This window comes from Sporosarcina sp. Y1011, from assembly GCF_057669885.1.
The window spans coordinates 288,357-403,699 of record NZ_JBYHFP010000001.1 but is presented as its reverse complement, the minus strand read 5'-3'; the positions used below and the strand labels follow the sequence as shown (position 1 = coordinate 403,699).

Genomic DNA, 115,343 nt, shown 5'->3' with positions numbered 1-115,343 from the left:
CCTGTCTCTTCGACATCAATGCTGCCTTCAATATCATTTAGGGTAAGAACTTGTACCTTTAACGGCTTGAAAAGCGCTTCAAAGTCCTTTGCTTTGCCTTTATTATTTGTAGCGATCAAGACTTCTTTCATGACTCATTATGATCTTTCGACTTGATTAGCTGAGCAACTAAACCGAGTGCTTCTTTTTGTATGTCTATTAATTGGTTGATGCCCGTTTCGGCAAGTTCCACAAGACCATTCATTTCTTCGCGTGTGAATGTTGACTCTTCACCTGTCCCCTGAAGCTCAACAAACGCACCCGCCCCGGTCATAACAACGTTCATATCAACAGCGGCTGACGAATCTTCAATATAGTCTAGATCTAGAATAAGTTCATCTTCAATCGTTTTACCAACACTTGTTGCTGCAAGGTAATCAGTAATCGGAAATTTAGCTAAGCCTTTTTCAATATGCAATTTAGATATCGCCAGTGCTGTCGCGACAAATGCACCTGTAATCGATGCTGTACGCGTACCACCATCCGCCTGGATAACGTCACAGTCTATCCAAATCGTTCGTTCCCCTAGCGCCTCGAGATCAATGATAGCACGCAGAGCGCGTCCAATTAAACGTTGAATTTCCATCGTACGTCCACCGATTTTACCTTTTGATGCTTCGCGTTGCGTTCTTTGTCCTGTGGCACGTGGCAACATTGAGTATTCAGCTGTTACCCAGCCTTTTCCGCTATTTCGTAAAAAGTGTGGAACCCGTTCTTCAATTGAAGCTGTACAAATTACCTTCGTATTTCCAACTGTAATTAGAACAGAGCCTTCTGGGTGTATTAAATAATCCGTTTCTATTATTACTGGCCTAATCATATCGGCCGCTCTTCCATCATGTCTCATATAGTGTAGCCTCCATCTTTCAAGTTTGCGTTTTCATCTTAGTATAACCCATTTGCTAAAGGCAAAAACCCGGTAATCCCAAATAGGACATTCCGGGTTCGTCACAATTCGATATGTCTAACATCTGGGTTTTCAATCGATAACCAATCCATAACGATTGCACGGAAACTATCTGATTCACCGGTTGTATAAAACACTGGCGCTAAATCGTATTCAGATGGACATTCAATATCATTTGCTAGTAGAATTCGTTCAACATCACAAACTGTTTCCACCGCGGAAGATATAATTTGCACATTATCCGGCAACGTTTTTTTTATATGGTGTTCTAACAATGGATAATGTGTACAGCCCAATATCGCTGCATCAAAGTCTATATCTGCAAGTTCATGAAGTGCTTGTTCGACAATCACGCCTGCATTTTCCGAGTTGTATTGACCACTTTCAACAATTGGTACAAACTCAGGGCAAGCAAGTGAATAAACCGATGCATTCGATGCTAGTCCATGAATTGCATTTTCATAGGCTCCACTTTTAATCGTTCCCGTAGTTCCTAGTACGGCGATTTTTTGCGTTTCTGAAGCATTAACCGCAGCTCGCGCACCAGGAGCAATTACACCAATGACTGGGAAAGGGAAATTTGCCCGTATTTCATCGAGAGCTACTGCTGTGGCTGTATTACAGGCTATTACAAGCATTTTTATGCCCATTTTTGACAGCGCCGTTGCCATCTCCATTGTAAAGACCTGGACTTCTTGAGTTGGACGTGGCCCATATGGACAACGTGCATCATCTCCTATGTAGACGATTGGTTCATTCGGTAGCCGTTTAAGAATTTCTTTTACTACGGTCAGTCCGCCAACGCCGGAATCGATTACTCCGATTGGTGCTTCCACTGTAATCCCTCAATCCTTTTTCATCTCTTGGTGTAGTTTAGTCAGCAGATCAGAGAAAACTTTTACTTCCTTTTCATCGAAATCTGTCAGCACTGAATTCAGATAATGACGTCGCTTATCAATCACTTCTTCAATTACCCTTTCACCTTCGCTTAGCAAGTGAATTCGTACAACTCGGCGATCGGTTGTATCACGAACTCTCTTTACAAGGGAGTTCTTTTCCATCCGATCAACCAAATCTGTCGTAGTGCTAAAAGCAAGGAACATTTTGTTCGAAAGATCTCCGATTGTCATATCTCCATGTTCAAAAAGCCACTGCAATGCGACAAATTGTGGAGGGGTAATTGTGTAGTTGCTAAGGATTCTACGTCCTTGCTGTTTAATAATCGCAGCAACATACCGCAATTCTTTCTCCATATGCGCTACTTCTTCTGTATATTCATTGTTTGGTGAGGTGTTTTCCGTCAAATAAACCAGCCCCCTGAGAACGATTCCTGTCTACTCATTGTCTCCCTTTTCCGCGCGTAAGGCAATACCTTTTAAAGTGATGGTAAAAAACACTAAAAGAATAGCCGTTTGAATTCTGCATGATGCAGGTCAAACAGCTATTCTTAAGGTGCGTCATTACATAATTGCGCAAAATTTAAATACGCATTTCGACAAATAAGTTCTTATTGTCTTTGGTCATGAATACCCTTTTAACGCAACTGTAATTCACCCAAACGCAATAATTCGATTACCGCCTGCGCTCTACCGGAAACACCGAGCTTTTGAATCGTGTTCGAAATATGGTTCCGAACAGTCTTTTCGCTGATTCCGAGCCGCCCTGCGATATCTTTTGTCGTTTGATCATCAACGAGCAGATTGAATATTTCCCGTTCTCTAGCGGTGAGCAAAGAACGGTTTTTAGAGTTTTCTATCAAGACGCGCCCTCCTATCCACTTTCACTTTAAAATATGTGAAGAATGAGCGGGCTGTGCCGGCTACTTGATTATTTAATGGTCAAATAGCAATTTTTCTTTAGCAGTCCATGGAACACCTTTGCCTGTTTTTCTGCTAATTTGGACCATCGAACCTCGTCCTGTGAAAACGATATCCCCTTTACTATTTTCCGCCATGTAGTGGATATCTATAGAACTGTTACCAATGGATGCAGCTTTCACGAAAATTGTAAGCTGTTCATCAAAAAATACTTGTTTCACAAAATCACATTGCAGGTCTGCAACAACCGGAAACGTCTCGCCCGCTGGATCAAGCCAATTATTCATCAACTTAATTTCCTTTAGATATTCAATTCTTGCGTGTTCAAAATAAACAAATGGAATTGTATTATTTAAATGACCATACATATCCGTTTCTGAAAATCGGACAGAAACCGGAACGGAGAATTTAAAGTCAGAAGTCCATTCCGTTAATTCCGCTATGTAAGCAGCTTTCATCTGTAAAAACCCCTTCTCTTTTAAAATGAATGAATACTCATTCTTCTATTCTATCAAATTTTCCCACATAAATGAAGCTTCGGGTTAAAAAGAAAAAACCCCGCTAGGCACTTGCCTAGCGGAGCATTAGACTGAAATCAGTCTACCATATGGTCACTTCCAAAGAAGTTTTTAAACATTTGAACATTCGTTGCGCGGTTCATTGCAGCAATCGAAGTTGTAAGAGGAATTCCTTTTGGACATGCAACTACACAGTTTTGTGAGTTACCGCATTCTCCAATACCACCATCAGTCATAAGTGTAGCTAGACGCTCGTCTTTGTTCATTGCACCTGTGGGATGCGAATTGAACAGACGGACTTGTGAAAGAAGTGCAGGTCCCATAAAGTTTGTATTGTCATTGACGTTCGGGCATGCTTCAAGGCATACACCACATGTCATACATTTAGAAAGCTCATATGCCCATTGACGCTTACGCTCAGGCATACGTGGTCCTTCACCTAAGTCATAAGTTCCATCAATCGGAATCCAAGCTTTTATTTTCTTCAAAGAATCAAACATGAATTCTCTATCAACAATCAAGTCGCGAACGACAGGGAATGTTTTCATAGGTTCAAGTTTAATGGGTTGTGTGAATTGGTCCACAAGTGCTGTACAAGATTGACGTGGACGTCCGTTGATAACCATCGAACATGCGCCACAAACCTCTTCTAGACAACTCATTTCCCAGTTAACTGGTGTAGTGTTCTTACCTTCTGCATTGACCGGATTACGACGAATTTCCATTAACGCTGAAATAACGTTCATATTCGGTCTATATTCTACTTCAAAACTTTCCATATAAGGTTGCGAATCAGCTGTATCCTGGCGTTGAATTTCAAAACGGACAGTTTTCTTAGCTGTTTGCTGTTCGCGTTCCTGTACGGCTGTATTGTTCTCGCTCAATTATCTCAATCTCCTTTCTTCGCGGAGTAATCGCGTGTACGTGGCGGAATCAAGGAAACATCGACTTCTTCGTAATGGAAGATTGGTGCAGAATGTCCATCGAATTTCGCCATCGTCGTTTTCAGGAAGTTCTCATCATCACGATTTGGGAATTCTGGTTTGTAATGGGCTCCACGGCTTTCATTACGATTCAGCGCTCCAAGTGTGATGACTCGAGCTAAGTATAGCATGTTTTTCAGCTGACGCGTAAATGTTGCGCCTTGGTTAGACCACTTTTGTGTATCGATAATGTTAATGTTTTCATAACGTTCTAGAAGCTCGACGATCTTATCATCCGTAGCTTGAAGCTTATCATTGTGGCGTACCACTGTAACGTTATCTGTCATCCATTCTCCAAGCTCTTTATGAAGGATATACGCATTTTCAGTACCGTTCATTTTAAGTGTATCATCCCACTTCTGTTGCTCTTCTTTTTCTGCCTCGTCAAAGATTGTTGAAGGGAGATCCACTACAGATCGTTTTAAGTGCTTCATATATTTGATAGCATTCGGTCCTGCGACCATTCCACCGTATATTGCTGAAAGGAGTGAGTTTGCGCCAAGACGGTTTGCACCATGCTGCGAATAATCAACTTCTCCTGCTGCAAATAGGCCTGGAATACTTGTTTGCTGATCATAATCGACCCATAACCCGCCCATTGAATAGTGGACTGCCGGGAAGATTTTCATCGGAAGTTTACGCGGATCGTCGCCTGTAAATTTCTCGTATATTTCAATAATTCCGCCCAGCTTGATATCAAGTTCTTTCGGATCCTTATGGGAAAGGTCCAAGTACACCATGTTTTCGCCGTTAATACCAAGTTTTTGATTAACACAAACGTCGAAAATTTCACGGGTTGCAATATCTCGAGGTACAAGGTTACCGTAGTCCGGATATTTTTCTTCGAGGAAGTACCAAGGTTTTCCGTCTTTATAAGTCCAGATACGACCGCCTTCACCACGTGCAGATTCACTCATAAGACGAAGTTTGTCGTCTCCTGGAATCGCTGTAGGGTGAATTTGAATGAACTCACCGTTTGCATATTGTGCTCCTTGTTGATAAACGATGGAAGCAGCAGAACCTGTATTTATGACTGAGTTTGTCGTTTTCCCGAAAATGATACCGGGACCACCTGTAGCCATAATTACTGCGTCGCCTCTAAACGCTTTAATTTCCATTGTTTTCATGTTTTGTGCTTTGATACCGCGGCATACGCCTTCTTCGTCAAGTACAACACCTAAGAATTCCCAGTGTTCATATTTCTGAACAAGTCCATCGACTTCAAAACGTCGAACTTGCTCATCAAGTGCATATAGAAGCTGTTGCCCTGTTGTTGCTCCCGCAAATGCCGTACGGTGGTGCATTGTACCTCCGAAGCGTCGGAAATCCAAAAGTCCTTCAGGTGTCCGGTTGAACATTACGCCCATACGGTCCAACAAACTAATGATTCCTGGTGCCGCGGCCGTCATGGCTTGTACAGGGGGTTGATTCGCAAGGAAGTCTCCTCCATATACAGAGTCATCGAAGTGGATTTCAACCGAATCGCCTTCCCCTTTTGTATTCACTGCGCCGTTGATGCCACCTTGCGCACATACTGAGTGGGAACGTTTAACCGGAACAATTGAGAACAGGTCGACCGGCGTGCCGTCTTCAGCTGCTTTGATAGTTGCCATCAAGCCTGCAAGACCTCCGCCGACAACAATCAATCTGCTTTTCGCCATTATTGTTTCACTCCTCAAATTATAGGGATCTCGTATTTCGCTAAATTAATTTTTTTATTAAATGAAAGCAAGTAGTGCTTGTACACCAATTACAGAGAGAACTAGGAAAACGACAATTGAAATATATGTAACTATTTTTTGTGAACGCGGTGATTGTGTTAATCCCCAGCTTACTAGGAATGACCAAATACCGTTTGACAAGTGGAATGTTGCCGCAATAACTCCCGCAATGTAGAATGCAAGCATGAACGGATTCGACAATATATCTTCCATCATATTAAAGTCCACATCAGCACCTAATGCTTTTTGAACTCTAGTCTGATAAATATGCCATGCGATGAACACAACTAGGAATACTCCAGTTATGCGTTGTAGCATAAACATCCAGTTACGGAAAGTACCGTATCGTTGTACGTTGTTTTTCGATGTGAAAGCTATGTACACACCATAGAATCCGTGGAACATGAGTGGAATGTAGATGATAAACCATTCAAGGTACAGAACGAATGGTAAGCTCCCCATGAAATTGGAAGCGGTGTTGAATGCTTCTGGACCCCGTGTCGCAAAATGGTTAATGACCAAATGCTGGACAAGAAAAAGCCCCACCGGAATGATTCCGAGCAACGAATGAAGACGACGTAAATAGAAATCTGATTCTCTTGACAAGTCTTTTACCCTCCCTTATTAACTGAGTCCGCCAATCGTCGTATGCCATCGTTTCGACACGAAGCAAATGTTGACGGCGTACCTCTTCATGGTACAATATTATGACATAACCATTGTACTCCTCAGTTTTGAAGAGGTCAAGACGATTCAGGCTTTTTGCCACGCCTTAATCTAGTACTCTTTTATGCCATTAGACTTACTGATTCTATCATTTAACCGAAAGGGTTGCATGTTCGATTGGAAAACATTACATACGATACGCCGACCCGATTCGGCTATGAACTTTTACGGGACCACGTGTTGCCTAGTATTCTCGGCAACCACGAAGATGACATTCTGTACTGGGCTGGAAAAGATGTGGCCAGAAAATTCCCCATATTCAGCATTGATGAAATACCTATTTTCTTTACGGAAGCCGGTTGGGGTCCACTTCATCTTGATAAGACTGAAAAAGAAGAAGCGTTTTATTCGATGAAAAACGATTTTGGGACAAATAACCAAAATAGATCTTGTCAACTTGAAGCGGGCTTCATTGCAGAACAATACCAAAAATTAAATGGACTTCTGACTGAATGCTACGGTGAAATGAAAGACGGTTTGGTGCACTTTCAAGTCAAATGGGATTTAAAAACCAAAATTGAAGCATGAATCGAAGATGCCCCGGTATTGGGTGCATCTTCTTTTAATTCTACTTTACTTTCTATCTAAACCGAATTGCTCATGAAGTGTTGCAACTGCTTTCTCCATATCCGATTCAGGAATGACTACGGAGACTTTGATTTCAGAAGTGCTCACCATTTTCACGGGAACGGTTGCGTTCCTCAGCGTGTCGAACATTTGCGCAGCAACTCCCGGATTCGATACCATTCCACTGCCCACGATTGAAACTTTCGCCAGTCCTACTTCAAAATCTGCCCGACTGTAACCGAGCGATTCTTTTTCGGTCTCCAAAACATTTATCGCTTCTGCGAAATCCTCTTTTTTAATGGAAAATGACACAGACGGCTGTACGCCTTCCATAATTGTCTGGACAATGATGTCGACGTTTACATGTTGTTTCGCGAGTGCAGTGAAAATGTTAGCAAGTGAGCCATTATAAGGAACTTCATACATCACTGTAATCCGTACAATTTCTCTCTCAAAAGCGATGCCACGTACAATTAAATTGTTCTCCAAATCGATTTCCTCCTTGATAACTGTTCCTACTCCGTCCATATGAGCCGGTCTTACCCGAAGCGGCATTTGATGATTTTTTGCAAACTCAACTGCTCTTGGATGAAGCACACCCGCGCCAAGGTTAGCGATTTCCAACATTTCATCGTAAGAAATTTCCTCAAGTTTCGTCGCTTGTTCGATCAATCTTGGGTCCGTCGTAAATACCCCTTCGACGTCCGTGTAAATATCACAACTAGCTGCATCGAGTGCAATCGCAATTGCGACGGCACTCGTATCGGAACCACCGCGACCAAGTGTTGTCAGCTCACCGTTATTATCAATACCTTGGAAACCAGTGATTACTGCAACCGCTCCTGATTCTAATGCGGTTTGAATTTTGTCAGCATTAACTTGTTCAATCCTTGCATTACCATGAACAGCCTCTGTCGTTACCCCTGCTTGCCAACCTGTGTATGACCGTGCTTCTAACCCTTGTGCAGTAATCGCCATTGCAAGTAAAGACGCTGTTACTTGTTCTCCTGTTACAAGGAGCATATCTAATTCGCGCCGTCCTGCTTTGGGATTAATCTCCATTGCCAACCTTAAAAGTTCATCTGTTGTTTTACCCATCGCAGAGACAATGACAGCCACTTGGTTTCCACGATTAACCTCATTTTTAACAAGTGTTGCAGCCCGTGCAATTCTCTCTGGATTTGCAACTGATGTCCCTCCGAATTTCATTACAATACGTCCCATGATTTTTCCTCCATTTTCCCCTGAATGCAAAAACGGCCCTCAAAAGCATGAGAGCCGGTCTGATTGGAGCTATCCCCGAAGAGACGCCCCATCCAGATAGCCCTCCAGGTATTTCCACACCTGACAAATCTCCACTTATTCAATGGAAATCCAGCATGACAATCGTGACAGACGATTCATCCGCTTCGGCGAATACCCCTTTCAATCCCTTTCATTAGGCTGCCGCCTTCCGTGGATCTACTATTGGTTACCGCACCTCTATCTTCACTACATATAAATGTATTAGTGAAAAAATTCATTGGTTTCACCTTACCATATTACTTTTTTTCTCGCAATGCCATCTCGCGAAAATGCGCTTCAACTGATTTTGCTACACCTGCAGGTAGTCCTGCTTCTTGCAATTGTTCAATCGTAGCTAAGCGAATCTTTTCCACGGATTCAAAATGCCTTAATAGCATCGTTTTCCGTTTTTGCCCAACTCCCGGCAATCCATCCAGTGCTGACGTCAATGAATTCGTTTCGCGGCGTTGTCTGTGGAACGTGATTGCAAACCGATGCACTTCATCCTGGATTCTTTGCAATAAGTAAAATCCTTCACTCGACCTCTTAAGTGGTATCATTTCAACAGGGTTACCATAAAGGAGTTGTGCTGTTTGGTGCTTCTCATCTTTTGCAAGTCCCGCAATGGGAATGGATAAATTCAACTCATCCTCAATGATTTCTCTAACAGACTCCATATGACCTTTACCCCCATCAACAACAATAAGATCTGGTAATGGCAAATCATCTTTCAACACACGAATATAACGTCTCCGTACAACTTCACGCATTGCACCATAATCGTCGTGCGCTGCCGCGGTCATCGTTTTATATTTTCTGTAATCTTTACGATTCGGTTTCCCATCCACAAATGAAACCATTGCAGAAACTGCATCAGCGCCATACATATGTGAGTTATCAAATGCTTCAATACGTAAAGGCACTGTGATGTTCATCGCTTTGCCAAGTTCCTCACATGCACCGATTGTCCGCATTTCCTGACGTTCAATGAGATGGAACTTTTCTGACAATGATATCTCTGCATTTTTGACTGCCAATTGGACTAGATCTTTCTTTTTTCCGCGCTGTGGAATGAATACATTGACATCGAGAAGCCTACTGATGATTACATTATCGATTCCTTGTGGCAAAAGTATTTCCTGGGGAATCAAGTGTTGTGATTTTCCATAAAATTGGCCAATGAAAGTCAGCAATTCCTCTTCAGGTTCTTGATAAAGTGGAAAAAGTGACACATCCCGTTCTATCAACTTTCCTTGACGGACAAAAAAGACTTGAACACACATCCAGCCGTGATCGACTGCAAATCCGAAAATATCACGATCCGTGAAGTCATTCATGGTCATCGCTTGTTTCTCCATGACCGCTTCAATATTAGCAATCTGATCACGATATTCTTTTGCCCGTTCAAATTCCAGATTTTCCGCTGCAGCAGACATTTTCTCTGTTAATTCTTTTTTCACTTTTTTATAACCGCCGTTTAAAAATCGGCTGATATCGTCTACCATTTCTTTGTACGTATCAGTACTCACTTCATTAATGCACGGGGCGAGGCATTGGCCAAGATGGTAATATAAACAGGCTCGGTCCGGCATCTTTAAACACTTTCGATAAGGATAGAGTCGGTCAAGTAATTTTTTGGTTTCCCCCGCAGCAAATGCATTTGGGTATGGACCAAAATACTTCCCTTTGTCTTTTTTGACTTGTCTTGTAATAATTAGTTTCGGATGTCGTTCGGCGGTCAACTTTAAATACGGATATGTTTTATCATCCTTTAGCATGATATTATATTTCGGATCATACTGTTTGATCAGATTCAATTCAAGAACAAGAGCCTCCAGATTTGAAGATGTGACAATGTATTCAAAATCTGTAATTTCCCCAACCAGTCGCTGTGTTTTCCCGTCATGGCTTCCCGTAAAGTAACTGCGCACACGATTTTTCAACACTTTTGCCTTGCCGACATAGATAATTGTCCCTTGCCTGTCTTTCATTAAATAACAACCCGGCAACTCCGGTAATATAGCCAACTTCTCTGAAATTAGTTCATTCATCTATTTCACCTACCAAAAAAACCGGGAGCCTTTGAAGGGACCCGGTTATACTTTCAAATATGCCTCAATTTGTTTACACTAAGATATTGAATGGAGTTTCCTCGATTGACTCCATTCAATATCCTCGACATCCGCCAGAGGCTTCAGCTCGACGAGAAGAAATTATATTCCATTCCTCTCTATCGGTAACTTAGGCATTGTTGCTGAATTATGTTAATAATTAAGCGTGCTTTGAAATCAATTCTGCAAGTGCTTCTTTCGGTTTGAAACCGACAACTTTATCGACGATTTCTCCGTCTTTGAAAAGAACCAATGTAGGGATTGACATAATGCCGTATTTACCAGCTGTTTCCTGATTGTCGTCTACGTCAACTTTAACAATACTTGCTTTCCCTGTGATTTCGCCGTCTAGTTCTTCAAGTACTGGAGCGATCATTTTACAAGGTCCACACCAAGGTGCCCAAAAGTCTACAAGGACTAATCCTTCTTTAATGTTCTCTTCAAAGTTTTGATCAGTTGCGTGAATAATAGCCATAATGTATTTCCTCCTCTTATTAGATAACCTATGATCGTATTATAGCATGCTGCTATATCCCGACCTAAATATATGCTTTGCAAAAAAAGTAAGCGCCCTGCTAATGAGGGCGCTTACTTTTGAATCAGTTCGTTTTAAGCTTTTTGATTTCTTCAATCATCATTGGAATAACCTCAAATAGGTCTCCAACAATACCGTAGTCAGCTACTTTAAAAATATTCGCTTCTGAATCTTTATTGATAGCCACGATTATTTTTGAGTTAGACATTCCTGCCATATGCTGGATTGCACCTGAAATTCCTGCAGCGATGTACAGATCCGGTGTAACAACTTTTCCTGTTTGTCCAATTTGTAATGAATAGTCACAGTAGTCAGCGTCACATGCCCCGCGTGAAGCACCGATTGCTCCGCCTAATAGTGATGCGAGTTCTTGCAGTGGTTCAAAGCCTTCTGCACTTTTCACACCGCGCCCCCCTGCAACAACAACTTTCGCTTCCGAAAGGTCGACGCCATCTGTCGATTTACGGATAACTTCAGAAATGATTGTCCGTAGATTAGTAACCTCAACAGGTACCGCTGTTACTTCGCCAGAACGGTTTGCATCATGCTCTAACGGTGCAATGTTATTCGGGCGAACTGTTATAAACAATAATCCATCTTTATTTTTTACTTTTTCAAATGCTTTACCGGAGAAGATAGGACGGATGAATACTGCCGCATCGCCTTCTCCTTCAATAGCAGTTACATCAGAAATTAAACCCGATGCTAGTTTACTAGCAACTTTAGGTGAAAGATCTTTTCCAAGAGCCGTATGACCAAAAACAACAGCATCCGGTTTTTCCTGATCATAAACAGCCATGAATGCTTGGCTGAAACCATCGGAAGTATAAAGTTTCAAATGTGGATGCTCAACAGTGATCACACGATCCGCTCCATAATGGATCATTTCTTCCGCTAACGATTGTACTGCATCGCCGAGCAAGATGCCGACAACTTCTCCGCCTCCAGATACCTTTTTAGCAGCTGCAATCGCTTCAAACGAAACGTTACGCAATGCCCCTTCTCGTGCTTCCCCAAGTACTACTACTTTTTTAGACATCCATAGTCCCTCCTATTACAATTAAAAGTCAGATTAGATTACTTTAGCTTCGGTTTTAAGAAGATTAACAAGTTCTTTTACTTGATCGGCAACATCGCCTTCTAGAACACGTCCAGCGGCTTTTTGCGGTGGAAGATAAATTTCGATTGTTTGTGTTTTAGCTTCCACGTCTTCTTCCTCAAGATCTAGATCATCAAGCTCAAGCTCTTCTAACGGTTTTTTCTTGGCTTTCATGATTCCTGGAAGTGAAGGATAGCGAGGTTCATTTAGACCTTGCTGTGCAGTCACTAAGAGTGGAAGTGACGTTTCAATCGTTTCAGAATCCCCCTCAACATCACGAATGATTTTGACTGAAGTTCCGCTAATTTCAAGGTTCGTGATTGTCGTTACACAGTTGATGCCCAAAAGTTCGGCAACACGCGGACCAACTTGTCCAGAACCACCATCGATTGCAACATTTCCTGCAAGAATCAAATTAGCTTCCTTATCTTTCAAGTACTCAGCGATGATTTTAGCAGATGTAAACTCGTCCATTTCATCTAGATCATCCTCAGTATTGATAAGCACTGCTTTATCAGCACCCATTGCAAGCGCTGTACGAAGTTGTTTTTCAGCGTCTTCTCCACCAATTGTTATAACAGTAACTTCACCATCATTTGCGTCGCGTACTTGGATGGCTTCTTCAATTGCGTATTCATCATATGGGTTAATGATAAACTCCGCACCGTCTTCGGCAATTTTACCGTTTGTGATTGTAATTTTTTCCTCTGTATCAAATGTCCGTTTAACTAAAACATAAATGTTCATATTCCATACCCCCTCAACTTTTTGGTTATTTTCCTTTAAATACTGGAACTCGTTTTTCCAAGAATGCTTGAATTCCTTCTTTAGCATCTTCAGAGATGAAAACGTTACCAAATGAATCAGCTTCCGCTTTCACACCTTCATAATAAGAAGATGGTTTTGAATATTGAAGCATCTGAAGTGCAAACTTGACCGCAACAGGACTTTTCTTGGCAATTTTTTTTGCAAGCTCCATTGATTTCGGAAGTAACTCTTCGTCTGTGAAGGCTTGATTGGCAAGTCCAAATTGTGCTGCTTCTACTCCACTGATAGGATCACTCGTTAACAACATTTCCGCGGCTTTCGGCATGCCGACGTAGCGAGGAAGACGTTGTGTGCCAGCAAACCCAGGAATTAGTCCCAGTTGCAATTCTGGCAATCCAAGTTTTGCACTTTCGGTGACGAATCGAATGTGACAAGCCATTGCCAGTTCAAGCCCACCACCTAATGCTGCCCCATGAATAGCTGCTATAACTGGTTTCGAGAATTGTTCGAGACGTTCAAAAACTTCTTGTCCGCTGGCCGCTAATTTTGAAAATTCTTCACCTGTAGTAACAGATGTAAATTCTTTGATATCCGCACCTGCAGAGAAGAATTTACCTTCCCCATGTAAGACTATGACTCTAACAGATTCGTCGTGCTCCACTTTATCGAGAAATGCATCCACTTCAAGGATAAGTGCTCGTGAAAGCGCATTCGCAGGCGGTCTGTTTATTGTCACTACCGCCACCCCATCGTCAACTAAAACGTTTAGAAACTCCATTTCATCCCATCCTTCTTAAGCTTTCATTCCATTCATAATCAGCCTATGTACTTCGGGTGATAGTTTCATTAAATCATATTTTTGATCATTCATCACCCATGAAGTGATAGTTTCATCAATTGTTCCGAATACCATCTGTCTTGCAAGCCGGACATCAAGACCGGTATTTAGTGCTCCGTTTTCGATTCCCTCTTTCAAAATGGCATCAAGAAGCATTAGATATTCCTTTAAGACTTCATTAATACGGACCCTTAACTCCTTATTAGATTGTCGGAGTTCAAGCTGAGTTACAATTGCAAGGTGACGGTCTTCATGAAGTACACGGAAATGATTATCAATCATCCTGAATAATTTTTCGGATGTGTCGATATCTTGTTTCAAAATAATTTCAACATTGTTTACGAAAATCGCCATTTTCTCTTTAAAGACGGATATAAGAATATCTTCTTTATTTTTAAAATAGAGATAGATTGTTCCGTCCGCAACGCCAGCTTCTTTCGCAATCTTGGACACTTGCGCTTGGTGGTAACCATTTTCAGCGATTACAATAACCGCCGCGTTCACTATTTGATTATATTTCGGTTTATCTCGTTTCATACTTAATCACCACCAATAGAAAATATGAATGATGATTCATTCATATTTTCATATTAGTCGCTATTTACCTTCGTGTCAAGTATTCCCTTACAGTGGGAGCAATTCCTTCTCAGCCCTCTTTTTCTCTTCATCGACAAGAGCACGGCGTAATATCTTCCCTACAGCTGTTTTAGGCAGCTCGTTTCGGAATTCATAAAGTCGTGGTATTTTAAATGACGCCAAATTTTCCCTACAATACTTATCGAGCTCTTCTTCAGTTACAGTAGCACCTTGTTTTAAAACAATATATGCTTTGACTGTTTCGCCTCTGTATGGATCAGGAATACCAGCAACGACACATTCCTGTACTGCCTCATGTTCATAAAGAATCTCTTCAATTTCTCGTGGGTATATATTAAATCCACTCGCTATGATTATATCTTTTTTTCGATCAACAACATAGAAATAACCTTGATCATCCATATATCCAAGATCTCCTGTCATGAACCAGCCGTCGCGAAAAGTCTGCTCTGTATCTTCCGGTCTGTTCCAGTATCCCTTCATCACTTGTGGACCTTTAATTGCAATTTCACCAATTTCTCCATTATTCAAAGGTTCTGTTGAATCTGGGCCGAGTATGCAGGAATCCGTGTCCGGCCAAGGAACACCGACTGATCCTTTCATTCGTTCTTCCGACCATACAAAATTTGCATGTGATACTGGTGAGGTTTCTGTCAGACCATACCCTTCAACAAGCCTTCCACCGGTTATTTTTTCGAATTTTTCTTGAACTTCGACCGGCAAGGCAGCGGAACCGCTTATACAAGCCTTTATGGAAGATAGGTCGTATTTTTCTAAATCAGGATGGTTCAATAATCCGATGTATATAGTAGGTGCGCCTGGAAAAAGAGTCGGCTTCTGTTTATCAATTGTTTTCAGTGCCGTTTCGAAATCGAATTTAGGTACGAGGACCATTTTATTACCTTGCATCACAGAAAGAATCAGTACAGTTGTCATTCCGTAAACATGGAAGAAAGGCAGGATGCCCATTATTACTTCTTCGCCCTCTTTACATTTATACAACCATGCATCACACATCTTCACATTGGCAATAAGGTTAGCATGAGTTAACATGACACCTTTTGGCGGTCCCGTCGTTCCGCCCGTATATTGTAGCAACGCGATATCCTCATCATAATCAAATGTATAACTGACGGGATCCGGTTTTGCAGATTTCATTATTTCTGTGAATAGATGATTCATGCCACGGTGTTCAACTTTCACTTTGACGCCATGCTCCTTCTTCTGGATAAAAGGATAAATTAAGTTTTTAGGGAAGGGTAAGTAATCTTTTATTCCTGTGATGATGACATGCTCAAGTTCTGTTTCCTTAACAATTTTTGAAATTCTCGGGTATAGAATATCGAGTGAAATGATGGCTTTTGCTCCGGAATCTGTCATCTGATAAGCTACTTCACGTTCTGTGTAAAGAGGGTTCGTTTGAACAACGACTGCGCCGATATACAAAATACCATAGTAGGCAATTGCACTTTGCGGGCAGTTTGGTAACATAATTGCCACCCGGTCCCCTTTACTAATTCCAATTGTCGTCAAATAGTTTGCAAACTTCAAAGCCGATTGATGAAACTCTTTAAATGAAACATCTTTGCCTAGAAAATGCATAGCGGTTTTATCAGGATACTTGTCACTGGACCTTGTTAGAAATTCCTGTAGAGGAATTCGCTCATAGTCGAGTGTCTTTGAAATTTCGGCAGGATATAAATCTAGCCAAGGTTTCGTTGTCATTTTTTAGCCCCCTTCTTTCTTATCTGCAATTCTTTGAATATTCCTAATTTAATTATAGTTGTTAATGTTTCAGGTTACAATTGAAAAATTACATTTACATGAACCTCCCACGACTGAAGTCACAGGTTTCAGGGTTGGTGCTATCGCACATTGACCACTTGAGGCTGGGAACACACAGCCGCTATACCGTTAGCGAACGCTTTCGGCACTACTTTTCTTAGGATGTTTGCTGCACCATTAACATCCGCATTTATTAAGAAATTATTTTTAGTACGGTAAATACCGCGTTTTAATCTTTTCCCACTGAATATTTGTTTGACATTATTCCCCGATTTGTAGGTTGGAATAATGTCATCATCTAGAAAACTTGCCTGTGATGTGTAGCTTTCTTCAGTTACAATCACCGAAATACCCTCAGCATTTGCTTTGTAAGTAATTAATTCTATTAGCAATGAGTGAGGTACTTGAACGAAGTTCTGATTATTTCTTTTCCCTAATTTATTTTTTTGTTTCCAACCCACATTTTTACCGATGACAATCGTATCAATGTTTTTTTCCACAGCTATTCGCACGATATTGAAACTAACTTTATGGAAAAAGTCTTTGATTTGTCTGTGTCTTGCGGAATCTAATTTCACTAACTTCTTAGAATGGAAGTTCCCTTCTTTTGGATTTTTTCCATTACGGAGAGCCGCATAGTAGTAACCGCGCATTTTGTTGTACCATTGATTGAAAGATTTAACTTTACCACCTTTAAAAAGGACCGGAACATTTTCTGTATTTAAAACTAGTGCCGCAACGTTATCGAGTCCTAAATCAATGCCCATGCATCGTTCCGTTTTGTCGGATATTTGTTTTTTTGACTCGATTAAATACACTATTTCAACAGTAAAACAATTGTGCTTGGGTATGATTCTCACTTGTTGAAACTTACCATTGAAATTTGCTAACTTACCAATATTTATTTTTCTTTTAGTTTTTGGGAAGCTTAGATATTTACCGTCTTTAATTTTGCAAATTTGATTCGATAGAGTTGATTCTTTCCTACTTCCTTTTGGTAGGTAACCAGGAATAGAAGGTCTTCCTTGATATTTCCCTGGATTCTTTTTGAAGTCTTTCAAACTTGCGAAAAAACTAGTCCAATTTTGCACGACATTTCTAAGAACCTGTTGATTTATCTGACCTGGTAACGAATAATAATCCTTTAGTTTAATCGTCTTAAACAAACAATCAAGAAAATTGTACCCTAAGAAAGACTTTCCTTTTGAAGGGAACTCGAATAGGTTTTGCTTTATTTCTTTTTGTTCTTCATTTGGTTTCATATGTTCTTTTTCTAATTTCTTGCTATACGCTTTTTGTTGATTTACATTCATTCCATCAATGTTGTCAAGGATTGTGTTCATTACTTCTTGTTGCAAAGGTTGTAACACACCTTCGTTGTTTAAAGCAGTGTATACTTGCCTGATATAAAAATTTGTCGTGTTATATAGGTTGTTACTATTCAAACAAAGGTCATCGAAATAAGGAAACATTCTATGTCCTTTTTTTATGTTGATTTGATAAGTTCGATAATATTTTTTCAGTTCCATTGTCTCTCACCCGCCTTTCTTAAGAATATTCTACCAAATAGAACATCAGTTTGTCGTTTGATATCACTTTATAACGAAAAAAAGAGAGCCAATTCATCCCACGACTGAAGTCACGGGTGTTCTTGGCTTAATCATAAAAAAAGCCTTGACCAGTATAAACTGGTCAAGGTGTATTAGATGTCATCCAGTATATGCCTACTAAAATAAATAAGACACAGACAACAATTAGTATTTTCGATAATCTCTCCATGAATTCACGACTCCTATGAAATACTTGCTCCAATTACGAAGGATAACCCTACGGAAATCGTCAAAGATATGAAGCCGACAGAACGATTATCTGCTTCGATTTCCTTATCTATATTGAATTTGGGTGTTAAGAATTCAAATAATAAGTATGCGAATACGAGTAAAATAAAACCGAACAATCCCCATCCAATCATTTGGGGCAATGAATTATGCTGTTCAATCGAATAGCGGAAAATATTTGCAACCCCGAAAATCTTTCCGCCAGTAGCAAGGGCAACAGCAACATTTCCTTTGCGAATTTCTTCCCAGTTGTTATATTTCGTAACGAGCTCAAAAAGAACCATTGAAACGACAAGACAAAGGACAACTACACTGAAGTAGCCTGCTGTTTCTACTAATGGATGACTCCAAAATCCAGTATTCGTCATAATTTTCGACTCCTTTTAAGTTCGTTCATTCCTTTACGGATTGGAACGTAAAAGGTTTCAACAATTTCACTTATCCTAAAACTTTATCTTCATTCAGCAAATGTTTTTGTACTGAAAGCGAAGCGTCAGCTACAGAAGACTATCACCTCCATAGGTGGGAGATGAATGCGGTTTTGTATTCCTGTTCAGCGGGTATCCAAACGCCCGCTGAACTAGGAGGAATGAAGTTCAATTCCTCCCTGATAAAGCCTCCGGCGGATGTCACAGATTTTGAAAGGAGTCAATCGAGCAAGCTCGATTCAAAATCTGGACCCAATTACGCCGAGACGGAATTGATTTTTCATTTCAACTCTACAACAGTAACGCCATGTCCACCCTCGCCTGCTTCGCCGAACCGATACGTTTTGACACGCTTGTGGGTTTTCAAATATTGCTGAATGCCTTGCCTTAATGCACCTGTTCCTTTTCCGTGGATAATAGAAACTTGGTGATAATTAGATAGGATTGCATCATCTAAATACTTTTCCGTGCGAATGATTGCATCTTCATAACGCTCGCCGCGAAGATCGAGTTCAAGTTTAACGTTTGAATCTCTTCCCTTTACAGAGGTCGATATATAAGATATTTTCTCTTTTTCTGGTTTAACGTACTCGAGACCTGATTGATCAAGCTTCATTTTTAAGATGCCGATTTGAACAATCCATTCATTATCTGAAACCTTATCGATTAGTGTACCTTTTTGGCCATAGCTCAGCACTTTCACTTCGTCACCTATTTGCAAGGCCCTTGGTGCTGCCTTCGCTTTGATCACTTTCTTGCTTGCTTCCACTGGTGCAGCGCCTTCTAAACGTTTCCGAGCTTCAATTAGTTCGTGGTCTTTTATATTGGCACCGACATTTAGACGCATTGCACGTAAATCTGATATAACCGCTTCGCTTTCCCTTTTTGCGTCTTGAATAATTTTTCTCGCTTTGTCTTTGGCCTTTTCTTCCATCCGTTCTTTCATGCTGTCGAATGTGGCAAGTTTTTCTTCCAGTTCACGTTTCAGGCGATCCGTTTCCAAGAGAATTTCATGCGTTTCTTCGGCATCTTTTTCGGATTGGACACGGCTTGTCTCAAGCGACAATATCATTGAATCCACTTCCCCGCGATCTGTACCCGTGAACTTTTTAGCACGTTCAATGACACGGTCTTGCAATCCTAGACGCTTCGAAATCTCGAACGCATTACTGCGGCCCGGTACTCCTATTAGCAATCGATATGTTGGACTAAGGGTGTCAACATCAAATTCAACGCTAGCATTGGCGACGCCCGGCCGATTATATCCATAAGCCTTCAATTCCGGATAATGGGTTGTAGCCATCACTCTCGCGCCGTGCCCGTGCACTTCATCCAAAATCGAGATGGCAAGTGCCGCCCCTTCCTGTGGATCTGTACCTGAACCGAGCTCGTCAAAAATAATTAGGGAACGGTCATCATATTTTTTTAATATGTCAACAATATTCACCATATGCGATGAGAATGTACTAAGACTTTGCTCAATTGACTGTTCGTCCCCAATATCTGCATAGACCGAATCGAACACAGCCACCTCAGAGCCATCGAGTGCAGGGATTGGCAAGCCAGCCTGTGCCATGAGCGTACAGAGTCCTACCGTTTTCAACGTGACTGTTTTACCGCCTGTATTCGGTCCGGTAATGACAATAGTGGTTATGTCTTTACCGAATTCGATTGTATTCGCTACCGCCTCTTCAATCGACAATAGTGGATGCCTAGCTTTTGTTAGGCGTATATAACCTTTGTTGTTCACTTCAGGTTTCGTACATTTATGAGCAATCCCAAATTTTGCTTTTGCAAGAATGACGTCAATTTCAGATAATATGGCTACTAACGTGAATAAATCATGAGCGACTTCTTGCACTTTAGCAGACAACTCTATTAGAATCTTCTCTATTTCTTCCTGTTCTTGCAGTTTCAGTCTTCTAATTTCGTTATTCGCCTGCACCACTGCATCCGGCTCGATGAATAATGTTTGGCCAGAAGAAGACATATCATGGATGACGCCACGGTAATGCGAACGGTACTCCGACTTAACAGGAATGACATAACGGTCGTTGCGGATTGTGACGATTGCGTCGGATAACATTTTTGCTGCATTTTTGCCCCGCGTATAACTCTCTAGCTTCTCGCGCACGCGACCTTCCTGAATTCGCAAGCCTTGCCGAATGGTACGAAGCGACCCCGATGCACTGTCTACCACATGCGCATTGTCATCGATGCATGCATTGATTTCATGTTCCAATCCTGTCAATACAGGAATGGCTTCTTTTTTCGCAATGAAATGCGGGATTTCAATATCTTCGTCCGCCACAATCGCTTCGATGAATTGCCGTAGATTCCGACTTGCGCGAATTGTGTTAGCCGTTTCCATTAGTTCAAATGCACTCAGCATGCCGCCCATTTGCGCACGTTTGGCATGGGGTCTGATATCACTGATTCCCCCCATCGGCACATTGCCGCGAACTCGAAGTATCGATAACCCTTCGTCCGTTTCCTCAAGTAACTTTACAACTTCGTCAAAATCGCTTACGGGTACTAATTTTTCCATATAAGAACGACCGGCAAATGACGTGCAATGGGTTGCTGCCATATCTCGGATTTTATCGAACTCAAGTGTTTTTAAGACACGGTTTTCCAATGTCTTACACTTCCTTTCACTTCCGCACTATCTCACGGATAAATTTATCAAGTGGCCAAGTATTAACGACCGTTTCTTTTTTCAGCCAGGCTTTCTTAGCATAATTCACGCCAGTATTCATATGACTCAGTTGATCAATCGCATGTGCGTCAGTATTAATAGCGATATTTACACCCTGTTCCTGCGCCATAATAAGGTGGTCTTTCGCAAGATCAAGACGGTACGGACTTGCGTTTAACTCAAGTATTTTACCATATTCTTTCGCCCATTGAATGAGTTGCGGTACATCAGGATTATACCCTTCTCGTTGTCCAATAATTCGACCTGTCGGATGTGCAATCATATCGACATGCGGATTTTTAATCGCCGTGTGAAGCCGTTCCATTATCACATCCTGCGATTGACTGAAGTTGGAATGAATGGACGCGATAACAAAATCAAGTTCACTAAGGAGATCATCATCAAAATCGAGCGTTGCGTCAGGAAGGATGTCCATTTCCGTTCCACAAAAGATTTCGATGTCATCGTATTCTTTATTCAACTTACGAATTTCTGCGATTTGCTCACGCAGTCGTTCTGGTGTGAGACCGTTCGCAACTTTCAAGTACTGCGTATGATCTGTGATGACCATATAGGAATAGCCTTTAGTCCGGCATGCCTCAACCATTTCACGAATCGAGTATGCGCCATCTGACCAAGTCGTATGCATATGAAGGTCTGAACGGATATCCTCTAGTGCCACTAGCCCTTCAAGTTCATCAACACGATCGATTTCGCTGCCGTTTCTACGGACCGCAGGCGGAATGAAGGACAATCCGAAGTGGGCAAAAAACTGTTCCTCTGAATTGAACGTCTCAACAGAACCGTCCTCATTCTCCACTCCATATTCACTTATTTTCATGCCCTTGGATTTTGCAAGTTGTCGCATCCGGACATTATGGTCTTTCGAGCCTGTGAAGTGATGGATAGCGCTTGCGAACTGTTCCGCCTTTACGAAGCGGAAATCGGCGTCAATCGCTTCTTCCAAGTCGAGTGTCACAGACAGTTTTGCATCACCTGCCGCAATCGTCGACAGAAGCGGCAAAGTTGCAAGTAGTTTTTCCCGTACAATTGCTGGTTCATCCGTCACGAGAATGAAGTCCACATCACTGCTTTCTTCTTCCGTTCGGCGGTAACTTCCAGCGACAGAAAAATGGCTGATTTCCGGAATCAGACGCAGTTCTGATTCAACGAACGTAACGATTTTTTCCATCTGCCAAATTGGAAATTTCCCTTGCCTAGTCCCTAGAATTTCAATTTCATTCAAAAAATTCTCTTCGGTCTTTTTGCCGAAACCGGGAACTTTGCTGACTTCTCCCGCAACGCATGCCGCACGTAGCGACTCAATTGAATCGATGCCGATTGCCTCACGAAGTTTGGAGATTTTTTTTCCGCCGAGTCCCGGAATTTTCAACATTGGGATGAGCCCTTTTGGCACAGCTTCTTCCATTTCCTTTAGAAGGTCGGATTCCCCTTTTTCCAACAAATCGGTAATGACAGCGCCTGTCCCTTTTCCGATTCCTTTCAGCTTTAAAATATCATCCATATCGGTTAAGCTGCGTGGATCCAGTTCAAGTACGTTGGCCGCTTTTCTGAATGCAGAAACTTTGAAATGGTTTTCCCCCAGCAATTCCATATATAATGCAATTTTTTCTAATGTGCGGATAATCGTTTTCTTATTCAATAACAGCACTTCCTTTCTAGAAAAAAGCTCCCCTCCAAAAAGGGGGAAGCCGTTAATTTGTATAGATATACCACCATTTTTTCACAGTCTCTGATAACAGCGGCGTGTGTTCAAACATTGTTTTTGCAAGCAATGAATTACTCAACATGTCTTGGATAAAATCTATCGGTAACATGGCCAGCAAATAGAGTACTAGGAATATGAGTATATAAAACTCGATGAATCCAAATAATGCCCCAGTGATACGCGCTAAAAAACCAAGGACAGGTAAATACGTCAGGAAATCAAACATGGACGCAATGAGCTGAAAAACGAATTTGACGACAAAAAATATCAAAATGAATGCCAGTAAGCGATAAAATGTCCCATCAAGATCAAGCTTGTCGACTGACATGGATAGTTTCGAACCAGCTGTAACACCTGGGTATGGAATCCAGAGAACAAATTTTTCCGCGAGTTGCTTATAATACGTATAAGCGACAACGAGTGCGATTATGAATCCTGTCATATGTATGATTTGTACGATAAGTCCTCGTCTGAATCCAGTGACAAGCCCCCCGAACAGGAGGATAATAATTAGTAAATCAAGCATGTAATACCGTCAACCCTTCAACTTTTTCAATTCTTCTTCTAATTGTTCAATTTGTATTTTTAATTTAAGATTATCATGTACACTATTTACGGCGGTTAACACAGCGATTTTCGTACTGTCGAGGTAGGGATTATGGGCACTGATTTCCCTCATCCGTTCATCGACCAGCGAAGCGACCAGCCGCATATGAGTACTTGTCTCGGTACCGACCATCTTATAGGTCTGTCCGTATATATCTACTGCTATGCGCGTCTTCTGTTCGTCTGCCAATGATACCACCTCCTACGTAAAAACCCTGTTATCAATCATACCACGAAATTGTTTTGGTTGTGAAATAAGTCGACGAAAGGATGTAATAAATTGAGTAATCAAGTCATTATTGTAAATGATCAAGTAATGAAAAAAGTAATAAATCATTATACCGCTTCCAAAATCATTCGCAATGCCCCAGGCGTCGTTTTTGCTGCAAAGCTGCCGGATACTTCTATCACTGCCTATAAATCTGGTAAAGTGCTGTTCCAAGGCGCAGGGTCTGAACGGGAGGCGGCGCGCTGGGGTATAGCTGAAGGTAAAGCGGGCTCAGTGGCGGTGAAAACAAAAGGAGATTCTCTGCCCGATCGCTTAGCAGAACTATCAGTACTCGGATCGGATGAAACTGGAACGGGTGATTTCTTCGGACCTGTTACGGTTGCGGCTTGTTTCGTCCGTGCCGATCAAGTCGAACTGGTGCGTGAACTCGGAGTTAAAGATTCAAAAATGCTAACGGATGACCTTATGCGGAAAATCGCCCCTGATTTGCAGGTAGCGCTTCTCCATAGTGTATTGACACTTGATAACGCGAAATACAATGAAGTGCAAGCAAGTGGCTGGTCCCAAGGGAAGATTAAAGCCCTCCTCCATAATCAAGCGCTTAAGCATGTCCTTCGAAAAATGGATGGCGAGAAACCCGATTATATTTTGATTGACCAATTTGCGGAACGCGGCATTTATTATAATCATATTAAAGCGGAGTCTGAAATTGTGAGAGAGAATGTGCTGTTTTCTACGAAAGCGGAAGGTCTTCATATGTCAGTAGCAGCCGCGTCTATTATTGCGCGTGTTGCGTTTTTAGAAGAGATGGATCGGCTGAGTGGTATTGCGGGTATGACAATTCCGAAAGGCGCAGGACCGAAAGTGGACGAAGTGGCCGCCAAGATATTATTGAACAGCGGTGAAGATACATTGAAATCGTTGACAAAGTGGCATTTTGCGAATGCGGGGAAAGCAAAGGCTCTCGCCGCTAGGAAAAATCGTAAAAAATAACAACTAAATTCGGTGCCTCATATTGCCATTTAACCGTCTCTAATCTTAATAGAGGTAAAACACAAAGAATGTAACTTTATCGCTCTTCTTCCGTTCTAATTGATAGAGGTGATTGTTGTGAGAAGATTCGTTTTTTTACTCGTTTTTATTTCTATCCTTACTGCATGTGGTACTGCTGAAAAAAGTGATGATAACCATCAACCCCGTCCAACGAAACCGCTGCCGCCAGCGGAAACCAAAGTGGTAAAAGGTGATTTCATTTATCGCTTGTTCACAGAAAAAGACGTGTATGACATTTTTGGTGATACTGCAATATTTGCCGAATTAACATATATCGGCGATCAAGCCTCCATCGACATTTCCCATGCCGCTTCTCCCTTCTATTTCCCATTGGAAGAAAGGACACGGGGAATCAGTATCGATTACCCGATGAATGAACCGCTAATTGTGACGACATTAAAAAAAGACGAACCATTGCGCGCGAGATACTCATTTGCCGGAGGCTATAGTGAAAATGATGATGAAAAGATTATAGAATTCATACAGACACTTATTAATGAGGGATTTCCTAAAGGTGAGTATATCATCCACGGTTCCGCCGAATTCAACATTGAGCTTGGCACGATTGATGTTGAACCATTTCAGTTAGAAGCCGATATCGGATTTATAGTCACGGAAGGCGTCAATGAATGAACATAAACCGCATATTCTGAGCTCCCCCCGAAAAGCAGGCACTTTTTGAAAAGTCTTGTATTCGGGGATTTTCTATGTAATTATCTAGGTCCTGTTTAAATTTAAGATATAGTAATGAACGATAAACTAATATAAAAACAAGCCTTTCACTTCATCCACTTGTTAATCCCTCAATTTATGCCCTCCCAGTGCGCAAACATAAACAGTGTAATTGACAAGTACCATCTATAATCAAAGCTTTATATTTTTAAATCATCTCCATCTCCAGTTAAAATCCCCATCAGGATAAACTGCAGGTATGTATATATTCTTTTTTCTATTTTCATTATCAATAATAAACCAATTGCTATCATCTAACCATTCTTCACTAAAATCCTCTTCTGCGAAATCGTTTTCTTCGTCAACAATCTCCTCGAAAAAAGCCTTGAATTTCTCCATGTTCTTATTAGGTATAATCTTTCCGTTTACCCACATACCTTCAACACTAATATTTTCTAGTTCCCCTAAACATTCGTTTAAAAAGAAAAGTTTCAAGTTTCCCACTCCTTAGACAAAATGTTAATGGATCTACCCGTCCCATTAACAATTCCATAGCAAATCGAATTGCATTCCCACCGGCTAGCATTATGACTCAAAAGCTGTTCTCTCTGGAAACTCTCCACCTTCCCTAATTAAACATACTGCCAATCTTTGTGCAGCTCTGTCAAAATAAAACTTAGACGGAATATTTGGGTCTGGTATAACTTCTAACTCAGAAAATTTTCTGGTTAATTTATTTAATTCGATTTTCCCCATAATATTTTCATTAGGTCCAAATCTGTAGACTACAGTTTCATTATTTTCATATTCTTTTAGTAATAAAACGTATGAAGCCAACGTTACTCCTCCTTAGGTGGGTACCACGGACGCCCAGAGTCTACTGTTCTATCATGTGCTGTCCTATAATCCGTTTTGATTATTCCTTCAAATTTCGATTCAAAAAGTTCATGATTCAATAAATCAATAGAAACCTAGGGGCTGGCACATGAATTCTAGACACCTCTACAGGTTGAAAAACTTATACTTACCTTTAAAAAAATAGCGGCACACAGAATCGAAATTCTGTGTGCCACTTGATTTTATTTATCCGCGAAGCAAAGCCCCTGCTTCTGTTGTTAATGCATTCAACACTTTGTCGTGCGCTTTGACGACTTCTTCGTCCGTCAATGTGCGCTCGGAATCTGAATATGTCAGCGAAAATGCAAGTGACTTCTTGCCATCTTCAACATTACCCCCTTCATACAAGTCGAACAATCTGATGTCTTTCAACAATTTACCGCCAGCACTTTGAATAACGTTTTCAAGCGTACCTGCTGATGTATCGCTCGAAACGACTAGCGCGATGTCTCTTGAACTCGATGGGAAACGTGGAACCGGAACATATAGCAATTCATCCGTTTCGATAGAAAGGATTTTAGCAAGGTTCATTTCCATGACATATGTGTTTTTCAAATCACGTTTTTTCTGTTCGGTAGGATGGATTTGACCGATCAAACCAATCCGTTCGTCGTTATAGAAAATGTTTGCTGTCCGCCCAGGATGCATCCCGTCAAGAACAGTTTGTTTGAATGACAGACCTTCAGATAGACCTAGACTGTCCATCATGCCTTCGACAATCCCTTTAAGGACGAAGAAGTCTACCGGTTTTGTTTCAGCTTGCCATGCATGGTCGACCCACTTGCCAGTAATAACGGCTGCAACATGTTCCACTTCCTGCGGAAGGCCATCTTCTTCTACTCCAAGGAAAACCGATCCTGTTTCATAAAGTGCCACCGAATCCGTACGGCGTGCAACGTTATAAGTCGCTGCCTCTAGAAGATGAGGAATGAGACTTTGACGGAGAATACTGCGGTCTTCACTCATCGGCATCAGAAGTTCTGTAACAGGCGCAGTTTCAAGCGCGTAACTTTGTGCCTGCTCCTTAGACGTCAATGAATACGTCAGTGCCTGGAAGAGTCCTGCGCCTTCAATGAACGCTCTAACTGTACGACGTTTCGCCTGATATGGTGTCAAGCCGCCTGGCGTCGATTCAGTCACAGGAAGCGTCATCGGAATCAAGTCATAGCCGTACATCCGAGCAATTTCCTCGATAATATCTTCTTCAATACGCAGATCCTGCCTGCGAGTCGGCGCGTCGATTAGTAGTTTGCCGTTCACCGCTTCTGTCGGGATTTGCAGTCTTAACAAAATCGCCAACATTTCTTCCAGAGGTATTTTCATCCCTAGACGGTTGTTAATATAATCGGGGGAAACAACAATTCGTACAGGCGTTTTTTCGAGTTCATCGACAATAACGGACCCCGTCAACACTTCCCCGCCCGCAATTTCAGACATTAGTTGCGCGGCACGTTCTGCTGCGGCTTTAACTCGATTCGGATCGACTCCTTTTTCAAAGCGCGTACTTGCGTCACTGCGAAGCCCAAGCTCTCTCGACGTACGGCGGACAGATCCAGGTGCGAAATAAGCCGACTCGATGACAACAGTCGTCGTTCCGTCATGCACTTCAGTATTTAGCCCGCCCATTACGCCGGCAAGCGCCACTGGTTCTTTACCATTTGTAATGACAAGTTGATGCGCTTCAAGCGTCCGTTCAGTATTATCCAATGTCGTGAATTTCTCGCCTTGTTCTGCAAGTCGGACAGCGATTTCTCCTGTTCCAAGACGATCGTAGTCAAAAGCATGAAGCGGCTGGCCGTATTCCATTAGCACAAAGTTCGTTATGTCGACAACGTTATTATGTGGACGTACGCCTGCAGCCATCAAGCGATTTTGTAGCCATAACGGTGATTCTGCAACCTTGACGTTTTTTACAACTTTCGCGACGTACATCGGATTGTCCTCTTTTGCATCAATGCGCAATTTCAGCACATCTTCCGCTTTTTCATTAGAAGTCGTGTAGTTAATCTCAGGAAGCTGAATTCCTTGTGATAAAATCGCGCCAACTTCATAGGCAACACCAATCATGCTAAGTGCGTCCGAGCGATTTGGCGTCAAATCGAATTCAAGCACTTGATCATCAAGACCAAGTAGTGACAGTGCTGATTCTCCAGGTACTGCCGATTCAGGGAGTACGTAAATGCCTTCTGCGTAGGCTTTCGGTACAATCTTCCCTTCAATTGCAAGTTCTTGAAGCGAACAGATCATACCGTTCGATTCTTCACCGCGCAGTTTCGCTTTTTTAATTTTCATGCCGCCTGGCAGTACAGCGCCCGGGCGTGCAACAATTACTTTTTGTCCTTCCGCAACGTTCGGTGCGCCACAAATGATTTGTGTTGTCTCTTCCCCAACGTCCACTTGGCAGATGCGCAATTTGTCCGCTTCCGGGTGCTTCACACATTCTTTTACATATCCAACGACAACGTTCGTCATTCCGTGAGAACGGTCGATGATTGAATCGACTTCAATGCCGGAGCGTGTAATTTTCTCCGCAAGATCCGCAACAGCAATACCCTCTATATTTACATACTCACTCAACCATTTTGTAGATACTAACATATCAATTCCTCCTTAAGCTTCCGTCCGGTGGAATTGCGATACAAACCGCACGTCATTCGTATAGAAATGACGGATATCTTCCACACCATATTTCAACATTGCAATTCGTTCAGGTCCCATACCGAAAGCGAAACCTGATACGACAGCCGGATCATAACCAGCCATTTTCAGCACGTTCGGGTGTACCATTCCAGCACCCAAAATTTCGATCCAGCCCGTTTTTTTACAAACGTTACAGCCATCTCCGCCGCATTTGAAGCAAGAAATGTCCATTTCAACAGACGGTTCCGTGAATGGGAAGAAGCTTGGACGGAGACGAATTTCACGCTCATCGCCAAACATTTTCTTCGCGAATAAAGAAAGGGTTCCTTTCAAGTCGCTCATCCGGATATCTTCTCCGATGACAAGCCCTTCGATTTGTGTGAACTGATGTGAATGCGTCGCGTCATCACTGTCACGTCGGTACACTTTACCCGGGCAGATAATTTTAATTGGTGCGCCGCCTTTTGTTTCCATCGTGCGAGCCTGTACAGGTGACGTATGTGTACGAAGAAGTATATCTTCGGATATGTAGAACGAGTCTTGCATATCGCGTGCAGGGTGGCCTTTCGGCAAGTTCAGCGCCTCAAAGTTATAATAATCTTTCTCAACTTCGGGACCTTCAGCGATTTCATAGCCCATGCTAATGAAGAAGTCTTCGATTTCTTCAACTACACGTGTTAGCGGATGGTGATTCCCAGTTCTTGCTGGACGTCCAGGTAATGTGACATCAATTGATTCTTTTTCAAGCTGTTCATTGATTGCCAATTCCTCAAGTTTCACCATACGGTCTTCCAGAACTTCAGTTACCGTTTCGCGGATGACATTGACGAGTGCCCCCATCTTAGGTCGTTCCTCGGCAGGGAGTTTTCCCATCCCTTTCAGTAAATCAGTGATTGGCCCCTTTTTCCCTAAATAGGCAACACGGACTTCGATTAACGCTTTAACATCTGAAGCAGCTTCAATTTTTGCAAGCGCCTCATCTTTCAACAGTTCTAATTGTGCTTCCATTGCGATTCTCCTCTCGAAAATAAAAAAAACCCGCCCCTTATAAAAGGGACGAGGACGATTTCGCGGTACCACCCTGATTATCATACCAAAAAGATATGATCACTCAAATCGGAATAACGGTCCGGCACCGGCTCACCTTTACAGCTTACGCTGGTCCCGGCGGCAGCTCACGGGGTGAACTTCGACACTCATTTACCCATCTGCGCTTTCAGTCAAGGCGCGGACTCCCTTTCGGCTCATGTGTTGTTTACTTTTCCCGATCATCGCTTTTCATTTCTGTTCATAACCAATAGTATACCCGATTATGATTTGTACAGCAACAACATGCAATTTTCACAGTTTGGAGTACGTATACAGTAAGATTCCAGTCGCAACCGCCACATTTAACGATTCCGCTTTGCCGTACATTGGAATTTTGACTGTGTTGTCCGCCATTGCAAGCAATTCAGGATTGACACCGCTGCCTTCATTTCCAACGATCAATGCAAATTCGGCTTGTGGCCAGATATCCGAGTGATTCACAGCATTTTTTAATCCTGTCCCCAAAACTTGAATGCCCGCTTCTTTCGACTTAGCCGTCCATTCAATAAGATCACCTTTGACGATTGGGATATTGAAATGGGAGCCTTGCGCAGACCGTACTGTTTTCGGATTATATGAATCAGCGGTCCCTATCCCAAGAATAACTGCATCCATTCCAGCAGCGTCAGCCGTTCGTATCATTGTACCGACGTTTCCAGGATCTTGAACTGCGTCAATTAATAAAAGTTTTTTCCATGTTGAATAATTCTCTTCAGCGTGCACCGGCTGACGGCAATGTGCATAAATGCCCTGCGACTGTTCCGTCTCAGATATTTCTTTCGCAATCGCTTCTGTTATTTCAACAAGTTTCACATCTTCAATAGACCATCCTTCAGGAATTTCAACACCGTCACGGGTGATTAACGCGAGAATTGTCCCATCACTTTTCAATGCTTCTTCAACGAGATGAAAACCTTCGACAAGGAATTCTTTCGACTGATCGCGTTCTTTTCGTGTTGTAACAAGCTTTTTCCAATGTTTCACAAGTGCGTTTTGTGAGGATTCAATGCGTTTCATATATTCTTTACCGCCTTTTTCTTTTCAGTGTAACAAATGGCGGTATAGTTGGCGATATTTGTGTCCAAAATGAGTGTGGGAGGTTGATAAAATGGATTTTCAAATAAGAGATGCGATTACGGCAAACATGACGAATAATACAGCGGATGATATCCGAAACGTTGTGGAAGATGCCATCAAGCGAGGCGAAGAACACCTGTTACCAGGCCTTGGGGTGTTTTTTGAAAAGCTGTGGAATAGTTCAGGTGAACAGGAAAAAACAAAGATGGCCGGAGAACTAGCACAAGTATTTTCGGCAAGTTAAACTGTGTGAAAACTTCGTGTACCACTGTCACCCGCGCAATTTTCTAGGACTTCGTCTTGATAAACGTAAAGCCGCTCATTCATTGAGCGGCTTTTGTATTTTTAGAACTAGACATTTTTCCAAATCCTTCATGGCGTAATTTCATTTTTTGATCAAACATATTTTCAGTTTACCATTAACTTTGAATGAATCGGCAAAAAAGCCTAGGTGGCAAACCTGGGCTTTTAAAGTATTTAATTTAATTGAATCAATTTCATAATTGCTTATTTTAATTAAAAACCCTAATATTAACGAAATTTCTTAATAGATTATTCGTTTGCATATATGAGTTCCGTTGATTGCAACGGAAGGCGGCGACTCCAGCGGGAACAGCTAGGAAGAGAAAGAAGTTCACTCTTCCCTGGCTGAAAGCCCCGCAGGAACGCAGTGACGAGGAGATTGAAGCCGTGCCCGCGGAAAGCGTCCGCCTGGAGTGTAAATCAACCTTGTTCGAATCTTAGTACAAAATCCTCTTTATGAAATTGATTTAATTATAACAAAGATGCAAGTACTGCTTTTTGCGCATGCAATCGATTTCCTGCTTGCTGGAAGACATAAGAATTCGGACCATCGATAACAGAAGTCGCCACTTCTTCTTCACGGTGAGCAGGTAAGCAGTGCAAGAACATGTAATCCTTTTTCGCATGAGCCACCAAACTGTCGTTAATTTGAAACTCTTTGAATGCTTCAAGACGTGCGGCCGCTTCTTCTTCTTGGCCCATACTCGTCCAGACATCAGTATAAACAACATCTGCATCTGTAACAGCCTCAACAGGATTCGTCGTTTCAATAACACTTCCACCATTTTTTACAGCAATAGCTTTTGCTTTCACTAATAGATTCGGATTGTATTCAAATCCTTTTGGTGTTGCGACAGCTACATGCATACCCATATGTGCTGCGGCAATGACCAATGAATGAGCTACATTATTTCCATCCCCAATGTATGCTAACTTCATTCCCTCTAATGACCCTTTCACTTCCAAAACCGTCAGTAAATCTGCTAATGCCTGACATGGATGAAAAATATCCGTCAAGCCATTGATAACTGGAACCGAAGTATGTTGTGCCAATTCTTTCACCATTTCATGTGAGTTCGCACGAATCATGACGCCATCTAAATACTCAGACAGTACATGACCAGTATCATAAACCGATTCCCCACGCCCAATTTGCAAGTCGCGTGCATTCATGAATATCGCATGCCCACCTAGCTGGATCATTCCCACTTCGAATGAAATACGTGTGCGCGTTGAATGCTTCTCAAAAATCATACCGAGTGTTTTTCCCGCCAATAAATTTGGCATCTTGCCAGCTGCCATCTCTTTTTTCATAGTATCCGCTTTATATAATAGATACGCTACCTCATCTCGCGTATAGTCCAGTAGTGTCAATAGATCTTTCCCTTTTAATCCTGCTAATATTTTAGTTTCGTCCAAGTCAATCATCACCACTTCTTCATCCCCTATCGTTTATTTCAATTGGTATCTCTGATTATATGTATGCATAATTATAAAGTCAAGTGTATTTTTATAGATGTTCATGAATAAAAAAGGCTCAAGCCATTTTACTGGCCTAAGCACACCTTTTAAATCTTATTCGAAAGTGATTTTATTTACAGTATCCCTGTCTAATTTCTTAATAACTGCGACAATCAGTTTTACCGTATTTTCAAAATCATCACGGTGTAAAATTCCTGCATGGGAATGAATATATCTTGTTGGTATACAAATTGCGAGTGATGGTACACCGTTTCCAGAAAGATGGATAGAACCCGCATCCGTCCCTCCACCTGGAATTGTTTCGAACTGATATGGAATACCATTTTCTTCAGCAGTATCGACTACTAACTCACGCAATCCTTTATGTGAAACCATTGAAGCATCGAATAATAAAATTTGTGGACCATCGCCCATTTTGCCCGTCGCTTCTTTTGAAGTGACACCTGGCGTATCGCCTGCAATCCCTACATCAACTGCAAAACCGATATCCGGTTGAATTTTCGTTGCCGCCGTTCGTGCACCCCGCAGCCCAATTTCTTCTTGTACAGCCCCGACGCCGAAAACGATATTCGGGTGTTTTTCGCCTTTAAGCGCTTTCATAACATCGATTGCGATTGCGCAGCCGATACGGTTATCCCATGCTTTTGCAAGAAGGTATTTATCATTTTTCATCACTGTGAATTCAAAATAAGGCACTACCATATCTCCGGGCAGAATACCCCATTCCATTGCTTCTTCCTTTGAAGTTGCACCTACATCAATGAACATGTCTTTACTATCGACAGGTTTTTTACGTGCTTCCGGTGATAATATATGCGGAGGTTTTGATCCTATAACACCTGTAATTGTATCGCCTTTGCGTGTAACGATTGTCACGCGCTGTGCAAGCATCACTTGCGACCACCAGCCTCCAACGGTTTGAAACGACAGGAAGCCTCTATCATCTATTTTAGATATCATGAATCCGACTTCATCGAGGTGACCAGCAAGCATGATTTTAGGTCCATTTTCTTCGCCCGTTTTCTTCGCAATCAAAGAACCGAGTCCATCCTGTTCGATTTCATCCGCAAATGGCGTTATGTACTTTTTCATCACTTCACGGGGTTCACGTTCATTTCCTGGAATCCCTTTAGCATCCGTTAACTCTTTTAGCATCATTAATGTATCGTCTAATTTTGTCAATTACTTCGCCCTCCTAAATATGTTCCCTATGAGTAGTATATGCGAAAAGTGAAGTGTTATCAAAAAACTAGGTTTTAATATATCCTTAAACAAAAATATCCCCCAACCAAAAGTTAGATTGAGGGATTTTAGCTTACATCAACTATCAAAAGATAAATTTTTAGGCGGGTATATAGTGAATTTCCTAGGTGGCTCTAGTGCTATTATAATAACTCTTTACGCAAATCTGCAGCGCTTTTTGGTGATAGTAAACCAGGTGCAATATCAAATACTGTTTTTGCGCCTGTTTCACCATTCTCATTCAACCTGTAAGCTGCACGTGCGTATGCAACGAGTACACTTGAAGTAAATTCGGGATTGCTACCGAGTTTTAGTGAATACTCTATTACTTGTGTATTGCCAACACCTGTCTTACCGCTACGAATTACAAAACCGCCGTGGGGCATTGCCGAGTGGTCCTGTTTCAATTCTTCTTCAGTGATAAAGGTAACAGTCGTATCGTAGTCAGAGAAGTAGTCTGGCATTGTTACAATCGTGTTTCGCACTTCTTCAGCGTCAACGCCTTGTTCCAAGACCACATAGCATTCACGCGTATGTTTCTCACGCGTCGACAATTCTGGTAACGAACCATCCCGCACGCGATCGACTGCATCTGAATTAGGAAGCGTATATTGTACAGCACCTTTTACGCCTTCAACTCTTCTGAGTGCGTCGGAATGCCCTTGGCTTAACCCTTTGCCCCAAAATGTATACGTTGCTCCTTCTGATAATACTGCTTCACCGAACAAACGATTGATGGAAAATAAACCCGGATCCCATCCGACGGAAATGATCGCAGTCTTACCATTCGGTTTAGCCGTTGCATCAACCGATTCAAAGTATCCTGGAATTTTTGCATGCGTATCAAAACTATCGACAGTATTGAAAAGAGCAGAAAGAGCTGGTCCTTGTTCCGGTAAATCATTTTTTGATCCACCGCAAAGAATTAGGACATCAATCTCTTCTGTATAATTTTGGATGTCAGACATCATATGAACAGGTATATTGCCATTCAGCAGTTTAACGTCCTCTGGCTTCCTCCTTGTAAATACGCTTACCAGTTCCATATCGTTGTTTTGAGCAATCGCGTATTCAACACCGCGGCCTAAATTTCCATAACCTGCAATTCCGACTCTAATTGTCATCGTTTTTATTCCCCTTTCGATCTAATGCTTTCAATTTCAGCAATTTACTATATAAGTTTATCTCTTTATTCGTCATCTTTCTATATAACTCATCTGCTTTTGCTAAAAAACATTCATCAATCAAGACAAATCCATATCCAGTGCCGATTTGTCTAATCAAAGGAAGTGCTTCATACTTTAATGGATAGCCGCCATCTTCTCTTAAGAACCCTTTTAATGATTTCATATATTTCATAATCGCACTATGAAGTTTTTCATTTCTATGCATCGGTTCTGACGATGTAAAGATGAATGTCGTTGTTTCGCCATATGGGCTACTTCCTTCTGAATTCGCTACATGTTCTGCAACCCATCCTGTAAAACGGCCATTGTCGGCCAATTGAATGATTTTATCAAAAACCGTACTTAAAATTTCATTTATCATAAAAGACAAGTCTGGTTCTTCTTCTATCAACTTTTCATTATCAAAGTGCATGACCCATCCTGCAGTCGTCATTTCACGATCCAAAACTGTTTCAATTTCTATATAAGGACCCGGATTTCGTGACTCGTCATGGTACAGTTCTGCAAGCGTGATTTGCATATCATTCTGCACAGACTCCGGAATAGTCATAAGCATTTGCTTGTCTATCGTAACTAAATCATTTACTACTCTTCCGAAATAAAACGGAATTTCTTTCTGTATGCTTATCAAAGCTGAAGCCAATCTAGACTTTTCATCGTCAGCACGAATATTTAGTTTAAATGGAATCGTCACCACATGACCACCGCTAGTCCAAATAACTGCTTCCATAAAAATCGCTTCGATGGATGAATACGCATGACTCACTACAATTCCCGCTTTAACGACAGCATTCGCCTCGAAGTGATTCGTTTGAATAAATATTTCAATTGAAGTATCAGATGCGATATGTGCGATCACTGGTGATCCTAAATTGAATGATTGGTGAACATTCATATATTCAGGTTTATTCAAATCGGCAACTTGGCGTTCTGACAAATCCCTGGCGTAAAAAGGCTCGTAGTAATCCTCCAATTCCAATTCAACAAAAATATACTGTTTTTCAATTTGCGCTTCATTCTTTGTATTATCTTGCTTGCTGAAAAGTTTTTTAAGGAAACTCATTCATTTCTCACCTCTTGTTCTATCAGATCTAAGCGTAATCTTATCGCTACAGTTCGTATAATGGCAAACCAAATGGATTGTTCACAATCTATCCTTTTCCCCTTAGCTCAAACTAATGCTAAAATATAGAATGGTATCTATATCATTGAAAAGAGGCTACATTATGCGTGGGTTTGTTTACCTCATTGTATTTTTCTCGTTTTTCGACTTATTTTCACAACTTCCCGTTATGAGTCCATTTGCATTATCACTTGGTGCTACGCCATTCCTGGTAGGACTTGCGGTAGGAATCTATTCATTTTCTAACACAATCGGGAATGTCATTTCAGGTTTCATGACCGACAAACGAGGTCCATTCCTCATACTAGTACTCGGACTTTTTGCGACGGCGATTTCTCTCTTCCTCTACGCGTTTGTTTCTGGGCCGATGTCACTGCTCGGGGTGCGATTCGTTCATGGTTTTATGGAAGGACTAATTGTTCCCGCAGCCTTCACTTTCCTAGCAAATCGTGCAGAAGGTTCAAAACGTGGTAAAAATGTTGCAATTTCGGGTGCATTCGTTGGAATGGCCGCAATTTTAGGACCTGCATACGGAGGTATTGTTGCTGCTAATACAAGCACCTCCTTCATAATGGCGGTCAACGGCGGGATTATGCTACTGTTAGCAATACTAGCATTCTTCGTTCTTCGTTCTTATACATATGTACGAAAAAACCCTTCACGAGGTACTGGTGAATTCCGGGTTATTAATCTGTTCCAGCATCCCGGTATGGTTAGAGCTTTTGCGGGGGCATTCTTTTTAATGTTTTCCCAGGGGGTACTAGCCCTTGTTTTACCTTTAAAAGTAGCGTCGCTCGGATTCGATACGAAAACGACGGGGTTATTATTAAGTACATTCGGCGTGGTTGCAATTCTAATCTTTTTATTACCCATTAATCGAATTTTTGACCGCGTACGACCGGTTGTGACGCTAGCATTCGGAATTGCACTCATGGGATTGAGTATGTTGTTCCTAAGCCAAATTGAAGAATTGAATTACTTGTATGTTGCAATGGGTATTTATGGAGCGGGATTTGCTTTCCTATTCCCATCGATCAACTCACTGCTAATCGATTCTTCGTCTGCTGAATTCCGTGGAAAAGCTTATGGTTATTTCTATGCATTCTTCTCAATAGGCGTTGTTGCAGGTTCGGGACTTATCGGCTTCCTCGACCTGGAATATCGAGGAGCATTCATGCTGACTGGTTTCCTCCTGCTGGCAGTTGCTCTGTATGCGTTAATTGGCTTAACAAAAAGAGAAACTATTGACAAATCAGAGTAGGTCGTTTAATGTCAGATACGAAATGAATACCCTGTTCGGGAGAGGTTCATAGCGACCCTCTTAAAAAAACTATGGATAACGGAATTTAAGTCATGTGCATTCGATATGGCTCTTTTTTCCGGCGCCTATGGACCTCCCTGACAAATTTATGGGAGGTTTTTTAATTGGCTGGAAGAGATGAGGCAACACTGACCGACTTAACTTTACTCGGTAATCAAAACACAAAATACGTGTATGAATACAACCCTGACGTTTTAGAGTCAGTCGACAACATGCATATCAATCGTGATTATTTCGTGAAATTTAATTGTCCTGAATTCACTTCACTTTGCCCAATGACCGGGCAACCCGATTTTGCAACGATGTATATCAGTTTCATGCCAGACAAAAAACTAGTAGAGAGTAAAGCACTTAAATTATATCTCTTCAGTTTCCGCAATCATGGCGATTTCCATGAAGACTGTGTCAATATTATTATGAATGATTTAATTAAACTGATTGAACCACGTTACATCGAAGTATGGGGTAAGTTCACACCACGCGGCGGATTATCAATCGATCCATATTGTAACTATGGTAAACCCGGCACGAAATATGAAAAAATGGCAGAACACCGGATGATGAATCATGATATGTATCCGGAAAAAGTAGATAACCGTTAAAAAATTTAGATTAAAGTAGTAAACGCTACCCCAATTACTTTGTGGATTTAAATTGCTGTTTATTGATTAGAGGTTAGACTTTCTTTCTAATCATTGAATATGAGTCAGTTGTATATTCTGATAAATCAAGAGGCAGGCACTATCCCATTCGGAATAGTGCCTGCCTCTTTTATTCAAAGTTCATCAAGCGTTTTGCATTTGATAATTCTTGATTTCTTCCATGAACGGATCACCGTATCGTTCCAGTTTCGCAAGTCCTACACCGTTTACTTCTAGGAACGCATCATTCGTGATTGGCATTCTTGCTGCCATGTCCCGTAATGTTTTATCGGAAAAGACAACGAACGGCGGTACACCGGCTTCTTGGGCAAGTTTCATACGAAGTGCACGGAGCTGATCGAATAACGGATCATCATTTGCGACTTGCATAGTAACAACAGAAACTTTGCGATGTACTGTCACCTTACCTGTCAGTACATCTTTTCCTGCTTCACTAACATAAATGGTCGGAAATTGCCCATTTTCCACGCCAAGATAACTTTCCGAAATAATAAACTCTATGAAATCGGAAATGTCTTTAGCGCTGCGTCCCTTCATCAAACCATATGTCGTTAATTTATCAAAACCGAATTCAATCACTTTCTTGTTCCGTGATCCGGTTAATACTTGTGCAATCATAGCCTTGCCAAATCGTTGGCCCATTCGAATGACGCATGACAATACTTTTTGAACATCTTTCGTGACGTCTGTACTTTCACGAGTGTCAGTGCAATTGGCACATCTTCCACAATCCACTACATCCGTCTCTCCGAAATACAGGATAATGAACTTTTGTAGACAAGTTTCCGTATGGCAATAATCAATCATGGACTGTAATTTCTCCAGCTCAGCGGGAATTCTGCTTTGGTCTTGCGATTGGTCAATTAAGAAACGTTGCGTTTGAACATCCTGTGATGAAAAGAGCACAGTACAAGCACTATCGAGCCCATCACGGCCTGCACGGCCTGCCTCCTGATAATAACTCTCCATGTTTTTCGGCATTTGGTAATGAATAACGTAACGAATATTGGACTTGTCGATTCCCATTCCAAACGCATTCGTCGCTACCATAACAGCGGCTTCGTCATTTAAAAAGCGGTCTTGGCCGGATTGGCGTTCAATATCCCCAAGTCCAGCATGGTATTTTGCGACTTTCACTCCACTTCTTTGTAGGAAGTCATGCACTGAATCGACGGCTTTACGAGTCGCGGCATAGATGATACCCGCTTCCCCTTCATTTTTCCGAACATATTCTTTTACGAATTTTTCACGGTCTTGCCCTTTAACAACGGAAAAAGTTAGATTTGCTCGTTCAAAACCAGTCATTACTGTATTATTTTCACTAATTCCGAGCTGGTTGCAAATATCTTCCCTAACTGCCGGCGTAGCCGTAGCTGTTAAAGCAAGTAGAACCGGTTTTTTATCAAACAAAGAAACGATGCTACTAATATTTCGATAACTAGGTCGGAAATCGTGACCCCATTGTGAAATACAATGCGCTTCGTCGATGGCAACCATCGGAATTTTCATCAAACGCAACTGATTTTTAAAAGAGGGAGAGTCAAGACGTTCTGGTGCCACATAAAGAAGCTGATATTCACCCTGCACAGCTCTTTCCATCGTATCAAAGTATTCCTCCGATGACATCGAACTGTTGATGTATGCTGCCGGAATCCCAACTTGATGGAGCGCGTCAACCTGATCTTTCATCAATGAGATTAGTGGTGAAATAACGAGGACAGTACCATCCATCACAAGTGCGGGAACCTGATAACAAACAGACTTCCCGCCGCCAGTCGGCATAACACAAAGCATATCTTGATAATCCATAACTCCACGGATTACTTGCTCTTGTCCTATCCTGAAAGAAGGGTATCCGAAATACGTTGTTAATATCTTTAATGCTTTTTCGATTTTTACCGTCTCCTTCCAATATATGTCGATATCAAAATGGCCTTAGTCAGAAACTGGGGACTAGACGAAGAAAAAAGCACCGGGTAATGGTGCTTTTTGTAGGTTTATTTTTCAAAAAGCATACGTTCCTCGTCGCGGCTATGTATTTCATTGACGACAATCAAAGCGTGAAATTTGTGTAGTACAGCAGGGCTCAAATTTTCTTCTTCGCGCAATTGCTCAATGTCTTTCACAATAATTCGCAGTAAATCATGATCCCGTGTCAATTGAATAACTGCGTCCTTCAAGTCCGGGTTGCGTTCAGCAACTTCCCCGTAAAATCCTTGTTCTTCCGCATCCGCATGACTAATAACACGTGTCTTCCAATATTCAATCAAGTCATCTGCCGCTTGATTCGCTAATTCAAGATCTCCCTGTTTCAAGAAATCCATCATACCCTCTGTTTTACCGATTGCTCCTGAAAGTCCACCTTCATGTATCGCGCGGTGAGAGTGAAGTTGTTTGAGTGCAGGTCCAGCCATTTCAATCATCCTTTCATCTCGAGCATTTCTTTAAGAATACCAGATTTGATGGCATAATGGAATGGTTGCCGGGTTATCATTAGATCAGTTTCGTTTTCAACACGGCTTTGCCTTCTGCCACTTCAATTTCCGCGTATGCTCCATTGACAAATGTCATTTGAGGAGGCACGTGTCCAATATCTGCATTATAAACGATTGGAATACCCGTCAGCTTAGCCAGTCTTTCCATTGCATCTACATCACTAAACCCACCTTGGGCGATTCCTGCCGCTGTCCTGCCGAAAATGATGCCTGCAGTATTATCCAACCAGCCTGCATTATGCATTTGAAGAATAGATCTATAGAAATCGGAAGCATCCAATTCACAATTTTCAAGCGCCCAAACTATTTGATCATCCGCAACATATTTTTCCCGGAATGTTTTTACGTCCCCAAATGGCGTTCCAATCAGATGACGGATTGTATCAATACAGCCAGCTAATAGACGTCCTTCAAACCGAACAGGATGATTTCCTATCGTTTCCCATGCTGTTTCCATATCCAATTTAAAGACATAAGGATCTGGTGTTGCAAAATGCTGCCATTCTGATTGGAACTTTTCAGATGAATGCTGAATAATTGTATCCCCAGCGGATGCCTTAAGCACTTCCAGGAATTTCGAAGTAACTGGGTCCCATTCATCACTCCTTAAATCAACAAAATTAGTTCCATGAACTGTAGCGATGCCAGTTAATAGTGTAATCGTCAACAGCAATGTACTAGTATCCGAGTAACCCGTTGCCCATTTCGGCTTCAATTCTTCGTAATTTATAAGCGGAAGAATTTCAGACAAAAAGTGGCCGCCCCATGGAGGTATAACTGCATTTATATTATCATCCGTCATCATATCTAGAAATTCCTTAACACGTATTTCTTTCGGTGCTGAAGTCAGTTTTTCATTCGTCCAGACAGTCTCCCCAAGGAGTACGGTGTATCCCCTTTTCTCAAATTGATGGGCGGCTTTTCTCAGCAGATGATGCAACTCACTTTCAACACCTGAAGAAGTCCCAGTGACTCCTATTGTTTGGCCGATGCCTATTGGTTTAGGATAACGAATCATGGTCATTTCCCCTACTTTCCAATTTCCTTTTATAATCATCTATCTTTTCATTGAATTACCCCCACTTTCACTTCGTTTGGAAGTGGGAGATTCCTAAGACCACTGACGTAACCGCCAGTTATTGATTAGGCTAACCCCGCAATCCCTGCGGTTAAAAGCCTTTCGGCTTCATTTTTTATATTTATACTTGCGTTAATATCTCTATCGTGATGGTCTCCACACTCTCGACAATCCCATTCACGCAAGGCAAGATTCTTAACGTCTTTGTTTCTATATCCACAAGATGAACAAAGTTGGCTTGATGGGAATGTTTTACCTACAGCAATGACTATCTTCCCGTACCACTTCGCCTTGTATTCAAGCATTGCGCGGAACTGTGACCAACTCACTTCACTGATTGCTTTGGCTAAGTTGTGGTTTTTCAGCATGTTTGATACCTGCAAATCCTCAATTCCGATGACATCGTGGTTTTTGATGATTTCGATGGAGACTTTATGCAAGTAATCATTTCTTTTGTTTGCAATTTCTTCATGAAGACAAGCGACTATTCTACGTTGTTTCTGATAGTTCTTCGCCTCGAGCAGGGGTTTCTGTTGACGAATTGCTTGTTCTTTTCTTCTTGAAAGAATCCGCTGTGCTTTGACTAATTTCTTTTCCAATGCGCGAAAGAATTTTGGATTTTCATAGACGGCTTCATCTGAAAGTATGGCGAAATCCTTTAGACCAACATCAATACCGACAGAAGTATTGGTTTTAGGTAGCTTACAAGCCTCTGTTTCAACAAGAATGGAGACAAGATATTTCCCGCTCGGATTCCGTCTGATTGTCGCATTCATTATACGCCCTGAGATTTCACGGCTTTTTGCGAGTTTAACAACCCCCAACTTGGGCAATTTGATGGTATTGCCGATAACTGCAATATTACCGTTTGTCTGTTTTGTTTTGTAAGATTGGACGTTATTTCTTTTCGATTTAAAACGGGGTGGTTTGGTTTGCTTCTTAAAGAAACGGTCAAACGAGTCTGCAAGGTTGCGGACAGCTGATTGAAGAGCAATGCTGTCCACTTCTTTTAACCAAGATAATTCCTTTTTCAACAAGGGAAGGCCAGCTGAACAAGTACCATAAGTTAATCCTTTACCTGTTTCTTTATAGGTGTCATTCCATTTATCCAAAAAGTGATTAAAGACAAATCGGCTACATCCGATTGTTTTAGCTATGAGGACTTGTTGGTCTTGGTTTGGATAGATACGGAACTTATAGGCTTTGTTGATCATCACAGACTTTCACCTCGTTTCAAAAGGGTTTTGAATTAATTATAGAACGAATGTTCTGTTAATGCAAGGATTTTAGGCTACTGCCCAACCGAAATTCATCTCCCACTTATCACTGGGCTACGCCCTTGTCGTGATTGAAGTGAGCGTGTTCTTTCGGTAAATAGATAAATCAGTCAACTATAACTGGAAAATTGAAATATCCCCCGACCGTTAATCCGATTGAGGGATAAACTATTATTATACATACCTTCGATAGACCTTATTCTTATCAAATGAATACACAACTTGTAAATTTTCTACATATGTTTCTAAATGAACAATCCGTCCCCACAATTGATAGATATAAGGAAGTACGTTTTCCAAATACTTTAAATCTAGTTCTGTACCTTCGTATTTGTGTACTAAATACAACTCACCGTTTCGCAAGTAGTCACCATTGTCGACGACAATAAATGGAAATCCACCATTTACTCGCATAGAGACTAGTTGGTTTCTGACATCCTCATAATCCTTGTTTGTAATTTCATAATTGCTTCCTTTTTTTTCAAAGAGATATAAGTCTTCCTTCTGTACTAACTCTTTTGTGACATAATTCCGGATAAATGATATATCAGATTCGACTTCCCTTACTTCAAAGATCTTCTCTCTACCAGAGTTTGGTCGAACGCCGAAACTTCTCATTTTTTCTGTTGGATGATTATATCTTTTTTCAATATCTTCATATATTTTCAATCCCAGATAGTAGGGATTGATCGTTGTTTTAGAGGGTTGAATAACATTGGCGTTTAGTGTTGCGAATTCAATTGTCTCATCTGTCGATAAATCCATTTCCCTAAGAATCTTCTGATGCCAAAAAGATGCCCATCCTTCGTTCATAATTTTAGTTTCAAGTTGCGGCCAAAAATAGAGCATTTCTTCTCGCATCATTGTTAATATATCGCGTTGCCATTCCTCTAGTTCACGACTATATTGCAAAATAAAAAGCAAGAGATCCTTTTCTTGATTTATAGGTGTTTTTCCCCCTACTTTATTCGCTGCTTTTTTGACAATTGGTTTTTGATTAATATTCCATAAATCATCATATGGTGTTTTGCGAATGATTTCTTCATCATCATCCAAGTTTTGTTCATCATCCCCACGTTGAGGTCTTAAGATAGATGGATCAATATGTTCTTGAATAGCCAGGACTGCATCTAAAAAGCGTTCAACTTCTTCTTTACCATAAACCATTTCATAATTTGCAATTCGTTCTGCTGTTGCTGTCATACTCTCTACCATATCTCTTCTCGTATTTGAAAAACGGACATTGTTTTTGAAAAAATCACAATGGGCAAGTACATGAGCAACAATTAACTTATTCTGTATCAGGCTGTTCGTATCAAGTAGAAACGCATAACATGGATTTGAATTAATGACTAATTCATAAATTTGACTTAAGCCAAGGTCATATTGCAGTTTCATCTTATGAAATTGCTTTCCAAAACTCCAATGGGTAAACCGCGTAGGCATTCCATATGCACCAAATGTGTAAATAATATCAGCAGGACATATTTCATAACGCATGGGGTAAAAATCAAGGCCAAAACCAGTTGCAATTTCCGTAATTTCGTCAATTGCCCGATGAAGCGCTTTTATTTCCGTCAATCGAATCCCTCCAAGTTTTTATGGAAGAAACTTTTAAGTGCAAAGTAGACATCCCGTTTTTCTTTCAAAATATAATGACGGAATTTCGGATCATCGATTTTTTTAAAAGAAGACATCATTGTTGAAAAACGGTTATAAGCATTCACTTCTCCGTACCCAAACATATTGGATACAGCCATTAGTTCTTGAACGAGTTTTATGCATTTATCATTGTCAGATGACATATTCTCTCCGTCAGAAAAATGAAAAGGAAAAATATTATAACGTGCTGGATTATATTTTTGTTCAATTAACTCAAGCGCTTTTATATACGCGGAAGAACAGATTGTTCCCCCACTCTCCCCTTTTGAAAAAAAGTCTTCTTCCGTAACCACTTTTGCCTCTGTATGATGCGCGATGAATTCAAATTCAACAGTTTCATATTTCGATCTTAAAAAATTAGCCATCCAAAAGAAGAAACTTCTTGCCATTGTTTTTTCAAAGTTACCCATTGATGCACTTGTATCCATCATTGCAAGTACAACCGCTTTGGACTCAGGCTTTTTGACATCATCCCAAGTTTTAAATCGTAAATCATCATTATGAAAAGGGGCTATTTCAGCTTTCCCCTTAATCGCATTTCTTTTGATGGCGGTTAATATCGTTCTTTTCTTATCAATGTTCCCGATAAGTCCTTTTTTACGAATATCATTAAACTCAATTTTTTCTGCTGTATTTTCAGCTTGTTCTTTTTGTTCTAGATTTGGTAATTCCATTTCTTTAAATAAGGCATCTTCTATTTCAGTAATTGATACTTCCGCTTCATAATAATCTTGACCTGCCTGGTCACCTGCTTGTTTCCCCGACCCCGCATCGCTTTTCCCTTTTGATCCATCTTTTGCAATTACATCGCCTACCTGACTATCTCCGTTTCCTTGGCCGACATGTTTTGTTTTTTCATGATTGTAACGGATTTTGTATTCATCAAGCGAACGAATTGGTATTTTAATGACATCTTTACCTTTTGACATGATAATGCTCTCTTCACTGATTAAATCTGGTAAATTATTTTGAATGGCTTCCTTTACTTTATCCAAATGACGTTTCTGATCTTGATGCCCTTTTCGGTGGAGAGACCAGTTTTCCTGTGAGACAGCAAAATGTTCATTGTCTTTTTCATTCATCTTCATCCACACCCATCTTTTATACAATGTTTGCTGCTGATTTTAGAAAGAACAAGACTAATGCTGCATCAGTCTTGTTCTTCTCCCTAAGTTTACCGATTAAGCAGACTACCAACATAGCGTAATAATTCATTTGCAGATATAGAATTATATCCATATTCATCAATAAGCCTGGCAATTACTTCATTCACCTTTTTCAGATGCGATTCATCAGGTGTTTTAGATGAAGTCGTGATTTTGACGACATCCTTTAAATCGGCAAACAATTTCTTTTGAATGGCTTCCCGTAAACGTTCATGGGAATTATAGTCAAAACGCTTTCCACTTCTCGCATAGGCAGATAGCCGAATTAGAATTTCTTCTCTAAATGCTTTTTTAGCATTTTCCGATATCCCAATTTGTTCTTCAATGGAACGCATCAGTTTTTCGTCAGGATTCATTTCTTCTCCTGTTAAAAAGTCTCTTAGCTTATTTTTATTGCAGAAAGCCTCCACATTATCAAGATAGTTATCCATTAACGATATCGCGGACTCTTCATAAGAATAAACAAAAGCCTTTTGGACTTCTTTCTTAGCGATTTCATCAAATTCTTTCCGGGCGATAGAAATATAATTCATATATTTATCTCGGTCTTCCCTTGAAATTGAGGCGTGCTGATCTAAACCATCTTTCAATGACCTTAAAACGTCAAGTGCATTAATGGATGTTACTTCTTTACGGATGATTGCCGAGGATATACGGTTAATAACATAGCGCGGATCTATCCCGTTCATTCCTTCGTTCGGGAATTCTTTTTTCAGTTCTTCCACGTCAATCTCATTAAACCCTTCTACGTTTTCTCCGTCGTAGAGACGCATTTTTTTAACAACGTCAATTCCCTGCTTTTTGGAATCCTCTAGTCGCGTCAAAACTGAAAATATAGCAGCCACTCTTAATGCATGCGGAGCTATATGAACGTGTGTCATATCACTCTCCTTAATCATTTTTTCATAAATGCATTCTTCTTGACTCACTTTCAAATTATAGGGAATCGGCATGACTATAATTCTAGAGTGAAGTGCTTCGTTCTTTTTATTGGAAATAAAGGAACGGTACTCTGTTTCGTTTGTATGCGCGACAATCAGTTCGTCAGCACTTATTAATGCAAATCTACCTGCTTTAAAATTCCCTTCCTGTGTTAACGACAATAAATGCCATAGAAACTTTTCGTCCAGCTTCAACATTTCTTGGAATTCCATCATTCCTCTGTTCGCTTTATTCAGTTCTCCATCAAAACGATAGGCGCGTGGATCTGATTCGGAACCAAACTCAGCTATTGTTGAGAAGTCGATACTCCCGGTTAAGTCGGCGATATCCTGAGATTTAGGATCTGAAGGTGTAAAGGTTCCAATTCCTACTCGTTTGTCTTCCGAGAAGAAAATGCGTTCCACCAGGACATTTTCAATTTCTCCACCATATTCTTGTTCTAACCGCATCGCATTCAATGGTGACAAACTGCCTTCAATGCGAACATCATAGCTTTCGAAGAAATCTTTACGCAAATATTGTGGTATCAAATGTAGCGGATCTTCATGCATTGGACAGCCTTTAATGGCATAAACCGCACCCGCATCCGTTTTGGAATAGCTTTCCAAACCCCGTTTTAATAATGTAACGATTGTAGATTTCCCTCCACTAACAGGGCCCATTAACAATAATATCCGCTTACGAACCTCTAGTCTTTTTGCAGCTGGATGAAAGTATTCTTCCACCAGTCTTTCTATTGACTCTTCAAGTCCAAATATCTCTTTTCCAAAAAATTGATAAAGCCTGTTACCATCTTTTTCAATCAATCCAGAACTTTTAATCATATTATAGACCCGTGAATGTGCTGTTTGTGCGACTTCTTTTCTCTTTTTCACAATGGCCAAGTACTCTGCGAATGTGCCTTCCCACTTAAGCTTGTTTTCTTCTTCTCTGAAGCTTCTCACTTTGTTTAAGATATCCATCAATTTCCCTCCAGTCAGGGCATGGTTTTATCCATAGTATGCAAAGAAGGGAATTATAATGCCGAACAAAGCGAAAAGTGCCGCATCCAGAAACGATTCAATCCGTTTCAGATGCGGCACTTTTACTTGTAATTGGCGATAGGTGCTTTAGTAAGTGAACTGAACATATTCGCAACCATCAGACCTGTATAAAGAGCAATAATACTCAAGACAAACGGTGTTCCACTTTCAGGAATACCTGGATAGATGACGAATAGCGAACCAATAATAAGCCCTATAATTACAGCGAATGAAATATACTTAAAATGCTCCATTAAATAGCTTACAGCTTTACTACTGACGATGAATCCAACCAGTACACCTGCACCGATTACAGCGATAATAGGGAAATTCAAATTCGATAATGCTCCAATTGCTGTCGAGTAGACACCTAAAATGAGTAAGATAAGCGAACCGCTAATACCAGGCAATAACATCGCAATACTCCCCGCCCAACCGGCTAAAAAAAGCCCAATTGCATTGGAAGCTGTCAAATTTGTAATGGCCGTCGTATCTTGCGGTTTAATGAATGCGAGTGAAGCTAGTGCAACACCGACAAGTAGAATGAGCAAGAAGTGTTTCCAGTTAAAATTCTTTTTGACACCTGCTTTTTTTGTAATGAAAGGAAGTACACCAATAACTAGTCCCATAAAGAAAAAGTGTGTGGGTGCAGAGTAATTTACTAATAAATATTCAATCACTCTGCTGAATAGTAAAAGGGTTACTCCAATACCGATGCCCAAAGGCAATAAGAAACCAATATATTTTTTCCAATGGCGGCTAAAAAGGCCACTGATTGACATTAATAATTCATCATAAATCCCTAAGATGAACGAAATCGTTCCCCCGCTCACTCCCGGTATTAAATCGCTGATTCCCAAAAAGAATCCACGATACAAATTTCTCCATTGCATAAATAATGATCCTCCAATATCAATTGAATGCTCTCATTATAACATTATGTTCTTTTAAAAAGTATGGACAGAAATGGCAAAGTAAGCACTATACAATATTTAGTACTTATTCCCTCTATTGCCATAGAATCCATTCCGTTTATGGAAGTAAACGCTCCTTATTTCTTGCATTGATTTTAGCTGCTTGGATAAGTATGCACACCATTCTTCATCAAAACAAAAAATCGCCTAAACAGAATCACAATTGTTTAGGCGATTTTAATTTATAGCGCGTGAGTTTTATTTCGGTGTAATTCGATAGCTTCCATGCGCATGTCATATTCTTCTACGGTCAAGTTATGTTCAACGAAGTAACGATTGCGCGGATGTGTACGACATTCATCCGTACAACTACGCATATACAAATGCTCGTTTTCTTCGGAACAAATGATTTTCGCATTACATACAGGGTTCGCACAGTTCACATAGCGCTCACAGGGCGTATCATCGAAATGATCACGGCCGACGATTACATGTTCTACTTGATTGATTGGAACTGCGATACGTTCGTCAAATACATAACATTGTCCGTCCCATAGCTGACCTTGGGCAACAGGATCTTTTCCGTATGTGACAATTCCGCCATGCAATTGTCCAACATCTTCAAATCCTTCTCGAACAAGCCAACCAGAGAACTTCTCACAACGAATACCGCCTGTGCAATACGTTAGAATTTTTTTCCCTTCGAACTGTTCTTTATTAGTACGAATCCAATTTGGCAAGTCACGGAAATTTTCGATTTCTGGACGAACTGCACCTCTGAAATGTCCTAGGTCAAACTCATAGTCATTGCGTGCATCGATAACAACTGTATCTTCATCTTGCATCTGTTTAAAGAACTCTTCAGGGCTTAAATAGTTACCCGTCAATTCATTTGGATCAATATCATCTTCCAAACTCATATTGACAAGTTCTGAACGCTCGCGGACGTGCATTTTTTTAAATGCATGTTCGTCTGCAATGTCAATTTTGAATGCAATGTCTTTGAATCGTTCATCATTCTGCATCATTTCCATATACCTGTCTGTTTGTTCAACGGTTCCAGAGCATGTACCATTAATTCCTTCATTTCCTGCAACAATTCGACCTTTCAAGCCGATTTCATTGCAAGCTTTCAAATGCTCAATAACAAATGTTTCAGGATCTTCAATCGTTACATATTTATAATAAAGAAGAACCCGGAATGTACCTTTTTCCATTTTTCCAACCACCTTGTTTTTATAATTGCATGTTATAGCAACAACCGGCTCGAATAATTCACAAATAATTGTAAACATACAAAAGCGCACCCGTATTTGCAAAATAAGGGACTGAGCTATTATATCACAAGTTAACACGTAAAAAAAGGATTTTTATATAAACAAGTTACTATATATGGTGAACAATGGAATGGATTAGAAAGCCCATTAATACCGCTTCGCCGCTTTGTGGATGCCTCCCGCGATAAGCCAGAAAGAAGTTCACTTTCAGTCTTATCGCTCCGGCTACCACGAAGTCGCGCCTGCGCTGGATAAATCTATGTAGGAAAGCACATTTCGTTGTCGGGGATAAGACCTGTAGCCTGTAGTGCGTCTTTCTTCAATGAAATTAATATCATATAGTAATCACATTATAATTTCAGTCTTTACATCTCAAAATAAAAACTTTCCCGATAATGTACACCCAGCGCAAGCGCGGCAAAGAGGTCGCCGAAGCCGTGCCCGCGGAAAGCGTCCGCTCGGAACGGAAATCAACGGCATTGAAGGAAATCGGACTTTTTCAGTGGCTTCAAAGGCATTCCCAAAGCGCAAAGCGTTATATAATCCACACTCAGACTGGCTTACTCTCTCAATAGTAAACACTCCGTCACAGGTGCGGCAAAGGCATTCCAAGAGCGCCGCAGCGCAGTAGAAAGAATTCTTTATTTCATAACATATACAATTTATCTCCCCTAGATGCTTCCATTTTATTCATGTATACTAGAATAGTATATTAAATGATAAAATCTGACAAAACATCTACTTTTCCCGAAACTATTAAAGAGTTTCATCCGTCTAACTTTCTATACATAGTAAAGGAGTCTTTTCCATGAAAAGAAAGTACCAAAAACGTCGTTCCGCCTGGATCGATGTTACATTTTCAATTATCATCGTTACATTGACTGTGTCTGCCATCTATTTATTTTCCTTGACTACTAAAAATGAAGCTGCCACTCTTCCTGAAAACAAACTTGCTGCAAAACCAACTGAGGTTATTATCGATAAAATTGATTCTCACTATGCAGGTATTAAAATAAGTACTGAAACGTCGAATGATCTATATAAGCCGTATGTGATCCAGTATCCACAAAGCTTTCATAGCACATTCAACAATGGTATTTCACAATACATAAAAAAAGCTAAACAAAACTATTTGACTACAGATGAGTTAGATAGTTTAGATCAAGAGCTAGTGACAATCGAATCAGATTCTGAGAGTAAACGGGTTGCCCTCACCTTTGATGATGGACCTGATCCAAAAGTGACAATTCAAATTCTAGATACATTGGATAAATACAATGCCAAAGCAACTTTCTTCATGCTCGGGAGCCAGGTTGAATGCTATCCTGAAATCGCAGAAAAAGTGCAAGAAGCAGGTCATGAACTCGGTAACCATACGTGGAAACATCCTGACTTGACGAAAACTGGAGTCGAAAAAGCACGAAATGAAATCAGTCGTACTTCTTCTATCATTGAGGATGTCACTGGACAAAAAGCGACTGTATTCCGCCCTCCTTATGGTTCGATTAATAAATCAGTCCGAAACCAAACAGATTTACCTGTAATTCTATGGGATATTGATACACTTGACTGGAAACATCGAAATTCGAATTTACTGCTTACACATATCAAAGGTCAAACCAGAGATGGAAGTATAATCCTTATGCACGATATTCACCAATCAACTGCTGATGGACTTGATGCCGTTCTAGCTTATTTGAAGAGCGAAGGATATATATTCGTTAAAACTTCAGAATTATAATTAGGAAGGATTCCCCTGAACTTTTGTTCAGGGATTTTTATTTATCTACCTCTTTGTTCTATGCTAAATAGAACAAAGAGGCTATAATTAAATTAAATTAGATTAGTTATAAGGAGGGTACCATATGTTCATCCAAATCGAAGCGGATGCGGATAAACCGATATATGCACAATTAACTTCTCAGCTTATCGAAGCAATTGCACGCGGAACACTTATAGGTGGAGAAACACTCCCCTCTGTACGGACATTAGCCGCCGACCTAGGCATGAATATGCATACTGTCAATAAGGCATACCACGAACTCGAAAAAAAGGGGATAATCCGTATCGTTCCGAAATCCGGAGCAATTGTCAATGAATTCTTGACGAATGATATTACTAATACAAACCTTGAAAGAATTACTGAGGAATTCAAACCGATTGTTGCTGAAGCAATCGTGCTCGGGATGAAACCAAAAGACATTAGCAACCTTATTTCATCTATCATTTTAACAATTCAGGAGGTATAAGTATGGTATTACCCTTATTTCTAATCATTATTAGCTTTATTACTATAATGCTGTCTGCTACTCCATTTTTATTAAAGCCCTCCGTTGTGTTTGGCGTTACGGTTCCAGAAAGTTTTACAGACGATTCAACGATTATATCCTATAAAAGAATATATGCTGTTAGTATTTTCATTACGGGTTTCATTTCACTTTTCATTTATTACTATTGGGTAAGTAATAGTAATCTATCAGAAGTAACAATCGTCTTAACTGGATTAGCAGTTCAATTTGGACTTCTCTTTTTGAGTATGGTTCTCTACTTTTACTTTCATGCACAAACGACGCGACTTAAACAAAAAAATCAATGGGGTGCGGATTTGAAGCAAGTCCGAATCGCTGAATTAGCAATTCGGACGAAAGACGAGATGCTTCCTTCTTATGTCTATGCAGTACCAATGCTAATTACGGTTGGGCTAATCGCCTACACTGCCACACAATACAACAATATGCCCGACCTGATTCCTACACATTGGGGAGCGAACGGTCAAGCCGATACTTTTAGTGAAAAAACACCTTTTTCAGTAATTGCTTTACTTCTTATATTGCTAATAATACAAGTAATGATGGCCGGTATTAATACATTTACAAAACAATCAGGTATCAGATTAAGTGCAGTAAAAAGGAAAAAATCAAAAGTTCAACAATTATCATTCCGAAAATACTCCAGTTGGTTTTTATATATGATGACTATTCTCATGACTATTCTTTTTGGGTTCATTCAACTTGCTACGATTCATGATGGTCTTGGTGATGCTGCACTAATGTTCGCGTTACCACTTGGCTTTCTCTTAATTACCCTTCTAGCTACAGCCATCTATGCATTTAAAGTTGGACAGAGCGGCTCCCGGATTGAAGTGGAATTGGAAGACGAAACGATTACCGGCATTACAGATTTCGATGATGATGAGCATTGGAAATACGGCATCTTTTATGTGAACCATAATGATCCGTCCGTTTTTGTAGAGAAAAGATTCGGTATCGGATGGTCGATTAACTTTGGGAATCCAATCGGATATGTAATCATATTCGTTCCCCTACTGCTCATTTTAGCTATCTCCTTTCTTTTGTGATTTAAATTCCTTATTTTTTTCGATTACTATTAATTATTGCAAACAAAAAACGCTGAAAAACTACTTTCAGCGTTTTTTATATTGTTCCAACACAACAACCAGCAGTAAATCGCCTAAACTGTTCATAGATTTCGACGTGTCGGATGTGAGATCGCTTGAAGAACATCATACTTACGAACCTCCCATGACTGAAGTCACGGGTGTTCTTGGCTTAATTATAAAGATTTAATCCATTAAAGCTCAATCACACTTTTCAGTTTCAGAATAAGGCCATCCCATCCACCTGACATACGTGAACGTACCTCTGCATGTTCCTCGCCAAACCATTCGGCATAAACCAGGCACCTATTCCTTCGGATGTTGCGACGTATTTCCAAGCTTTTTCAATAGGAGCATCGATAGTTATGCTCTTTCTTATTTTAGAGAACCGATCATTAATGTTAATTGACATACCAAAAACCTCCTGAATAATAAGTACAACCATTAGGTTCTATATTTAACTATATAGAATCTGATAGTCGCATGTTTAGAATTAATTCTTATAGAGCGCGTGCTCTTTAATATAATGATAGCAAGAATCAGGTAACAGATAACGGGGTTCTCCGTTCATAGAAAATTCATCCCGAATGTAAGTAGAGCTAATTTCCATAGATAGACCTTTATCAAGCAAGTGAAAAGTCTGTCCGTCGTCATTATTTCTTAAGATGGCTGATTTACTGATTGCCTGTAGCATATTTACTCCTTCACGTGCCATTACAATAAATTTATTTTCATTCACAAGTGATTCAGAATGCCCCCATCTACCAGCACCGATATCGACTAGTAAATCCGCTCCCATAACGAAATAAATTTCATCATTTTTATAGAGTTCTTTAAAATAAATAAGTGTTTCATATGTTGTAATTTTCCAGCCCTCTTGTTTCATTTCATAATCATCGGCAATGAATTTATCATTGTTTTGAATTGCCAATTTAATCATATTCCACCGGTGTTCATCAGCTGTTTTCATTTCTTTGTCTTTTCTTTTATTCGATGAAGGAAGGAATATAACTTTATCCAATTTACAACGGTGAGCAACTGTACTTGCCGTCCACAAATGTACATTCGTAATCGGATCGAAAGACGAACCATAAATACCTATTCTAGCCATATCATTCATCTCCTCAATTCCCTCATTTAGCCTTCCCAATATGCTGCAGCCAAGCAGTTGTTTGTTAAATAACCTCTATACCTAAGGTGTTTTGAAAATGCCCTAGTGCCCAGTCATGCCCTGCTGCATTAAAACTTGCAACTCCCTGTTCATGAACAATGATTTTAAACCCTTTGTTGTATGCATCGATCGCTGTGTGAAGAATACAGATATCGGTACAAACGCCCACGAGATGAACCTCATTGATGCCACGTTCACGTAATTTAATTTCCAAATCTGTCCCTGTAAAAGCAGAGAACCTGGTTTTATCAATCCATAAAACATGATCATTTTCTTTAAATTCTTGATAAATATCATTTAATTCACTGTATAGTTCACGTCCCCCTGTATTTATAATGTTATGGGGTGGAAATTGTTTTGTTTCTGGATGATACGGGTCGTTTTCTTTGTGTAAATCGATTGGAAAAACCACCAACTCTCCAGAATTGATGAATTGTCTTGTCAAATTACAAATATAAGGTAATAACTGCTGCCCCGGTTCACCGCAAGTTAATTTGCCATCGGGAGCAACAAAATCGTTAGTATAATCAATGTTCAGTAATGCTCTTTTCACAATAAAATCCTCCTCTATATTAACAAAGTCAATAGTAAAGTTTAATTTTTGATGTGTTTAACATTAAGCGTTGTCATCTATGATTGAAAAAAATTCAGTATTAACGAAATGTTACTAATTTTTCTATAACTAGTCAATAAAAAAACCGCACTAGGCGGTTTTTATAATTTGGTGTCAAGTTCTATTCAACTAAAGATACTTGTACTATGAAGCGGTTGTAATCTCGCTTTCGGATCGACGTAAGCTTTTGCATGATTCACAGCGATTGGAGCTTCACCTAGTCCGACAGCAATCAATTTCACTTTGCCATCATAGTTTGTAACATCCCCTGCCGCGTAAATCCCTTCGATGTTGGTCTCCATACGAGAATTAACCATAATTGAGTTACGGTCCATTTCAAGACCCCAATCCTTCAATGGTCCAAGAGATGATATATTTCCGTAGTTAACAATTAAATGATCGACGTCAAGATGTTCTTCAGTGCCATCTTTTTCTGCTAAGACTACTTTTTGAACTTTACCATCTTCACCATCAATCAATTTTACCGCTCGAGACGTCTTCACAGTCACTTTGGATTCCATTAACTGATTAACACTCGTTTCGTGTGCTGTAAAGCGTTCACGGCGATGGACGAGTGTCACAGTGGATGCAATGTCTTCCAACATAAGTGACCAATCGACTGCTGAATCCCCGCCTCCGCAAACAAGAACATTTTTATCCTTAAAAATCGTTAAATCTTTAATACTGTAATGAAGGGTATTCCCCTCAAAATGGACTTCTTCGGGAAGTCCGATTTTGCGGGGTTGGAAAGCCCCGATTCCTGCTGTCAATAGGATGGTACGTGTTAAGTGAACACCTTTATCCGTTTTCAGGATGAAGTGATCTCCTTCACGCGTCGCTGATAAAGCAGTTTCGCCAAGAAGGATTTCAGGTTTCGCATAATGTGCTTGTGTAACAAGATTAGCGACAAAGTCCTTTGCAAGAATTTTTGGAAATCCGCCCACATCATATATATCTTTATCAGGATACAATTCAATCAACTGACCACCAAGCTGTGGCAAACTATCTATGATTTTCACCGACATTTCCCGCATTCCTGCATAGAATGATGCAAAAAGCCCCGTCGGCCCTCCCCCAATAATCGTAATATCAACTATTTCATTATCCATATTCAAACACTCCAATTAGATTAGTCTTGGATATTTTCGTTTCTATCCACTTTCCATATTATCTAACATATTACCACAAAACACACATAATTCGAATTGAGTCTGCTGATTTATTATATGTGCAGGAATCTTCACATACTGTGTTCGTACATTAGTGCTAAAACTTCCACTGTAGTAGATTCCACTTTCAGCTTTAAACCTCCATATACCAAAGAAAAGCCTGTACACATAACAATCATGTGTACAGGCTTTTTAGTTGTATTATTCGCGGTGTGTTCTGCAATATTCAAGAACAATTGCTTTTTCGTCGTCTTCCAATTCAAAATCAAGAACTTTTTCACTTGTACGTTCAAAAAAGTGATAAGATGCTATCCGTCCTTCATCCTCGTCAACTGCAAAAATCACGCGAAGCCCTGTTCCACCTTCAGAATAAAGCTCGTCTTCCTCGTCCAAATCAATGTACAATCGGTACTCAAAACGTTCTCCAGCAATGATCCCAGTAGGATCGTTAATTTTTTTGATAATGTACTCAGTAATTTCCATAGCAGTATCAACCTCTCACTTACAAATTCACGGCTACAATGCCATTACCCCCCATAATACATCATAGAGCACTAAAAGGGGAACTTTGGTGCTTAAATTACTTTTTGAATAATTTAACCAGTTCATTTACTAGAAGCGGTATTAGGCTAAGTACACCAATAACTATCCATTCCTTTAGTCCAAGTGATTGTACACTAAAGACTTTCGCAATTGGACCGAACGTAACGATAATTACCTGTAACACAACCCCTAGTAAAATTGAGTATATTAAAAACTTATTCTTAAAAATACCTGCTTTGAATACAGACTTGTTCATCGATCTAAAGTTGAGTGAATGCACAAGCTGAGAAAAACTCAGGCCGATGAAAGCCATTGTCTGTCCATGTACGAGAGCACTTTCTGGAATGGCAGCTGAAAACATAGAGAGAAAACTGCCCGTAAACTCGCCTGACATATAGATGCCCATCATAAAAGCAACGAGTGTAATTGCCCCAATCAAAAAACCATTTAAAACTAGAAACGATATGGAACCACTGAATATACTCTCTTTCCGGTGCCTCGGTTTTTCTTTCATTACACCAGTTTCTTCAGGATCGACCCCCAGTGACAGCGCAGAAAATGTATCCGTCACCAGATTGATCCATAAGATATGAATTGGGCGCAAGAGCAACGGCCACCCTAGTAATATTGCAGCGAAAAGCGCAATTATTTCTCCTAAATTACACGATAGCAGAAAAATAATGGACTTCTTTATATTACGGTAAATGGTACGCCCTTCTTCTACTGCTTTGACGATTGATGAAAAATTGTCATCCGTTAATACCATATCTGCAGCACCTTTTGCTACATCTGTACCTGTTATCCCCATTGCTACACCTATATCCGCGGCCTTTAATGAAGGTGCATCGTTAACACCGTCGCCTGTCATTGACACGGTATGGTCCTTCGCTTTAAGTGCTTGCACAATTTTAACTTTGTGTTCCGGTGAAACGCGAGCATATACATTAATTTCCCCGGTTTTTTCAATTAATTCCCGTTCTGACAAAGCGTCAATTGTTTTTCCCTCGATTACTTCCGATTGTTGAGTTGCGATTCCAAGTTCTTTTGCAATCGCAAATGCTGTGTCCTGGTGATCCCCCGTAATCATAACCGTACGTATGCCTGCCGATTTCGTAACTTTAATCGCATTCTTCACTTCTTCACGAGGGGGGTCAATCATTCCGACAAGACCAAGAAACACCAATTGTTCTTCTGCATTGTTAAGTTCGTCGGTATTTGTAGCTGCCATGAATTTATAGGCAGAACCCAGTACACGCAATGCTTTCGAAGACATGGATTTTGCAGCATTAAGAATTGCTTCACGGTCTAGCTCATCAATAATTTTGGGCCCTTCAGCTGTTTCGATATGTGTACATTTCGGCAAAATCCCATCAACGGCACCTTTAGTATGTGAAATAATGGACTCCGCCGTTTGATGTACCGTAGTCATCCGTTTACGATTTGAATCGAATGGAATCTCAGCAATTCTGGGATAACTTGCTTCCAGTTGACCTTTTTCCAACCCAGTTTCCACCGCTGCTGCAATAAGCGCGATTTCTGTTGGATCCCCGGTTTCTTCATTTTTTGTATATGTTGCATCATTACACAATGCGATATTTTCAAATAATCGTTTCTGTACAGGCTTTTTAAGATTGGCTTCATCTAAGCTGCTTAATGTTCCTTCAGTATAAAACGTTGTAACTGTCATTCGATTCTGAGTCAATGTACCGGTTTTATCTGAACAGATTACGTCAACTGAACCCAGCGCTTCCACAGCAGGAAGCTTTCGAATAATGATATTTTGTTTAATCATCCTTTGAACGCCGATTGCGAGAACGATTGAAACGATTGCAGGCATTCCTTCAGGGATAGCTGCAACCGCTAGACTGACAGCTAACATGAACATTTCCATATACCCGCGGCCTTGCAACACACCTATTCCAAATATGATGACGCAAATGACAACAGCTGTCATCCCCAGGTATTTCCCCAATTGTGCGAGACTTTTCTGTAAAGGTGTCTCTTCATCCACTTCACTATCAAGCATAGATGCGACTTTTCCTATCTCGGTTTTCATACCTGTTGCAATTGCCACGCCAGTTGCACGTCCATATGTAGCTAATGTCGACATGAATGCAATGTCTTTTCGATCTCCGATGGGCATTGAGCTGTTACCTTCGAATTGTGAATCTTTTTCTACTGATACGGATTCACCTGTCAGCGCCGCCTCTTCAATTTTCAAATTCACTGATTCAATTAGACGGATATCACATGGCACGTACCTTCCGGCATCAAGAAGAATTACATCACCTTGCACGACTTCTTCAGACGGTATTTCTTTCTGTACACCGTCCCTTCTAACTAGCGCTTTAGGAACTGCCATATTTTTTAACGCCTGCAGTGCATCTTCTGCCTTTGATTCCTGGATAACTCCTACAACCGTATTGATAAGGACAACAAGTCCAATTATTAAGGAATCCGCCAATTCTCCAAGAATGCCCGAAATAACAGCTGCAACAATCAGCACGTAGATTAAGACATTATTAATTTGTGCAAAAATACGTTGAAGCAGCGAACGGCTCTTTGTTCCTGTTAGTTTATTCGCACCGAATTCAACAAGTCTTCTCTTCGCTTCTGCTTCACTTAAGCCAATTTCAATATTTGTATCAATGAATTGATCAGTTTGCTTTTGCAATTTTTTTACCCCATCTTTTATAGTTTTAATTTCAAACACTTGTCATACGGAATTCCTTCCATTGCTTTTCTCATATAATCTAGTGAAATAATATATATTTCTTTTGCAATATTCCGGAACATCGTGAACAATAGAATCAGTGGAATATTTCACTAGTATAAATCAGGGGGAATTATCTTGATAAAATTTGAAGACTATCAATACGCTAGACCTGACATGGATAGTGTAAAAGAAGATTTCATTAGACTTCTTGAGGATTTTCGTTCTGCAAGTTCATATGAATTACAAAATGAAGTCATTGAAAAAATTAACGCAATCGGAAAAGACTACTCAACGATGGCCAATCTTGTCTATATCCGTGCTTCCATCGATACAAATGATGAATTCTATCAAAAAGAACGCGATTATTTCGATGAAATCGGACCTGAGTATCAAGAACTTGAAACTGCTTACTATAAAGAACTTGTCACCACTTCTTTTAGGGCGGATCTTGAAAAAAAATGGGGTAGCCAACTATTCGCACTGGCTGACAACTCCATTAAATCATTTTCACCGGAAATCGTCAGTATGCTTCAAAAGGAAAATAAGCTGGCTTCCGATTATTCTAAACTGGTTGCATCCGCGCAAATCGAATTTGACGACAAGACTCTGACTCTTGCTCAAATGGGTCCATATGCGGAGTCAACAGATCGTTCCGTTCGTAAAGCCGCTATGAAAGCTACGTACACTTTTTATTCGGATAACGGTGTGAAGTTCGATGAAATTTATGATGAACTTGTCAAACTACGCCATGAAATTGCTACCACTCTTGGCTATAAAAACTTTGTTGAACTCGGCTATGTGCGCATGAATCGTATTGACTATGATGCCCAAATGGTGAAAAAGTTCCGTGATCAAGTTCGTGATCATATCGTCCCACTAGCCAGTCGTCTATATGAGCGCCAAGCAGAGCGCATTGGTGTGGATAAGTTAAAATTTTATGATCAATCCTTAGACTTCTTAACAGGTAACGCAACACCTCAAGGATCACCTGATTGGATTCTTGAAAGTGGTAAAAAGATGTATGCTGAGCTTTCACCTGAGACAGACACCTTTTTCAGGTTCATGACAGATAAAAACCTACTTGACGTTGAAGCTAAAACCGGAAAAGAAGCCGGCGGTTATTGTACTTTTATCGATAACTACGATTCACCATTCATCTTTTCCAATTTTAATGGGACATCTGGTGATATTGACGTATTAACGCATGAAGCCGGACACGCATTCCAAGTTTTTTCTAGCCGAGACATTGGAATACCTGAATATATGTGGCCAACATATGAAGGCGCCGAAATCCATTCAATGAGTATGGAATTCTTTACATGGCCCTGGATGGAACTGTTTTTCAAAGACCAAACAGATAAATATAAATTTGCACACTTAAGTAGTGCGCTACTCTTTTTACCCTATGGCGTCGCAGTGGATGAATTCCAACATGCAGTTTACGAAAATCCTGAAATGACAGCCGAAGAACGAAAAGCAGCTTGGAAAAGAATAGAGAAAATATATCTTCCAATGCGTGACTATGATGGCTTTGAATATTTGGAATCCGGCTCCATCTGGCAACGTCAAGGTCATATTTACGAAAGTCCATTTTATTATATCGATTATACACTTGCACAAATTTGTGCTTTCCAATTTTGGAAACGCTCGCTCGAAAATCATGAATCAGCATGGAATGATTATTTACATCTTTGCACCCTCGGCGGATCAAAATCATTTACTAAACTTGTTTCCGAAGCAAATTTAATTTCACCATTTGAAGATGGCTGTGTTGAATCTGTTATCGGAACAATAGAATCTTGGCTAGATTCGATTGATGATAAAGCACTTTGATAATAAACCACGGGGCTGTCCTCGCATTTTAGGTCAGCCCCGTATTTAATACAGAAACTTTTTCAATAATTATATTAATCCAACTGCATTGCCTTTTTCATCGATATCCATTTTGAGTGCTGCCGGAACTTTAGGCAAGCCCGGCATCGTCATAATGTCCCCAGCCAAACAAACTAGGAATCCGGCTCCAAGTTTCGGAATAATTTTCCTTACAGTAATCGTAAAGCCATCAGGACGCCCAAGTAATTTAGGGTCATCTGCAAATGAGTATTGTGTTTTAGCCATGCATATCGGCAATATATCCCATCCATTTTTCTCAATTAGCTCCAGATCTTTTAATGCCTGGTCAGTAAAAGTGACACCCAATCCTCCGTAAACTTTTTGAACGATTTCAGTTATTTTATCGTTTACAGATTGTTCAACATGATAGATCGGGGCAAAGTTGTTTGGTTCAGCTAATAGCTTTAACACTTCTTGTGCTAATGCAATACCCCCTTCTCCGCCATGTTCCCAGACTTCGGTGAGTGCTACCCTTACATCATTATTTTCACACCATTCCAAGATTGTTTCCAGTTCAGAGACCGTATCAGTAATGAATTTATTCAGAGCGACGACTGGCTGGACACCGAATGCACGAATTGTATCTATATGTTTTGCCAAGTTCATCATTCCATCAATGACTGCCTGAACATTTTCTCCCGCTAGTTCGCCTTTCGGCACACCTCCATGCATCTTTAGCGCACGAACCGTTGCAACGATAACGACCGCATCAGGAGCAAAACCACCTTGACGCGCTTTTATATTCATGAATTTCTCAGCGCCTAAATCGGCTCCGAAACCAGCTTCCGTAACAACGATTTCGGCAAGTTTACGTGCCATATTGGTTGCAATTAACGAGTTACAACCGTGTGCAATGTTAGCAAAAGGACCTCCATGGATAAGTGCCGGCGTCCATTCAATCGTCTGAACAAGATTTGGTTTGAATGCCTCTTTTAATAGAAGTGCGAGTGCACCATGAACTCCAAGATCACGCACTGTAACTGCTTCATTGTCGTACGTATAACCAATTACAATTCGTGCAATCCTATCTTTCAAATCTTCCAAGTTTGTCGCCAGACAGAATACGGCCATTATTTCAGATGCCACAGTAATATCGAAACCCTCTTCTCTGGGCACTCCCTGTGTAGGGCCACCCAGTCCGATTGTCACGTTACGCAAAGCGCGATCATTCATATCCAGGACACGCTTCCAAGTAATTCTTCGCGGGTCAATACGGAGCACATTTCCCTGGTGAAGGTGATTATCAATCAAAGCGCTTAGTGCATTATTTGCAGTCGTAATTGCATGAATATCACCGTTAAAATGCAGGTTAATCTCTTCCATCGGCAATACTTGTGCATAACCACCGCCTGTAGCACCACCTTTCATCCCCATAACAGGTCCAAGGGATGGTTCACGCAAAGCAATCATCACCTTCTCCCCAAGCTTCGAAAGAGCGTCAGCGAGTCCTACCGTCACAGTAGATTTCCCTTCACCAGCTGGAGTTGGGCTGATTGCAGTAACCAAAACAACTTTCCCATTCAAACTTTCTTTATTTAATTTATTTCCATCAATTTTAGCCTTATACCTTCCATAAGGTTCTACAGCTTCTTCCGGGATACCCGCCTTTTCAGCTATAGTCCAAATTTGCTGCATTGTAGCTTGTGATGCAATTTCTAAATCCGTAAGCGGTAATACTTTTTCAGTCATATATGCTACATCCTTCCTTCGCCTTAATTATATACCAATTATGATTTTAGATAGATTGTACTTTATGATATCCTGTAAACATTAATAACCATTCTCTATTAATTGTTATTCTGATACTTGAATTACCACTTTTCCAAACTGATTACTGTTTTCAATATAATCAAAGGCCTCTGCAGTATCATCCAAATTGAACACTCTATCGACAACGGGATGTGTCCCGTATTTTTCAACATGCGCAATCATGTCGCGCAATTCTTCTCGGCTCCCAAGTGTTGAACCAAATAGCTGGTATTGCCCATAGAAAAATGCCCGTAAATCCAAATCGACCGTATCGTCAGTCGTTGCTCCGAACACAACGATGCGCCCTCCTTTTTTTAAAACACCCAACGAACGATTAAATGTCGCTCGCCCTACACTCTCAATAACGAGGTCAATTGTTTCACCCTGCAGCTCTTTGTTCCAATCACTGTTTGTGTCGAGCGCCATATCCGCACCAAGCTCAAGCGCTAACTTGCGTTTCTTCTCACTGCGTGAAGTTACAATTACACGTGCACCTATGTTTTTAGCAAATTGAATCAGATAAGTCGCCACTCCACTGCCCGCACCCGGAATGAAAACCGTATCCCCCACTTTCACCTGTCCTTTTGTAAATAACGCACGGTAGCCAGTTAATCCAGCTAATGAAAGCACTGCAGCTTCTTTCCATGATAAATGAGATGGTTTCCTCTCTAGTTGTTCAGCTGAAATTACAATTCTCTCCGCAAACGTTCCGTTATCAGGCATGCCTAAAATATCAAAACTCGCAGGGGGCGCATCGCTATTCTTATACCATCGAAGTGAAGGGTTAATCATTACTTCATCCCCGACTGTAAATTGCGTTACTCCTTCACCTAACGAATCGACGACTCCTGCCCCATCCGATCCTAATGTCAGCGCTTCTGTTTGCTCACCTCTGCGCCCAGCTATATATAAGTCCCGGCGATTCAGTCCCGCAGTTCGAATCGAAACGACAACTTCACCAAGACCTGCAACCGGATCACTCATCTCACCTATTTTTAACTCCCCAAATTCATGAATATATGCCTTCATTTTTACTCATCCCCTCTTAAATAGTTATCCTTCTTATCATACCTGAATCTATCCTAACCTTCACACTATTCCAAATGGAGCGCTTGACAAAGACCTCCATTCATTAATCGAAAGGAGGTCTTGATCATTCAACTATTTGTAACGATACAACTACTATTTCCGGTTGATTCAAGAGTCGCACAGGAACCAAACTATTGCCTAAGCCACGACTGATGACCAATTGGCTTCCATTCTTCTTGTGCGTGCCCGATGTGTATTTTGGGAACCAGCCTTCCCCAGGTGAAACCAAACCGCCTATTCCAGGAATTCGAAATTGTCCTCCGTGGGCATGACCACTAAATGTCAGATTGATTCCTTCTTCTGCATAAACGTTAAATTGTTCAGGTCTATGTGCGAGTAAAATTTTAAACATTGATTTGGGAATATCCGCAAAGGCCTCGGTTATAGCATTTTTAACGGTTTCCTCTTCTTCAATTTCACTCGCCAAAGGGTCTTCAATTCCTCCAATTGCAATCGAACTATGGGAAACGATTTTTACAATATCAGCTTCATTCGTTAATACCCGAACACCCCGTTCCACTAAAGATGCTCTTATCCTCTTCGAATCCTTAGTGGCTATTTCATGATTACCTGTAACGTAATAGATTGGTGCAACGAATTGAAGTTTTTCAACCAGAATGAGACTTCGTTCGAGATTGTAGCGGTTACTGTCAATAAAATCACCTGTTATGAAAATTGCTTGAGGCGATATTCGTTTCACTTTATCAACAACCTCTAAGTGATTCTCACCGAATTCGGCATCGTGCAAGTCAGATAATTGGACGATAGTATAATTGTCAAAAGCATTTGGAATCTTATCCGAATAGATATCATAATTAGTAACACCGACTGTTGTATTCCCTTTGTATATAAAAAAGCTAATTAGAGTAATTAATATCAGGAAAACAACCCATTTACGCCGTAAAGAAATCGTTCTTTTTTTTAGTTTCGCTTTCATTAAAGCCAGCGTTTTTTAAATTTAGCAAGTTCCAACAATTCAAGGACTTCTTTTTTCGGTAATTCCGTTAGAATCGCAAGCATTTCAAGTTCAGCACGCCTTCTTCCTTTACCACTTCTATAACTTTCCTTGTGTAAGGCATCTAATTCCGCATACAATTCGTCATCACGATTTGTCTTCACTTCTAGTTCTTCCGCTTCTGTGTCACTGGTAATATTTTCTCTTAACTTGTCATAAAGCATATCTACATTCGTAGAGCTTGATCCTTTAAACGGTTTAGAGGTTTTCGTATTTCCTAAAATCAGTTCATCGGTTGAAACATTGAAGCGTTCAGAGATTTTCGCTATCCAAGCGGCGGACGGAGCATTTTTCCCTTTTTCCCAGTCTTTGATACGGCTTGCCGAAGTACCGATAGCCGTTCCAAACGCCATCATTGACAATCCACGTTGTTCACGCAATGTTTTTAGCCTTACTCCGAAATCCTCTTTGTTCCAATCGTTCACATTGACGCCCCCTAAATACTTTATATATTCTATCTCTATTATTTTTTATCTGAAGGCTTCTGTCAATCTATTTTTTGATTTTTCTATAAAACATTTAATAAGGCAATTAGTATCCCGTTTTTTGACGGTTATAATTTTCTTCATTCTTTGACAAGTATGCACTGATAATGTCTTCATTCGTAAATCCAAGTTTTTTTGCAATTGCACCGTAATGAATCCAGACTTGTTTATAAGAGTCCATCGTAAGTTCAAATAGAAAAAGATGAATCACTCTTGTCGTCTCCAGGAATAGATGTGTTAATTCACCTTCCACTTTACCCTCCGGCCAATCAGTAAGCGTTTGTAAGTCTTTTTCAATACCTAACGAAAGAAGAAAATGAATGGAATCTACATACTCTTCCAGAATTACAGCATTCTCTGAAGGCCCTTTCGTACTCCAGAATTTGAAACACCGTGTTTCATTTGCAAGTTCACCGAGCTCTACCAGTAGTGCCAGTCCTTTTTCTTGAAAAACATCTGACTGTTTCTCTCTGTTATTTTGGATATAAGAGTCAAGCTCACGCTGCATGGAAAATAGTTTAGTAAGTTGCATAATATAACCTCCAATTTATTTTAAATTGTTGAAACCTTTTAGTGGGCTCACCCGTAGATAATAGTATGTATTAAATAGTAAGGGGGATCTGTTATGCCACTGCTGATCCGGTTTATCATTATTGCTTTTATCATTTATTTATTTTATCGTGGAATCCGTTATTTGACTGATCCGAAGCGTAAGCTGGATGATGCATATGCGGTAGAGAAATATTATTTCTACGATGATGTGAAAAATGTGCGAAAGAACTTTTTCATTACCTATAAAGGCGCCATGTTTGAAGGTGAAAAGTATTTAGGGACAACAAATGATTCGTTTGAGGTTGTATCTATTTTTGTCTGGGTGAAAGATGAAACAAAACTTCAAGGTTTTACAAAAGATGATTTCCATTTCATATCTGCCGAAATTCTTTCCAACTATCCAAAAGCCGATATCAGTTGGAAAAAACCCATAGAAAAACTCATGAATTCGCACTAAAAGCCCGTGTTTTGGACGGGCTTTTTCTTATGCTTCCACCATGCCCGGCAAGTGAACACCCAGAAGATACAGTATTCCGATGCCATAGATAATCGCCAGCAAGAGAAATCCCACCCGAAATGATGTATGTCTTGTCTTATGGCGGAACGCCTGCATTCCGAAGTAAGCCCCAATACCTCCCCCTAGTAAGGCGAGTGTCCATAAATTCTTTTCAGGAATTCGTTGTCCTTTCCTTTTCGCCTGTCGTTTATCATAACCCATCGCAAAGAATGCCCATATAGACATGATTGCAATCCAGCCTAGAATTGTTGTTTGCAAGTCCACTTCCCCCTCTGCTCTTTCTTTCCTTCTATTTTACACGGTTTCGCAGTTGTAAAGGAATAATAATACGTTAATAAATAAATAAAATAAAAATAGCCGCCTCGCATCCGAATTATCTCCGGATTACTTGGCGGCTGTTATTTATATTTCTTATTTTGCGATTGATTTTTTAGCTGCACTTGCAAGTTGCGCGAACGCTTGAGCGTCAGTCACTGCAAGATCAGCAAGCATTTTACGGTTAACATCAATGCCAGCTACTTTCAAGCCGTGCATTAGAGTGCTGTAAGAAAGACCGTTGATACGTGCAGCCGCATTGATACGTGTAATCCAAAGTTTACGGAATTCACGTTTCTTCTGACGACGGTCACGGTATGCATAGTTGAATGATTTCATTACCTGTTGGTTTGCTACCTTGTAAAGTCTATGTTTTGAACCAAAGTAACCTTTTGCTAATTTCAATACTCGATTACGACGCTTGCGCGTCACTGTTCCACCTTTTACGCGTGGCATAGTTCATTACCTCCTGCTTTTCTGTCCGATTGTGTTTTGATTTATTTCATGTAAGTGATCATTTGACGAATACGTTTGAAATCGCCTGAAGAAACGAGTGCAGCTTTACGCAGATGGCGTTTTGCTTTCGTCGGTTTGTTTGCAAATAAGTGACTTGTGTAAGCACGGCCACGTTTCAGTTTACCAGAACCGGTTTTTTTGAAACGTTTCGCTGAACCGCGGTGAGTTTTCATTTTTGGCATGTTCTGTTCCTCCTAAATCTTTCATTGTTACTCTTTTTCAGCAGTCGGTGCAAGCACTAGGAACATGCTTCGACCTTCCATCTTCGGTCGTTGTTCAACCGTAGATACATCTTTGCACGCTTCTGCGAAACGGTCAAGGACACGCTGTCCGATTTCCTTGTGCGTAATCGCACGTCCGCGGAAACGGATGGAAGCTTTTACTTTATCGCCTTTTTCAAGGAATTTAATAGCATTCCGTAATTTTGTTTGAAAATCATGTTCATCAATTGTCGGACTTAACCGAACTTCTTTAAGAAGAATGATTTTCTGATTCTTACGGACTTCACGATCCTTCTTCTGTTGCTCAAACTTGAACTTTCCGTGGTCCATGATACGAGCCACTGGGGGTTTCGCTGTTGGAGCTACAAGGACAAGATCCAAATTCGCAAGTGCAGCAATTTCTAGTGCCTCAGTGCGTGTTTTGATTCCGAGCTGATCGCCGTTGTGATCAATAATGCGCAGCTCGCGGGCACGGATGCCCTCATTAACGTACATGTCTTTGCTAATAGTAATCCACCTCCGGATATTTCACGAATACATGGTTTGGGTATACCGTCCGGTTCGGGCGGCCCCACAGATCCATCCAATAAAAAAAGGTAGACAAATTGGATTTGTCTACCCGCGTATGTGTACGTGCTGATGCACGGCACTTCACTCATGTTTTAACCTGTCAACAACGTTTTTGCGTCGAACAGGTGAGAAGCGGGTAGCCTCTTCTTATACCACAAACTGTATTCAGTCATTACTAACCTTATTTACTTTATCACGAGATGATTAGAGTGTCAACTACTTTACTTATACTTTACTTACTTCGCTTTGAAGTTTTGCAAGAAAATCGCCAAACGGAATACTTTCCGAGTTCTGCTCTCCGTATTTACGAACATTCACTTCTCCCGATTCAACTTCCTTATCGCCTAGAACCAGCATATAAGGTACTTTTTGCATTTGAGCTTCACGAATTTTGTAACCGATTTTCTCTTCACGGCTATCAATATCAACTCGGAATCCAGCAGCAACCAATTTTTCACGAACGCCATCCGCATAATCGAAATGCGCGTCAGGGGAAACTGGAATTACTTCAACTTGAACAGGTGCCAGCCAAGTTGGGAAAGCGCCTTTATATTCTTCAATCAGGAATGCAACAAAACGTTCCATTGTGGAAACGACACCGCGATGAATAACTACCGGACGATGTTGTTTTCCATCTTCACCTACATATGTCAGGTCAAAACGCTCAGGAAGCAGGAAGTCGAGTTGAACTGTTGACAATGTCTCTTCCATACCAATTGCTGTTTTTACTTGAACATCTAGTTTTGGACCGTAGAATGCAGCTTCCCCTTCTGCTTCAACATAATCAAGTCCAAGTTCATCCATCGCTTCTTTTAGCATTGTTTGGGCACGATTCCACATGGCGTCGTCGTCAAAATACTTTTCCTTATCTGCTGGATCTCGGTATGAAACACGGAATGAGTAATCCTCGATATTGAAATCTTTATAAACGTCTATAACAAGTTGAACTACTTTTTTGAACTCGTCTTTAATCTGATCGGGACGTACAAAAATATGTGCGTCGTTTAGGGTCATTCCTCGAACCCTTTGTAATCCTGATAATGCACCTGACATTTCATAACGGTGCATCGTACCAAGTTCAGCAATTCGGAGCGGCAAGTTTCTATAAGAATGAATACTATTTTTGTATATCATCATATGATGCGGGCAGTTCATCGGACGCAGGACAAGGTCTTCATTGTCCATACTCATTACTGGGAACATGCCGTCTTGGTAATGATCCCAGTGACCTGAAGTTTTGTACAACTCTACACTCCCTAAAACAGGTGTATAGACGTGATCGTAACCCAATTTCTCTTCTTTATCCACAATATATCTTTCAATTATTCGACGAATTGTTGCACCTTTAGGTAGCCACATTGGTAATCCCTGACCGACCTTTTGAGAGTTCATAAACAAATTGAGTTCTTTACCTATTTTACGATGATCCCGCTCTTTCGCTTCTTCTAGTAAACGAAGATGCTCTTTCAACTCATCTTTTTTGAAGAATGCTGTACCATAAATCCGTTGTAGCATTTTGTTATTTGAATCGCCGCGCCAATAAGCGCCTGCAATACTAAGTAGTTTGAATTCCTTTAGTTTCCCCGTAGAAGGAACATGCACCCCACGGCATAGATCGATAAAGTCACCTTGTTCGTAAATGGATACTTGCTCGCCCTCAGGAATTGCTTCAAGAAGTTCTAGTTTATATTCGTCGTCAATCTCTTTGAAACGTTTTCCAGCTTCTTCACGGGATACATCATGGCGAATCACTTCGAAGTTTTCAGCTATAATTCTTCTCATTTCTTTTTCGAGTTCAGGTAAATCTTCTGCTGTTATTGGTTCTGGCGAATCAATATCATAATAAAAACCGCTTTCGATAACCGGTCCGATACCTAATTTCGCATCTGGATACTTTCGTTTTACCGCTTGTGCTAGTAGATGCGCTGTACTGTGGCGTAATATTTCAAGCGCTTCCGATGATTGGGGCGTAATAATTGCAATGTCCCCGTCTTCAGTTATAGGTGTTTTTAAATCGATTAATGTATCTCCCAATTTACCGGCTAATGCACTTTTTCGCAATCCTGGGCTAATCGATGCTGCCACGTCTTCAGTAGTTGTACCTTGTGGAAATTCTTTTACTGCACCATCCGGAAATTTCAAATTCAACATTTTTGTCATGATTAAGCACTCCTCTAATTTATTATTGAACAACAAAAAAAGCCCCATCCCTGGAAAGGGACGAAGCTTTAGCTCGCGGTTCCACCCTTCTTCCTTCAATTCAGTCCCATGAATTGCACTCGTGGCCAGTAGAAATGTACCAGCATACTTCATTCCGGGCTGTGCTTTTTCGCACTGCTTAGAATGGCTTATGACTGAAACATCTGTCCGTTGATGCTAAACAAATAGACACTAAAATGATGAAGCTTGACGTCGGGTAACGGACCGGATTCCGTCATCGGTTACTGTATAGTTCACCGATGCTGCTCTGAGGGGGTAAATCATCCGTCCAACCATAGGGGTTTCCAGCCATTGACCCCGTTCTCTGTAGGTAGACGATAGGATTGTTGTCCTCTTCCATGCATTTCAGATTATTAATTAAAATTGAGTATACGTTGAATGCGCAATAAATGCAAGTCTATTTTATTGAATACTTAAGCATTCTTCAAATACATCTGCAGATTGGAATAATTTGACGTTTTTTAACCCGTTTTATGGTGATTAATTTCCTGGGTAAGACAATTTGCCGCCTAGGCTGTGTAAGCTATATCATTTTTGTATTTTTTTCCGTGCAAAGATAAAAAAGAGCACGCATAGTCTAATGTTGAACGGGAAACCTACTAATACTAACTAATTTGAATGGAGGAATTTCTATGATTCCACAAAAATATATATATGGATAAAGCAAAATATGTTATTTACATTTTTTTAGTTATCGTCATATTACTTTCAGTCCCAAGAATCCTTTCTAATGTACTGACAGCTGGCTCCCCAAGGATAGACACTGAGAGCTCAATCCCAACTTTCTCAGATGACACGGAGAATGATCTTTATAAAAAGATAGTTGCTTACCGCGACCAAAACATTATTGAACCGATTGATGCAAAAATCGACAGAGTATGGAAAGCAATACCAGGGTACAATGGCTTGGAAGTAGATGTTGAAAACAGTTATAAAAACATGAAACTCGATGAAGAAATTGATAAAAGTAAAATTGTTTACAGAGAAACATCGCCAAAAATCCACTTGAACGATTTAGATCCATCTCCAATTTACAGAGGAAACCCCGAAAAGCCGATGGTAGCTTTGTTAATCAATGTCGCGTGGGGCAATGAGTACATTCCCGGTATTCTTAAAACTCTAAAAACCTCCAAAGTAAAAGCAACATTCTTTTTTGACGGAAGTTGGGTAAAGAATAACCCCGATCTTGCTGTAATGATCAATCTCGAAGGTCATGAAATTGGAAACCATGCTTATAGTCATCCTGACCTAAAACAACGTTCCAGAGCTGATACATTGGATGAATTAAAAAAAACAAACGATATCATTGAGGAGACCTTGGGTATAAAACCAATTTGGTTTGCACCACCGAGTGGAAGTTTCAATCAAGAAACGATTTTAGTTGCCAGTGAGCTGGAAATGAAAACCATTTTATGGACGATTGATACAGTCGACTGGAAAAAGCCAGAAACCTCTGAAATGGTTAATCGCATTGTATCGGGCGTAGCGAATGGTTCCATGGTATTAATGCACCCCACAAAACCTGTTTTTGAAGGCCTTGAAACCATGATAAACGAGATCAAGGAAAAAGGATATCAACTAAGTACGGTAAGTGATTTAATGAGCGAAAAACGTATTGCTCAATAAATTCCATCAAAAAATAAGAAAGATACATTTCAATGCTTTTCACATTACAGTGATTTCCAATGAATAATAAACTCATTTGAACACATGATATGTGCATGGAGGTGATAATCTTGCCGAATAATAATAACAACAATAACAACAACAATGACAGAAACCAGAACCGAAATACGAATCAAAACCGCAACAATAACCAAAATCCAAACGACATGCGTGAAGAGTTTGGAGCTGCATTTGATGTGGATAAGCTGAGAGATCAAAACAACAACAACAACAACAACAACCAAAATGAGAAACGTACAAATCGTAACGACAGAAATAATAAATAAATTATAAAGAACTGGCACATGAATTTACTCATGTGCCAGTTCTTTATTTTTCTCGTCTATTTTTCCCTTGGAGCCGTACCGGGCTACTAATCATTCGAATCCTTTCCATGATCCGAGCCGCTTTGACTGCTTCTTTTTCTCCGCGCTGTGTATACGTCAGGTGATCTTCAAGTTCAGCGTAATTAAAATTGGAAGTGAAAAAAGTGGGCAACTTTTCTGCCATTCTGAATTGGAGAATTGTTCCTAATACTTCATCACGTGTCCATGCTGACATCGTTTCCGCACCAATATCATCAAGCATTAGCACTTGTGCACCTTTCACAAAATCAATTTTTTCATTAAGTGTGTGATCTTGAATTGATTGCTTCATTTCTCTCAGAAATTCCGGAACGTAAACAGCAACTGTCCGTATTCTACGATTCGCCAATTCATTGGCCAATGCTCCAAGCACGAACGATTTCCCAATTCCAAACGGGCCATAGATGTACAAACCGCGTTCAGGTAATTTTCCAGTTTCATCGAAAACATTCAAAAAGTCTTTCGCAGCACGTACTGCCTTTACTCTACTGTCATCAAAAAACATATCAATATTTTGTAATTTTGCTTCCATAACGTCTTTAGGCATATACATGCTATCAATCATCTTTGTAATATTACGCTGATTGTCATCCATTAACTTGTTGGGGCATTTCATATATTCTACGTCAATCAGCTCGCGGGAGAGTAATAATTTGGGTTCGAAGCCTTTCATGATATTGACACATCCCTCAAGATCGGGACACTTTCCGCAACTGTGGGAAGCGGTGGCATATTCGTATAACTTGCCTAAGCTCCGCTCAACAACTTCGCCATTAACTTCAGTGGAATGATCCGTTAAAAATTGTTGTACCCCTGGACTCTCCATCACTTCTTTTCGCAATTCATCATACCTTGCAGCAAATGCCGGTGATTTCACAACCCGTTTCAGCGTATCGCCAATATGTTCCATTTCAGTTCACCATCCCGTCCCCTGTTACGCCTAATTCCTTAAGTAATTTACGACGTTCTTCATCAATAGCTGAAGAAGACTTAACAGGTACATCTGTTTTTGTTTTCTCTTCATCTTTTTTATAAAACCATTCCGGTACTTTTTCTTCACGTACAGATTTTCGTCTTGGCCCTGATTTCTGTCCTGTATTCTGACCTTCATTTTTCCACTTCACATACTGATCATGCTCACTCCGTGAAATTTCCATTGCGGTTTTCACAGTTTCCACCTTTTTGCTCATCCAATGGGAAGCTATCCGCTCAGCATAACTGGTCGTTATTTTCCCATCATTACGGTAAAGTACGTATTGCAAGAGGACATTGACGACACCAACGGACAATCCATGAGTATTGATTAGTTTTTCGGCAAGCTTCACATCTACCGATACCGGCTCTTTTCCTATAAAATCACGCAGCATCTCAATTGGTGCCGTATTTTCAAGATAATGTACCAATTCTTCTTCTTGCGACAATACTCCTGTTTCAGGCTTAGGCGGTTCTTTCGCATACACTTTATGCAAGACTGGTGCTTCTTTTGAAACGTTCATTTTATAAAATTCAGCAGCTGATTTACGTAATCTGTCCTCTGGCAACATAAGATCTTCATCAAGTGCCATCATAATAACTTTTTGCATATCTAATGGCGTCAGCGAATAAAGGAATGCGAGTTTTGCAATTGATTCCTTTGAAACAGAAGATAATGAAGCTTTAGGGACCATTTGTTCAGATAACCCCGAACGAAGCAGGTCGAAATCAAAGTCGGAATGCAAGAATGGAACACCTTCCGATTCATTCCGCCCGATAAACTGCTGGTCCTCGCCCATATCCAAGCTATGACCCTGTTGTACGGGTGTATACACATCCAAAAATGTACGTGAAACATCTTCAAATCCGAATTCATTAACACTTTCTATCGCAAAACGACTACGTAGATTTCGGTATGCCTGTTCCCCAATTTTGCTAAACAAGAATGTCGACAATAATGGATCTAGAAAAAAAGCTTTGGCATCCAGTGGAGGAAGCAATTCGTAAACAAATAATCTTGCATCCCCATCTTTCTTCTTGTACGTACGCAGCAAACCAATTGCTTCAAGAGAAATCCTTGCCTCGAAAACAGGTCCTAGCGGCATCGTCAAAATGTTCATTAGATGGTAATGATTATATTCACGATCATCCTCCCGCTCCGCATCCGCCCACAATGTCATAAACAGACTCATTGCTCCAGGACCAATCAGTGGCTGATAAAATAAGGTGAGGAGTTGGCGATCATAATCCGAAAATGGCTGCGTTAACCGAATCTTGTATGCATCAACTGGTTGTAGCTCTTTATAAAGTGGTGCCATTGCAACTCTACTTCCTATCTAAATGGGATACGTTATTTTTTAGTTCGCTTTTGTAAGTTTTGCAATTCTTCTATGAAAACCGTGATGTCTTTATATTGGCGATAGACCGAAGCAAATCTGACATATGCGACTTCATCAACTTCAGAAAGTCGTTCCATAACCATTTCTCCTACATCATCGGAATTAATCTCTACGACACCTGCACTTCTCAATTCTTTTTCAATCGAAGTAACAATGTTTTTCAAGTCTTCAAGTTGGACAGGACGTTTTTCACAAGCACGGATTAGTCCTCTGAGTACTTTTTCTCCACTAAATTCTTCACGTGACTCATCCTTTTTCACGACAATCAGTGGTGTTTCCTCAACTTTTTCAAATGTCGTGAATCGGAACGCGCATTGTTCACATTCCCTGCGACGTCGGATAGATTTATTCTCCTCGGCAGGTCTGGAATCGACGACCCGGGTGCCATTGTATTGGCAAGCTGGACATTTCATAAGTTGGTTCCTCCGATTTTTCTTAGATAATAACTTAATTATAACAGAACATGTCCCAAAAAATCAGAATGGAGGGGAAATATCATTGGACAAACCAAAAAAGCGTCCCCCTAATCATATTATATTGATTAGGAGGACGCTTGCTATTTATGATTAAACCAGCGCTTCTTTTTTTAATGCAGCAGCTACTTTTTTCGTTAAATCAACAACACGAGCAGAGTAACCCCACTCATTATCATACCAGGCAAGCACTTTCACTTTACGATTAGCCATAACCATTGTCGAGAGGCCGTCAATGATAGCTGAGTCCGTTGTTGTATTGAAATCGATGGATACAAGTGGCTCTGTCGTAAGACGAAGGATACCTGCCATAGCCCCAGTTGACGCCTTTATAAACGCGTCATTAACCATTTCTACTGTAACATCTTGCTTTAAATCCACAACTAGGTCAACTAGTGAAACATTAGGCGTCGGTATCCGTAGAGACATCCCGTGAATTTTCCCTTCCAATTCAGGAAGTACAAGCGCTAATGCTTTTGCAGCCCCAGTTGACGTAGGAATGATAGATTGCCCACACGCACGTGCGCGACGAAGATCCTTGTGCGGATTATCCAAGTTTTTTTGATCGTTCGTGTATGCGTGTACAGTCGTCATTAACCCATTTTCGATGCCGAATGTTTCGTTGAGTACTTTAGCTACAGGAGCTAAACAGTTTGTCGTGCAGCTAGCATTTGAAATGATATCATGTTTTTTAATATCGAATTTATCTTCGTTGACTCCCATTACAATTGTCACATCTTCATTTTTACCCGGAGCAGAGATAATGACTTTTTTTGCTCCAGCTTCAAGGTGAAGTGCAGCTTTGTCTCGGGAATTGAATTTACCAGTCGCTTCAATGACAATATCAATACCGAGTTCCTTCCAAGGCAAGTTAAGCGGATCGCGGTCAGAAACGATTTTCACCCGTTTTCCATTGACGACAATTGCATTTTCTTCTGCAATCACTTCACCATCAAATGTACCATGATTCGTATCATATTTTATAAGATGAGCAAGTGTTTCTGATGGATACGTTGCATTTATCGCAACAATTTTCACATCTTCTTCTCTAATCATTTGACGGAAAACCATCCGTCCAATTCTTCCGAACCCGTTAATCGCAATAGAAGTAGTCATATATAGATCCTCCAATATGTATGTTATACAATACGTGTTTATTCGCTCATTAGTATAACACATATTAATTCAGAAAAAAGCATATTAACTATTTATTACGTTTTTCATCTATTCAGATAATGGTTATGGTTGCGCATTCCAATCCAATAGTATCGCATCAAGCTGTCGCCCCGTGTGCTCTACTGTCTCATTATTGTGTAATACCGCATCTGCACCCAGTTCCTTTTCTTCCATTGAAAGCTGAGATTTGATTCGTGCATCCGCTTCTTCTTCCGATAACACATTACGCGCAATAAGCCTTTGTTTCTGGATTTCTGGAGTTACGGACACGACTATGATTCTATCCACTAAGGATTGTAGTTTACTTTCAAACAAAAGCGGAATATCCATTATGACTGTATTTGAGCCTGCTAAGACCCAGTGTTCTTTTTGTCTTAGCATCTCTTTTCTAATAGCAGGGTGCATGATTCCATTTAATAATCTGCGCTCTTCTTCATGTCCAAAAATACGCGCACCCAGTTTTTCTCGATTTAGAGATCCATCCTCATGTACTATATCTTGTCCGAATACGCGGACAATCTCCATAAGGACCGGACTCCCCGGCCCCACTACCAGTCGTGCTATTTCATCCGCATCTACTATAGGGTAACCTTTTTTCTTCAGCATAGCGGAAACAGTGCTCTTTCCACTTGCAATACTGCCAGTTAATCCGATAATCATAGCTTAGATGGCCTCCTATCAATCATTTCTGGCATTTTGGACAATAAACGGATGTCCTGCTAGCAATTTTCATACTCTTCGTAGCTGTGCCACAAACAGGGCAAACTTTCCTACCATACATTTTAAGTCGATCCTGCATTGTTCCTGCTTCACCATTAATATTACGGTAATCTGAAATGGAACTCCCGCCTGCATCGATACTTTCCTGTAAAATGGCTACGATTTCATCAAATAATTCGTTTTTCCGTCTTAAGCTTATCCGTTCCGCTGTTCTACCAGGATGAATGTGCATCTTAAACAGCGCTTCTGTTGCATAAATATTTCCACATCCTGATAACACTTGACCATCCATGATGACTTCTTTAATTGGTTTACAAGCATATTTCGGAGTTGAAGCCCACTCAAGAAAGTGAAGGCGCGCTTCGGAAGCGAAAGGCTCAGGCGCCATTTTCAATAGAGGCGGATGATCCGCTTCACATCCGAGAAGCCGTAATTCTCCAAAACGACGAATGTCTGAGTAGACAAGCAATCCTCCATCTTCCAGTTTGAAGATAACGTGCACATGTTTGCGGAATTTCGCTTCCGTTATCTCTTCTACCGTGTTGACAGTGAACCAGGCTCCTGTCATACCCAGATGACTGACCAGGAGACAAGTGTTACTGTTTTTCGTTAAATGAAAATATATATATTTACTTCGACGCGTAACATCTAAAATGGTCATTCCAGCCATTTCTAAAATGAAATCTTCAGTTGTAATTCCCTTTATCACAGCTTCTTTACCTAGTTGTTTGGATTTAATGACCGTCTCTGAAACAATCACTTCTTGGATTGTCCTTCCTCTCGCAATAGGTGCAAGTGCCCGGACGACCCCTTCTACTTCTGGCAGTTCAGGCATTTTCTTACCTCACTTCGTTTCGTACCAGGATAATCCAAACGCCCAGTCCACTTTTAATGGTACGTCAAGTGCAATTGCGGATTCCATCACTTCAGGTACGATTTCTTTTAATTTTTCAATTTCATTTTCCGGTGCTTCAAAGATAAGTTCATCGTGCACTTGCAGGAGCATACGTGTCTTCATGCCTTCCACTTCAAGGCGTTTAGCCATTTCAATCATAGCTTTCTTAATGATATCTGCCGCACTTCCTTGAATCGGTGTATTCATGGCTGTTCGTTCTGCAAAACTTCTTAAATTGAAATTCGAACTTGTGATTTCCGGTAAATAACGCCTGCGGTTCATGAGCGTCGTCACATAGCCTTTTCTTTTCGCTTCTGCAACGATATCATTCATATACTGTTTGACACCTGGAAAACTACTGAGATAGGTGTCAATAAATTTTGCAGCATCTTTTCTCGTAATGTCGAGGTTTTGTGAAAGTCCGTAATCACTAATACCATATACAATCCCAAAGTTGACGGCTTTGGCTGCCCGACGCATATCTGAGGTCACGAGGTCTTTTTCAACGCCGAATACATCCATTGCTGTTTTTGTATGAATATCTGCACCTTCGTGAAAAGCTTCAATCATTTTTTCATCCTGCGACATATGTGCGAGTACACGAAGTTCAATTTGGGAATAGTCGGCAGCAAATAAGTACCAGCCCGGTTCAGATGGAACGAACGCGGCACGTATTTTCCTTCCTTCCTCAAGTCGTACAGGAATGTTTTGCAAATTGGGATTGATGGAACTTAGACGTCCTGTTGTTGTGAGTGCTTGTTGGAATCGGGTATGAATTTTTCCGTCTTCATGAATCTCTTTCAATAACCCTTCAATATACGTTGAATTCAATTTACCAAGTTGACGGTAATTTAAAATATGGCTGATTATCTCATGTTCACTTTCGAGTTTCTCGAGCACGTCAGCTGCTGTTGAATAGCCAGTCTTCGTCTTTTTAATCGGTGTAAGCCCAATTTTTTCGAAGAGAATGACGCCTAGCTGTTTAGGTGAATTAATATTAAATTTCTCTCCTGCAATTTCATAAATATTTGTTTCAAGTGTAGCAAGTTTCGCCGATAACTCAGTTCCTATAGTTAGAAGTGTCTTCCTGTCGACCATAACGCCTGTAGTTTCCATTTTTCCTAGAATGGCTGCAAGCGGCAGTTCAAGTTCATGGTAAAGATCATATTGGTTGTTTTCTTTTAATTTTTCTTCAATCTCTGCATGCAGTTTCCAAATCGCTTGTGCTTTTCTCCCAGCATGATCAGCAATCACTTCTGTTGCAGGAACCGCTTTCTTAGCACCCTTTCCATAAATCACATCATCCTGTTCGACTTCTGTATAACCGAATTCACGGGTAACAGAGGCCACGTCAGTGTAATTTGTTGAAGGGTTGACGATGTATGTGGCAAGTAATAGATCGAACTGGAAACCTTCTGCATCCAAACCAAGACCCGCGAGTGAGGCGAATGCCGCTTTGGAATCAGATGTGTATTTTAACTTGTCCGTCTTTTGTAGCCACTGCTTGAACGCTTCACTGTTCTTTGCAACTTCAACTGGCACGAATAGAATGTTTTTTTCATCTGCCAAACTTATGCCTAGAATCTGCGCAGTCAGATAATTGTCGTCCATCATTTCGACATGGATTGCCATCTCATTTGACAAATCTTTTTCGAACAGCTCGGAAACGATTGTAACCTCAATAGCTTTTTTCGGCTCCTCTGCCGCTTGTGGTATGATTTTATCGAGGAGCGTTTTGAATTTCAATTCGCTGTAAATACTTATTACTTCTTCCATATCAGGGCCGTCATATGCAAGATCATTTATTGAGACTGTAATGGGAGCATTGACTTCGATTGTCGCGAGGTCTTTACTCATAAATGCCTGCTCTTGATTTTCAGTTAAATTCTGATTCAGTTTTTTCGCAGTAATATTACCCAGTGATTTGTATACATTTTCGATGGAGCCATATTCAATCAATAATTTAAGCGCTGTTTTTTCGCCAACTCCCGGAACACCGGGAATGTTATCTGATGCATCGCCCATTAGTCCTTTCATGTCGATAATCTGATGTGGCTCAATCCCATACTTCTCCATAACGTGATCAGGCGTATATTTTTCAATATCCGTCATCCCTTTTCGGGTAATGAACACCGTTGTACGGTTGCTTGCTAGTTGCGTTAAATCCTTATCCCCCGAAATGACTACAATTTCAGACCCATCCGCATCGCCTTTTTTACTTAGTGTTCCGATAATATCATCTGCTTCATACTGATCAAGTTCGTACTGTGGAATTTTGTACGCATCAAGAAGCTTGCGCAAATAGGGAAATTGCTCGGACAACTCGGGTGGTGTTTTTTGTCGTCCGCCTTTATATTCTCCGAATGTTTTATGCCTGAACGTTGTTTTTCCAGCATCCCATGCAACTAATATATGCGTAGGTTTTTCTTCCTCTAAGATATTTTGTAACATCATTGTAAAACCATATACCGCGTTCGTATGGATTCCGTTATCATTTGTCAATAAAGGCAATGCAAAAAATGCCCGGTATGCAAGACTGTTTCCGTCAAGTAATACAATTTTCTTATTCGTCACGTATGCTCCACTCCTATTCAAAACACGTCATCTTCATTCATCTTACACGAGGGCAAGAAGAATTGAAAATGACGTGTTTTTTAGTAAACCTCGGCTCTCTCTCCATATGACAAGTCATATGGAGCTTGTTGCAGGTTATTCATTCTTACTTAATCTAGATAGCCTGTCAATACTTTGGCATATGGAGAATCAACAGGGATGATGATCATTGTGTCCTCACCAATTGTTTTCGTATACGATTGAAGTGTGCGATACAAATTATAAAACTCTGGGTCTTTTGAAAATGCATTATTATAAATTTTTGCCGCTTCGGATTCCCCTTCCGCATGGATGATTGCAGCTTCCTTTTTCGCAGTTGCCAACATTTCCTGAACTTCACGGTCTGTCTCCGCTTCAATCCGGCGTTTATCTGCATCCCCTTGTGATAAATAGGATTGTGCAGTCGACTGACGTTCGGAAATCATCCGTGTATAAATCGACTGTTCATTTTCTTCAGGTAAGTCGATACGCTTCATACGGACATCCACAACTTCGATACCGTAGTTCCCTTCAGCCAAAAACTCATTTACCCGCTTCGTCACACGATCATTCATACTACCTCGGGAAGAGTTTTCATCATTTACGACATCTACATAGTTCAACTGACCAAGTTCAGTCCGAACAACAGAGTAAATGAATTCCCCCAACCGCGATTCAGCATTTACAATATTCCTCGCGTTTGAAATCATTTTTCCAGGATCTGTGATTCTCCAAACTGAATAGTTGTCAATGATAATACGTTTCTTATCCTTTGTATTGATTTCCTCTTCGGATACGCTATAACTCATCAAACTCTTAGGAAGAGTTGTGACACTTTGTATGAACGGTATTTTCATGTTCATCCCCGGTTCATGAACAATGCGCTTAATTTCCCCAAATTGGCGAACGACTCGGTATTCATCTTCTTTAACGACGAATATATTGGCGATTACTATGACCATTAATGCAAATAGTGCAGTGAGGATAAGCGTCAGTTTCGCATATTTTTTTATTTCAAGCGGTGCTTTAGGTGTAACAGGTGTACCTGTTGCTTTAGGTGCTTTAGGCGCTTTCTGTTTTGCACGCTGTCTTTCCAGGAATTTTTCCTCGATGGATTTAAATGGATTATCGTCATTCGCCATCAGTTTCCATCCCCTTCCGTTTTCGGTTCAGCTGGTGGAGGTGTTGTATTTTCCAGTTGCTGTAATGGAAGATATTTCACCGTTTCGCCAGAATCGTTCATAATATAGATTTTTGCTTTCGGCAATACTTGTTCGAGTGTTTCAATGACAAGTCGCTGCCGCGTGATTGCTTTATTCTTCGAGTATTCTACGAGTAAATCATTGAAGAGAGCGACATCACCAAGGGCTAGCTCGGTACGCGCCTTCTTTTGCCCGATTGCATTCGACTTGATGGCATCGACTTCCCCGATTGCTTCATTTTTCTTTTGGTTTTCATATTTTTCAGCTTCGTTCGTCTTCGTATTTTTCGTTTCGCGAGCATCCGTCACTGCTGTGAAGGCGGCACGGACTTCTGCATTCGGAAGTTCTACATCTTGCAGCTTGACGCCTTGTATGGCAATGCCGATATCATACTTATCGATGAGTGTCGCAAGCAGCTCACGTGTCTGTGCTTCAATTTCCGCTTTCCCATCCGTCAATGCGGCATCTATCGTCGAATTACCTATGATGGAACGGATAGATGCTGAAGTTGCGTCATGGAGAATTGCCTTCGGATCTTGCGCATTGAATAAATACTTCTGCGGTTCAGTGATTTTCCATTGAACAACCAGATCGGTAAGCACAATGTATTCATCCCCCGTGATCATCTTGGTTTCTTTATCGAACGAAACAAGCTCCCCCCCGGCATCTTGCTTATATCCGAATTGCAGACTAAATGTCTCTTTCGATAGTATTTCAACCCTTTGAATTGGCCATGGTAATTTGAAATGAAGTCCCGAATCTGTTACTGTTGTATCCGCTTTACCAAATGTGATAACGACAGCCTGTTCAGATTCGTCGACAGTATACCATGTTGTGAAAGCAACGATTAGCAGTAGTAGTCCAGCGAAAACCATTCCGACTGTCATTAAAATACGTCGTGTACTCATTTGTAAGGCCCCCTTCTCTTATGTATAACCTGTTATACGTTCTATATAGTTGAAAGTTTCATATTTTCCCCAATTTGTTCTTAACAAAAGTTGCCTCAATAAATATAAAAAAACGATCCAAAGTAAATGGATCGTTCACTCTTCCTGGCGCAAAGGCATTTGAATACGAATTAACGTACCCACGTTAATTGTGCTTTCCACTTCAACTGTTCCTCCATGTGCTTCCACGAGATGTTTGACGATAGCTAATCCAAGTCCTGTGCCCCCGGATTCTCGGCTTCTAGCTCGGTCAACACGGTAGAAACGTTCAAACAGCCTAACAAGTTCTGTTTGTTTAATGCCGATTCCTTCATCTTGTACTTCTATGATTGCATTTCCTGATACTTGTTTAATGGAAATAATAATTTTCTTTTGTTCTTTGGAGTAGTTAATTGCGTTCGATAGTAGATTAACCATGACTTGTATTAATCGACCTGCATCTCCATCAATGACAATCTGTTCTGTTATGTCTAGGTCAATATCCATCTTTTTGCGCTCCAAACTTAATGAAACAATTGTCAAGGCATCATTGATAACGTCATTCAGACTGACACGGGCAAACTGAAGAGTGAAGTTTTCCCGTTCCATGGCTGACAATTCAAGCAGGTCATCAATCAATAGATGTAATCTATCACTTTCTTTCTGAATGATTTCAAGAAACTCTTTCATAATTACAGGTTCATTCATTGCGCCATCCAATAACGTTTCCGTAAATCCTTTTATGGATGTAATCGGTGTACGGAGTTCATGGGAGACATTTGCAACAAAATCTTTTCGAACCTCTTCAAGTTTTACAAGTTTCGTAATATCATGCATGACAACGACAATACCTAACCAATTCCCGTGACGCCCGATTACCGGTGCACCATAAACGCTCATGTGGGAGAAGTCTCCGTTTCCCTCAAGCCTGACCTGTTTTTCACGAACTTGTTCAGTCATAAAGACATCTTCAATCAGACTTTCAATATCCACTGGCAATCCAATTGTTTTTAATGTCTTTCCGATCAGTTCCTCCTTCGAAAAACCAAAGGCCTTCTCAAAGACACCATTTACAAGATTGACTGAACCTTCACGACCAAACATTAGAAGTCCACTGCCCATACTCTCTATAAGTGTTTTTAAACGCTCTTTTTCCATCATTCGTAATGTCGATATTTCCTGCATATTACTTGCTATTTTGTTAATGGCAATTGCGAGTTCATTGGCATATTCGGATTCGTCCGTCTGTGTTCTCGCGAGATGATCTCCCTTAGCAATTTGAATTGCTACTCTTGTTACATCATCTACTGGACGAGCATATTGCAACATCATTCGCTTTGCGATTAAAAGAGATATTATAAATGCAATGAGTAAAGTCAATAATAGAAAACCCCAGTATTTCTGCTGTACTTCGTCAGCAATGTCATTCGCGAATAAAGGGAAAAACTGACCGAGAACAATTCCGAGGCCAGTTAGTAGTACTGATAGAAGGACTGCACAAGCAATGACTAAGCGGGAATACAAACCTTTCATCAAAGTTTAGGCTCCTCAAATTTATAGCCAATTCCTCTTACCGTCTTGATGAAGAGAGGTTTCTTTGTATTTTCTTCGATTTTTTCCCGTAAATGACTTACATGAACGTCAACGATTCGGGTATCACCGGCAAAGTCATAATTCCATACCGCGCTTAAAAGCTGATCTCTAGAAAGGACTCTATTTTTATTCTGCATAAAGTGAACAAGTAGTTCAAATTCCTTCGGGGTAAACTCCAACTCTACTTTATCTAGAAAAGCTTCATATTGCTCAGCATGAACAATTAACTTTCCTGAGCTCAATGTGCCATTTTCATCGTTACGGTCTGACCTCTCACCGGTACGTCTCAGTACGGCTTTTACGCGCGCAACAACTTCCCTGGGACTGAATGGTTTTGTCATATAATCATCGGCACCCATTTCAAGACCAAGCACTTTGTCGAACTCGTCTCCTTTTGCCGTTAGCATAATTATTGGAATATCGAGTCCCTTCTGCCTTAAAATTTTACAGACATCTATTCCATCCATTTTCGGAAGCATTAAGTCTAGCAATATTAAATCAGGCTTTTCTGTTTCTGATTTCAGTATAGCTTCTTCTCCATCCACTGCGGTGATTATTTCATATTGCGCTAGCTTCAAATTATACTCTAGAAGCGTCCGAATCGGCTGTTCGTCATCAACAATCAATATTTTCTTTCCACTTGAACTCATCTTCCATCAATCTCCCGTCAAAAGTTTTCCATCGCTTGCGATGTTAGACGCTCTTCCACTTTCGGCGGAATAACTGTCACTGTCCCTGAAATAACAAGTTCTTCCTCTTCATCATGTGCTTCGATTGAAATTTCTATCGCATTCATTTCTCTATCAACATGAATGACTTCTAGTAAGATGTTAATTATTGAATAGTGATAGACCGCTTTTGGAAATGATAACTGTTGTTGAACAATATGTGAACCCGGTCCTGGCAAATACTTTGAGACGGCAGATGTAACAATTCCTGTTAGCATAATAGTCGGTACAATAGGCTTTTCATAGGCTGTCTGCGAAGCGTAATCATGTTGAATATATAGTGGGTTACTATCGTTTGTTAACCCTAGATAAAGTAATAAATCTTTATCCTCGATTTTCTCGGTTAACTTCAACTTTTCACCGACAGTAATCTCTTCGATTTTTCTTCCGAGACGCCTTTTCTTCCCTAATATCAACTTATATCCCCCTCAATATGTAATACTGTAAGTTTACCAATAATCAGAAAAAAAATCGAGTAGCATAGGCTACTCGATTGACTAATTAGAATATTACACAAGAACTTTCATAACTGCTTTAACCGATTCAGCAGAATTTGACAATGCCTCTTTTTCAGCTTCAGTCAAATCAAGCTCAATAATCTTCTCAATACCGCCAGCACCGAGTACTGTCGGAACGCCGATGTAAATTCCATCCAGACCATATTCGCCTACTAAGTATGCAATCGAAGGAAGTACACGTTTCTGATCTTTCAGGATTGCTTCAGCCATTTCAACGAGTGATGCCGCAGGAGCGTAGTAAGCTGAACCATTACCTAGTAGGTTTACGATTTCAGCTCCGCCCTTACGTGTACGGTCTACAATTACTTCTAGTCGTTCAGCCGAAATCAACGTTTCGAGTGGAATACCACCCGCGTATGAGTAACGGATAAGCGGAACCATGTCGTCGCCGTGTCCACCAAGTACGAATCCGGTTACGTCTTTAACAGACAAGTTCAATTCTTGTGCTACAAACGTCCGGAAGCGCGCAGTGTCAAGGACTCCTGATTGCCCGATAACACGTTCTTTCGGTAATCCTGATTCTTTATATACTGTGTATGTCATTGCATCTACCGGGTTAGTTAATACGATAATTGTTGTATCTGGAGAATGTTTTACTATTTCAGCAGTAACGATTTTCATGACTTTTTGATTCGTCTGAACAAGATCATCACGACTCATACCGGGCTTGCGCGCAATACCAGCTGTGATTATGACAATGTCAGAGTCTTTTGTATCCGTGTAATCTGAAGTTCCTATAATATTCGCATCAAAACCTTGTACAGGTCCAGCTTCCATCATATCAAGCGCTTTCCCTTTTGTTGGGTTTTCCATTTGCGGAATATCTACGATAACTACATCACAAAGCTCTTTTTGAGCCAGAAGAAATGCTGTCGTTGCGCCTGTGAAACCAGAACCGATAACCGAGACTTTTTTACGTTTCATTGTCATGAGTTGCCTCTCCTTTTAATCGTTTATAAGAGGGGACAGACCCCTCTTATAAACGATTTAAATTTTCAACGAACAGAAAGTTGGGCTCTTCCATCGCTAATAGATTTATTATTTAAGGTTTTTGATCAATTCATCTGCGAATTCAGATGTTTTAACTTCTGTAGCACCGTCCATAAGACGAGCAAAGTCATAAGTTACAACTTTAGAAACAATTGTTTCTTCAATTGAAGCAGTGATCATAGCTGCCGCTTCATTCCATCCAAGGTGCTCAAGCATCAAGACGCCTGAAAGTAGAAGTGAAGAAGGGTTAACTTTATCAAGTCCTGCATATTTCGGTGCAGTACCATGAGTTGCTTCAAAAATTGCATGACCTGAAATGTAGTTAATGTTTGCTCCAGGTGCGATTCCGATTCCGCCTACTTGTGCAGCAAGAGCATCAGAAATATAGTCGCCATTCAAGTTCATTGTCGCTACAACATCAAACTCTTTTGGACGTGTCAAGATTTGTTGCAAGAAGATATCAGCAATTGCATCTTTAACGATGATTTTGCCTGCTGCTTCAGCTTCAGCTTGTGCTTTGTTTGCAGCATCAGTTCCATCAGCATCTTTGATTGCATCATATTGGTTCCATGTGAAGACTTTATCGCCGAACTCTTGTTCAGCAACTTCATAGCCCCAGTTTTTGAATGCGCCTTCTGTAAACTTCATGATATTTCCTTTATGGACAAGCGTCAATGACTTGCGGCCTTCTTTAATAATATAAGTAAGAGCAGCACGTACTAGACGTTTTGTACCTTCTTCAGAAATAGGTTTAATACCGATTCCAGAAGTTTCTGGGAAGCGGATATTTTTAACTCCCATTTCGTTTTGTAGGAATTCGATTACTTTTTTCGCTTCAGGTGTACCTTCTTTGTATTCAATACCTGCATAGATATCTTCCGTGTTTTCGCGGAAAATAACCATATCGCAATCTTCAGGACGTTTAACAGGTGAAGGAACACCTTCAAAGTAACGTACTGGACGTAGGCAAGTGTAAAGATCCAATTCTTGGCGAAGTGCAACGTTCAATGAACGGAAACCGCCGCCGATTGGTGTAGTAAGTGGACCTTTAATAGCAATTAAATACTCATCAATTGTATCAAGTGTTGCTTGTGGTAGCCATTCGCCAGTTTCATTGAATGCTTTCTCCCCAGCAAGAACTTCTTTCCAGATAAGTTTTTTCTTGCCACCGTAAGCTTTATCGACAGCTGACTCTAGAACACGTGATGCTGCATGCCAAATATCCGGACCAGTACCGTCACCGATTATAAATGGAATTGTTGCGTGATCAGGTACATTTAAAACACCGTCTGTTACTGTAATTTTTCCACCGTTAGTCATAATTAATTTCCTCCCAATTTCAAATCAGAGGGCTGGCTATTGTAAATTCCGCCCCTAGTTTTTTTATTTATAGTGCTTATCGTTCTTTAATCGGTACGTATTTCTGCAAGCCCGGTCCTGTGTAATCAGCACGAGGGCGAATCAGTCTATTGTTCGCATATTGTTCACGAATATGTGCAATCCATCCTGAAATACGGGACACTGCAAAAATCGGCGTAAATAGATCGTGATCTATTTCCAGCGAATGGTAGACAGACGCAGAATAGAAATCGACGTTTGGCGGTAAGTTCTTTTCGCCTGTAACGATTTCTTCTATTTTACTGGACATATTGTAGTACTTTTCTTCTCCGCGAAGTTCAGTCAAACGTTTAGACATTTCACGAAGGTGTTTTGCACGCGGATCACCTTTACGATAAACACGATGTCCGAAGCCCATGATTTTTTCTTTGTTATCCAGTTTTTCTCTGATATAAGATTCAACTTTGTCTTCTGAACCAATCTCCATCAGCATTTTCATTACTTGCTCGTTTGCACCGCCGTGAAGCGGTCCTTTGAGTGCACCGATAGCAGCCGTAACACCTGAATAAATATCAGAAAGTGTCGCAACACATACGCGTGCAGTGAATGTCGATGCATTTAGCTCATGGTCCGCATGAAGTACTAGAGCTTTGTCGAATGCTTCAATCGCAATTTCAGCAGGCATTTCACCAGTCAACATGTATAGGAAGTTTTCTGCATAGCCCAATTCTTCCTTCGGAGCAACCGGCTCAAGACCTTTGCGAATACGAGAAAATGTAGTAACGATTGTCGCTATTTTTGCTTGTAGCTTAATTGCTTTTTCGTAATTAGCCTCTTCAGACATATCTTCCGCTTTGTCATCGTATAATCCTAAAAGGGATACTGCAGTGCGCAGTGCCGCCATCGGGTGTACTTCCCCGATTGGATACATTTTAAAATGATTAAGTACTTCCTGAGGAAGAGACATGTTAGCCGCAAGTTGTTTTTTCAGCTCTGCAAGCTCGTCCTCTTTTGGCAAACGCTGATGCCATAGAAGATGAATTACTTCTTCAAAGCTGGCGTTGTCTGCAAGATCGTCAATATCATAGCCGACGTATGTAAGTGTGTCATCAATAATTGAACTAATTGCTGACTGTGTCGCTACGACTCCTTCCAACCCTTTGGTTGATGTCATATAAAACGCTCCTTCTTTCAGTTCATTCGTCCACTCCGCAAAAAAAAGCAGAATGCCAACTGAATCTGCTAATAATTATAATTAATCTACCTAAAAACGCTTACAACAACTATTATAATCAATTTTGTCATCTTTGTGAATGGATACGCTTGCTTTTGTTTTTTTAACTTGTAATGAAGGAGTTGTAGAATGGCCGACAATCGCAGCAAACAACAAGCTTTTCGCTTAATCCTAATAAAGTGGTTGCCTGTTATTTTGACGGGAATTATTCTATTTACAGTCCCTCCAGCAGCAATCGCTGTCATTTTCGCTTATTTTACAGCACCTACTTTGCACGCCATCCGCACAATTACAAAGTTACCTCTTACGATTGCAACCCTTTTTGTAATGACACTTATGCTTTTTTTAATAAGTGCTTTTACTTACATTGCACTTCATGGTCTTATTGATACGGTGCCCGCTGTCGAAAAGCATATCGCACCTTTTACACAGAATACGGATCTTGCCAGTAAATTATTATCATTCCTTGAAGATAAAGTTGTGGAGTATGGACATGCATTATTGGAATACACGGTAACAATTATTACCACTGTATTTCAACGACTTTTTAGTCTGTTCATTTTCCTAGTTGCATATTTTTTCGCTTTGCGGGAATCCGGAAAAAATCGTTACTGGTTTTTAGTCTATTTCCCTAACCAAATCCGTAAGCCTGCAAAAAGAATATTTACGGAGTCCGGTAAATTAATCGGGACTTTCGTATCAGTGGAAGCCCGATTATTTTTCCTTACCTTCTTAATCTTAACAATAGGATTCATATTTCTTCGATTCGAGTCACCAATTGGTAATGCTTTTCTAATCTCCCTTGCAGATAGCCTGCCGTTTATCGGAATTGGTCTTTTTCTCTTACCAATGGCCGCTTTCTTCATATATACGAATAACCTATTCATTGGAATTTCGCTCATATTACTCTATTTATTCGCAATGACGACACGACAAATGGCTGAATCGTATATGTGGGCATCTACTTTCCATTTGAAGCCTATCCATGCTTTTTTCATAACGGCGACTTCCTTTTATCTATTCGGGTTACCCGGTATGTTATTGACCCCATTTCTTCTATTTGCAGCACTCAGAGTTAGACGGCACCCCTTGTTTAGCGGATGACGATTTGTCCATTTTTCATCTTATTATAAATCCACTTTTGGATAAATGGTCTGATTATATTCCTTGGTCCCTTAAATAGTAATAATAATCCTGTTAGATCCGTTAAAAACCCAGGCATGATTAACAAGATTCCTCCAAAAAGAATACAGACTGCATCAATCATTGCATCGCCAGGAGTCTCCATAACTGTCATACGTGCCCTAAGCTCAGTCCAAGCTTTCATCCCTTGGCGTTTGGCGAGGTAGGCTCCACCTATTGCTGTTATTAAAATAATTGAAATTGTTGGTAACAGACCAAGTGTTTTCCCCGAATAGATTAACAACGCGAGTTCAGCTGTCGGGACAGCAATGAAAAGGAGTACTAGCCATTTCACAATTGATTTCATCTCCTAAAAAGGCTGCTCACCGATTATTTCGGAAGCAGCCTCCATTTATTTAGAGTACGCTGGCGCGTCCATTATAGATAACACCTGATTCAGCATCCATTGTAACCTCATTGCCATGGCGAATCAGTTTTGTAGCATCTTTGACTCCGACAATTACAGGAATACCAAGACTAAGACCCACAATAGCACCATGGCTAGTTAGCCCGCCTTCTTCTGTTATTAGCCCTGCGCATTTTTCAATTGCAGGCATCATATCGCGATCGGAACCGTTCGTAACAAGAATCGCTCCTGTTGTATCATATGTCAGCGCTTCATCAGCATTTTTAGCAACTATGGTACGGCCGAAAGCGACATCTTTCCCGATTCCTTGTCCACGCGCAAGTAAATCACCGATGACATGGATTTTCATCAAATTCGTAGTGCCAGCCTTTCCGACTGGAACTCCAGCAGTAATGATTACTACGTCACCATGTCCAACATACTGATGTTTAACACTTTCTTCTACAGATTCCTGGAGGATTTCATCAATTGAACTCACTTTTTTACCAACAATTGGATAGACTCCCCAAACAAGTGACAGCTTTCTCGAACAAGCTTCTGATGATGTAACCGCGATAACAGGACAACCCGGTCGGTATTTGGCTATCATTTTAGCCGTATGTCCGCTCTCTGTCGGTGCAAGAACGGCCTTTACTTTCAAGTTAATGGCTGTGTATGCAGCCGCTTGTCCAATGGCTTCTGTCATATTACCATGTTTTTCACGTCTTCTTGTTGAAACAACTGAACGGTAATCGATAGCCTCTTCTGTGGCACATGCAATTCGATCCATTGTACGTACAGATTCAACTGGATAAATTCCAGCAGCCGTTTCTCCCGAGAGCATGATTGCATCAGAACCGTCAAAAATCGCGTTTGCGACATCACTTGCTTCTGCGCGGGTTGGACGGGGATTTCTTTGCATCGAATCAAGCATTTGCGTTGCAGTGATTACCGGTTTTCCAGCCTGATTACATTTTTCAATCAAATTCTTCTGAACGAGCGGAACTGCTTCAGGAGGAATTTCAACACCTAGATCTCCACGGGCAACCATTAGGCCATCCGAGACAGCCAAAATTTCATCGATGTTGTCGACGCCTTCCTGATTCTCGATTTTAGGGATAATCTGTAAGTTAGAGCCGCCATTTTTCTCAAGAAGTGACCGTATTTCCATCACGTCCGAAGCACGTCTAACGAACGATGCCGCTATGAAGTCAACGCCCTCTTTAATGCCGAACAAGATATCCTCCGCGTCTTTCTCTGTCATTCCTGGAAGCTGGACCGAAACACCAGGTACGTTAACACCTTTGTTATTACTCAATGAACCTGAATTAACGACCAATGTATGAATTAATCCCTGACTTTCATCTGTGCCTGTAACTTCTAACTGAATTAGTCCATCGTCTAATAATATGATAGATCCTTCACTTACATCTTCAATCAATTTTTCGTAACTGACTGAAAATACATCATTATTTCCTACAACTTGTGTCATGGAAATATCTATTCTTTCAGCTGCTACGAGTTCCACTTTTCCATTCTCCATCGAATGTGTCCGAATTTCAGGACCTTTCGTATCAAGCAAGATTCCTACAACTTTCCCTTTTTCACGTGCAACTTTTTTGATAGTGTCAATACGTGCTTTATGCTCTTGATGATTACCATGGGAAAAATTCAACCTGGCTACGTTCATGCCCGCATCTATAAGTTGTTCCAATAATTCTGGGGACTCACTTGCGGGACCAATTGTACATACTATTTTCGTTTTTCTCATCAACTATCGCCTCTTTTAAGTTTTTTGAACAACCAATTATATGGACAATTCCTGGGACATCTTGTACATTTTCTTATCAAAACCAGCTGATTGTTCGAAAACGTCCGTTAAGTCATAGTCTACCACCACATGATTTTGCATGCCAATAGCAATGCCTCCGCGACCCTCTATTAAAACTTCAACTGCTTTTGCTCCATACTGACTCGCAATAACACGATCTCTTGCAGAAGGGGATCCACCACGCTGGACATGACCCAGAACAGAAATCCGTGTTTCAATACCCGCTTCCCGCTTCAATATTTCAGCGAGTTCTGCTGCAGACATCACACCTTCTGCAACAATGATAATACTGTGCTTCTTACCGCGACCTGTACCACTTTTTAGTCGTTCGATAATATCAGGCACTTCGTACTTCTCTTCGGGGATAAGTATCGTTTCCGCTCCACCCGCTAGTCCAGCCCATAAAGCAAGATCACCGGCATCTCTCCCCATCACTTCGACGATGAATGTCCGCTCGTGAGACGTTGCAGTATCACGTATCTTATCAATTGCATCAATGACTGTATTCAATGCTGTATCGAAACCTATTGTTAATTCTGTTCCGTTTATATCATTGTCGATTGTGGCCGGAACACAAACACATGGCAATCCAAGAGCCGTTAATTCAAATGCGCCTTTGAATGAACCGTCTCCACCTATTACAACAAGTCCATCGATATTGTGTTTCTTCAATTGTTGAAGTGCCTTTTCTCGCCCTTCAAGAGTTCGAAATTCAGCGCTTCGGGCAGAACGCAACATCGTGCCTCCTCGCTGAATAATATCTCCTACGGAACCAAGTTGCAGAAGTTCAATTTTCCCTTCAATCAATCCTTGATATCCATTAAAAACACCAGCCACTTCAAGACCTTCATAAATCGCTTTCCGAACAACAGCACGAACTGCAGCATTCATGCCTGGTGCGTCTCCGCCACTTGTCAAAACAGCTATCTTTTTCGTAGAAATCACTCCAATCCAGGATTAAATATTATTTTCTAAACACGAATAGATGCGGTTACCCGCATCCTATATTTATTCAGTAAATACACCAATCTGACGAAACTTATCATATCGATGATTAACGAGTTCATGACCATTCAATGTGTTTAGTTTTTCTAATGATAAACGGATTGCATCTCCTAAATGAATAGCTTGCGCTTCTAGGTCACGATGTGCACCACCGCGCACTTCCGGAATAATTTCCTCGATAATTCCCATTTCTTTTAAATGTGGAGCAGTGATTTTCATTGCCTCCGCCGCTTGTTTGGCTAGACTAGAGTCTTTCCAAAGTATAGTCGCTGCCCCTTCGGGCGAAATGACAGAGTATGTAGAGTTTTCAAGCATGTGGATATGGTTTGCAACGCCAAGTGCTAGTGCACCCCCGCTTCCGCCTTCACCGATAACTATGGAGATGACCGGAACAGTCAAGCCAGCCATTTCAACAAGATTACGGGCAATTGCCTCACTTTGCCCCCGCTCTTCAGCCGCCTTACCAGGGAAAGCTCCCTTTGTATCGATGAAACACACAATTGGTCTTCCGAATTTCTCCGCCTGTTTCATTAGGCGCAGAGCTTTTCGGTACCCTTCAGGATGTGGCATTCCAAAATTTCGCTTGACGTTCTCTTTTGTATCTTTTCCGCGTTGATGGCCAATTACTGTAATTGGTCTCGATTCGAATGAAGCAATTCCACCTACAATAGCGGCATCGTCACCGTAAGCTCTATCACCGTGCAATTGCATGAAATCTTTAAAGAGCATATTTATATAATCCATTGTTGTCGGACGTTCGGGATGTCTTGCCACTTGAACCCGATCCCAAGGTTCCATATTTTCATAAATTTCTCTTTCCAACTTTTTCAATCGCATTTTTAACGTCTCGATTTCATCAGAAAGATCAACTGAGTTGGTCGTTGTATACTCTTCAAGCTCGATGATTTTTTCACGTAGCTTGACGATTGGTTCTTCAAATTTCAACGTTTTACCCATTTCAGTTCATCCCCCTTACATGAAGTCGCAAAATTTTAGATAGTGTTTCTTTCATTTCAGCGCGGTGTACGACAGCATCCAATTGGCCATGATCCAGCAAAAATTCTGCAGTCTGAAAATCCTCCGGTAATTTTTCTCTGACAGTTTGTTCAATGACACGTCTACCCGCGAATCCGATTAGTGCTTTTGGTTCTGCTATATTAATATCACCTACCGAGGCAAAACTTGCCGACACACCACCCGTCGTTGGGTATGTCATCACAGATACATAAAGTAATCCTTCGCTCGCATGCCGATTAAGCGCGACACTCGTTTTAGCCATTTGCATGAGTGATAACACTCCTTCTTGCATGCGTGCACCACCACTAGCTGAAAATATGATTACCGGTATGCCAAGTGCTGTTGCTTTTTCAATTGCCCGAGTAATCTTTTCCCCGACAACTGATCCCATTGAGCCCATTCGGAAATGGGAATCCATTATTGCAACAGCTACTTCTAGTCCATCAATCTTTCCTGTTCCAGTGAGTACGGCTTCGTTTAACCCTGTTTTCTTAGAATCCGACTCAACTTTTTCAGTATAAGCGGGGAAACTAAGGGGGTTTTCCGTTTTTAAGTGATTATCAATCGATTCAAACGTCTCGTCATCGAAAAGACAAGCAACTCGTTCAGTTGCAGTCATTTTAAAGTGATGATCGCATTTTGGACAGACTTTCAATGTCTTAATTAAATCTTTTGTTAAAACAATATGTTTACATTCCGGACATTTAGTCATTATTCCTTCAGGAACGTCGTTTTTAGCGTCGACGGAAGGAATTGTAGTTGTATTTTTATGTTTATTTCTATTCTTACTAAAAAGATCTCGAATCATTACCGGCTTTCCCCTCTTTCACTTTCAACTAATTCAATCCATTCCGAATAAGCTTCCAGTGTTATAGTAGTATTTCCTTCACACAAATTGTGAAGCATTTTTTTTATAATATCGTTTTCAGTCGTTTCGGTCATGCTCTCGAATGGTACTTTGCTGTATTGTTTTAGTAGAAACCAAATTTTCAAAGATAATCTGTTACCGGTTGCGACAATCATCTCCCGGATAAGATCTTCCCGTAAGATTTCCCCGTCTTTATCAACTTTCTTCAATAAACTACCCCATACTGGCAAAATCCTTAACGTAGCATCATTACACACAGCCATAACCGCTGCTTTTTCATGGATTCTTCTTGTTTCCTGAACATCATTCACTGAGTCTGTCTGTTGCATGACGAATGCAGCAAGAACCTCAACGAGCTTATGCTTTTTGTAATCCACAAGAAAGGTCCCTTCACCGCGCCTGGTTTCAATAATCCCTAGTAGCTCTAGACTTCGCAGCGCTTCACGAATCGTAGACCTGCCCGCTTGCAAGCGCTCCGCAAGCTCACGTTCTGAGGGCAGTTTCCCACCTGTTTCAATACCTTCTTCTCGAATTATCGATTTAAGTTCTTCTACAATATCAAGAAACATTTTTGAAGTCGGTTTTGTATTTTGCATTCACGGACCCCTTCGAAAATATACATGATGAAAAGTGGTCAGACCACTTCTGTCTATAGCATACAGAAAACGCTGCTGAACGTAAAGTGAAATCCAATTAAGGAAAAACCTACAGCATTTTTCATAAATCCTTTGTTTGTTGAATAATTATCTGCGGTTTCCCATTTCGACGTTCGACAGTACCCTCAATATGAATGATTGCCATCTCGATAAGAAGCGGATTCGAGAGCGCGTATTTTTGCGGGAAAAGCGTACAAGAAATTGAGCCCGTTTCATCTTGAATCGTGACAAATGCCATCGATTCCCCTTTTTTCGTTCGTATTCGCTTGATTTCAGTTATAAGGCCAGCAATTTTCACATATGTTCTATCCGCTAAAGTATCGATTGAGATGATGGTATAATAATTACCCCCAGCTGCTTTCTTTACCTCAGCTGCAGGATGTTCTGATAGATAAAAACCAAGTACTTCTCTTTCGTATTCTAGCAACATCATCCTTGGCATTGTGCCACCAGGCGAGTATTTCGGACTTGCGACTGATCGCATCACTTCGCTAAGAAAATCGTCGCCATCATCAGGACGGATAAATAATGCATGGGATATTGCTGCATCAATCGACGTTAACAGGACTGCACGCGTTTCACCAAATACATCCAGAGCTCCAGCCTTAACAAGCGGTTTAATGGATTTCTCAGTGAATACCTCACCCCCGAGAGATGCTGCCATTTCAAACAGCGTTTTCCAATTACCGCCAGACTTCCTAGCTCGCTTAACTGCATTATAAAAAGTGGGTGTTACGCCTTTGATAGCTCCAAGACCAATTCTTATTGAACCGTTTTCAACAGTGTACATATACTTACTGCGGTTAATAGAAGGAGGAAGAACTTTAACATCCCTCGCTTCAGATTCACGCATCAATTCAATTGCCTTCTCGTTGTTTCCAGTGGTTGAGGAAAGAAGGGCTGCGTAAAAATAAGCGGGTTCATTCGCTTTTAAATAAGCTAGTCTGTAAGAAATAAGTGAATATGCGACTGCATGGCTTTTTGGAAAGCCGTAATCCGCAAACTTCACAATGAGGTCATAGATTGCAACAGCTGAATTTTCAGGATAACCGTTACTGACGGCTTTTTGTGTGAAATGAATTCGTTCTTTCTCTAAGTTCTCCCGATTCTTCTTGCTGACCGCACGTCTTAACAGGTCGGCTTCTCCCATAGTGAATCCAGCAAAGCGAACTGCAATCTCCATGATTTGTTCTTGATAAACGATAACACCGTATGTTTCTTTTAACACCGCTTCGAGCTGTGGGTGAATATAGGTAATTTGTTCATTATCATTTTTGCGACGGCTATAAAGAGGGATATTCTCCATCGGTCCCGGTCGATACAAAGCAGTGATAGCAAAAATATCTTCAAACTTATTTGGACGGATTAATCGGAGTGCATCTCTCATTCCATCTGATTCAAATTGAAATATCCCCGTCATATCCCCAGTTCTAAAAAGCTCAAATGTTTTTTCATCATTAAGCGGAATATCTTCAAAATCGATTCTGATTCCTTTATCGTAAGAGATCATTGACCTAATGCGGTCCAGTAGAGTTAAATTACGCAACCCTAGAAAATCCATTTTCAATAATCCCTGTTCCTCGACGTCTCCCATTGGCCACTGGGTCAAGTAGATGTCATCCGAACCGCTTTGAAGTGGTACCACATCAACTAGCGGGACTGGTGATAAAATAAGTCCCGCTGCATGTGTTGATGCATTGCGCGGTAGTCCCTCTAGCTTAATTGCAGCTTCTAACCAGTCATTTCGTACTGGATCAATTGCAATCCAATCACGAAGCGCCTTTGATTCTGCAACTGCCTGCTCGATTGTAATTCTGTGTCTATTAGGAATTTCTTTTGATAAATAAGCCATCTCTTCATTTGAAAAATCGAAAACTCGAGCTACATTACGGACAACTGATCTAGTGGAAAGCGTACCAAATGTAATAATTTGTGCGACATGCATTTTCCCATATTTCTTTGCAACATAGTCAATCACTTCAGAACGACGGTTGTCTGCAAAATCGATATCGATATCCGGCATCGTCACTCGACCCGGATTAAGAAACCGTTCAAAAATTAGTCCATATTTTATAGGATCTACATCGGTTATATCAAGGGCATAAGCAACAAGCGACCCTGCCGAAGAGCCCCGTCCGGGACCCGTAAGTATTCCTTGCTCTTTGGCATAACGCATAAAGTCCTCGACAATTAGGAAGTAGTCTGCGAATCCCATTTCACTAATAATTCTTATTTCATACCGTAGGCGCAAATCATACACTTCTTCCACCTCACCGAGCCGCCGTTTTAAACCTGCAGCACTGTTTTTAGCTAAGAGGGATGTTGAAGTCTCCTCGGGCGAAACCGGAAATACCGGCATCAGCGATTGAGTTGGCGGTAATGTTGCGTCGCACGATAAAAGGATATCTGACATATTTGAAAGCCATTGAAGTCTATCTGAAAACCAATCAACTAGTTCGCTTTCTTCAGGGAGATATGCTGTCTTTGTAAGATTATGAGGCCTTGCTGGGTCATTAAGTTTATAACCCGTACGGATTGCATCGGCGACTTCATACGCAAAAGCATCTTCTTTATGGATATACCTACTTTCATAGACAGCGGCAATAGGAATGTTTGTTGAAGCTGCAATCATTTCAATTGCAGCTTCATCAGGATGTTTTATGCCTCCTGATCTATCGATGCCTATAATAATGGAAGATGTGTCACACCCCTTTATCATACGAGTAAAATCATCTTCGGTACGAGAAGTGTTCCATGAATCATCTGTCATCGGACAAAAGATTATACATCCCGAGCTATAAGCCTTCAACCATTGAATGGGTAGTGTTTCAGACTCTCTCACAGAAACCGCACTGCTCATCTTCAGAAGGTTTCGATATCCTTCATCATCTTTTGCATAAACGTAAAGAAGGACGGCTTCCTTTTCTCCATTTTCCAAGTACACAGACAAACCAATCACAGGGCGTATTCCAAATTTAATCATCATTTTATAAAAAGGACGGATGCCATATAATTTAGAATTGACAATCGCAACAGATGTAGCCCCTCTCCTTTTCAGAAGCGGGGCTAAATCCTCAATTTTTATGATTCCGCGCAGAAGATCTGCACCCGTCACTACTTGCGGATAGACAAGTGTCAATGTAATTCCTCCGCTCGTTTTCCTACATGCAAAGTTCTTTTAACTTTCCAATGACTTCATCTGTTTTTTCCCAAGAATAGACAGATGCGCCAGCTGCGAGTGGATGACCACCGCCTCCATATTGTGCAGCCAACGAATTAATAACCGGTCCTTTTGAACGAAACCTAACCCGAATCTGATCGGCTTCCTCAATAAAGATAATCCAGGCTTTAATTCCCTGTACATCCCCTAGTGCACCTACCAATTGGGAAGTATCCGAAACTGATACCCCAAATTTTTCGAGTAGTGCCTTATCCAGTTTCACAAAAGCTGCACCATTTTCGTCAATTGTGAAGTTTTGATAAATATATCCTTTAAGATGTAGTAATTCCCGCTTCATCTCATACATTCCTGCAAACAGTTCAGTTCTATCAAAATCAAATTTGATCAAATCACTTACTACTTCAAATGTATTTACAGTCGTGCTGGGGAATAGGAAACGTCCTGTATCTCCTACAATTCCTGCAAATAAAAGTCGAGCGGCATCAGTGGTCATTTTCCAACCATAATGTTCTTTTCCTACTTCGTATAAGGAGTAAATCATTTCCGATGTTGAACTTGAATCAGTATTAACCCATTTTACATCACCATAAGGATCCGCATCAGGATGATGATCAATCTTCATGAGTAAAGCACCTTCAGTATAGAACTCGCCGTCAATTCGCTCAGTATTTCCTGTATCGGTGATAATCACAAGAGCCCCTTCATAAAACGATTGTTCGACATGATCCTGCAAAGTCAAATATGTAAGTGTTTCATCATGTTGGCCTGTTGCAAAAACTTGTTTTTCAGGATAATTAGCTTTTAACAATTCTTTCAGCCCTGACTGTGAGCCATATGCATCTGGATCAGGTCTTATATGACGATGAATAATGATTTTATCGTATTTTTCAATTGTGTCGATGATTTGTCTTTTCATAAACGATTCCTCCAAGCTTCGATATATTCCGGTCGCAATCTTTTCGAAAAGCCGCTACAATGTAATAAGTTTGTATGTAATGGAGGGCTTTCATGTTAACTATAAATTTCTTTTTAGTATTTTTCATAATCGCATCTGCGGTCTTTTATTTCTATTTCAAGACCAGACAATTTCGTACCAAACAGCTATTCCCGATTCGCAAAAAAATGTATGCAAGTATGGCGGGTGGGTTTCTAGGTAGTTTGTTACTCTTTTTTGGAATTAATCAGCTAATGCTTTTTAATGGCATCACAACTTATATCATTGCTGCCTTGTTCATTGGACTTGGAGCTTATGTAGGCATTTTCAATTATCGAGCCTACAAACATTATAAAAGTTTTGTCAAAGAAGAAAAAGAGTTGAATGAGAACTGATGCACATACGTGCATCAGTTTTTATTTTCCACTTCTTCATCGTTCAAATAATTGATACATAATCATCGCTTTGGCAACTAAGTCACCTTCGGTTAAAATATCAAAATCGACTTTTACAAAACGTCTGCTCATATGCAGAATCCTTGGTATGACAACGACTACACTTCCGAGTTGGACGTGCTTGATGAAATACAGGGACATATTTTCCGGTACACTTTCCCCCCGTTTCCTCATCTTAATGGCTCGATTACCCGACTCGGTTAAAAGGGTCGTTAATGCTCCATAAGACAGAGAACCAAACTGATTCGTCATTTGCGGAATTACTGTAAATTCAACAGTATGGGGTTGCTCAGGTATCGTTTTCATCTGATTCTTTATAATGTCGTCAATTGTTTCTCCCTGCTGCGGTTGACGTTGCGTCATCTGCATAGCTTTTAAAACGTCCTGTCGACTAATGATACCCGTGAGAATTCCTGCGTCTGTAACGACTGGCAGAAGATCAATGCCTTCCCAGATCATGCTGTGTCCTGCGGAGGCGACAGATGTCTTGCCGGTAACAGTAATTGGATGACGAGTCATTACTTTTTCAACTAATTCATCATTCATTTTGCCAATGGCATCACGTGACGTTATTACCCCGACTAATTTCCCGCTTTTCTCCACAACGGGATAACCAGTATGAGATGATTTATCATTCACTTCATGAAAACGTGTGACCTGATCTTTTGCTGAAATCGTAATTGTTTCTGCTAGAGGCGTCAAAATATCTTCTACCAGCAAGATTTCTTTTTCGATTAACTGATCATAAATTGCCCTATTTAACATCGTTGCTACTGTGAATGTATCGTAACTAGTTGAAATAACTGGTAGGTCCAATTCATCCGCCAGTTGTTTCACTTCATCGGAAGCATCAAATCCGCCAGTAACAAGCACCGCGGCACCAGCTAGAAGCGCTGTTTCATGGGCCTTCAATCTATTCCCCACAATCAAGAGACTGCCCGCATTAATGTAACGCAACATATCATCAAGTTGCATTGCCCCAATAACGAACTTGGTCAACGTTTTATGTAAGCCACTGCGTCCTCCGAGTACTAGACCATCTACAATATTAACAACTTCTGCAAATGTCAGTCGTTCGATATTCTCCTTCTTTTTTCTTTCAATCCGGATTGTACCGACACGTTCGATCGTATTAACGAGTTTTTGGTTTTCTGCTTCTTTAATCGCCCTATAAGCTGTTCCTTCACTTACAGAAAGTGCTTTCGCAACTTGACGTACTGAAATTTTCTCACCAACGGAAAGTCCTTCGATATAACGAAGTATTAGTTCATGTTTTGTCGCCATGTCTTCACCTTTTCTCTATCATGACCTTAAGGCTATTCTACCACAAAACGTTTAAGAAAAGCGCTTCCTGCATGAACAGTGACGACTGAACAGAGGTCTGATGAAAAAATCCGGATTTTTATAATTCTAATGTTTCACCTACATCCATTATTTTCACTATATGTCCATCGACTAGAGCTTTGAACGTTTCCGGATCTTGCTCAATCGGTGGAAATGTATTGAAATGGACAGGTACAGCAAGTTTTGGATTTAGTAATTCGACAGCGCTGGCCGCATCTTGAGGGCCCATTGTAAAGTTATCACCAATTGGGACAAAAGCTACATCAATTGGATGACGTTTTCCAATCATCTCCATATCGCCAAAAATCGAAGTATCTCCTGCATGGTAGATTGTTTTCCCTTCTACCATAAACAAAATACCTGCTGGCATTCCTGTATAAATGATTTCATTCGCTTCAGTCGTGTAAGAAGAACTATGAAACGCCTGTGTATACTTCACTGTCCCAAAATCAAACTCGCATGCTCCACCAATGTTCATGCCGTGAGTTCTTAAGCCCTGCCAAGACAGATAGACTGCAAGCTCATTCGGAGCTACAACAAGTGCATTATTTGCTTTCGCTATGGCAACAGTATCCCCAACATGGTCATTATGTCCATGTGTTAGCAGAATTACATTTGGTTTTTCATTTTCCACTATTAGATCTGTAAGCTTATTTCCTGTAATAAATGGATCAATAAGAATCGTAAAATCACCAGTTTTTATTTTAACAATCGAATGACCATGATATGAAATCTTCATTGTAAAATCTCCTCCTATATTTCTTGTCATTAGACAAATTTCGTCGTACAACCTGAAAACCCTCTTTTTTGTTATAATAGGCATATTCGTATTGGGAGGTCATTGTAATGAGTAAAGTAAAAGAAATACAACAATTTCTTCAAAAAGAAAATTTGGATGCAGCATTTATCACTACACCAGACAATGTATTTTACTTGTCAGGATTCCGAAGCGATCCCCATGAGCGACTTCTCGGTGTCATGGTGTTTAAAGATGAGAATCCATTTGTAATTTGTCCTTTAATGGAAGTACCTGATGTAAAGGCAGCTGGTTGGCCTTTCGATGCAGTTGGCCACGAAGACACCGATGATGCATGGGATATCGTCATAGAGGCTGTCCGTAAACGTGGTAACCTTCCAGTTTCAATAGCAGTAGAGAAGTTTCATTTGACAGTCGAGCGTCTTGAACGCATGAGCGAGCTGTTTACTAATGCTAATTTCGTGCGCTTGGACGAACAGTTAAATAGCATGCGTAATATCAAAAGTGAAGAGGAACTAAACAACTTACGCATTGCTGCTGAACTTGCCGATTACGCTATCGAAGTGGGTTGCAGGGAGATCGCAGAAGGAAAAACTGAACTTGAAATTCTAATGGCAATCGAGTTTGAAATGAAGAAAAAAGGTGCCGAGAAGATGTCATTCGATACAATGGTCTTATCCGGTCCTAAAACTGCCTCTCCACACGGTACGCCTGGTGATCGTAAAATTCAGCAAGGTGATTTCATCCTATTCGACCTAGGTGTAGTCTACAAGGGCTATTGTTCCGATATTACACGTACAGTGGCATTCGGCGAGCCGACGGTTGAAATGCGTGAAATTTATGAAACAGTTAGAAAAGCGGAGCAAGCTGCTGTAGATTTAGTCCGTCCAGGCGTCAAGGCGATGGATATCGATAAAGCTGCTCGTGATGTAATTGATCAGGCTGGATACGGCGAATATTTCACACACCGAATTGGACATGGGCTTGGTATTTCAGTTCATGAGTTTCCATCGATCACAGGTACCAACGAACTTATTCTAAAAGAAGGCATGGTCTTCACAATTGAACCCGGTATTTATAATCCTGCAATTACGGGGGTCAGGATTGAAGATGATGTTGTTGTAACAGCTGACGGCGTTGAAGTATTGACAAAGTTCCCCAAAGAATTGAAAATTATTAAAGCTTAACGATTGCACAGTTTTACGTTAAAAACAAAAAGAAGTTGTCCACACACTAACAAGTGTGGACAACTTCTTCTAAATCATTATTGGTTTAATAGTGTTTCAGCAGGTACATATTCCACGCCTTGAGCATCTGCAACCGCTTTATATGTTACATGCCCTTCCATCGTGTTAATCCCCTTTTGAAGAGGAACGTTATCGAGACATGCTTTCTTATAACCTTTGTTTGCAATTTGAAGTGCATATGGAACTGTTACGTTCGTTAAAGCTGTTGTTGAAGTTTGTGGTACTGCACCTGGCATATTCGCTACTGCATAATGAACGACACCATGTTTTACATAAGTGGGTTCGTCGTGAGTCGTAACGCGATCCGAAGTTGCAAAAATACCACCTTGGTCGATTGCGATGTCTACAAGAACAGAACCTTGTTTCATCGATTTAACCATATCTTCTGAAACTAGTTTCGGTGCTTTCGCTCCTGGAATCAAAACAGCTCCGACAACTAGATCTGCATCTTTCACAGATTCAGCAATGTTGAATGGATTTGAAACCAGTGTTTGAATATCATTTCCGAAGATTTCATCTAATTGACGTAGACGGTCAACTGACAAGTCAAGAACTGTTACTTTCGCACCCATTCCTACTGCGATACGAGCAGCATTCGTTCCAGCTTGTCCGCCACCGATAACTGTTACGTTACCGCGTGAAACACCTGGTACGCCGCTCAGTAAAATACCTTTACCGCCGTTTGTTTGTTGTAAATATTGTGCACCGATTTGTGTAGCCATACGGCCTGCGACTTCACTCATTGGAGCAAGAAGTGGCAACGAGTTATTTGGAAGTTGTACTGTTTCGTAGGCTATCCCAACAACTTTTTTATCAAGAAGTGCTTGAGTCAACTCTACTTCAGGTGCAAGATGCAAGTATGTGAATAAGATTAGCCCTTCACTGAAATATCCGTATTCGGAAGCAACAGGTTCTTTAACTTTCATAACCATATCTACATTCCATGCTTCTTCAGCAGTTGCTACGATTTTAGCACCAGCCTCACTATAATCTTCGTCCATAAAGCTTGAACCTAAGCCAGCACCTTTTTCAATAATAACTTCATGTCCTGCAGACTTTAAGTTGAATACGCCTGCAGGTGTCATAGCGACACGGTTTTCGTTGTTTTTAACTTCTTTTGGGACACCAATTATCATTACTATTCCTCCTCGAGATGATGTTTAGTTAGTTGGTCACCTGACATCCATGCATTCATCTGAACCAATCCAATTCAATATTATCAGAAAGTAAGTTATTATGCTCTATTTTGTCTATTTGCGGAATATTAAATAAATAACCACTCTGTAATTGTACGATAGATTTTCATTAAGCCACTTCTCCCAACTGTCACAATTTCGTCAAATCACTAAATAATTATCATTTCCCTCTATGATTAAAAGGTTTTTCAAATATAAAAGTCGAAATAAGGTAGTATACTATTATTAGGATGGAGTGAGGAATAATGACTTTAGTATACAAACAAATTTTAGTTGCTGTAGACGGTTCCAAAGAATCTGAATGGGCTTTCAGAAAAGCTGTGGCAATTGCAGATAGAAACGAAGCAACACTGAACTTAATAAACATTATCGATACACGTTCTTATGCTGCAATCGAAGCTTATGATCGTTCAATTGCTGAACGTGCACAAAAATTTGCTGAAGATCTTTTAGGCGATTACAAAGTAGAAGCAGAAAAAGCTGGATTGCAACGTGTTAATGTCATAGTAGAATATGGCTCACCAAAAACAATGATTTCTAAAGATCTATCCAAAAAATTAGAAGCTGATTTAATCATTTGTGGGGCAACCGGTTTAAATGCTGTAGAACGATTCCTAATCGGAAGTGTATCAGAAAATATAGTACGTTCCGCAAAATGTGACGTTCTTGTTATTCGTACACCTGAATCTGCGAAATAATGAAAGTAGAGTTGTCCAATTGTTCTATGGACAACTCTTTTTTATATTGTAGACAATACCTAAAATAAAGGTTGAATAACCATAGCTCTAATTTGAATTTTATCAATATGAGTAATCCAATTTTTCTATTCTACAAGATTGTCCTTAAATGAATCAATTAGTTTTAAGGGTTCATAACCCTTAAAACCCATATAATAGTGATCCAATCAAAATTCACAGTAAAAAGGCAACTCAATGTGAGCTGCCTTTTTGCTTAATCTTTCTCATTTATCCTTTAAATCTTCAACTGAATCAATATCTACGTATGCAGGTACAACCAATCCATTTTTTGTTCCCTCAAGATTTGGTCCAAGATCAACTAAATCATTCTTATAGGTTTCATAAAATTCGACATGCGTACCTGGTAGCCATGCACCAACCATAGCATCCGCACTATTGTTAGCGATACCAGCAAACATAGGCCCAACTTCAACCTGAATTAATTTCGTTTTGTAACCATTTTGCTCAAGTACTTTACCAACGACATTTGTACTGACAATCTCTGTGTCCCAAGCGACAAACACCAGATCAATACTTTCGCCATTTCCCGCTTGAGCACCATCCGTCCACTCTGCCACTTTATCCGGATTATCATTAATCCACTTTTCAGCAGCTTCAGTTGGACTAGATCCGTTTGACACATCAACCATGACACTTTCCATATCACTTGATTCCCAGAAGAATTGGTCTAGGATTTTATATGCACCTGGGACATCCTGTTCAAGCCCTTTTCTTACAAGTGTATTAATGTCTTCAGCTCCACCAAATGAACCCATAGGATCATCCAGGTATTTCAAATCAAAAGCGGAGAACATCCAGTGTGGTGTCCATCCTGTCACAATAATTGGCTTTTCCGCTTTATAAGCTTTTTTCAATTCTGCAACCATAGCAGCCGAAGAACCTTCAACTAGATTCCAATTATCAAGACCGTAATCAGTTATTGCAGTTTTAGTTAGCCCCATAAGTCCTGCTCCAGGCTCAATCCCAATTATTTCATATTCTGTCTGAGTACCAATTTCACTAGCATTTTCGTTCACAGTATCGCCTTGAGGAATTGCTAAAACAATCGCAGTACCGCCTATAAGTACAGCAAATATTAAAAAGACGATTTTTGGTTTTATAACATGTTCATAAGCTGGCTTGCGCAAGTTTTGCGTAATGCGATCTAGGATGATAGCGATAATAACAATTGACAATCCAGCTTCAAAACCTTGTCCTACATTAATTTGGCTGACTGCTCTGTATACATCCGCCCCTAGACCAGGCGCTCCTACTAAAGAAGCAGTTACAACCATTGAAAGAGCAAGCATAATACTTTGGTTTACTCCAGCCAAAATCGTTGGCATGGCCAATGGTAATTGAACTTTAAACAATTTCTGGTTAGTTGTCGATCCAAAAGCATTTGATGCTTCTATAAGTTCTTCAGGTACTTCGCGAATACCAAGATTCGTCATACGAATAGTTGGCGCAATCGCGAAAATAAACGAAGCAACAATCCCTGGCACTACACCAATTCCAAAGAATAAAATCGATGGAATCAAGTATACAAACGCTGGCATTGTTTGCATAAAATCTAAAGTGGGTGTAACTACTTTTTGAACTGTTTTGTTTTGTGCACACCATATTCCTACTGGAATCCCTACTAGAATAGTGAGAAATCCTGATACTAAAACAATCGAGAGTGTTTGAATTGTCGACTCCCAATAGCCTAAATTATCAATCAAAAGTAAACTAACTATGGTAAATACACCTAATTGCCATTTACTGGTATAGGTAACTAAAAGTCCTAAAATGATTATTAATACGATAGGCGGCCCTACACTCAATACCTCAACTATAAGATCTAAGCCCCAATCAATTACATTTGTAAATAATTCAAAAAATCCTGCAAATACAATGGTTACCCAATCAACTAGGGTATCAACCCATTCTCCAAGTGGTATTTTGGATATACTCAAATCATTCACTCTCCAAATCATTCAAGGAATCTTTGTTTCCGACAAGAGCTCCAATTAATGCCCCCCGAATAATAATTCCTTTAATTCTTTTCTCTTCATCTATAACTGATATTGGTATACTTGACGTTGCCATCACTTCCATAATATCAGCAAGTAAGGTACCCTCTGTTACAGTTGGGATGTCAGCAGTCATCACTTCAGAAATTGATCTCCCTTGATCTATTGCAAGACGTGCATTCTCAGCACTAAGCGCACCTAATAACTTTTGCTTACGGTCCACAATGAATATACTGGAGTAACCCTGTCTTCCCATGATTTCTAGTGCAACCCTTGGACCTCTGTCTATACTAATTTTCTCTGGACGTTTCATCACGTGTGATGCAGTTAGTATTTTAGACAAATCGACATCTTCCACGAACTTCTCTACAAATTCATTTGCTGGCTCTATCATTATTTGTTCAGGTGTTCCGAGTTGAATGATGCTTCCATCCTTCATTAAAGCTATTCGATCTCCTATACGCAGTGCTTCATCCAAATCATGTGTGATAAAAATAATGGTTTTCTTGAAACTTTCTTGAATTTCAATTAACTCATCCTGCATATCCTTTCGAATTAATGGATCTAGTGCGCTAAATGCTTCATCCATCAAGATGATTTCTGTATCACTAGCAAGTGCACGAGCAAGTCCAACCCTTTGTTGCATCCCACCACTCAATTGTGAGGGAAACTGGTTTTCATATCCCTTCAACCCTACAGCTTCTAACGCATTCATTGCTTTTTCATGGCGCTCCTTATCGGAGATTTTTTGAATCTCAAGCCCAAATCCTGCATTCTCCAGAATTGTTTTATGTGGAAAAAGCGCAAAGTTTTGAAATACCATGCTTATCTTTTTCTGTCTCACATCTCTTAGACGAGCAGCATCCATTTTTACAATATCTTCATTATTGATCAAAATCTCACCTAATGTTGGCGTAATTAATCGGTTGAACATGCGGATTAATGTAGACTTTCCACTTCCGGATAATCCCATTATCACGAAGATTTCACCTGGATAAACGCTAAAGTTTACATTTTTAACGCCGACAGTGTGCCCCGTTTCTTTTAAAATGTCTTTCTTTGAACTGCCTTTTTTTAATAACTCTACTGCAGCTTTTGGAGATTTACCAAAAATCTTCGTTACGTTTTTCACTTCTACAATTGGTTCCATTTATACACCTCAATCAATATTCTCTTCAGGTAAAGATCCATACATCCTTTTTTCATGAAGGCAGATTATTGCACATTTTTTTCGATAATAAAGAAAGGTTATGCAAACAATGAAAGATAGAGACGTTCATTGTTTACATTGTCTTTGTTCCACATAAAATGAAATAATACTTCAAAAGCAGACTTTGCAAATATACTATTGAAGTATTTCTCTTATTACAGTTGTTCATACCAACTTTAGATTTTAAATTGAGAGGAATTTAAAACAAAAGGACAGAACTGCAGTCATTTCAATTTCTCAGGAAGAAATAGGAGATTTACTTTTTAACTATATAGTTGTTTTGCAGTCAATTCAATTTTACTATCCACTCTCATATTCAATATGTGATTAAATAGACCTATGTAAATGAACTTTAAATAACATTCGATAAGCCCCTGATGCCGATGACTTCAGTAGAATTTTTACCGATAAAATTTCAGTAAAAATCATCGATTTGAATATTTTTTTAATTAATACATTTGACCTATTGAATAAAAGTAGTTTTGAGGGAAATAAATTAAAACTAAACCACGCATTATATGAGTCAATTCACTACGGACCAAACCTATGTTAATAGGGTAAATGAGAAAAATTAAAAAAAGGTGACCGAAAAACTTCTTTTTATTGTTGAAATATATTCTTTAGATGCCACTTAAAATAAGGCTTATTTTCCTCAAATCGAGCAATCTTCTTTTTCCGATGGATATTATATACTAAATAATCGTTCTCAGGAACAGACGTAGAAATATGTAATCTGCCTTGTCCGTCAAACGCAATATACCCTTTATCGTATAAGGCGTCGTGATTACAACATAATAGTACTCCATTATAAGGATAGACTCTTTCAAGATCAGTACTGTCTTTCCACGGCTTGGAGTAGCTCGCTTGAAGTAAAGCAGATAATTCAATATCACACAAAGCACATTTATGATTCCACAACAGCAATAACTCTCTCCTAAACTTTTGTTGACCCAAACGAATCTTTGATTTCACTTCCGCTTCCGTTTCAGCAATCATTGGAATAAATGTATTGCGCTCTGTACGCCGAACTGTACCAATCGCTAACTCCAGCTGCTCCTCATCCACTTGGTAAATGTTCAAATCACTAATGAGTTCTAATAATTTAATGACCAACTCCTCATTACATGGATATAAATATCCTGAGTTTCCATTTCCATCTTGTTGAAACGGAGAATATTTTATTGGTAAAAGTGGTGAAATTTCATCAAAGTTTGAGTGTACGTTTAGAGGTTTTTCTAGTTCATGATATTCTAATTTCACCAAATAACTCACTCGAGCGTTCATATCTTTGCATTTTTGATGGTTTAGTCGCTGCTCTGCATTCAGTTTTAGCAACACTAATCGCAACAATATTCCCTTTTACATAGTGGAAGAAACGATCACCTTCATTCACTACCCTCATCCGCAACCATGAATGGGGGATCTGCCCTCCACTATCTTGTTGCGGAGACCAAATAACACCTAATTCTTTTTCTTCTCGATATGTTTCTCCTTGCATGACAAAAAAGCTCTTCATATATAGAACACCCCCTAAATAGTAAAACCCCTTAAACCTTTTATACCTCTGCAAGCCTCATTGTATCTCTCGCCATTCTGATTTCTTTGTTTGTTGGGATTAATGGTTCTTTTAAAGTTTTCACGAATAACAATACTGTTTTCGCTGATTCCAGCTGTAAATTAATGATAAAAGAGTTGCCCAATTTTTATATGGGCAACTCTTTTTCACATGTATTGTGGATAATACCCAAAACTAGGACTGAATGTTTAAAACAAAGCACACTGCACTATCCTTCCAAACTTATAATTGCGCAACCCGCATCGTATCTCTGGCAATCATAACCTCTTCGTTCGTCGGGATGACAAGCACTTTTACAGGGGAGTATGGATAACTAATATGTACTTCCTTTCCCTTTATATTATTTAAATCGGGATCTAGGTAGACTCCCATAAACTCAAGGCCTTCTAAAACTTTTTCGCGAATAACTATACTATTTTCACCGATTCCAGCTGTAAATATAATTGCGTCCACACCGCCCATCCTCGCAGCATAAGAACCAATATATTTATGAATTCGATCCGCAAAGACATCTAAAGCAAGCTGTGCACGTGTATTTCCTTTTAAAGCCTCGATTTCAATGTCGCGCAAATCACTCGAAAAACCCGAAATCGCAAGCATTCCTGATTGTTTATTCAACACATCGAGTACTTCTTCAACAGTCTTTCCCGTTTGTTCCATAATATAAGGGATTAGAGCGGGATCTATATTTCCTGAACGTGTTCCCATCGTTACACCAGCAAGAGGGGTAAAACCCATAGAAGTATCGAGCGACTTTCCACGTTCCACTGCCGCTATGCTCGCGCCATTTCCCAAATGACAAGAAATTAGCCGCGTATCTTCAAGTGGTCTGTTTAACAACAACGCTGCACGCTCTGTTACATACTTATGACTAGTACCATGGAAACCGTATTTTCGGATACCGTATTTTTCGTAATACTCATAAGGCAACGGATATAGAAATGAACTTTCCGGCATCGTCTGATGGAATGCTGTGTCAAAAACTGCAACTGCCGGAACGTTTGGTAAAGCTTTGTTAAACTCGTTAATACCTACGATATTAGCCGGGTTATGCAATGGTGCTAGATTAGATAGTTCTTGAAGTGCTGCGACAACATCTTCATTAATAAGCACAGAATCGCTAAATACTTCACCACCATGTACGACACGATGTCCGACTCCGTCAATCTCATCAAAAGAGGTTACGATTCCTTGGCTAATCAGCATTTCAAGCAATATATTTACTGCTTCTGTATGGTTCTTGATACTTTGTTTTAATCCAATTTTACCATCTTCGGATTTCATGGTGAACAATGATTCAGTTTGACCAATTCTATCAATTAGTCCTATCGTCGTTACGTATTCTTCGGGCATTTTGAGAAGCTGAAACTTCAAGGATGAACTCCCAGCGTTTATCGCTAAAATATTCCGCATAAAGTGTACCCCTTTTCAACTGATTTCTTTTGTATCAGACACAATTGTCAGGTTAATAATACTTTATTCATTAGCCCAAATATCAATTTTCTGAAGAAATAACGCCATTGCATGCCTATCAGTCATATTAGGAACTTTAGCAAGAAGAACATCATGTACCACTTTCTTTTCTGGTAGGGGTTTCTGCAGTATTAAAATACTCTTTGCATGAGCCGCATTTTTGAATAATGAATCAGGTAGTTGAATAATTGCTCGGATAATTGTTTTGTTTTTTAAGTACGGATGCAATACAGAAGATTGGTCGGATTCGAACAGATTCGCTGGGACGATGAATAAGCCATGACCTCCCGGTTTTGTGTGCTTCATCGATTGCTCAATAAATAAATGATGTGCATATGCATGTCCCTCAGCGGACATCAATTCATAATTAAGCGCATTTTCATCATCCGGATAGAAACCTACTGGTAAATCACTTACCGTAATATCGACTGGATCTACAAATAACGGTCGCAGTGCGTCTTGAACATAAAACGTAACAGGATGTTCAAGGAGTTCCGCTGTAACCGCAGACAACCTGACAAGTAAATCATCAATTTCAATTGCCGTAGCAGTGACATCATTTTCAATTGTATTCATGACAGTATAAAGCAAATTACCTGTGCCTGCCGCCGGATCTAAAAGTGTCAGACTTTGTTCATCTGATGCTAATTTACCAGCGATATGTCCAATGAGCATCCCAATTGAATCGGGGGTCATCTGGTGATTAGGCTGAACATTTTGCTTCATACCTTTCAAAACAGCTAGCTGAATACCTTTACGGATATCCTCTTTAGTGATTTTTTCTGTTACTTCGGGTTTTATATCGCCTACTAACCACTTTTGGCAGACTTCAACAATCGCTTCTAAGTAAAGCTCTTCCTTAGATTCCGCATATGCATCTATAAATGAAAATATAATTTCCGTATTTGTTTTCATATCTTTATCCCTCAATTGACAAAGCCCACCCGTCTCCGAGTGGGCTTTCATAATTTTTATTACTTAGTTAGTTTCTTTACTGCTAAAATTGCTTTTTCGTAATCAGGATGGTCTGTACCTTCCCCGACATATTCAACATAAGTTACCTTATTATCTTTATCAATAACAAATACTGAGCGCGCAAGCAAACGCAGCTCTTTCATGACAACTCCGTATGCTTCTCCGAATGAAAGATCACGATGATCGGATAGCGTCTGAACATTGTCAATTCCTTCTGCAGCACACCATCTAGCCTGTGCAAACGGAAGATCGGCAGAGATTGTCAAGACTTGAACGTTATCTCCAAGTGACGAAGCTTCTTCATTAAACTTACGCGTCTGTGCTGAACAGACTCCAGTATCGATGGAAGGAATCACACTGATTAGCCTGACCTTCCCATTTGAGTCAGCAAGTGTAACCGGGCTCAAATCGTTTGCAAGCACTGTAAAATCATTTGCTGTGTCCCCTACTGATACTTCTTTACCGAGCAATGTCATAGGATTGTTTTGAAATGTAACGTTAACCATTAATACGCCCCCTTTTCTATGTCTATCTTACTAAATCATAGTGCCTTCTTGCAACTGTTGTCCCTCATTCCGTTTGCGATAATTTATCCGCAACTCTTTTTCATACGAAGACTCATGTTCAACAATTGTGTCCGCAAACAAATCATGCAACGCTTCTTTTTTCGGCATGAATATGACTAGTAAATAAGGAACCAAAAGCATTTTGGAAATGAAACGTCCAATGCCCTCTCTGAAGATTATCGCTCCCCAAGTCAGTTGCCCTCCATCTTTTGATGCAACTCGTATACCCATAATCATTTTTCCTACTGTCTGTTGCAAATACTTCGTCATTAGCATGAAGTAGAGCAACAACAACACTAACACCGTGATTTTATAGGGGCTGAATAAGAAGAATGAAGGGTTTGTTATTTCCCAACCAGCAATTCGAAAAATCGGTTTAATGATAATTCCGCTGATGGCAGAGAGAACAATCAAGTCTATTGTGTACGCCCATAGCCGCGTCCAAAACCCCGCATATTTCGCATGAAAGTGTTCTGTTTCAACAGTTTCATAATCGCTAGGCTGTCCTGTGACAATTGTTTTATCCGTCAGATCCGGTTGTCGTTCAATATATTCCGACATATTTGTCCCTCCTTATCTTTCACCGTATAAATACATCATTCTTGGTGCATTATAATCGTTCAACAACTTACCAATCAATTCTGATTCAATATTACTTCCGAATAGATTTCCAGCTTTCACTCCAAATAAGGATGCCCAGCTGTCTTGAGTTGTATATTCGAAAACTGTTGCATTCTGAAGATTATGATCTTCCTTCATGGCCGCTATTACATCGGTTACTTTACCGTATTCATCCGCAAGCCCAACTTCAATTGCCTGACGTCCATTCA

106 protein-coding genes, 2 pseudogenes, 2 riboswitches and 1 other annotated feature (2 of these 111 cut by a window edge) are annotated in these 115,343 nt (G+C 40.4%); of the genes and pseudogenes, 17 read left to right on the top strand and 91 right to left on the bottom strand.

All coding sequences use genetic code 11. The features are described from left to right. The 9 genes from AC25Y5_RS02005 to AC25Y5_RS01965 all read right to left on the bottom strand — a co-directional run. A protein-coding gene (locus tag AC25Y5_RS02005) for an XTP/dITP diphosphatase (protein WP_488138842.1) crosses the window boundary here: on the bottom strand, window positions 1-131 show its 5' end (the start). 484 nt of this gene lie to the left of the window's left edge; 131 of the gene's 615 nt are visible here — the first part of the coding sequence; its start codon is at window positions 129-131; the stop codon falls past the left edge of the window. After that, window positions 128-886, bottom strand: coding sequence for a ribonuclease PH (gene rph, locus AC25Y5_RS02000; RefSeq protein WP_488138841.1), 759 nt, complete (start codon window positions 884-886; stop codon window positions 128-130). The genes AC25Y5_RS02005 and rph overlap by 4 nt, the downstream gene beginning before the upstream one ends. A 101-nt stretch (window positions 887-987) precedes the next feature. Continuing rightward, window positions 988-1,782, bottom strand: a complete 795-nt coding sequence (gene racE, locus AC25Y5_RS01995; RefSeq protein WP_488138840.1) for a glutamate racemase — start codon at window positions 1,780-1,782, stop codon at window positions 988-990. A gap of 9 nt (window positions 1,783-1,791) precedes the next feature. Beyond that, entirely contained in the window at window positions 1,792-2,199 is a 408-nt protein-coding gene (locus AC25Y5_RS01990; protein ID WP_488138924.1) for a MarR family winged helix-turn-helix transcriptional regulator, read from the bottom strand. A 281-nt stretch (window positions 2,200-2,480) separates the two neighbouring features. Continuing rightward, a complete protein-coding gene (locus AC25Y5_RS01985) occupies window positions 2,481-2,702 on the bottom strand; it encodes a helix-turn-helix domain-containing protein (protein ID WP_482100101.1) in 222 nt (73 codons plus the stop codon). 75 nt (window positions 2,703-2,777) lie between these two features. Beyond that, a complete protein-coding gene (locus AC25Y5_RS01980) occupies window positions 2,778-3,221 on the bottom strand; it encodes an acyl-CoA thioesterase (RefSeq protein ID WP_488138839.1) in 444 nt (147 codons plus the stop codon). 137 nt (window positions 3,222-3,358) lie between these two features. Continuing rightward, window positions 3,359-4,165: a succinate dehydrogenase iron-sulfur subunit gene (sdhB, locus tag AC25Y5_RS01975; protein ID WP_482099698.1), complete on the bottom strand. Its 807-nt coding sequence runs from the start codon at window positions 4,163-4,165 to the stop codon at window positions 3,359-3,361. 5 nt (window positions 4,166-4,170) lie between these two features. Then, window positions 4,171-5,925, bottom strand: a complete 1,755-nt coding sequence (gene sdhA, locus AC25Y5_RS01970; protein WP_488138838.1) for a succinate dehydrogenase flavoprotein subunit — start codon at window positions 5,923-5,925, stop codon at window positions 4,171-4,173. Window positions 5,926-5,982: 57 nt separating this feature from the next. Further along, window positions 5,983-6,591 (bottom strand): succinate dehydrogenase cytochrome b558 subunit, encoded by a 609-nt coding sequence (locus AC25Y5_RS01965; RefSeq protein WP_482099700.1) that lies wholly within the window; start codon window positions 6,589-6,591, stop codon window positions 5,983-5,985. Between the two features lie 237 nt (window positions 6,592-6,828). Here AC25Y5_RS01965 and AC25Y5_RS01960 point away from each other — a divergent pair, with 237 nt between their 5' ends. Next, window positions 6,829-7,239 carry a YslB family protein gene (locus AC25Y5_RS01960; protein WP_488138837.1) on the top strand — a complete coding sequence of 137 codons (411 nt, stop codon included), beginning with the start codon at window positions 6,829-6,831 and terminating at the stop codon, window positions 7,237-7,239. 45 nt (window positions 7,240-7,284) lie between these two features. Here AC25Y5_RS01960 and AC25Y5_RS01955 read toward each other — a convergent pair whose 3' ends face one another. From AC25Y5_RS01955 to zapA, 14 genes are all read right to left on the bottom strand, one after another. After that, window positions 7,285-8,502, bottom strand: a complete 1,218-nt coding sequence (locus AC25Y5_RS01955) for an aspartate kinase (RefSeq protein ID WP_482099702.1) — start codon at window positions 8,500-8,502, stop codon at window positions 7,285-7,287. Between the two features lie 89 nt (window positions 8,503-8,591). Further along, window positions 8,592-8,771: riboswitch (Lysine riboswitch) on the bottom strand. Between the two features lie 48 nt (window positions 8,772-8,819). Continuing rightward, window positions 8,820-10,613 carry an excinuclease ABC subunit UvrC gene (uvrC, locus tag AC25Y5_RS01950; RefSeq protein ID WP_488138836.1) on the bottom strand — a complete coding sequence of 598 codons (1,794 nt, stop codon included), beginning with the start codon at window positions 10,611-10,613 and terminating at the stop codon, window positions 8,820-8,822. A 220-nt stretch (window positions 10,614-10,833) separates the two neighbouring features. Continuing rightward, window positions 10,834-11,148: a thioredoxin gene (gene trxA, locus AC25Y5_RS01945; RefSeq protein ID WP_488138835.1), complete on the bottom strand. Its 315-nt coding sequence runs from the start codon at window positions 11,146-11,148 to the stop codon at window positions 10,834-10,836. Between the two features lie 124 nt (window positions 11,149-11,272). Next, on the bottom strand, window positions 11,273-12,247 hold the full coding sequence (locus AC25Y5_RS01940) for an electron transfer flavoprotein subunit alpha/FixB family protein (RefSeq protein ID WP_488138834.1): 975 nt from the start codon (window positions 12,245-12,247) through the stop codon (window positions 11,273-11,275). A 33-nt stretch (window positions 12,248-12,280) separates the two neighbouring features. Beyond that, window positions 12,281-13,054 carry an electron transfer flavoprotein subunit beta/FixA family protein gene (locus AC25Y5_RS01935; RefSeq protein ID WP_488138833.1) on the bottom strand — a complete coding sequence of 258 codons (774 nt, stop codon included), beginning with the start codon at window positions 13,052-13,054 and terminating at the stop codon, window positions 12,281-12,283. 25 nt (window positions 13,055-13,079) lie between these two features. Continuing rightward, window positions 13,080-13,853: an enoyl-CoA hydratase gene (locus tag AC25Y5_RS01930; protein ID WP_488138832.1), complete on the bottom strand. Its 774-nt coding sequence runs from the start codon at window positions 13,851-13,853 to the stop codon at window positions 13,080-13,082. A gap of 15 nt (window positions 13,854-13,868) precedes the next feature. Continuing rightward, the gene (fadR, locus tag AC25Y5_RS01925) at window positions 13,869-14,450 is read right to left on the bottom strand and encodes a fatty acid metabolism transcriptional regulator FadR (RefSeq protein ID WP_488138831.1); all 582 of its coding nucleotides are present in this window, start codon (window positions 14,448-14,450) and stop codon (window positions 13,869-13,871) included. An 87-nt stretch (window positions 14,451-14,537) separates the two neighbouring features. Continuing rightward, entirely contained in the window at window positions 14,538-16,235 is a 1,698-nt protein-coding gene (locus AC25Y5_RS01920) for a long-chain-fatty-acid--CoA ligase (RefSeq protein WP_488138830.1), read from the bottom strand. 140 nt (window positions 16,236-16,375) lie between these two features. After that, window positions 16,376-17,824 carry an RNA-guided endonuclease InsQ/TnpB family protein gene (locus AC25Y5_RS01915; protein WP_488138829.1) on the bottom strand — a complete coding sequence of 483 codons (1,449 nt, stop codon included), beginning with the start codon at window positions 17,822-17,824 and terminating at the stop codon, window positions 16,376-16,378. Window positions 17,825-18,087: 263 nt separating this feature from the next. Next, a complete protein-coding gene (locus AC25Y5_RS01910; RefSeq protein WP_488138828.1) occupies window positions 18,088-18,501 on the bottom strand; it encodes a DUF350 domain-containing protein in 414 nt (137 codons plus the stop codon). A 340-nt stretch (window positions 18,502-18,841) separates the two neighbouring features. Then, window positions 18,842-21,151, bottom strand: a complete 2,310-nt coding sequence (locus AC25Y5_RS01905) for an endonuclease MutS2 (protein ID WP_488138923.1) — start codon at window positions 21,149-21,151, stop codon at window positions 18,842-18,844. A 64-nt stretch (window positions 21,152-21,215) separates the two neighbouring features. Further along, entirely contained in the window at window positions 21,216-22,922 is a 1,707-nt protein-coding gene (polX, locus tag AC25Y5_RS01900; RefSeq protein WP_488138827.1) for a DNA polymerase/3'-5' exonuclease PolX, read from the bottom strand. Window positions 22,923-22,974: 52 nt separating this feature from the next. Continuing rightward, window positions 22,975-23,514: a CvpA family protein gene (locus AC25Y5_RS01895; RefSeq protein ID WP_488138826.1), complete on the bottom strand. Its 540-nt coding sequence runs from the start codon at window positions 23,512-23,514 to the stop codon at window positions 22,975-22,977. 9 nt (window positions 23,515-23,523) lie between these two features. After that, window positions 23,524-23,784, bottom strand: coding sequence for a cell division protein ZapA (zapA, locus tag AC25Y5_RS01890; RefSeq protein WP_482104981.1), 261 nt, complete (start codon window positions 23,782-23,784; stop codon window positions 23,524-23,526). A gap of 90 nt (window positions 23,785-23,874) precedes the next feature. Here zapA and rnhC point away from each other — a divergent pair, with 90 nt between their 5' ends. Both rnhC and AC25Y5_RS01880 read left to right on the top strand, forming a co-directional pair. Beyond that, entirely contained in the window at window positions 23,875-24,816 is a 942-nt protein-coding gene (rnhC, locus tag AC25Y5_RS01885) for a ribonuclease HIII (protein ID WP_488138825.1), read from the top strand. Between the two features lie 117 nt (window positions 24,817-24,933). Further along, entirely contained in the window at window positions 24,934-25,509 is a 576-nt protein-coding gene (locus AC25Y5_RS01880) for a hypothetical protein (protein WP_488138824.1), read from the top strand. 252 nt (window positions 25,510-25,761) lie between these two features. On the opposite strand, the gene AC25Y5_RS01875 is transcribed toward AC25Y5_RS01880, so the two are convergent. The 5 genes from AC25Y5_RS01875 to AC25Y5_RS01855 all read right to left on the bottom strand — a co-directional run bounded on the left by AC25Y5_RS01875 (window position 25,762) and on the right by AC25Y5_RS01855 (window position 31,191). Further along, a complete protein-coding gene (locus AC25Y5_RS01875; protein WP_488138823.1) occupies window positions 25,762-26,052 on the bottom strand; it encodes a hypothetical protein in 291 nt (96 codons plus the stop codon). An 81-nt stretch (window positions 26,053-26,133) separates the two neighbouring features. Next, entirely contained in the window at window positions 26,134-26,385 is a 252-nt protein-coding gene (locus tag AC25Y5_RS01870) for a hypothetical protein (protein ID WP_488138822.1), read from the bottom strand. A gap of 246 nt (window positions 26,386-26,631) precedes the next feature. Further along, window positions 26,632-29,043 carry a phenylalanine--tRNA ligase subunit beta gene (gene pheT / locus AC25Y5_RS01865; protein ID WP_488138821.1) on the bottom strand — a complete coding sequence of 804 codons (2,412 nt, stop codon included), beginning with the start codon at window positions 29,041-29,043 and terminating at the stop codon, window positions 26,632-26,634. Between the two features lie 12 nt (window positions 29,044-29,055). Further along, the gene (gene pheS, locus AC25Y5_RS01860) at window positions 29,056-30,093 is read right to left on the bottom strand and encodes a phenylalanine--tRNA ligase subunit alpha (RefSeq protein WP_488138820.1); all 1,038 of its coding nucleotides are present in this window, start codon (window positions 30,091-30,093) and stop codon (window positions 29,056-29,058) included. Window positions 30,094-30,134: 41 nt separating this feature from the next. After that, window positions 30,135-30,366, bottom strand: a binding site (T-box leader). A 60-nt stretch (window positions 30,367-30,426) separates the two neighbouring features. Then, window positions 30,427-31,191 (bottom strand): TrmH family RNA methyltransferase, encoded by a 765-nt coding sequence (locus AC25Y5_RS01855; protein WP_488138819.1) that lies wholly within the window; start codon window positions 31,189-31,191, stop codon window positions 30,427-30,429. Window positions 31,192-31,282: 91 nt separating this feature from the next. Here AC25Y5_RS01855 and sspI point away from each other — a divergent pair, with 91 nt between their 5' ends. After that, on the top strand, window positions 31,283-31,495 hold the full coding sequence (gene sspI, locus AC25Y5_RS01850) for a small acid-soluble spore protein SspI (RefSeq protein WP_482099723.1): 213 nt from the start codon (window positions 31,283-31,285) through the stop codon (window positions 31,493-31,495). 530 nt (window positions 31,496-32,025) lie between these two features. On the opposite strand, the gene argF is transcribed toward sspI, so the two are convergent. The 4 genes from argF to AC25Y5_RS01830 form a co-directional block, all read right to left on the bottom strand. Then, complete coding sequence (argF, locus tag AC25Y5_RS01845; protein ID WP_488138922.1) at window positions 32,026-32,982, bottom strand: ornithine carbamoyltransferase; 957 nt, start codon at window positions 32,980-32,982, stop codon at window positions 32,026-32,028. A 147-nt stretch (window positions 32,983-33,129) separates the two neighbouring features. Next, the gene (locus tag AC25Y5_RS01840) at window positions 33,130-34,218 is read right to left on the bottom strand and encodes a M42 family metallopeptidase (protein ID WP_488138818.1); all 1,089 of its coding nucleotides are present in this window, start codon (window positions 34,216-34,218) and stop codon (window positions 33,130-33,132) included. Window positions 34,219-34,421: 203 nt separating this feature from the next. Then, window positions 34,422-35,402 carry a diaminopimelate dehydrogenase gene (locus AC25Y5_RS01835; protein ID WP_488138817.1) on the bottom strand — a complete coding sequence of 327 codons (981 nt, stop codon included), beginning with the start codon at window positions 35,400-35,402 and terminating at the stop codon, window positions 34,422-34,424. Beyond that, window positions 35,392-36,528 (bottom strand): hypothetical protein, encoded by a 1,137-nt coding sequence (locus tag AC25Y5_RS01830; RefSeq protein WP_488138816.1) that lies wholly within the window; start codon window positions 36,526-36,528, stop codon window positions 35,392-35,394. Before AC25Y5_RS01830 ends, AC25Y5_RS01835 begins: the two co-directional genes overlap by 11 nt. Window positions 36,529-36,691: 163 nt before the next feature. Between AC25Y5_RS01830 and AC25Y5_RS01825 the strand changes: the two genes are divergently transcribed. Next, complete coding sequence (locus AC25Y5_RS01825; protein ID WP_488138815.1) at window positions 36,692-37,849, top strand: MFS transporter; 1,158 nt, start codon at window positions 36,692-36,694, stop codon at window positions 37,847-37,849. A 35-nt stretch (window positions 37,850-37,884) separates the two neighbouring features. Further along, window positions 37,885-37,928, top strand: a riboswitch (PreQ1 riboswitch). 85 nt (window positions 37,929-38,013) lie between these two features. After that, window positions 38,014-38,511 (top strand): preQ(1) synthase, encoded by a 498-nt coding sequence (gene queF, locus AC25Y5_RS01820; protein WP_482099728.1) that lies wholly within the window; start codon window positions 38,014-38,016, stop codon window positions 38,509-38,511. A gap of 183 nt (window positions 38,512-38,694) precedes the next feature. Here queF and recQ read toward each other — a convergent pair whose 3' ends face one another. The 9 genes from recQ to trhO all read right to left on the bottom strand — a co-directional run bounded on the left by recQ (window position 38,695) and on the right by trhO (window position 50,344). Next, a complete protein-coding gene (gene recQ / locus AC25Y5_RS01815; RefSeq protein WP_488138921.1) occupies window positions 38,695-40,464 on the bottom strand; it encodes a DNA helicase RecQ in 1,770 nt (589 codons plus the stop codon). A 104-nt stretch (window positions 40,465-40,568) separates the two neighbouring features. Then, on the bottom strand, window positions 40,569-40,985 hold the full coding sequence (locus AC25Y5_RS01810) for a hemerythrin domain-containing protein (RefSeq protein ID WP_488138814.1): 417 nt from the start codon (window positions 40,983-40,985) through the stop codon (window positions 40,569-40,571). A 79-nt stretch (window positions 40,986-41,064) separates the two neighbouring features. Next, window positions 41,065-42,084, bottom strand: a complete 1,020-nt coding sequence (locus AC25Y5_RS01805) for a S66 family peptidase (RefSeq protein WP_488138813.1) — start codon at window positions 42,082-42,084, stop codon at window positions 41,065-41,067. 125 nt (window positions 42,085-42,209) lie between these two features. Further along, a complete protein-coding gene (tnpB, locus tag AC25Y5_RS01800) occupies window positions 42,210-43,358 on the bottom strand; it encodes an IS200/IS605 family element RNA-guided endonuclease TnpB (protein WP_488138920.1) in 1,149 nt (382 codons plus the stop codon). A gap of 237 nt (window positions 43,359-43,595) precedes the next feature. Next, a complete protein-coding gene (locus AC25Y5_RS01795) occupies window positions 43,596-45,002 on the bottom strand; it encodes a SpoVR family protein (protein ID WP_488138812.1) in 1,407 nt (468 codons plus the stop codon). Further along, complete coding sequence (gene yhbH / locus AC25Y5_RS01790) at window positions 44,999-46,165, bottom strand: sporulation protein YhbH (protein ID WP_488138919.1); 1,167 nt, start codon at window positions 46,163-46,165, stop codon at window positions 44,999-45,001. The genes AC25Y5_RS01795 and yhbH overlap by 4 nt, the downstream gene beginning before the upstream one ends. 92 nt (window positions 46,166-46,257) lie before the next feature. Continuing rightward, window positions 46,258-48,153, bottom strand: coding sequence for a PrkA family serine protein kinase (locus tag AC25Y5_RS01785; protein ID WP_488138811.1), 1,896 nt, complete (start codon window positions 48,151-48,153; stop codon window positions 46,258-46,260). Window positions 48,154-48,275: 122 nt separating this feature from the next. Continuing rightward, complete coding sequence (locus AC25Y5_RS01780) at window positions 48,276-49,106, bottom strand: DUF368 domain-containing protein (RefSeq protein WP_488138810.1); 831 nt, start codon at window positions 49,104-49,106, stop codon at window positions 48,276-48,278. Window positions 49,107-49,369: 263 nt separating this feature from the next. Further along, entirely contained in the window at window positions 49,370-50,344 is a 975-nt protein-coding gene (gene trhO, locus AC25Y5_RS01775; RefSeq protein WP_488138809.1) for an oxygen-dependent tRNA uridine(34) hydroxylase TrhO, read from the bottom strand. Window positions 50,345-51,212: 868 nt separating this feature from the next. Here trhO and AC25Y5_RS01770 point away from each other — a divergent pair. The 3 genes from AC25Y5_RS01770 to AC25Y5_RS01760 all read left to right on the top strand — a co-directional run bounded on the left by AC25Y5_RS01770 (window position 51,213) and on the right by AC25Y5_RS01760 (window position 53,762). Then, window positions 51,213-52,145, top strand: coding sequence for a polysaccharide deacetylase family protein (locus AC25Y5_RS01770; RefSeq protein WP_488138808.1), 933 nt, complete (start codon window positions 51,213-51,215; stop codon window positions 52,143-52,145). A gap of 124 nt (window positions 52,146-52,269) precedes the next feature. Continuing rightward, window positions 52,270-52,653 carry a GntR family transcriptional regulator gene (locus AC25Y5_RS01765; RefSeq protein WP_488138807.1) on the top strand — a complete coding sequence of 128 codons (384 nt, stop codon included), beginning with the start codon at window positions 52,270-52,272 and terminating at the stop codon, window positions 52,651-52,653. A gap of 2 nt (window positions 52,654-52,655) precedes the next feature. Beyond that, on the top strand, window positions 52,656-53,762 hold the full coding sequence (locus AC25Y5_RS01760; RefSeq protein WP_488138806.1) for a DUF1648 domain-containing protein: 1,107 nt from the start codon (window positions 52,656-52,658) through the stop codon (window positions 53,760-53,762). A 325-nt stretch (window positions 53,763-54,087) separates the two neighbouring features. Here AC25Y5_RS01760 and AC25Y5_RS01755 read toward each other — a convergent pair. The 6 genes and pseudogenes from AC25Y5_RS01755 to AC25Y5_RS01730 all read right to left on the bottom strand — a co-directional run. Further along, a pseudogene (locus AC25Y5_RS01755) lies at window positions 54,088-54,213 on the bottom strand (SRPBCC domain-containing protein); the annotation flags it as partial. 81 nt (window positions 54,214-54,294) lie between these two features. Then, a complete protein-coding gene (gene nadD / locus AC25Y5_RS01750; protein WP_488138805.1) occupies window positions 54,295-54,912 on the bottom strand; it encodes a nicotinate (nicotinamide) nucleotide adenylyltransferase in 618 nt (205 codons plus the stop codon). Window positions 54,913-54,976: 64 nt separating this feature from the next. Beyond that, entirely contained in the window at window positions 54,977-55,525 is a 549-nt protein-coding gene (locus tag AC25Y5_RS01745) for a cysteine hydrolase family protein (RefSeq protein WP_488138804.1), read from the bottom strand. 185 nt (window positions 55,526-55,710) lie between these two features. Further along, a complete protein-coding gene (locus AC25Y5_RS01740) occupies window positions 55,711-56,694 on the bottom strand; it encodes an NAD(P)/FAD-dependent oxidoreductase (RefSeq protein ID WP_488138803.1) in 984 nt (327 codons plus the stop codon). A gap of 261 nt (window positions 56,695-56,955) precedes the next feature. Further along, entirely contained in the window at window positions 56,956-57,237 is a 282-nt protein-coding gene (locus AC25Y5_RS01735) for a DUF6509 family protein (protein WP_482099742.1), read from the bottom strand. Between the two features lie 97 nt (window positions 57,238-57,334). Continuing rightward, window positions 57,335-59,992 carry a cation-translocating P-type ATPase gene (locus tag AC25Y5_RS01730; RefSeq protein ID WP_488138918.1) on the bottom strand — a complete coding sequence of 886 codons (2,658 nt, stop codon included), beginning with the start codon at window positions 59,990-59,992 and terminating at the stop codon, window positions 57,335-57,337. Between the two features lie 156 nt (window positions 59,993-60,148). Between AC25Y5_RS01730 and AC25Y5_RS01725 the strand changes: the two genes are divergently transcribed. Then, window positions 60,149-61,846, top strand: a complete 1,698-nt coding sequence (locus tag AC25Y5_RS01725) for a M3 family oligoendopeptidase (RefSeq protein ID WP_488138802.1) — start codon at window positions 60,149-60,151, stop codon at window positions 61,844-61,846. Between the two features lie 69 nt (window positions 61,847-61,915). On the opposite strand, the gene AC25Y5_RS01720 is transcribed toward AC25Y5_RS01725, so the two are convergent. The 5 genes from AC25Y5_RS01720 to AC25Y5_RS01700 all read right to left on the bottom strand — a co-directional run bounded on the left by AC25Y5_RS01720 (window position 61,916) and on the right by AC25Y5_RS01700 (window position 66,776). Next, complete coding sequence (locus AC25Y5_RS01720; RefSeq protein WP_488138801.1) at window positions 61,916-63,595, bottom strand: formate--tetrahydrofolate ligase; 1,680 nt, start codon at window positions 63,593-63,595, stop codon at window positions 61,916-61,918. A 105-nt stretch (window positions 63,596-63,700) separates the two neighbouring features. Beyond that, on the bottom strand, window positions 63,701-64,684 hold the full coding sequence (locus AC25Y5_RS01715) for a zinc-binding dehydrogenase (RefSeq protein WP_488138800.1): 984 nt from the start codon (window positions 64,682-64,684) through the stop codon (window positions 63,701-63,703). A 124-nt stretch (window positions 64,685-64,808) separates the two neighbouring features. Next, entirely contained in the window at window positions 64,809-65,681 is an 873-nt protein-coding gene (locus AC25Y5_RS01710) for a metallophosphoesterase (protein WP_488138799.1), read from the bottom strand. After that, complete coding sequence (locus AC25Y5_RS01705) at window positions 65,681-66,184, bottom strand: helix-turn-helix domain-containing protein (RefSeq protein ID WP_488138798.1); 504 nt, start codon at window positions 66,182-66,184, stop codon at window positions 65,681-65,683. The genes AC25Y5_RS01710 and AC25Y5_RS01705 overlap by 1 nt, the downstream gene beginning before the upstream one ends. A gap of 106 nt (window positions 66,185-66,290) precedes the next feature. Continuing rightward, window positions 66,291-66,776 carry a dUTP diphosphatase gene (locus tag AC25Y5_RS01700; RefSeq protein ID WP_488138797.1) on the bottom strand — a complete coding sequence of 162 codons (486 nt, stop codon included), beginning with the start codon at window positions 66,774-66,776 and terminating at the stop codon, window positions 66,291-66,293. Window positions 66,777-66,869: 93 nt separating this feature from the next. On the opposite strand from AC25Y5_RS01700, the gene AC25Y5_RS01695 reads away from it, so the two are divergent. Beyond that, window positions 66,870-67,253, top strand: a complete 384-nt coding sequence (locus AC25Y5_RS01695; protein WP_482105007.1) for a sigma-w pathway protein ysdB — start codon at window positions 66,870-66,872, stop codon at window positions 67,251-67,253. A 27-nt stretch (window positions 67,254-67,280) separates the two neighbouring features. Here the strand turns inward: AC25Y5_RS01695 and AC25Y5_RS01690 are convergent, their stop codons facing one another. The 5 genes from AC25Y5_RS01690 to thrS all read right to left on the bottom strand — a co-directional run bounded on the left by AC25Y5_RS01690 (window position 67,281) and on the right by thrS (window position 71,095). Continuing rightward, complete coding sequence (locus AC25Y5_RS01690; protein WP_482105008.1) at window positions 67,281-67,571, bottom strand: DUF1294 domain-containing protein; 291 nt, start codon at window positions 67,569-67,571, stop codon at window positions 67,281-67,283. Between the two features lie 153 nt (window positions 67,572-67,724). Next, entirely contained in the window at window positions 67,725-68,084 is a 360-nt protein-coding gene (gene rplT / locus AC25Y5_RS01685) for a 50S ribosomal protein L20 (protein WP_482099752.1), read from the bottom strand. Window positions 68,085-68,125: 41 nt separating this feature from the next. Beyond that, on the bottom strand, window positions 68,126-68,326 hold the full coding sequence (gene rpmI, locus AC25Y5_RS01680; protein WP_482099753.1) for a 50S ribosomal protein L35: 201 nt from the start codon (window positions 68,324-68,326) through the stop codon (window positions 68,126-68,128). A gap of 27 nt (window positions 68,327-68,353) precedes the next feature. Beyond that, complete coding sequence (infC, locus tag AC25Y5_RS01675; protein WP_482100106.1) at window positions 68,354-68,872, bottom strand: translation initiation factor IF-3; 519 nt, start codon at window positions 68,870-68,872, stop codon at window positions 68,354-68,356. Window positions 68,873-69,160: 288 nt separating this feature from the next. After that, window positions 69,161-71,095 carry a threonine--tRNA ligase gene (gene thrS / locus AC25Y5_RS01670; RefSeq protein WP_488138796.1) on the bottom strand — a complete coding sequence of 645 codons (1,935 nt, stop codon included), beginning with the start codon at window positions 71,093-71,095 and terminating at the stop codon, window positions 69,161-69,163. 714 nt (window positions 71,096-71,809) lie between these two features. On the opposite strand from thrS, the gene AC25Y5_RS01665 reads away from it, so the two are divergent. Beyond that, on the top strand, window positions 71,810-72,781 hold the full coding sequence (locus AC25Y5_RS01665; RefSeq protein ID WP_488138795.1) for a polysaccharide deacetylase family protein: 972 nt from the start codon (window positions 71,810-71,812) through the stop codon (window positions 72,779-72,781). A 110-nt stretch (window positions 72,782-72,891) separates the two neighbouring features. Then, complete coding sequence (locus AC25Y5_RS01660; protein ID WP_488138794.1) at window positions 72,892-73,107, top strand: histidinol-phosphatase; 216 nt, start codon at window positions 72,892-72,894, stop codon at window positions 73,105-73,107. A 43-nt stretch (window positions 73,108-73,150) separates the two neighbouring features. Here AC25Y5_RS01660 and dnaI read toward each other — a convergent pair whose 3' ends face one another. The 15 genes from dnaI to citZ form a co-directional block, all read right to left on the bottom strand. Further along, window positions 73,151-74,095, bottom strand: coding sequence for a primosomal protein DnaI (gene dnaI, locus AC25Y5_RS01655; protein WP_488138793.1), 945 nt, complete (start codon window positions 74,093-74,095; stop codon window positions 73,151-73,153). 1 nt (window position 74,096) lies between these two features. Next, entirely contained in the window at window positions 74,097-75,476 is a 1,380-nt protein-coding gene (locus tag AC25Y5_RS01650) for a replication initiation and membrane attachment family protein (protein WP_488138792.1), read from the bottom strand. A gap of 32 nt (window positions 75,477-75,508) precedes the next feature. Further along, the gene (gene nrdR, locus AC25Y5_RS01645) at window positions 75,509-75,970 is read right to left on the bottom strand and encodes a transcriptional regulator NrdR (protein WP_482099759.1); all 462 of its coding nucleotides are present in this window, start codon (window positions 75,968-75,970) and stop codon (window positions 75,509-75,511) included. A gap of 153 nt (window positions 75,971-76,123) precedes the next feature. Continuing rightward, window positions 76,124-77,146 carry a glyceraldehyde-3-phosphate dehydrogenase gene (locus AC25Y5_RS01640; RefSeq protein ID WP_488138791.1) on the bottom strand — a complete coding sequence of 341 codons (1,023 nt, stop codon included), beginning with the start codon at window positions 77,144-77,146 and terminating at the stop codon, window positions 76,124-76,126. 123 nt (window positions 77,147-77,269) lie between these two features. Further along, on the bottom strand, window positions 77,270-77,866 hold the full coding sequence (gene coaE / locus AC25Y5_RS01635) for a dephospho-CoA kinase (RefSeq protein ID WP_488138790.1): 597 nt from the start codon (window positions 77,864-77,866) through the stop codon (window positions 77,270-77,272). Between the two features lie 22 nt (window positions 77,867-77,888). Then, entirely contained in the window at window positions 77,889-78,761 is an 873-nt protein-coding gene (gene mutM / locus AC25Y5_RS01630) for a bifunctional DNA-formamidopyrimidine glycosylase/DNA-(apurinic or apyrimidinic site) lyase (protein WP_488138789.1), read from the bottom strand. A gap of 9 nt (window positions 78,762-78,770) precedes the next feature. Next, entirely contained in the window at window positions 78,771-81,395 is a 2,625-nt protein-coding gene (gene polA, locus AC25Y5_RS01625; RefSeq protein ID WP_488138788.1) for a DNA polymerase I, read from the bottom strand. Between the two features lie 149 nt (window positions 81,396-81,544). Then, the gene (hflC, locus tag AC25Y5_RS01620; protein WP_488138787.1) at window positions 81,545-82,555 is read right to left on the bottom strand and encodes a protease modulator HflC; all 1,011 of its coding nucleotides are present in this window, start codon (window positions 82,553-82,555) and stop codon (window positions 81,545-81,547) included. Further along, window positions 82,555-83,523 (bottom strand): FtsH protease activity modulator HflK, encoded by a 969-nt coding sequence (hflK, locus tag AC25Y5_RS01615; RefSeq protein ID WP_488138786.1) that lies wholly within the window; start codon window positions 83,521-83,523, stop codon window positions 82,555-82,557. Before hflK ends, hflC begins: the two co-directional genes overlap by 1 nt. A gap of 135 nt (window positions 83,524-83,658) precedes the next feature. Next, a complete protein-coding gene (gene pnpS, locus AC25Y5_RS01610) occupies window positions 83,659-85,074 on the bottom strand; it encodes a two-component system histidine kinase PnpS (RefSeq protein WP_488138917.1) in 1,416 nt (471 codons plus the stop codon). Then, complete coding sequence (locus AC25Y5_RS01605; protein WP_488138785.1) at window positions 85,074-85,784, bottom strand: response regulator transcription factor; 711 nt, start codon at window positions 85,782-85,784, stop codon at window positions 85,074-85,076. The genes pnpS and AC25Y5_RS01605 overlap by 1 nt, the downstream gene beginning before the upstream one ends. A 17-nt stretch (window positions 85,785-85,801) precedes the next feature. Continuing rightward, window positions 85,802-86,278, bottom strand: a complete 477-nt coding sequence (locus tag AC25Y5_RS01600) for a MaoC/PaaZ C-terminal domain-containing protein (RefSeq protein WP_488138784.1) — start codon at window positions 86,276-86,278, stop codon at window positions 85,802-85,804. Window positions 86,279-86,371: 93 nt separating this feature from the next. Continuing rightward, window positions 86,372-87,310, bottom strand: coding sequence for a malate dehydrogenase (gene mdh, locus AC25Y5_RS01595; protein WP_488138783.1), 939 nt, complete (start codon window positions 87,308-87,310; stop codon window positions 86,372-86,374). A gap of 108 nt (window positions 87,311-87,418) precedes the next feature. Then, entirely contained in the window at window positions 87,419-88,690 is a 1,272-nt protein-coding gene (gene icd / locus AC25Y5_RS01590; RefSeq protein ID WP_482105018.1) for an NADP-dependent isocitrate dehydrogenase, read from the bottom strand. A 76-nt stretch (window positions 88,691-88,766) separates the two neighbouring features. Further along, window positions 88,767-89,882 carry a citrate synthase gene (gene citZ / locus AC25Y5_RS01585; protein WP_488138782.1) on the bottom strand — a complete coding sequence of 372 codons (1,116 nt, stop codon included), beginning with the start codon at window positions 89,880-89,882 and terminating at the stop codon, window positions 88,767-88,769. Between the two features lie 189 nt (window positions 89,883-90,071). Here citZ and AC25Y5_RS01580 point away from each other — a divergent pair, with 189 nt between their 5' ends. Beyond that, window positions 90,072-91,046: an AI-2E family transporter gene (locus AC25Y5_RS01580; RefSeq protein ID WP_488138781.1), complete on the top strand. Its 975-nt coding sequence runs from the start codon at window positions 90,072-90,074 to the stop codon at window positions 91,044-91,046. On the opposite strand, the gene AC25Y5_RS01575 is transcribed toward AC25Y5_RS01580, so the two are convergent. From AC25Y5_RS01575 to AC25Y5_RS01540, 8 genes are all read right to left on the bottom strand, one after another. Then, entirely contained in the window at window positions 91,036-91,419 is a 384-nt protein-coding gene (locus AC25Y5_RS01575; protein WP_488138780.1) for an FxsA family protein, read from the bottom strand. The two genes, AC25Y5_RS01580 and AC25Y5_RS01575, sit on opposite strands and share 11 nt — an antisense overlap. Window positions 91,420-91,480: 61 nt before the next feature. Then, entirely contained in the window at window positions 91,481-93,241 is a 1,761-nt protein-coding gene (gene pyk, locus AC25Y5_RS01570) for a pyruvate kinase (protein WP_488138779.1), read from the bottom strand. A 36-nt stretch (window positions 93,242-93,277) separates the two neighbouring features. Further along, the gene (pfkA, locus tag AC25Y5_RS01565; protein WP_488138916.1) at window positions 93,278-94,243 is read right to left on the bottom strand and encodes a 6-phosphofructokinase; all 966 of its coding nucleotides are present in this window, start codon (window positions 94,241-94,243) and stop codon (window positions 93,278-93,280) included. A gap of 66 nt (window positions 94,244-94,309) precedes the next feature. Continuing rightward, window positions 94,310-95,263, bottom strand: a complete 954-nt coding sequence (gene accA / locus AC25Y5_RS01560) for an acetyl-CoA carboxylase carboxyl transferase subunit alpha (protein ID WP_488138778.1) — start codon at window positions 95,261-95,263, stop codon at window positions 94,310-94,312. 1 nt (window position 95,264) lies between these two features. Next, window positions 95,265-96,131, bottom strand: a complete 867-nt coding sequence (gene accD, locus AC25Y5_RS01555; RefSeq protein ID WP_482099775.1) for an acetyl-CoA carboxylase, carboxyltransferase subunit beta — start codon at window positions 96,129-96,131, stop codon at window positions 95,265-95,267. Then, window positions 96,131-96,787 (bottom strand): FadR/GntR family transcriptional regulator, encoded by a 657-nt coding sequence (locus AC25Y5_RS01550; RefSeq protein ID WP_488138777.1) that lies wholly within the window; start codon window positions 96,785-96,787, stop codon window positions 96,131-96,133. Before AC25Y5_RS01550 ends, accD begins: the two co-directional genes overlap by 1 nt. A 121-nt stretch (window positions 96,788-96,908) precedes the next feature. After that, on the bottom strand, window positions 96,909-99,986 hold the full coding sequence (gene dnaE / locus AC25Y5_RS01545) for a DNA polymerase III subunit alpha (RefSeq protein WP_488138776.1): 3,078 nt from the start codon (window positions 99,984-99,986) through the stop codon (window positions 96,909-96,911). 22 nt (window positions 99,987-100,008) lie between these two features. Beyond that, on the bottom strand, window positions 100,009-100,944 hold the full coding sequence (locus AC25Y5_RS01540) for a DHH family phosphoesterase (RefSeq protein ID WP_488138775.1): 936 nt from the start codon (window positions 100,942-100,944) through the stop codon (window positions 100,009-100,011). 92 nt (window positions 100,945-101,036) lie between these two features. Here AC25Y5_RS01540 and AC25Y5_RS01535 point away from each other — a divergent pair, with 92 nt between their 5' ends. After that, complete coding sequence (locus AC25Y5_RS01535; protein WP_488138774.1) at window positions 101,037-101,357, top strand: YtpI family protein; 321 nt, start codon at window positions 101,037-101,039, stop codon at window positions 101,355-101,357. A 36-nt stretch (window positions 101,358-101,393) separates the two neighbouring features. Here the strand turns inward: AC25Y5_RS01535 and AC25Y5_RS01530 are convergent, their stop codons facing one another. Both AC25Y5_RS01530 and AC25Y5_RS01525 read right to left on the bottom strand, forming a co-directional pair. Next, on the bottom strand, window positions 101,394-102,701 hold the full coding sequence (locus AC25Y5_RS01530; protein WP_488138773.1) for a DRTGG domain-containing protein: 1,308 nt from the start codon (window positions 102,699-102,701) through the stop codon (window positions 101,394-101,396). A 118-nt stretch (window positions 102,702-102,819) separates the two neighbouring features. After that, window positions 102,820-103,500, bottom strand: a complete 681-nt coding sequence (locus AC25Y5_RS01525) for a metal-dependent hydrolase (RefSeq protein ID WP_488138772.1) — start codon at window positions 103,498-103,500, stop codon at window positions 102,820-102,822. A gap of 107 nt (window positions 103,501-103,607) precedes the next feature. Here AC25Y5_RS01525 and AC25Y5_RS01520 point away from each other — a divergent pair, with 107 nt between their 5' ends. Further along, window positions 103,608-104,705 carry a M24 family metallopeptidase gene (locus AC25Y5_RS01520; protein ID WP_488138771.1) on the top strand — a complete coding sequence of 366 codons (1,098 nt, stop codon included), beginning with the start codon at window positions 103,608-103,610 and terminating at the stop codon, window positions 104,703-104,705. Window positions 104,706-104,782: 77 nt separating this feature from the next. On the opposite strand, the gene ald is transcribed toward AC25Y5_RS01520, so the two are convergent. Then, complete coding sequence (ald, locus tag AC25Y5_RS01515; protein ID WP_482099783.1) at window positions 104,783-105,901, bottom strand: alanine dehydrogenase; 1,119 nt, start codon at window positions 105,899-105,901, stop codon at window positions 104,783-104,785. Window positions 105,902-106,206: 305 nt separating this feature from the next. On the opposite strand from ald, the gene AC25Y5_RS01510 reads away from it, so the two are divergent. Next, window positions 106,207-106,659: a universal stress protein gene (locus AC25Y5_RS01510; protein WP_482099784.1), complete on the top strand. Its 453-nt coding sequence runs from the start codon at window positions 106,207-106,209 to the stop codon at window positions 106,657-106,659. A 263-nt stretch (window positions 106,660-106,922) separates the two neighbouring features. Here AC25Y5_RS01510 and AC25Y5_RS01505 read toward each other — a convergent pair whose 3' ends face one another. The 8 genes and pseudogenes from AC25Y5_RS01505 to sppA form a co-directional block, all read right to left on the bottom strand. Then, window positions 106,923-108,656: a glycine betaine ABC transporter substrate-binding protein gene (locus AC25Y5_RS01505; RefSeq protein ID WP_488138770.1), complete on the bottom strand. Its 1,734-nt coding sequence runs from the start codon at window positions 108,654-108,656 to the stop codon at window positions 106,923-106,925. A 1-nt stretch (window position 108,657) separates the two neighbouring features. Then, window positions 108,658-109,863 carry a quaternary amine ABC transporter ATP-binding protein gene (locus AC25Y5_RS01500; protein ID WP_488138769.1) on the bottom strand — a complete coding sequence of 402 codons (1,206 nt, stop codon included), beginning with the start codon at window positions 109,861-109,863 and terminating at the stop codon, window positions 108,658-108,660. Between the two features lie 660 nt (window positions 109,864-110,523). Continuing rightward, window positions 110,524-111,439, bottom strand: a pseudogene (locus AC25Y5_RS01495) (HNH endonuclease). A 282-nt stretch (window positions 111,440-111,721) separates the two neighbouring features. Next, window positions 111,722-112,912, bottom strand: coding sequence for an acetate kinase (locus AC25Y5_RS01490; RefSeq protein ID WP_488138768.1), 1,191 nt, complete (start codon window positions 112,910-112,912; stop codon window positions 111,722-111,724). A gap of 63 nt (window positions 112,913-112,975) precedes the next feature. After that, complete coding sequence (locus tag AC25Y5_RS01485) at window positions 112,976-113,887, bottom strand: class I SAM-dependent methyltransferase (protein WP_488138767.1); 912 nt, start codon at window positions 113,885-113,887, stop codon at window positions 112,976-112,978. 59 nt (window positions 113,888-113,946) lie between these two features. Further along, window positions 113,947-114,453, bottom strand: a complete 507-nt coding sequence (gene tpx / locus AC25Y5_RS01480) for a thiol peroxidase (RefSeq protein ID WP_482099790.1) — start codon at window positions 114,451-114,453, stop codon at window positions 113,947-113,949. A gap of 30 nt (window positions 114,454-114,483) precedes the next feature. Further along, complete coding sequence (locus AC25Y5_RS01475; RefSeq protein WP_488138766.1) at window positions 114,484-115,074, bottom strand: RDD family protein; 591 nt, start codon at window positions 115,072-115,074, stop codon at window positions 114,484-114,486. Window positions 115,075-115,086: 12 nt separating this feature from the next. After that, window positions 115,087-115,343 carry the end of a signal peptide peptidase SppA gene (gene sppA / locus AC25Y5_RS01470; RefSeq protein ID WP_488138765.1) on the bottom strand. It continues 757 nt past the right edge of the window, so the window shows 257 of its 1,014 coding nt (coding positions 758-1,014); the start codon falls outside the window, past its right edge — the gene reads right to left on this strand; its stop codon occupies window positions 115,087-115,089.

Bases quoted from the DNA above. Each gene is read 5' to 3' on its own strand.
- AC25Y5_RS01710 (WP_488138799.1), bottom strand. From the start codon at position 65,681: ATGAAAGCGAAACTAAAAAAAAGAACGATTTCTTTACGGCGTAAATGG.
- AC25Y5_RS01905 (WP_488138923.1), bottom strand. From the start codon at position 21,151: ATGGCAGCAACCCATTGCACGTCATTTGCCGGTCGTTCTTATATGGAA.
- AC25Y5_RS01760 (WP_488138806.1), top strand. From the start codon at position 52,656: ATGGTATTACCCTTATTTCTAATCATTATTAGCTTTATTACTATAATG.
- AC25Y5_RS01785 (WP_488138811.1), bottom strand. From the start codon at position 48,153: ATGGATATCTTAAACAAAGTGAGAAGCTTCAGAGAAGAAGAAAACAAG.
- AC25Y5_RS01580 (WP_488138781.1), top strand. From the start codon at position 90,072: ATGGCCGACAATCGCAGCAAACAACAAGCTTTTCGCTTAATCCTAATA.
- AC25Y5_RS01910 (WP_488138828.1), bottom strand. From the start codon at position 18,501: ATGACGAATACTGGATTTTGGAGTCATCCATTAGTAGAAACAGCAGGC.
- AC25Y5_RS01650 (WP_488138792.1), bottom strand. From the start codon at position 75,476: ATGGCACCACTTTATAAAGAGCTACAACCAGTTGATGCATACAAGATT.
- AC25Y5_RS01475 (WP_488138766.1), bottom strand. From the start codon at position 115,074: ATGTCGGAATATATTGAACGACAACCGGATCTGACGGATAAAACAATT.
- AC25Y5_RS01605 (WP_488138785.1), bottom strand. From the start codon at position 85,784: ATGAGTTCAAGTGGAAAGAAAATATTGATTGTTGATGACGAACAGCCG.
- AC25Y5_RS01510 (WP_482099784.1), top strand. From the start codon at position 106,207: ATGACTTTAGTATACAAACAAATTTTAGTTGCTGTAGACGGTTCCAAA.
- pnpS (WP_488138917.1), bottom strand. From the start codon at position 85,074: ATGAAAGGTTTGTATTCCCGCTTAGTCATTGCTTGTGCAGTCCTTCTA.
- AC25Y5_RS01855 (WP_488138819.1), bottom strand. From the start codon at position 31,191: ATGAAACGCATTGAATCCTCACAAAACGCACTTGTGAAACATTGGAAA.
- tpx (WP_482099790.1), bottom strand. From the start codon at position 114,453: ATGGTTAACGTTACATTTCAAAACAATCCTATGACATTGCTCGGTAAA.
- AC25Y5_RS01835 (WP_488138817.1), bottom strand. From the start codon at position 35,402: ATGACAATTAGAGTCGGAATTGCAGGTTATGGAAATTTAGGCCGCGGT.
- sdhA (WP_488138838.1), bottom strand. From the start codon at position 5,925: ATGGCGAAAAGCAGATTGATTGTTGTCGGCGGAGGTCTTGCAGGCTTG.
- sspI (WP_482099723.1), top strand. From the start codon at position 31,283: ATGGATTTTCAAATAAGAGATGCGATTACGGCAAACATGACGAATAAT.
- AC25Y5_RS01530 (WP_488138773.1), bottom strand. From the start codon at position 102,701: ATGGCGACAAAACATGAACTAATACTTCGTTATATCGAAGGACTTTCC.
- AC25Y5_RS01700 (WP_488138797.1), bottom strand. From the start codon at position 66,776: ATGCAACTTACTAAACTATTTTCCATGCAGCGTGAGCTTGACTCTTAT.
- mdh (WP_488138783.1), bottom strand. From the start codon at position 87,310: ATGACAATGAAACGTAAAAAAGTCTCGGTTATCGGTTCTGGTTTCACA.
- AC25Y5_RS01740 (WP_488138803.1), bottom strand. From the start codon at position 56,694: ATGGATAATGAAATAGTTGATATTACGATTATTGGGGGAGGGCCGACG.
- AC25Y5_RS01485 (WP_488138767.1), bottom strand. From the start codon at position 113,887: ATGAAAACAAATACGGAAATTATATTTTCATTTATAGATGCATATGCG.
- trxA (WP_488138835.1), bottom strand. From the start codon at position 11,148: ATGGCTATTATTCACGCAACTGATCAAAACTTTGAAGAGAACATTAAA.
- accD (WP_482099775.1), bottom strand. From the start codon at position 96,131: ATGATTCGAGATCTTTTTAGTAAGAATAGAAATAAACATAAAAATACA.
- icd (WP_482105018.1), bottom strand. From the start codon at position 88,690: ATGACTAACGGTGGAAAAATTACAGTAACAGACGGTGTTTTAAATGTA.
- AC25Y5_RS01935 (WP_488138833.1), bottom strand. From the start codon at position 13,054: ATGAACATTTATGTTTTAGTTAAACGGACATTTGATACAGAGGAAAAA.
- pheS (WP_488138820.1), bottom strand. From the start codon at position 30,093: ATGGAAGCACAATTAGAACTGTTGAAAGATGAGGCGCTTGCAAAAATT.
- AC25Y5_RS01920 (WP_488138830.1), bottom strand. From the start codon at position 16,235: ATGACAACGAAACCTTGGCTAGATTTATATCCTGCCGAAATTTCAAAG.
- ald (WP_482099783.1), bottom strand. From the start codon at position 105,901: ATGATAATTGGTGTCCCAAAAGAAGTTAAAAACAACGAAAACCGTGTC.
- AC25Y5_RS01955 (WP_482099702.1), bottom strand. From the start codon at position 8,502: ATGGGACGTATTGTAATGAAATTCGGAGGGACATCAGTTGCAAATCCA.
- pheT (WP_488138821.1), bottom strand. From the start codon at position 29,043: ATGTTAGTATCTACAAAATGGTTGAGTGAGTATGTAAATATAGAGGGT.
- AC25Y5_RS01540 (WP_488138775.1), bottom strand. From the start codon at position 100,944: ATGAAAAGACAAATCATCGACACAATTGAAAAATACGATAAAATCATT.
- AC25Y5_RS01520 (WP_488138771.1), top strand. From the start codon at position 103,608: ATGAGTAAAGTAAAAGAAATACAACAATTTCTTCAAAAAGAAAATTTG.
- AC25Y5_RS01735 (WP_482099742.1), bottom strand. From the start codon at position 57,237: ATGGAAATTACTGAGTACATTATCAAAAAAATTAACGATCCTACTGGG.
- mutM (WP_488138789.1), bottom strand. From the start codon at position 78,761: ATGCCTGAACTGCCAGAAGTAGAAGGGGTCGTCCGGGCACTTGCACCT.
- AC25Y5_RS01980 (WP_488138839.1), bottom strand. From the start codon at position 3,221: ATGAAAGCTGCTTACATAGCGGAATTAACGGAATGGACTTCTGACTTT.
- AC25Y5_RS01990 (WP_488138924.1), bottom strand. From the start codon at position 2,199: ATGGAGAAAGAATTGCGGTATGTTGCTGCGATTATTAAACAGCAAGGA.
- hflK (WP_488138786.1), bottom strand. From the start codon at position 83,523: ATGAGTACACGACGTATTTTAATGACAGTCGGAATGGTTTTCGCTGGA.
- rph (WP_488138841.1), bottom strand. From the start codon at position 886: ATGAGACATGATGGAAGAGCGGCCGATATGATTAGGCCAGTAATAATA.
- AC25Y5_RS01535 (WP_488138774.1), top strand. From the start codon at position 101,037: ATGTTAACTATAAATTTCTTTTTAGTATTTTTCATAATCGCATCTGCG.
- AC25Y5_RS01830 (WP_488138816.1), bottom strand. From the start codon at position 36,528: ATGAGTTTCCTTAAAAAACTTTTCAGCAAGCAAGATAATACAAAGAAT.
- pyk (WP_488138779.1), bottom strand. From the start codon at position 93,241: ATGAGAAAAACGAAAATAGTATGTACAATTGGTCCCGCAAGTGAGTCC.
- coaE (WP_488138790.1), bottom strand. From the start codon at position 77,866: ATGATTATCGGATTAACTGGCAGTATTGCAAGTGGAAAGAGCACTGTT.
- AC25Y5_RS01550 (WP_488138777.1), bottom strand. From the start codon at position 96,787: ATGCAAAATACAAAACCGACTTCAAAAATGTTTCTTGATATTGTAGAA.
- tnpB (WP_488138920.1), bottom strand. From the start codon at position 43,358: ATGATCAACAAAGCCTATAAGTTCCGTATCTATCCAAACCAAGACCAA.
- AC25Y5_RS01640 (WP_488138791.1), bottom strand. From the start codon at position 77,146: ATGACTACTTCTATTGCGATTAACGGGTTCGGAAGAATTGGACGGATG.
- AC25Y5_RS01490 (WP_488138768.1), bottom strand. From the start codon at position 112,912: ATGCGGAATATTTTAGCGATAAACGCTGGGAGTTCATCCTTGAAGTTT.
- AC25Y5_RS01765 (WP_488138807.1), top strand. From the start codon at position 52,270: ATGTTCATCCAAATCGAAGCGGATGCGGATAAACCGATATATGCACAA.
- AC25Y5_RS01770 (WP_488138808.1), top strand. From the start codon at position 51,213: ATGAAAAGAAAGTACCAAAAACGTCGTTCCGCCTGGATCGATGTTACA.
- nadD (WP_488138805.1), bottom strand. From the start codon at position 54,912: ATGGCTAGAATAGGTATTTATGGTTCGTCTTTCGATCCGATTACGAAT.
- hflC (WP_488138787.1), bottom strand. From the start codon at position 82,555: ATGGCGAATGACGATAATCCATTTAAATCCATCGAGGAAAAATTCCTG.
- AC25Y5_RS01500 (WP_488138769.1), bottom strand. From the start codon at position 109,863: ATGGAACCAATTGTAGAAGTGAAAAACGTAACGAAGATTTTTGGTAAA.
- accA (WP_488138778.1), bottom strand. From the start codon at position 95,263: ATGGGTAAAACGTTGAAATTTGAAGAACCAATCGTCAAGCTACGTGAA.
- AC25Y5_RS01810 (WP_488138814.1), bottom strand. From the start codon at position 40,985: ATGGCTGGACCTGCACTCAAACAACTTCACTCTCACCGCGCGATACAT.
- AC25Y5_RS01525 (WP_488138772.1), bottom strand. From the start codon at position 103,500: ATGAAGATTTCATATCATGGTCATTCGATTGTTAAAATAAAAACTGGT.
- rpmI (WP_482099753.1), bottom strand. From the start codon at position 68,326: ATGCCAAAAATGAAAACTCACCGCGGTTCAGCGAAACGTTTCAAAAAA.
- AC25Y5_RS01665 (WP_488138795.1), top strand. From the start codon at position 71,810: ATGGATAAAGCAAAATATGTTATTTACATTTTTTTAGTTATCGTCATA.
- argF (WP_488138922.1), bottom strand. From the start codon at position 32,982: ATGATTGACTTGGACGAAACTAAAATATTAGCAGGATTAAAAGGGAAA.
- AC25Y5_RS01895 (WP_488138826.1), bottom strand. From the start codon at position 23,514: ATGCTTGATTTACTAATTATTATCCTCCTGTTCGGGGGGCTTGTCACT.
- uvrC (WP_488138836.1), bottom strand. From the start codon at position 10,613: ATGAATGAACTAATTTCAGAGAAGTTGGCTATATTACCGGAGTTGCCG.
- AC25Y5_RS01720 (WP_488138801.1), bottom strand. From the start codon at position 63,595: ATGACTGAAAAAGTATTACCGCTTACGGATTTAGAAATTGCATCACAA.
- AC25Y5_RS01940 (WP_488138834.1), bottom strand. From the start codon at position 12,247: ATGTCTAAAAAAGTAGTAGTACTTGGGGAAGCACGAGAAGGGGCATTG.
- trhO (WP_488138809.1), bottom strand. From the start codon at position 50,344: ATGGAAAAAGGTACATTCCGGGTTCTTCTTTATTATAAATATGTAACG.
- yhbH (WP_488138919.1), bottom strand. From the start codon at position 46,165: ATGAATGAAAAAGACAATGAACATTTTGCTGTCTCACAGGAAAACTGG.
- AC25Y5_RS01915 (WP_488138829.1), bottom strand. From the start codon at position 17,824: ATGGAACTGAAAAAATATTATCGAACTTATCAAATCAACATAAAAAAA.
- nrdR (WP_482099759.1), bottom strand. From the start codon at position 75,970: ATGAAATGTCCAGCTTGCCAATACAATGGCACCCGGGTCGTCGATTCC.
- AC25Y5_RS01780 (WP_488138810.1), bottom strand. From the start codon at position 49,106: ATGCAATGGAGAAATTTGTATCGTGGATTCTTTTTGGGAATCAGCGAT.
- fadR (WP_488138831.1), bottom strand. From the start codon at position 14,450: ATGAAACGAGATAAACCGAAATATAATCAAATAGTGAACGCGGCGGTT.
- thrS (WP_488138796.1), bottom strand. From the start codon at position 71,095: ATGACAAAAATGTTGAATTTGAAATTTCCGGATGGTGCAGTAAAAGAA.
- AC25Y5_RS01805 (WP_488138813.1), bottom strand. From the start codon at position 42,084: ATGATTCGTTATCCTAAACCAATAGGCATCGGCCAAACAATAGGAGTC.
- citZ (WP_488138782.1), bottom strand. From the start codon at position 89,882: ATGACATCAACCAAAGGGTTGGAAGGAGTCGTAGCGACACAGTCAGCA.
- AC25Y5_RS01695 (WP_482105007.1), top strand. From the start codon at position 66,870: ATGCCACTGCTGATCCGGTTTATCATTATTGCTTTTATCATTTATTTA.
- dnaI (WP_488138793.1), bottom strand. From the start codon at position 74,095: ATGGAACATATTGGCGATACGCTGAAACGGGTTGTGAAATCACCGGCA.
- AC25Y5_RS01930 (WP_488138832.1), bottom strand. From the start codon at position 13,853: ATGGAGTTTCTAAACGTTTTAGTTGACGATGGGGTGGCGGTAGTGACA.
- AC25Y5_RS01825 (WP_488138815.1), top strand. From the start codon at position 36,692: ATGCGTGGGTTTGTTTACCTCATTGTATTTTTCTCGTTTTTCGACTTA.
- rplT (WP_482099752.1), bottom strand. From the start codon at position 68,084: ATGCCACGCGTAAAAGGTGGAACAGTGACGCGCAAGCGTCGTAATCGA.
- AC25Y5_RS01715 (WP_488138800.1), bottom strand. From the start codon at position 64,684: ATGAAGGCATATATTCATGAATTTGGGGAGTTAAAAATAGGTGAGATG.